96 protein-coding genes, 2 tRNA genes and 3 pseudogenes are annotated in these 107,638 nt (G+C 70.2%); 61 read left to right on the forward strand and 40 right to left on the reverse strand.

The genetic code is table 11. The features are described 5' to 3' along the window. Positions 1 to 84: 84 nt before the first annotated feature. Positions 85 to 483 carry an ATP-binding protein gene (locus tag ACZ7IB_RS04005; RefSeq protein WP_470908972.1) on the reverse strand — a complete coding sequence of 133 codons (399 nt, stop codon included), beginning with the start codon at positions 481 to 483 and terminating at the stop codon, positions 85 to 87. Positions 484 to 770: 287 nt separating this feature from the next. Next, positions 771 to 1,718, reverse strand: a complete 948-nt coding sequence (locus ACZ7IB_RS04010) for a hypothetical protein (RefSeq protein WP_470909506.1) — start codon at positions 1,716 to 1,718, stop codon at positions 771 to 773. 61 nt (positions 1,719 to 1,779) lie between these two features. Here ACZ7IB_RS04010 and dapE point away from each other — a divergent pair, with 61 nt between their 5' ends. Both dapE and ACZ7IB_RS04020 read left to right on the forward strand, forming a co-directional pair. After that, positions 1,780 to 2,859 (forward strand): succinyl-diaminopimelate desuccinylase, encoded by a 1,080-nt coding sequence (gene dapE, locus ACZ7IB_RS04015; protein ID WP_470908974.1) that lies wholly within the window; start codon positions 1,780 to 1,782, stop codon positions 2,857 to 2,859. Between the two features lie 87 nt (positions 2,860 to 2,946). Further along, positions 2,947 to 3,696: an LOG family protein gene (locus ACZ7IB_RS04020; RefSeq protein ID WP_383967892.1), complete on the forward strand. Its 750-nt coding sequence runs from the start codon at positions 2,947 to 2,949 to the stop codon at positions 3,694 to 3,696. A gap of 103 nt (positions 3,697 to 3,799) precedes the next feature. Here the strand turns inward: ACZ7IB_RS04020 and folP are convergent, their stop codons facing one another. Continuing rightward, positions 3,800 to 4,672, reverse strand: coding sequence for a dihydropteroate synthase (folP, locus tag ACZ7IB_RS04025; RefSeq protein ID WP_470908976.1), 873 nt, complete (start codon positions 4,670 to 4,672; stop codon positions 3,800 to 3,802). A 110-nt stretch (positions 4,673 to 4,782) separates the two neighbouring features. Here folP and ACZ7IB_RS04030 point away from each other — a divergent pair, with 110 nt between their 5' ends. Beyond that, positions 4,783 to 5,244 carry a hypothetical protein gene (locus tag ACZ7IB_RS04030; RefSeq protein ID WP_470908978.1) on the forward strand — a complete coding sequence of 154 codons (462 nt, stop codon included), beginning with the start codon at positions 4,783 to 4,785 and terminating at the stop codon, positions 5,242 to 5,244. Further along, positions 5,241 to 5,828, forward strand: coding sequence for a DNA-3-methyladenine glycosylase I (locus tag ACZ7IB_RS04035; protein WP_470908980.1), 588 nt, complete (start codon positions 5,241 to 5,243; stop codon positions 5,826 to 5,828). The genes ACZ7IB_RS04030 and ACZ7IB_RS04035 overlap by 4 nt, the downstream gene beginning before the upstream one ends. Positions 5,829 to 5,842: 14 nt before the next feature. Here the strand turns inward: ACZ7IB_RS04035 and chcB are convergent, their stop codons facing one another. Beyond that, on the reverse strand, positions 5,843 to 6,655 hold the full coding sequence (chcB, locus tag ACZ7IB_RS04040) for a 2-cyclohexenylcarbonyl CoA isomerase (protein ID WP_470908982.1): 813 nt from the start codon (positions 6,653 to 6,655) through the stop codon (positions 5,843 to 5,845). Between the two features lie 313 nt (positions 6,656 to 6,968). On the opposite strand from chcB, the gene ACZ7IB_RS04045 reads away from it, so the two are divergent. Continuing rightward, a complete protein-coding gene (locus tag ACZ7IB_RS04045; RefSeq protein ID WP_003966491.1) occupies positions 6,969 to 7,136 on the forward strand; it encodes a DUF3117 domain-containing protein in 168 nt (55 codons plus the stop codon). Between the two features lie 161 nt (positions 7,137 to 7,297). Here the strand turns inward: ACZ7IB_RS04045 and ACZ7IB_RS04050 are convergent, their stop codons facing one another. Then, the gene (locus tag ACZ7IB_RS04050; RefSeq protein ID WP_266358193.1) at positions 7,298 to 7,963 is read right to left on the reverse strand and encodes an O-methyltransferase; all 666 of its coding nucleotides are present in this window, start codon (positions 7,961 to 7,963) and stop codon (positions 7,298 to 7,300) included. Positions 7,964 to 8,145: 182 nt separating this feature from the next. On the opposite strand from ACZ7IB_RS04050, the gene sigE reads away from it, so the two are divergent. The 5 genes from sigE (at position 8,146) to ACZ7IB_RS04075 (ending at position 13,052) form a co-directional block, all read left to right on the forward strand. Continuing rightward, complete coding sequence (sigE, locus tag ACZ7IB_RS04055) at positions 8,146 to 8,907, forward strand: RNA polymerase sigma factor SigE (RefSeq protein WP_401993462.1); 762 nt, start codon at positions 8,146 to 8,148, stop codon at positions 8,905 to 8,907. Beyond that, positions 8,904 to 9,917: a zf-HC2 domain-containing protein gene (locus ACZ7IB_RS04060; protein WP_470908985.1), complete on the forward strand. Its 1,014-nt coding sequence runs from the start codon at positions 8,904 to 8,906 to the stop codon at positions 9,915 to 9,917. Before sigE ends, ACZ7IB_RS04060 begins: the two co-directional genes overlap by 4 nt. A gap of 122 nt (positions 9,918 to 10,039) precedes the next feature. After that, entirely contained in the window at positions 10,040 to 11,689 is a 1,650-nt protein-coding gene (locus ACZ7IB_RS04065) for a S1C family serine protease (RefSeq protein WP_470908987.1), read from the forward strand. 99 nt (positions 11,690 to 11,788) lie between these two features. Further along, on the forward strand, positions 11,789 to 12,274 hold the full coding sequence (locus tag ACZ7IB_RS04070; RefSeq protein WP_470908989.1) for a sec-independent translocase: 486 nt from the start codon (positions 11,789 to 11,791) through the stop codon (positions 12,272 to 12,274). A 118-nt stretch (positions 12,275 to 12,392) separates the two neighbouring features. Further along, positions 12,393 to 13,052 carry a hypothetical protein gene (locus ACZ7IB_RS04075; RefSeq protein ID WP_470908991.1) on the forward strand — a complete coding sequence of 220 codons (660 nt, stop codon included), beginning with the start codon at positions 12,393 to 12,395 and terminating at the stop codon, positions 13,050 to 13,052. A gap of 116 nt (positions 13,053 to 13,168) precedes the next feature. On the opposite strand, the gene ACZ7IB_RS04080 is transcribed toward ACZ7IB_RS04075, so the two are convergent. From ACZ7IB_RS04080 to ACZ7IB_RS04090, 3 genes are read right to left on the reverse strand one after another with little or no spacing between them, the layout of a single operon-like run. Next, a complete protein-coding gene (locus tag ACZ7IB_RS04080) occupies positions 13,169 to 14,302 on the reverse strand; it encodes an Mrp/NBP35 family ATP-binding protein (RefSeq protein WP_470908993.1) in 1,134 nt (377 codons plus the stop codon). 44 nt (positions 14,303 to 14,346) lie between these two features. Further along, on the reverse strand, positions 14,347 to 14,904 hold the full coding sequence (locus ACZ7IB_RS04085; protein WP_470908995.1) for a DUF1003 domain-containing protein: 558 nt from the start codon (positions 14,902 to 14,904) through the stop codon (positions 14,347 to 14,349). After that, complete coding sequence (locus ACZ7IB_RS04090; protein ID WP_470908997.1) at positions 14,894 to 16,168, reverse strand: magnesium transporter MgtE N-terminal domain-containing protein; 1,275 nt, start codon at positions 16,166 to 16,168, stop codon at positions 14,894 to 14,896. The genes ACZ7IB_RS04085 and ACZ7IB_RS04090 overlap by 11 nt, the downstream gene beginning before the upstream one ends. Before the next feature lie 203 nt (positions 16,169 to 16,371). Here ACZ7IB_RS04090 and ACZ7IB_RS04095 point away from each other — a divergent pair, with 203 nt between their 5' ends. Beyond that, positions 16,372 to 17,139 (forward strand): hypothetical protein, encoded by a 768-nt coding sequence (locus tag ACZ7IB_RS04095; protein WP_470908999.1) that lies wholly within the window; start codon positions 16,372 to 16,374, stop codon positions 17,137 to 17,139. A gap of 96 nt (positions 17,140 to 17,235) precedes the next feature. On the opposite strand, the gene ACZ7IB_RS04100 is transcribed toward ACZ7IB_RS04095, so the two are convergent. Both ACZ7IB_RS04100 and ACZ7IB_RS04105 read right to left on the reverse strand, forming a co-directional pair. Beyond that, entirely contained in the window at positions 17,236 to 17,757 is a 522-nt protein-coding gene (locus ACZ7IB_RS04100) for a hypothetical protein (RefSeq protein WP_470909001.1), read from the reverse strand. A gap of 12 nt (positions 17,758 to 17,769) precedes the next feature. Continuing rightward, the gene (locus tag ACZ7IB_RS04105) at positions 17,770 to 18,885 is read right to left on the reverse strand and encodes a magnesium and cobalt transport protein CorA (RefSeq protein ID WP_470909003.1); all 1,116 of its coding nucleotides are present in this window, start codon (positions 18,883 to 18,885) and stop codon (positions 17,770 to 17,772) included. Between the two features lie 409 nt (positions 18,886 to 19,294). Here ACZ7IB_RS04105 and ACZ7IB_RS04110 point away from each other — a divergent pair, with 409 nt between their 5' ends. Then, entirely contained in the window at positions 19,295 to 19,930 is a 636-nt protein-coding gene (locus tag ACZ7IB_RS04110; protein WP_470909005.1) for a suppressor of fused domain protein, read from the forward strand. Positions 19,931 to 20,232: 302 nt separating this feature from the next. Here ACZ7IB_RS04110 and ACZ7IB_RS04115 read toward each other — a convergent pair whose 3' ends face one another. Beyond that, on the reverse strand, positions 20,233 to 21,465 hold the full coding sequence (locus tag ACZ7IB_RS04115) for an MFS transporter (protein ID WP_470909007.1): 1,233 nt from the start codon (positions 21,463 to 21,465) through the stop codon (positions 20,233 to 20,235). 158 nt (positions 21,466 to 21,623) lie between these two features. On the opposite strand from ACZ7IB_RS04115, the gene ACZ7IB_RS04120 reads away from it, so the two are divergent. The 3 genes from ACZ7IB_RS04120 (at position 21,624) to ACZ7IB_RS04130 (ending at position 24,048) form a co-directional block, all read left to right on the forward strand. Then, a complete protein-coding gene (locus ACZ7IB_RS04120) occupies positions 21,624 to 22,262 on the forward strand; it encodes a DUF6758 family protein (protein ID WP_470909009.1) in 639 nt (212 codons plus the stop codon). 132 nt (positions 22,263 to 22,394) lie between these two features. After that, positions 22,395 to 23,261, forward strand: a complete 867-nt coding sequence (locus ACZ7IB_RS04125; protein WP_470909011.1) for a PHP domain-containing protein — start codon at positions 22,395 to 22,397, stop codon at positions 23,259 to 23,261. A gap of 181 nt (positions 23,262 to 23,442) precedes the next feature. Then, positions 23,443 to 24,048 (forward strand): MarC family protein, encoded by a 606-nt coding sequence (locus tag ACZ7IB_RS04130; protein ID WP_093897497.1) that lies wholly within the window; start codon positions 23,443 to 23,445, stop codon positions 24,046 to 24,048. Positions 24,049 to 24,125: 77 nt separating this feature from the next. Here the strand turns inward: ACZ7IB_RS04130 and ACZ7IB_RS04135 are convergent, their stop codons facing one another. Then, a complete protein-coding gene (locus tag ACZ7IB_RS04135; protein WP_198676864.1) occupies positions 24,126 to 24,278 on the reverse strand; it encodes a hypothetical protein in 153 nt (50 codons plus the stop codon). Positions 24,279 to 24,499: 221 nt separating this feature from the next. Here ACZ7IB_RS04135 and ACZ7IB_RS04140 point away from each other — a divergent pair, with 221 nt between their 5' ends. Continuing rightward, positions 24,500 to 25,387 carry an NYN domain-containing protein gene (locus tag ACZ7IB_RS04140; RefSeq protein WP_093897496.1) on the forward strand — a complete coding sequence of 296 codons (888 nt, stop codon included), beginning with the start codon at positions 24,500 to 24,502 and terminating at the stop codon, positions 25,385 to 25,387. Positions 25,388 to 25,404: 17 nt separating this feature from the next. Here the strand turns inward: ACZ7IB_RS04140 and ACZ7IB_RS04145 are convergent, their stop codons facing one another. Both ACZ7IB_RS04145 and ACZ7IB_RS04150 read right to left on the reverse strand, forming a co-directional pair. Next, on the reverse strand, positions 25,405 to 26,253 hold the full coding sequence (locus ACZ7IB_RS04145; RefSeq protein ID WP_470909014.1) for an alpha/beta fold hydrolase: 849 nt from the start codon (positions 26,251 to 26,253) through the stop codon (positions 25,405 to 25,407). Between the two features lie 132 nt (positions 26,254 to 26,385). Beyond that, positions 26,386 to 28,245, reverse strand: a complete 1,860-nt coding sequence (locus tag ACZ7IB_RS04150; protein ID WP_470909016.1) for a DEAD/DEAH box helicase — start codon at positions 28,243 to 28,245, stop codon at positions 26,386 to 26,388. Positions 28,246 to 28,856: 611 nt separating this feature from the next. On the opposite strand from ACZ7IB_RS04150, the gene ACZ7IB_RS04155 reads away from it, so the two are divergent. Beyond that, the gene (locus ACZ7IB_RS04155) at positions 28,857 to 29,570 is read left to right on the forward strand and encodes a ferritin-like fold-containing protein (RefSeq protein WP_398632341.1); all 714 of its coding nucleotides are present in this window, start codon (positions 28,857 to 28,859) and stop codon (positions 29,568 to 29,570) included. Between the two features lie 52 nt (positions 29,571 to 29,622). On the opposite strand, the gene ACZ7IB_RS04160 is transcribed toward ACZ7IB_RS04155, so the two are convergent. The 4 genes from ACZ7IB_RS04160 to ACZ7IB_RS04175 all read right to left on the reverse strand — a co-directional run bounded on the left by ACZ7IB_RS04160 (position 29,623) and on the right by ACZ7IB_RS04175 (position 31,510). Continuing rightward, entirely contained in the window at positions 29,623 to 29,892 is a 270-nt protein-coding gene (locus ACZ7IB_RS04160; RefSeq protein WP_470909019.1) for a hypothetical protein, read from the reverse strand. A 222-nt stretch (positions 29,893 to 30,114) separates the two neighbouring features. Further along, positions 30,115 to 30,342: a DUF3107 domain-containing protein gene (locus ACZ7IB_RS04165; RefSeq protein ID WP_218105578.1), complete on the reverse strand. Its 228-nt coding sequence runs from the start codon at positions 30,340 to 30,342 to the stop codon at positions 30,115 to 30,117. Between the two features lie 142 nt (positions 30,343 to 30,484). Continuing rightward, entirely contained in the window at positions 30,485 to 31,126 is a 642-nt protein-coding gene (locus ACZ7IB_RS04170; protein WP_030915445.1) for a TetR/AcrR family transcriptional regulator, read from the reverse strand. Between the two features lie 168 nt (positions 31,127 to 31,294). After that, entirely contained in the window at positions 31,295 to 31,510 is a 216-nt protein-coding gene (locus ACZ7IB_RS04175) for a hypothetical protein (protein ID WP_470909022.1), read from the reverse strand. A 109-nt stretch (positions 31,511 to 31,619) separates the two neighbouring features. Here ACZ7IB_RS04175 and ACZ7IB_RS04180 point away from each other — a divergent pair, with 109 nt between their 5' ends. The 12 genes from ACZ7IB_RS04180 (at position 31,620) to moeZ (ending at position 46,519) form a co-directional block, all read left to right on the forward strand. After that, positions 31,620 to 32,582: an alpha/beta fold hydrolase gene (locus ACZ7IB_RS04180; RefSeq protein ID WP_470909024.1), complete on the forward strand. Its 963-nt coding sequence runs from the start codon at positions 31,620 to 31,622 to the stop codon at positions 32,580 to 32,582. Positions 32,583 to 32,590: 8 nt separating this feature from the next. After that, the gene (locus ACZ7IB_RS04185; RefSeq protein WP_470909026.1) at positions 32,591 to 33,859 is read left to right on the forward strand and encodes a DUF3152 domain-containing protein; all 1,269 of its coding nucleotides are present in this window, start codon (positions 32,591 to 32,593) and stop codon (positions 33,857 to 33,859) included. A gap of 166 nt (positions 33,860 to 34,025) precedes the next feature. Next, positions 34,026 to 34,121 (forward strand): Ms4533A family Cys-rich leader peptide, encoded by a 96-nt coding sequence (locus ACZ7IB_RS04190; RefSeq protein ID WP_470909028.1) that lies wholly within the window; start codon positions 34,026 to 34,028, stop codon positions 34,119 to 34,121. A gap of 226 nt (positions 34,122 to 34,347) precedes the next feature. Continuing rightward, positions 34,348 to 36,072 (forward strand): ABC transporter substrate-binding protein, encoded by a 1,725-nt coding sequence (locus ACZ7IB_RS04195; RefSeq protein WP_470909030.1) that lies wholly within the window; start codon positions 34,348 to 34,350, stop codon positions 36,070 to 36,072. Between the two features lie 2 nt (positions 36,073 to 36,074). Beyond that, positions 36,075 to 37,058, forward strand: a complete 984-nt coding sequence (locus ACZ7IB_RS04200) for an ABC transporter permease (protein WP_470909032.1) — start codon at positions 36,075 to 36,077, stop codon at positions 37,056 to 37,058. Next, positions 37,055 to 38,044, forward strand: a complete 990-nt coding sequence (locus ACZ7IB_RS04205) for an ABC transporter permease (RefSeq protein ID WP_470909034.1) — start codon at positions 37,055 to 37,057, stop codon at positions 38,042 to 38,044. Before ACZ7IB_RS04200 ends, ACZ7IB_RS04205 begins: the two co-directional genes overlap by 4 nt. Continuing rightward, positions 38,041 to 39,654: a dipeptide ABC transporter ATP-binding protein gene (locus tag ACZ7IB_RS04210; RefSeq protein WP_470909036.1), complete on the forward strand. Its 1,614-nt coding sequence runs from the start codon at positions 38,041 to 38,043 to the stop codon at positions 39,652 to 39,654. Before ACZ7IB_RS04205 ends, ACZ7IB_RS04210 begins: the two co-directional genes overlap by 4 nt. Before the next feature lie 190 nt (positions 39,655 to 39,844). Continuing rightward, entirely contained in the window at positions 39,845 to 41,686 is a 1,842-nt protein-coding gene (locus tag ACZ7IB_RS04215; protein WP_470909508.1) for a DUF3492 domain-containing protein, read from the forward strand. A gap of 85 nt (positions 41,687 to 41,771) precedes the next feature. Further along, positions 41,772 to 43,295: a hypothetical protein gene (locus ACZ7IB_RS04220; RefSeq protein ID WP_470909037.1), complete on the forward strand. Its 1,524-nt coding sequence runs from the start codon at positions 41,772 to 41,774 to the stop codon at positions 43,293 to 43,295. Between the two features lie 182 nt (positions 43,296 to 43,477). Continuing rightward, positions 43,478 to 44,443, forward strand: coding sequence for an NAD-dependent epimerase/dehydratase family protein (locus ACZ7IB_RS04225; protein WP_470909039.1), 966 nt, complete (start codon positions 43,478 to 43,480; stop codon positions 44,441 to 44,443). Then, positions 44,431 to 45,255 carry a spherulation-specific family 4 protein gene (locus ACZ7IB_RS04230; protein WP_470909041.1) on the forward strand — a complete coding sequence of 275 codons (825 nt, stop codon included), beginning with the start codon at positions 44,431 to 44,433 and terminating at the stop codon, positions 45,253 to 45,255. Before ACZ7IB_RS04225 ends, ACZ7IB_RS04230 begins: the two co-directional genes overlap by 13 nt. Before the next feature lie 85 nt (positions 45,256 to 45,340). Then, a complete protein-coding gene (gene moeZ, locus ACZ7IB_RS04235) occupies positions 45,341 to 46,519 on the forward strand; it encodes an adenylyltransferase/sulfurtransferase MoeZ (protein WP_114246509.1) in 1,179 nt (392 codons plus the stop codon). 70 nt (positions 46,520 to 46,589) lie between these two features. Here moeZ and ACZ7IB_RS04240 read toward each other — a convergent pair whose 3' ends face one another. The 3 genes from ACZ7IB_RS04240 to ACZ7IB_RS04250 all read right to left on the reverse strand — a co-directional run bounded on the left by ACZ7IB_RS04240 (position 46,590) and on the right by ACZ7IB_RS04250 (position 52,772). Beyond that, a complete protein-coding gene (locus ACZ7IB_RS04240; protein WP_470909043.1) occupies positions 46,590 to 48,170 on the reverse strand; it encodes an alpha/beta hydrolase in 1,581 nt (526 codons plus the stop codon). A 78-nt stretch (positions 48,171 to 48,248) separates the two neighbouring features. Beyond that, positions 48,249 to 49,850: an alpha/beta hydrolase gene (locus ACZ7IB_RS04245; protein WP_470909044.1), complete on the reverse strand. Its 1,602-nt coding sequence runs from the start codon at positions 49,848 to 49,850 to the stop codon at positions 48,249 to 48,251. Positions 49,851 to 49,991: 141 nt separating this feature from the next. After that, positions 49,992 to 52,772 (reverse strand): lysylphosphatidylglycerol synthase transmembrane domain-containing protein, encoded by a 2,781-nt coding sequence (locus ACZ7IB_RS04250; RefSeq protein WP_470909046.1) that lies wholly within the window; start codon positions 52,770 to 52,772, stop codon positions 49,992 to 49,994. Between the two features lie 221 nt (positions 52,773 to 52,993). Between ACZ7IB_RS04250 and ACZ7IB_RS04255 the strand changes: the two genes are divergently transcribed. Together ACZ7IB_RS04255 and ACZ7IB_RS04260 are read left to right on the forward strand one after the other, a co-directional pair. Then, positions 52,994 to 53,413: an MGMT family protein gene (locus tag ACZ7IB_RS04255; RefSeq protein ID WP_470909048.1), complete on the forward strand. Its 420-nt coding sequence runs from the start codon at positions 52,994 to 52,996 to the stop codon at positions 53,411 to 53,413. 212 nt (positions 53,414 to 53,625) lie between these two features. After that, positions 53,626 to 57,156 (forward strand): ATP-dependent helicase, encoded by a 3,531-nt coding sequence (locus tag ACZ7IB_RS04260; protein ID WP_470909050.1) that lies wholly within the window; start codon positions 53,626 to 53,628, stop codon positions 57,154 to 57,156. A gap of 32 nt (positions 57,157 to 57,188) precedes the next feature. Here the strand turns inward: ACZ7IB_RS04260 and ACZ7IB_RS04265 are convergent. After that, positions 57,189 to 57,310 (reverse strand): annotated as a pseudogene (locus tag ACZ7IB_RS04265) (SAM-dependent methyltransferase); the annotation flags it as partial. Between the two features lie 215 nt (positions 57,311 to 57,525). Here ACZ7IB_RS04265 and ACZ7IB_RS04270 point away from each other — a divergent pair. Genes ACZ7IB_RS04270 through nudC form a run of 3 tightly spaced genes read left to right on the forward strand, consistent with a single transcriptional unit; the run spans position 57,526 to position 63,408 of the window. Beyond that, positions 57,526 to 61,011 carry a UvrD-helicase domain-containing protein gene (locus tag ACZ7IB_RS04270; RefSeq protein ID WP_470909052.1) on the forward strand — a complete coding sequence of 1,162 codons (3,486 nt, stop codon included), beginning with the start codon at positions 57,526 to 57,528 and terminating at the stop codon, positions 61,009 to 61,011. A 10-nt stretch (positions 61,012 to 61,021) separates the two neighbouring features. Then, positions 61,022 to 62,416 carry a dipeptidase gene (locus tag ACZ7IB_RS04275; protein WP_470909053.1) on the forward strand — a complete coding sequence of 465 codons (1,395 nt, stop codon included), beginning with the start codon at positions 61,022 to 61,024 and terminating at the stop codon, positions 62,414 to 62,416. Positions 62,417 to 62,460: 44 nt separating this feature from the next. Further along, the gene (gene nudC / locus ACZ7IB_RS04280) at positions 62,461 to 63,408 is read left to right on the forward strand and encodes an NAD(+) diphosphatase (RefSeq protein ID WP_093897476.1); all 948 of its coding nucleotides are present in this window, start codon (positions 62,461 to 62,463) and stop codon (positions 63,406 to 63,408) included. Between the two features lie 109 nt (positions 63,409 to 63,517). Here nudC and ACZ7IB_RS04285 read toward each other — a convergent pair whose 3' ends face one another. Then, complete coding sequence (locus ACZ7IB_RS04285; protein WP_093897475.1) at positions 63,518 to 63,772, reverse strand: mycoredoxin; 255 nt, start codon at positions 63,770 to 63,772, stop codon at positions 63,518 to 63,520. Positions 63,773 to 63,989: 217 nt separating this feature from the next. Between ACZ7IB_RS04285 and ACZ7IB_RS04290 the strand changes: the two genes are divergently transcribed. The 5 genes from ACZ7IB_RS04290 (at position 63,990) to ACZ7IB_RS04310 (ending at position 67,973) form a co-directional block, all read left to right on the forward strand. Continuing rightward, positions 63,990 to 66,182, forward strand: coding sequence for an ATP-dependent DNA helicase UvrD2 (locus tag ACZ7IB_RS04290; protein ID WP_470909055.1), 2,193 nt, complete (start codon positions 63,990 to 63,992; stop codon positions 66,180 to 66,182). Between the two features lie 165 nt (positions 66,183 to 66,347). Then, complete coding sequence (locus ACZ7IB_RS04295; protein WP_093897473.1) at positions 66,348 to 66,680, forward strand: hypothetical protein; 333 nt, start codon at positions 66,348 to 66,350, stop codon at positions 66,678 to 66,680. A gap of 173 nt (positions 66,681 to 66,853) precedes the next feature. Next, the gene (locus ACZ7IB_RS04300) at positions 66,854 to 67,222 is read left to right on the forward strand and encodes a WhiB family transcriptional regulator (RefSeq protein WP_030915514.1); all 369 of its coding nucleotides are present in this window, start codon (positions 66,854 to 66,856) and stop codon (positions 67,220 to 67,222) included. Positions 67,223 to 67,254: 32 nt separating this feature from the next. Continuing rightward, entirely contained in the window at positions 67,255 to 67,578 is a 324-nt protein-coding gene (locus ACZ7IB_RS04305) for a hypothetical protein (protein ID WP_470909510.1), read from the forward strand. A gap of 179 nt (positions 67,579 to 67,757) precedes the next feature. Then, positions 67,758 to 67,973 carry a hypothetical protein gene (locus ACZ7IB_RS04310; RefSeq protein WP_470909058.1) on the forward strand — a complete coding sequence of 72 codons (216 nt, stop codon included), beginning with the start codon at positions 67,758 to 67,760 and terminating at the stop codon, positions 67,971 to 67,973. Between the two features lie 97 nt (positions 67,974 to 68,070). Here the strand turns inward: ACZ7IB_RS04310 and ACZ7IB_RS04315 are convergent, their stop codons facing one another. Both ACZ7IB_RS04315 and ACZ7IB_RS04320 read right to left on the reverse strand, forming a co-directional pair. Continuing rightward, positions 68,071 to 69,465 (reverse strand): ABC1 kinase family protein, encoded by a 1,395-nt coding sequence (locus ACZ7IB_RS04315; protein ID WP_470909060.1) that lies wholly within the window; start codon positions 69,463 to 69,465, stop codon positions 68,071 to 68,073. A 41-nt stretch (positions 69,466 to 69,506) separates the two neighbouring features. Continuing rightward, positions 69,507 to 70,652: a ThiF family adenylyltransferase gene (locus ACZ7IB_RS04320; protein ID WP_470909062.1), complete on the reverse strand. Its 1,146-nt coding sequence runs from the start codon at positions 70,650 to 70,652 to the stop codon at positions 69,507 to 69,509. A 220-nt stretch (positions 70,653 to 70,872) separates the two neighbouring features. Here ACZ7IB_RS04320 and ACZ7IB_RS04325 point away from each other — a divergent pair, with 220 nt between their 5' ends. The 4 genes from ACZ7IB_RS04325 (at position 70,873) to ACZ7IB_RS04340 (ending at position 74,642) form a co-directional block, all read left to right on the forward strand. Continuing rightward, positions 70,873 to 71,496 (forward strand): M48 metallopeptidase family protein, encoded by a 624-nt coding sequence (locus ACZ7IB_RS04325; protein WP_470909064.1) that lies wholly within the window; start codon positions 70,873 to 70,875, stop codon positions 71,494 to 71,496. A 107-nt stretch (positions 71,497 to 71,603) separates the two neighbouring features. Next, entirely contained in the window at positions 71,604 to 73,178 is a 1,575-nt protein-coding gene (locus ACZ7IB_RS04330) for a TerD family protein (protein ID WP_470909066.1), read from the forward strand. A gap of 11 nt (positions 73,179 to 73,189) precedes the next feature. Then, positions 73,190 to 73,870 carry an AIM24 family protein gene (locus tag ACZ7IB_RS04335; protein ID WP_470909067.1) on the forward strand — a complete coding sequence of 227 codons (681 nt, stop codon included), beginning with the start codon at positions 73,190 to 73,192 and terminating at the stop codon, positions 73,868 to 73,870. Positions 73,871 to 73,886: 16 nt separating this feature from the next. Further along, the gene (locus ACZ7IB_RS04340; RefSeq protein WP_470909068.1) at positions 73,887 to 74,642 is read left to right on the forward strand and encodes an AIM24 family protein; all 756 of its coding nucleotides are present in this window, start codon (positions 73,887 to 73,889) and stop codon (positions 74,640 to 74,642) included. Positions 74,643 to 74,724: 82 nt separating this feature from the next. Here the strand turns inward: ACZ7IB_RS04340 and ACZ7IB_RS04345 are convergent, their stop codons facing one another. Together ACZ7IB_RS04345 and ACZ7IB_RS04350 are read right to left on the reverse strand one after the other, a co-directional pair. Further along, entirely contained in the window at positions 74,725 to 75,273 is a 549-nt protein-coding gene (locus tag ACZ7IB_RS04345; RefSeq protein ID WP_470909070.1) for an NUDIX hydrolase, read from the reverse strand. Further along, the gene (locus ACZ7IB_RS04350; RefSeq protein WP_470909072.1) at positions 75,270 to 76,733 is read right to left on the reverse strand and encodes a zinc-dependent metalloprotease; all 1,464 of its coding nucleotides are present in this window, start codon (positions 76,731 to 76,733) and stop codon (positions 75,270 to 75,272) included. The genes ACZ7IB_RS04345 and ACZ7IB_RS04350 overlap by 4 nt, the downstream gene beginning before the upstream one ends. Positions 76,734 to 76,925: 192 nt before the next feature. Between ACZ7IB_RS04350 and ACZ7IB_RS04355 the strand changes: the two genes are divergently transcribed. The 3 genes from ACZ7IB_RS04355 (at position 76,926) to ACZ7IB_RS04365 (ending at position 80,217) form a co-directional block, all read left to right on the forward strand. Continuing rightward, positions 76,926 to 78,068 carry an SDR family oxidoreductase gene (locus ACZ7IB_RS04355; protein ID WP_470909074.1) on the forward strand — a complete coding sequence of 381 codons (1,143 nt, stop codon included), beginning with the start codon at positions 76,926 to 76,928 and terminating at the stop codon, positions 78,066 to 78,068. Between the two features lie 138 nt (positions 78,069 to 78,206). After that, entirely contained in the window at positions 78,207 to 78,668 is a 462-nt protein-coding gene (locus ACZ7IB_RS04360) for a molybdenum cofactor biosynthesis protein MoaE (RefSeq protein WP_470909076.1), read from the forward strand. 451 nt (positions 78,669 to 79,119) lie between these two features. Continuing rightward, on the forward strand, positions 79,120 to 80,217 hold the full coding sequence (locus ACZ7IB_RS04365) for a YlbL family protein (protein WP_470909078.1): 1,098 nt from the start codon (positions 79,120 to 79,122) through the stop codon (positions 80,215 to 80,217). A 30-nt stretch (positions 80,218 to 80,247) separates the two neighbouring features. Here the strand turns inward: ACZ7IB_RS04365 and ACZ7IB_RS04370 are convergent, their stop codons facing one another. Continuing rightward, complete coding sequence (locus tag ACZ7IB_RS04370; RefSeq protein ID WP_470909080.1) at positions 80,248 to 80,817, reverse strand: PPA1309 family protein; 570 nt, start codon at positions 80,815 to 80,817, stop codon at positions 80,248 to 80,250. Between the two features lie 128 nt (positions 80,818 to 80,945). Here ACZ7IB_RS04370 and ACZ7IB_RS04375 point away from each other — a divergent pair, with 128 nt between their 5' ends. From ACZ7IB_RS04375 to ACZ7IB_RS04390, 4 genes are all read left to right on the forward strand, one after another. Beyond that, positions 80,946 to 83,876: a UPF0182 family membrane protein gene (locus tag ACZ7IB_RS04375; RefSeq protein ID WP_470909511.1), complete on the forward strand. Its 2,931-nt coding sequence runs from the start codon at positions 80,946 to 80,948 to the stop codon at positions 83,874 to 83,876. 52 nt (positions 83,877 to 83,928) lie between these two features. After that, positions 83,929 to 84,002: transfer RNA gene (locus ACZ7IB_RS04380), tRNA-Met, on the forward strand. Between the two features lie 213 nt (positions 84,003 to 84,215). Then, positions 84,216 to 86,348, forward strand: coding sequence for a tetratricopeptide repeat protein (locus ACZ7IB_RS04385; protein WP_470909082.1), 2,133 nt, complete (start codon positions 84,216 to 84,218; stop codon positions 86,346 to 86,348). An 80-nt stretch (positions 86,349 to 86,428) separates the two neighbouring features. Then, positions 86,429 to 86,502 (forward strand) — tRNA-Met (locus ACZ7IB_RS04390). Between the two features lie 63 nt (positions 86,503 to 86,565). Here the strand turns inward: ACZ7IB_RS04390 and ACZ7IB_RS04395 are convergent. From ACZ7IB_RS04395 to ACZ7IB_RS04410, 4 genes are all read right to left on the reverse strand, one after another. Further along, positions 86,566 to 87,705: an ABC transporter substrate-binding protein gene (locus tag ACZ7IB_RS04395; RefSeq protein WP_470909083.1), complete on the reverse strand. Its 1,140-nt coding sequence runs from the start codon at positions 87,703 to 87,705 to the stop codon at positions 86,566 to 86,568. A gap of 32 nt (positions 87,706 to 87,737) precedes the next feature. Then, positions 87,738 to 88,607 (reverse strand): ABC transporter permease, encoded by an 870-nt coding sequence (locus ACZ7IB_RS04400; protein WP_114246536.1) that lies wholly within the window; start codon positions 88,605 to 88,607, stop codon positions 87,738 to 87,740. Next, a complete protein-coding gene (locus ACZ7IB_RS04405) occupies positions 88,604 to 89,413 on the reverse strand; it encodes an ABC transporter ATP-binding protein (protein ID WP_413752784.1) in 810 nt (269 codons plus the stop codon). The genes ACZ7IB_RS04400 and ACZ7IB_RS04405 overlap by 4 nt, the downstream gene beginning before the upstream one ends. A 197-nt stretch (positions 89,414 to 89,610) precedes the next feature. Then, positions 89,611 to 90,030, reverse strand: coding sequence for a Fur family transcriptional regulator (locus ACZ7IB_RS04410; RefSeq protein ID WP_470909086.1), 420 nt, complete (start codon positions 90,028 to 90,030; stop codon positions 89,611 to 89,613). 161 nt (positions 90,031 to 90,191) lie between these two features. Here ACZ7IB_RS04410 and ACZ7IB_RS04415 point away from each other — a divergent pair, with 161 nt between their 5' ends. Further along, positions 90,192 to 91,643, forward strand: coding sequence for a catalase (locus ACZ7IB_RS04415; RefSeq protein ID WP_470909088.1), 1,452 nt, complete (start codon positions 90,192 to 90,194; stop codon positions 91,641 to 91,643). Positions 91,644 to 91,717: 74 nt separating this feature from the next. Here ACZ7IB_RS04415 and ACZ7IB_RS04420 read toward each other — a convergent pair whose 3' ends face one another. Both ACZ7IB_RS04420 and hisN read right to left on the reverse strand, forming a co-directional pair. Then, positions 91,718 to 92,122 carry a CBS domain-containing protein gene (locus ACZ7IB_RS04420; protein WP_470909089.1) on the reverse strand — a complete coding sequence of 135 codons (405 nt, stop codon included), beginning with the start codon at positions 92,120 to 92,122 and terminating at the stop codon, positions 91,718 to 91,720. 164 nt (positions 92,123 to 92,286) lie between these two features. Beyond that, positions 92,287 to 93,087, reverse strand: a complete 801-nt coding sequence (gene hisN, locus ACZ7IB_RS04425) for a histidinol-phosphatase (protein ID WP_470909091.1) — start codon at positions 93,085 to 93,087, stop codon at positions 92,287 to 92,289. Between the two features lie 118 nt (positions 93,088 to 93,205). On the opposite strand from hisN, the gene ACZ7IB_RS04430 reads away from it, so the two are divergent. Beyond that, on the forward strand, positions 93,206 to 93,823 hold the full coding sequence (locus ACZ7IB_RS04430) for a TetR/AcrR family transcriptional regulator (protein ID WP_470909092.1): 618 nt from the start codon (positions 93,206 to 93,208) through the stop codon (positions 93,821 to 93,823). A gap of 114 nt (positions 93,824 to 93,937) precedes the next feature. Here the strand turns inward: ACZ7IB_RS04430 and ACZ7IB_RS04435 are convergent, their stop codons facing one another. From ACZ7IB_RS04435 to ACZ7IB_RS04450, 4 genes are all read right to left on the reverse strand, one after another. Then, positions 93,938 to 94,261: a DMT family transporter gene (locus ACZ7IB_RS04435; RefSeq protein WP_114246542.1), complete on the reverse strand. Its 324-nt coding sequence runs from the start codon at positions 94,259 to 94,261 to the stop codon at positions 93,938 to 93,940. Positions 94,262 to 94,351: 90 nt separating this feature from the next. After that, positions 94,352 to 95,368, reverse strand: coding sequence for a ribosome small subunit-dependent GTPase A (gene rsgA, locus ACZ7IB_RS04440; RefSeq protein WP_470909093.1), 1,017 nt, complete (start codon positions 95,366 to 95,368; stop codon positions 94,352 to 94,354). Positions 95,369 to 95,371: 3 nt separating this feature from the next. Beyond that, positions 95,372 to 96,688, reverse strand: coding sequence for a 3-phosphoshikimate 1-carboxyvinyltransferase (gene aroA / locus ACZ7IB_RS04445; RefSeq protein WP_470909095.1), 1,317 nt, complete (start codon positions 96,686 to 96,688; stop codon positions 95,372 to 95,374). Between the two features lie 103 nt (positions 96,689 to 96,791). Continuing rightward, entirely contained in the window at positions 96,792 to 97,505 is a 714-nt protein-coding gene (locus ACZ7IB_RS04450) for a M50 family metallopeptidase (protein ID WP_470909097.1), read from the reverse strand. A gap of 64 nt (positions 97,506 to 97,569) precedes the next feature. On the opposite strand from ACZ7IB_RS04450, the gene ACZ7IB_RS04455 reads away from it, so the two are divergent. The 8 genes from ACZ7IB_RS04455 (at position 97,570) to def (ending at position 105,123) form a co-directional block, all read left to right on the forward strand. Beyond that, positions 97,570 to 98,385, forward strand: a complete 816-nt coding sequence (locus tag ACZ7IB_RS04455) for an SOS response-associated peptidase (protein ID WP_470909099.1) — start codon at positions 97,570 to 97,572, stop codon at positions 98,383 to 98,385. A 20-nt stretch (positions 98,386 to 98,405) separates the two neighbouring features. Next, on the forward strand, positions 98,406 to 99,113 hold the full coding sequence (locus tag ACZ7IB_RS04460; protein ID WP_470909101.1) for an alpha/beta hydrolase family protein: 708 nt from the start codon (positions 98,406 to 98,408) through the stop codon (positions 99,111 to 99,113). A 321-nt stretch (positions 99,114 to 99,434) separates the two neighbouring features. Next, on the forward strand, positions 99,435 to 100,091 hold the full coding sequence (locus ACZ7IB_RS04465) for a sigma-70 family RNA polymerase sigma factor (protein ID WP_189273941.1): 657 nt from the start codon (positions 99,435 to 99,437) through the stop codon (positions 100,089 to 100,091). Continuing rightward, entirely contained in the window at positions 100,088 to 100,408 is a 321-nt protein-coding gene (rsrA, locus tag ACZ7IB_RS04470) for a mycothiol system anti-sigma-R factor (RefSeq protein ID WP_114246548.1), read from the forward strand. The genes ACZ7IB_RS04465 and rsrA overlap by 4 nt, the downstream gene beginning before the upstream one ends. A 155-nt stretch (positions 100,409 to 100,563) precedes the next feature. Next, a complete protein-coding gene (locus ACZ7IB_RS04475; RefSeq protein ID WP_470909103.1) occupies positions 100,564 to 102,006 on the forward strand; it encodes an HD-GYP domain-containing protein in 1,443 nt (480 codons plus the stop codon). A 56-nt stretch (positions 102,007 to 102,062) separates the two neighbouring features. Beyond that, the gene (locus ACZ7IB_RS04480; RefSeq protein WP_470909514.1) at positions 102,063 to 103,295 is read left to right on the forward strand and encodes an HD-GYP domain-containing protein; all 1,233 of its coding nucleotides are present in this window, start codon (positions 102,063 to 102,065) and stop codon (positions 103,293 to 103,295) included. Positions 103,296 to 103,386: 91 nt separating this feature from the next. Beyond that, the gene (locus ACZ7IB_RS04485; protein ID WP_470909105.1) at positions 103,387 to 104,379 is read left to right on the forward strand and encodes a tetratricopeptide repeat protein; all 993 of its coding nucleotides are present in this window, start codon (positions 103,387 to 103,389) and stop codon (positions 104,377 to 104,379) included. Positions 104,380 to 104,484: 105 nt separating this feature from the next. Continuing rightward, on the forward strand, positions 104,485 to 105,123 hold the full coding sequence (gene def / locus ACZ7IB_RS04490; RefSeq protein ID WP_470909107.1) for a peptide deformylase: 639 nt from the start codon (positions 104,485 to 104,487) through the stop codon (positions 105,121 to 105,123). Positions 105,124 to 105,462: 339 nt separating this feature from the next. Here def and tnpA read toward each other — a convergent pair. Further along, positions 105,463 to 105,693, reverse strand: a pseudogene (tnpA, locus tag ACZ7IB_RS04495) (IS200/IS605 family transposase); the annotation flags it as partial. Positions 105,694 to 105,698: 5 nt separating this feature from the next. Between tnpA and ACZ7IB_RS04500 the strand changes: the two are divergent. Then, positions 105,699 to 106,259 (forward strand): annotated as a pseudogene (locus tag ACZ7IB_RS04500) (D-Ala-D-Ala carboxypeptidase family metallohydrolase); the annotation flags it as partial. A 61-nt stretch (positions 106,260 to 106,320) separates the two neighbouring features. Here the strand turns inward: ACZ7IB_RS04500 and ACZ7IB_RS04505 are convergent. Further along, positions 106,321 to 107,295 carry a GlxA family transcriptional regulator gene (locus tag ACZ7IB_RS04505; RefSeq protein ID WP_470909109.1) on the reverse strand — a complete coding sequence of 325 codons (975 nt, stop codon included), beginning with the start codon at positions 107,293 to 107,295 and terminating at the stop codon, positions 106,321 to 106,323. Positions 107,296 to 107,638: the final 343 nt, after the last annotated feature.

Here is a 107,638-nt window from a genome sequence, read left to right on the forward strand (position 1 = left end):
TGGAGACAAAACACATCACCCTCGGTGCCCCTCGGCCGCCCCCCCCCCCGAGGCCCCTCGCGTGTGATGTGCCGACGGATCGGGTCAGCCGATCGGCAGGCCCTGCATGGGCAAGCCGGCCTGGGGCGCGGCACCGGCGGCGCCGCCCAGGACCTTGCCCGCGCTGCCTGCGGCATCGCCGGCGGCGTTCTGCACGGTGGGGGCGGCCTGGGCGCCGGCCTTGCCGACGGTCGTGCCCGCGACCGGGAGGGTCGTCCCGACGATCTTGCCGCCGGTTTCGCCCGCCGCCTCGGTGCCCTGCTGGGACGCGCCGTCGACCGTCTTGCCGAGGCCGTCGCCGTCGACGGTGGTCAGACCGCCGAGCTCCGGGGCCTGCGGGAGCTCCGCGGCACCTGCGGCACCGGCCGCACCGACCACAGGGGCTGCGCCCGCGGCGATCAGCAGCGCGGCACGGGCGATCCGGCGGGTCAGGGGGAGGGACATGATGCTCCTTCGACGGGATGAGGAATCTGTCTGTCCGTTGACCGGACGCAATGACAACCGTCGTAAGGGCGGGGGAGGTTGCGGTGGGCCGAGGCAAAGAGTCGGTAATGCGTCACATAATCCACAACGGAGGAACCCGGGCAGACGCCGCATTCCCGGATGGCCCGATGAACCGTCACTTCCCTTTGCCCGCAAGGGAAGTGAGGAATCGCGGAGGGGCGGCGGGGGGTGTCGCGCCAGGGGGCGTTTCGTGCCGGCCGGATAACGCCTTCGGGTGACCGCCCGTACTAGTGCGCGAGTCCCATACGGACTTCGGTGGTGCCCGATTCCGTACGCTCCGTCCGCCAGCCCGACCCGGCCTTCCAGACCCGGCCCGCGTACGCGACCTCGTCCAGGCGGAGGGCCTCGGACTGCGCGACCGCCCAGTGCGCGAGCTCCCAGCCGCGCCGCGCCGAGTCGTCGCCCCCGGAGGCGCGGGCCGCCCGCACCGGCACCGAGACCGTGCTCGTCGCAGGCGCACCGGCCGCGGCCTTCCCGTCCTCCGGTGACGGCTTCTTCGCGGGCAGTACATCCTTGCCGAAGGCGCGGACCAGCTCCGCCCGCACCTTCGCCGCATCGGCCGTCGCAGCCGTCGTCCGCGGCGGCGTGCAGTTCAGCGAGGCAGGCGTACGGCCGGTCAGCGCTGCCGCCAGCAATGCCGCATCCGGCTCGTGTTTCGCGTACGCCTGCGGGAAACCGCTGCGCTGGACCCGCTGCGCGGCGACCGTCAGCGGCAGCCGTGAATAGCCGGGGACCTCGGCCAGATGCCGGTAGAACTCCCCCGCGGAGTAGACCGGGTCCAGGATCTGCTTCTCGGTGCCCCAGCCCTGCGAAGGACGCTGCTGGAACAGCCCCAGCGAGTCCCGGTCCCCGTGCTCGATGTTGCGCAGCCCGGACTCCTGCAACGCGGTCGCCAGCGCGATCGTCACCGCCCGCTCCGGCATCCCGCGCGAGGTGCCGACCGCGGAGATCGTCGCGGCGTTCGAAGCCTGCTCCGGGCTCATCCGATACGTACGGCCCTGGCCGGCCGAACCGTCGGCGGACTCCACGGTGCACCCTTCGGTGACCTTGCTGGCGGTTATGTACTGCACGGTCAGATAGCCGCCCAGTGCGGCGAGCACGACAAAAGCAGCCGCGATGCGGAAGAGGCGGCTGCGGCCGGTGTGTCGGCGGGCGGGGGAGACGGTCCGGGGCACGGAGCCACCGTACTGGAGTGCCCGGCCGGGGCCGAGGGCCCAGTCCTTTAGGGTCGGTTCCATGCCCGAAAGCACCCTTGACCTCACCCTGGACGGCCCGGCGCTCACCGCCCGGCTCGTCGACTTCCCGTCGGTCAGCGGTCAGGAGGAGGAGCTCGCCGACGCGATCGAGTCGGCGCTGCGCACCCTCCCGCATCTGACCGTCGACCGGCACGGCAACAACGTCGTGGCCCGGACGAACCTGGGCCGTGCCGAGCGGGTCGTGCTCGCCGGACACATCGACACCGTGCCGATCGCCGACAATGTGCCGTCCCGGCTCGACGACGACGGTGTGCTGTGGGGCTGCGGCACCTCCGACATGAAGTCGGGCGTCGCCGTTCAGCTGAGGATCGCCGCGACCTTGCCCGAGCCCAACCGCGACCTCACCTTCGTGTTCTACGACAACGAAGAGGTCGCCGCGCACCTCAACGGTCTCGGCCACGTGGCCGACGCCCACCCCGAGTGGCTCGCCGGAGACTTCGCGGTCCTCCTGGAGGGCACCGACGGCCAGGTCGAGGGCGGCTGCCAGGGCACCCTGCGGGTCTTCCTCCGCACCGAGGGGGAGCGGGCCCACTCCGCCCGCAGCTGGATGGGGTCCAACGCCATCCACGCCGCCGCCCCGGTCCTCGCCCGCCTCGCCGCATACGAACCGCGCCGCCCGGTCATCGACGGTCTCGAATTCCGCGAGGGTCTCAACGCCGTACGGATCGAGGGGGGCGTCGCCAACAACGTCATCCCGGACGCGTGCACCGTCGTCGTCAACTACCGGTACGCCCCCGACCGCACCGCCGAGGAGGCGCTGGCCCACGTCCACGAGGTCTTCGCGGACTGCGGCGTCGTCGAATTCATCGTCGACGACCACTCGGGCGCGGCCATGCCCGGTCTCTCCCACCCGGCTGCCAAGGCGTTCATGGCGGCGGTCGGCGGCACCGCCCACCCCAAGTTCGGCTGGACCGACGTCTCCCGCTTCAGCTCCCTCGGCGTCCCCGCGGTGAACTACGGACCCGGTGACCCGCTCCTCGCGCACAAGCGCAACGAGCATGTGGCGGTCGCCCGGATCACCCACTGCGAGGAGCGGCTCCGCTCCTGGCTCACCAGCTGACCCGCGGTATTCCCCTGTCCGTAACCTCCGCCGATCTACCCTGACCTGACACAGATGGTCATCGATCGTCGTCGGAGGGAGCAGGTCATGGGCAACCCCGAGGGAGCGCACGTCCCCGAGGAGCAGCGGCAGGGCCCGGTACTGCGCCGCAGGGACCAGGTACAGCCCGGCACCACCGATCAGCGGCTGCTGGACACCGAGGGCGACTCCGAGTGGGTGCACACCGACCCATGGCGGGTGATGCGCATCCAGTCGGAGTTCGTCGAGGGATTCGGAGCCCTCGCCGAGCTGCCGAGCGCCATCAGCGTCTTCGGCTCGGCCCGCACCCCGGCCGGCGGGCCGGACTACGAGGCGGGCGTAAGGATCGGCAAGGCCCTGGTCGAGGCCGGCTTCGCGGTGATCACCGGAGGCGGCCCCGGAGCCATGGAGGCGGCGAACAAGGGGGCGCGGGAGGCGAAGGGCGTCTCGGTCGGCCTCGGTATCGAGCTGCCCTTCGAGTCCGGCCTCAACCCGCACGTCGATATCGGCGTGAACTTCCGCTACTTCTTTGTCCGAAAAACGATGTTCGTGAAGTATGCTCAGGGATTTGTCGTTCTGCCCGGCGGCCTCGGCACCCTGGACGAACTCTTCGAGGCCCTCACCCTCGTCCAGACGGGCAAGGTCACCCGCTTCCCGATCGTGCTGTTCGGCACCGCGTACTGGAGCGGGCTCGTGGACTGGCTGCGGGACACGGTGGTGGCGCAGGGCAAGGCGTCCGAGCACGACCTGCTGCTGTTCCACGTCACGGACGACGTGGACGAGGCGGTCAACCTCGTGACCAAGGAGGTCGGCCGGTAGTTCAAGCCCCTCCGGCGATTGAGGAGCGGGGGCCGGGGCGGAGCCCCGGTTTCGGCAAGGCCCGCCGCAGGCGACCTGCCCGCCCCGCCACCTCACGCCCCGGCTACGCCAGCCCCCTCCGTGCCACCGCCGGCTCCCGGTGCCCCGCGATGGACGCCACCATGTCCAGCACCTGCCGCGTCTCCGCCACCTCGTGCACCCGGTACACCTGCGCCCCCAGCCACGCGGACACGGCCGTCGTCGCCAGCGTCCCGATCACCCGTTCCTTCACCGGCCGGTCGAGCGTCTCACCGACGAAGTCCTTGTTGGACAGCGATACGAGGACCGGCCAGCCGGTCTCCGCCATCTCGCCGAGCCGACGCGTCGCCTCCAGCGAATGCCGGGTGTTCTTCCCGAAGTCATGACCGGGGTCGATCACGATCCCGTCCGGCCGCACCCCGAGTCCGACCGCCCGCTCGGCCAGCCCCAGTGTCACCCGCAGGATGTCCGCCATCACGTCGTCGTACGCGATCCGGTGCGGCCGGGTCCGCGGCTCGGCGCCGCCCGCGTGCGTACACACCAGACCGGCGCCGTACCGCGCGGCGACCTCTGCGAGCTTCGGGTCGACGCCGCCCCACGCGTCGTTCAGCACATCTGCACCGGCCTCGCAGACCGCCTCGCCGACATCGTGGCGCCAGGTGTCGACGCTGATCACCACATCCGGGTGGCGGCGCCGCACCTCCGCGACGAACCCCACCGTGCGACGGGCCTCTTCCTCGGCGGTCACCTCTTCACCGGGGCCCGCCTTCACACCCCCGATGTCGACGATCGCCGCGCCGTCCGCGATCGCCTGCTCGACCCGGGCCAGCGCCGGCTCGTCCCGGAACGTCGCGCCCTGGTCGTAGAAGGAGTCCGGGGTGCGGTTCACGATCGCCATGATCACCGGCTCGTGCGCACCGAATTCACGCCGCCCCAGCCTGAGCGCACCGCTTCGCATCCCGTGTTTCTCCTCTGGTAGATCGCCCGGTGGGTCGCCTGCGACCCTAACTGTCGGTACCGCATGGCACGATCGGACCCGGACAGGTTTCCGCTCCCGGGGAGATGCACGTGTTCTGGTTCTTGCTGCTGGCGATGGTGGTGGTCGTGGCCGCGGTCACCCTCGCGGTGGTCGGCGGGGGGAAGAGCGCCGTCCTGCAGGACGTGGCGCCCGAGCAGCTGACCGACCCGCTGCCCGCGACGCGCCCGGTCGGCCGCGCGGATGTCGAGGCACTGCGGCTGCCGGTGGCCGTACGCGGCTACCGCATGACGGATGTCGACGAGGCGCTCGGCCGGCTCGGCGCCGAGCTCGCCGAGCGGGACGCGCGGATCGCGGAACTGCAGTCGGCGCTGGCCGGAGCGCAGGCGACCGCAGTCGGCGGCCCTGACCTCCTCAAGCGGCCGCAGGACCGGCCGCAGCTGACGCGGGAGCGGCCGGGGGACCGTCCGAGAGCGCCGTGGGAGGCGCCCCGACAGGAACACCAGCAGGACCCGCAGCGGACAGAGCACCCCGGAGAGGAGCCCCAGCGATGAGCGGCGGCGCGGAAGCGGCCACGGACGGCGGTCTGCGCTGCCCGTGGGGGCTCTCCACCGAGGACTACCTCACGTACCACGACACCGAATGGGGCCGCCCCGTCCACGGCGACGACGCTCTCTTCGAACGGCTCTGCCTGGAGGCCTTCCAGTCGGGCCTTTCCTGGCTGACGATCCTGCGCCGCCGGGAGGGCTTCCGCTCCGCCTTCGCCGGGTTCAAGATCCCCGCGGTTGCGGAGTTCACCGACGCCGACAAGGAGCGCCTCCTCGCCGACGCCGGCATCATCCGCAACCGGGCGAAGATCGACGCGACCCTCGCCAACGCCAAGGTGCTGGCCGGCTGGCGCGCCGGCGAGCTGGACGAGCTGATCTGGTCCTACGCCCCCGACCCGGCCGGCCGCCCCGCCCCGCGCACCGTCGGCGACGTTCCCGCGGTCACCGCGGAGTCCACGGCACTGGCCAAGGACCTCAAGAAGCGCGGTCTGCGCTTCGTCGGACCCACGACGGCCTACGCCCTGATGCAGGCCTGCGGCCTGGTCGACGACCACCTGGCCGACTGCGTGGCGCGCGGCACCGGGGCGTAGACCTGCGCCGGCGGCTACCGGCCGAGGTACTTCGGCTTCTCCTTGTTCAGGAACGCCTGCACCGCGATCGTGTGGTCCTCGGACGCGCCCGCCTTCGTCTGGAGCTCGTTCTCCTTCTCCAGCGCCTCGCTCAGCGTGTGACCGGCACCGTAGGCCAGGGACTCCTTCAGCGCCGCGTACGCCACCGTGGGACCGGACGCCAGGGCGCGGGCCACGGCGGCGGCCTCCGCGGCCAGGTCGGCGGCGGGCACCAGCCTGTTCACGATGCCCAGCTCATGGGCGTCCTGCGCGGAGATCGAGCGCGGGAAGAGCAGCAGGTCGGCGGCGCGGCTCTGCCCGATCAGGCGGGGCAGTGTCCAGGAGACGCCCGAGTCGGCGGTGAGGGCGACCCCGGCGAACGAGGTGCTGAACGAGGCGGTGTCGGCGACCACCCGGTAGTCGCAGGCGAGCGCGAACCCGAAACCGGCACCGGCTGCGACACCGTTGACCCCGGCGACGACCGGCTTGGGCATCTCGGTGATGGCCCGCACGATCGGGTTGTAGTGCTCCTGCACGGTGCTCAGCGCGTTGCCGCCGCCGGACCCACGGGCCTCGTCGAGCTTGCCGACGTGCTCCTTCAGATCCTGGCCGACGCAGAAGGCGCGCCCGGTCGCGGTGAGCAGAACGGCCCGTACGGCGGTGTCGGCCGCCGCGGACTTCAGCGCGTCACGGAGCGCCACCTTGGCCGGGGTGTTCATGGCGTTCATCGCGTCGGGACGGTTGATCGTGATGGTCGCGAGTCCGTCGCTCACTTCGTAGAGCACGCTGTCCGCCATCTGGTCGGCCATTTCGCTGTCCCCTCTGCACCTTGGGCAATGCCTGTCCAGGCAAGCATGGCCGACTCGGGCGGGAGCGAACATGTGACGTGCGTCTAACAATTGCGCCCCGATGGAGGGGTGAAGGGGACGGAGTATCGCAGCTGGATCGCCGAATTGGGTGGTTTTGAGAGAGCGCGTTGCGCAAGCGATGCAGACCGATGTTGGTCATTGGGGTCTGTGATGCGGGATAATGGCCTGGAAGCAATGTGTTCGATGCCGGTGACACAGCGCCTGTCATGGGGCCGCCGGTTGTGATGAGCTGGTTTCAGGAAGGGGAACGAGCATGGCGGCCATGAAGCCGCGGACGGGCGACGGCCCGCTCGAGGTGACAAAGGAGGGGCGGGGCATCGTCATGCGCGTTCCGCTCGAAGGCGGCGGTCGGCTTGTTGTGGAGCTGACTCCGGACGAGGCCGATGCACTCGGCGATGCCCTCAAGAAGGTCGTCGGCTGAGCAGAGGCGCCCACACTTCATCACTGCCCCGGCACGGTGTCCGTGCCGGGGCAGTGATGCGTTCACACTCAACAGAATCAAGCCCGTCCGGCGATTGAGGACACCCGGCTGCCCCAGGCGCGGGGGGACACGGGGCAAGAACCCTGCACCCCGCCGGCCCCTCAGCCCCGCCGAACCGCGCACAGCAACCCGTCGCCCACCGGCAGCAACGTCGCCATCAGCTCCTGGCTCTCCCGCACCGCACGCAGCAGCTCCCGCAGTCGCAGCACCTCCGCGGGCTGCGCCGCCGAGTCGACCGTACGGCCGTCCGCGAAGACACCCTCGAAGCAGACCAGGCCACCAGGTCGCAGCAGGCGCAACGATTCAGCGAGGCAGTCCAGGCTCTCCAGCCGGTCGCCGTCGCAGAAGACCAGGTCGTATCCGCCGTCCGCGAGCCGCGGCAGTACGTCCAGGGCACGGCCGGGAATGAAGCGGGCCCGATTGGCGGCGAACCCCGCGGCCCGGAACGCCTCACGGGCGAACTGCTGGCGCTCGGGCTCCGGATCGACCGTGGTCAGCACTCCGTCGGGCCGCATGCCGTGCAGTAGATAGAGTCCGGACACGCCGGTCCCGGTGCCGATCTCGGCCACCGCTTTGGCGTCCGTCGTGGCAGCGAGCAAGCGCAGCGCGGCGCCGGTACCTGGCGACACCGAGCGGAGCCCTGCCTCCCGAGCCCGGTCCCGGGCCCAGCGCAATGCTTCGTCCTCGGCGACAAAGGCGTCGGCGAACGCCCAGCTCGTCTGCCGGTTGGCGGTAATGACCCTCTCCTGTCCCCGTAGTTGGCGCAACGGTGACTGTATCCGCTGCACCCGGGAACCCGCAGATGGGACCGGGCGTTATCCAGGGGCAGGGGAAAGCCCGTGGAACCGGCCCGCAGATCGGGTCCGGGAGACACGGGCCGGCGGTTCCCGGGGTGACCCCCGGCCCCAGCAGGAAAAAGGCTTATCCGGAGCTAACGGGCGAGGTGGCTATGGTAGGGGCTCCACTGGACACCACCAGAGCCGATAGGGGAGGTGCGGCTGCGCCTGTGGATCGGGGAGGAGTGCTGCGGCGCTTTCTCAGGTCGGCGGGTGAGCCGAAATCCGTGACCAACATCGCTGACCGTTCTTCCAACGAATCCGCACCGACCGCGACCTTCGCCTCAGATGCGAACTCCCAGGCGTGGACGCCGCCCTCATGGGAAGAGATCGTCAGCACGCACAGTGGTCGTGTCTATCGCCTTGCCTACCGGCTGACGGGCAACCAGCACGATGCGGAGGACCTCACACAGGAGGTCTTCGTACGCGTGTTCCGGTCGCTGTCGACCTATACGCCGGGCACCTTCGAGGGCTGGCTGCACCGCATCACGACCAACCTGTTCCTGGACATGGTCCGTCGTAAGCAGCGGATCCGCTTCGACTCCCTCGGCGACGATGCCGCCGAGCGGCTGCCGAGCCGTGAACCGTCCCCGCAGCAGGTCTTCAACGACACCCACTTCGACGCGGATGTGCAGCAGGCGCTGGACACCCTTGCGCCCGAATTCCGTGCCGCTGTCGTGCTCTGTGACATCGAGGGCCTCTCGTACGAGGAGATCGCCGCGACGCTGGGCGTGAAGCTCGGTACCGTGCGTAGCCGTATCCACCGCGGTCGCTCGCATCTGCGCAAGGCGCTGCAGCACCGTTCGCCCGAGGCCCGTGCCGAGCAGCGCTCGCTGGCGGGCGCGATCCTGGCAGGGGAGGGCGGAACGGCGTGAGTGGCACAGTTCCGACCCCCGCGGAACAACACCTGGGGGACCGGCTCGCCGCGCTTGTCGACGGTGAGCTGAAACACGACGCCCGAGAGCGGGTGCTCGCCCACCTCGCGACCTGCGCCAAGTGCAAGGCCGAGGCTGCCGCCCAGCGGCGCCTGAAGAGTGTCTTCGCGCAGTCGGCCCCGCCTTCGCCGTCCGAGGGATTCCTCGCCCGGCTGCAGGGCCTTCCCGGGGGACCGGGGGGTGACGACGACAACCGGGGGAAACCATTCGGCGGCTCCGGGCGCTTCGCCGACGGACTCCTCCCCATGATCCAGCCGCCCGGGAGCCGCACGGATTCGCGGGGGAATTCGCCACTGGGGAGTTTTGGCTTCCTCCCGGCCCCGCACGGCTCGACCGCCGTACTGCCGGGTGGCCCCTCCCGTTCGGGCTTCCGGATCCATGAGGTCGGCCGTGAGGGAGACCGGTCGCCGTGGCGCGGCCGGAGGTTCGCCTTCGCAGCGGCCAGCGCCGTATCGCTGGCGGCCATCGCCCTGGGCGGTGCCCTGCCGACGGGGGCGGGTCCCAGCTCCCCGGCCCGGGCCGCGGGCGCCGGAAACACCGTGAACCCGCTCGACACCGCATCCCGCAGCGAGAGCGGCAGCTCGGTGAGCCGCCGCGGCGGTGGCAGCCAGGGCACCCTTTCCGCTACGGAGGCGGGCGACCGCTCGACCGCTGCCGCTGCCCCACCACCCCCCGTGCCGGAGGCCACACCGGCGGTGCCTTCCACCGCTCCCGCGTTGCTCTCCACGGGAAGTCTCGCGGGGAACACCTTCGCCGTTCAGGTTCTGACCAATGTGTCCGCTCCACCGCTGATACGCCCGACCGGCACCACCCCGCTCTTCGCCAAGGTGCTCGGACAAATGTCCTCACAGCCCCCGGAGCCCTCCGCGCCACCGTCCTGGACACCGCCGTCGGCCTCGGCCCTCCCCACCCCCGCCGATCGCAGTCTTCCGCTTTCCTCCCGGCGCTGACCGGGGTCTGCGCCGGGGTCTGCGCAGACATTCGCAAACCTGGTTGAATTCCGGGAGGAATTCCGGGACGGACGCCCCTGCCGGGGCGTGCAGAGGCCAGACGCGGCAGTTGCGGGGAGAGCATGGAAGACGGGAAGTCCACCGGGCCGAAGGCGAAGTGGTGGAGCCGGCCCACGGCGGGAGGCACCATCCGCACTGCTCCGGACGAGCCGATCCCCGTCGAGGACGCGGCGCCCACGGTCGATGTGACTGGCGCGACGGGTGTGACGGAAGCACACACAGCCGACGCGCCCCCTCGGCCGTCGGCACCCGAGTCGGTGTCATCCCCGCCCGCACCCGAGCCCGTAGCGGCCACGCAGCCCGTGGTGCCACTGCACGAGCCCGATCAGTACAGCACCCCGCCGTACGGTGGACCCGGCCCCTGGGCGCCCGCACCACCCGTACAGCGACCGGTCCCGACCCCGGCACACGGCACCCCCGTACCCCCGCAGTACGCGGGTACGAACGGCGCCGGCATCCCCACCTCACCCGCCCCCGGCTTCACGCCCCCGCCTCAGCAGCAGCCGCAGTCGACGCAGTGGCTCCAGTACGACCCTTGGGGGGCGCCCCGGCAGCCGCTGACCAATCCGGGTCCGCCGCTCGGGGCCGACGGCGGCCGCAAGAAGAATCGCCGCGGCTCCCTCCTCGTCGGTGCGGTGCTGCTCGCACTGGTGGCGGGCGGCATCGGCGGCGGCATCGGCGCCTACATCGAGCGCAACGGCGGCCTGACCCAGGTCGAGCTTCCGCAGACCGGCCACAACAGCGGCGGTCGGGCCCCCGACAGCGTCGCGGGCATCGCCGCCAGCGCCCTGCCCAGCGTGGTCACTCTCCACGTCAGCGGCACCACCGAATCCGGCACCGGCACCGGCTTCGTTCTCGACAACTCCGGCCACATCCTCACCAACAACCATGTCGTCGCCCCGGCCGGGTCCTCCGGCGAGATCACTGTGACGTTCAGCGGCGGCGAGACCGCGCGCGCCGAAGTCGTCGGCAAGGACAGCGGCTACGACCTGGCCGTGGTCAAGGTCACCGGCGTCTCCGGCCTCAAGCCGCTGCCGCTGGGCAACTCCGACAATGTGCAGGTCGGCGACCCCGTGGTGGCCATCGGCGCACCCTTCGACCTGTCCAACACCGTGACCTCCGGCATCATCAGCGCCAAGGACCGGCCGATCACCGCGGGCGGCGAGAAGGGCGACGGCAGCGACATCAGTTACGTCGACGCGCTGCAGACCGATGCCCCGATCAACCCGGGCAACTCCGGCGGTCCGCTCGTCGACACCGACGCCCATGTCATAGGCATCAACAGCGCCATCCGTGCCGCCGACAGCGGTTCGAGCACCGAGGGCGGACAGGCAGGCTCCATCGGTCTCGGCTTCGCCATTCCGATCAACCAGGGCAAGCGGGTCGCCGAGGAACTGATCAACACGGGGAAGGCCACCCACCCGGTGATCGGCGTCACGTTGGACATGAAGTACACGGGGGACGGCGCCAAGGTCGGTACGAAGGGTGCGGCCGGCAAGCCCGCGGTGACGCCCGACGGGCCCGGTGCCAAGGCCGGGATCAAGCCGGGGGACGTCATCACCGAGGTCGACGGCAGGCGGGTGCACAGCGGTGAGGAGCTGATCGTGAAGATCCGCGCCCACCGGCCCGGCGACCGTCTGGACCTCGGCCTGACCCGTGGTGGTAAAGACCTGTCCATCTCTTTGACTCTTGGTTCGGCAACCGGCACGTGACAGCCGCGGGACGCTACCGCGCGGGCAGTATGGACCGGTACCGTGGGCCGGGTCCGGACCACAACCGACCTGGTCGCGGAGAACACGAGGAGCAGCAGGGTGTTCAATGACATAGGCCCACTGGAGCTGGTGACGCTCGCGGTCCTGGGCGTGCTGATCTTCGGCCCGGACAAGCTGCCCAAGGTCATCCAGGACGCCTCGCGCTTCATCCGTAAGATCCGTGAGTTCTCGGAGAGTGCCAAGGAGGACATCCGTACGGAGCTCGGCCCGGAGTTCAAGGACTTCGAGTTCGAGGACCTCAACCCCAAGACATTCGTCCGCAAGCAGCTCATGGACGGCAATGACGATCTGGGGCTGAAGGAGATCCGCGAGAGCTTCGACCTGCGCAAGGATCTGGCCGAGGTCACCGACGCGGTGAACGGCCGGGAGAACGCGGCCGTGGAGTCCGCGGACTCCCGGAGCGGCGTGTCGAGCGGCTCGGCGATCACCGCGGCCAACGGCTCCGCCGGTACTCCGGACCTGCTCAAGAAGCGTGAACAGCCCGCGAAGGACGACCGGCCGCCGTTCGACGCAGACGCCACCTGACAGCAGTCAATCCCGGCTCGTCCGGACGGTATGGCTATTCTCCATCTGTCCGGTTGTGAGGACGCCCGTGGGGGGCGGGCCGCTCCGGACGCAAGGGATCGAGGAGGCGGCCGGGCAGATGGAGACGACCAGTCGGGTGGGCGCGGAAGGTGCGCCGAGCACAGTCACCGCAGAGGGGGTATCGGCGGCCCGGCGTACTGTCGACGGTTTTCTGGCAGCTCCGTTTCCCTGGTACGGACTGGACGAGGCCTTCACCGGGCCGCGTTGGCGGATGCAGGTGGGCACCGCGGCGGACGGCACTGTGCAGCACGGTTCCATCGGGCACGGTGACGAGCCGTCGGTACGGGCCGACTCGGGTGTCGAGAAGCAGCGATTCGCTGTCGTCGTGACGGTGGCCAGCAGCCCGGTGCGGGGCAGCGGTGACGGTACGGGGGTTCTGGACGCGACCACGGTCTCCTCCGCGGCCTGGCTGGCCGGGTCCGGCCTGCTCGCCTGTACATGGCCCCCGCAGATGGATCACACACTGCGTGATGACTGGCTGGACCAGCAGACGGAGACTGCGTTCGAACTCGCCGACGATCTGGACGGTCCCGCATGGTCGGCGCTGTCGCTGCCGGTGGACGGTGTCCCGGTGCGGTTCCACTACCGCGAGTCCGAGTTCGGCTGGGTGCTGGCGGGGTCGGCGCACGGCGGGGTGCACATCGGGGCGTACGGGCGGGGGATGAGCGCGTACGGGCTGGGGTTCTCGGTGGTCGGCGACATCGCGACGTACGCGTAGGGCGGAGCGGTGACCGGTCATGGCCGGTTGCCGCTTTGCCCTCAATCGCCGACCGGGCTCGGTCTCGCCGGACGGGCCTGGAAATCAGGCCCGTCCGGCGATGCCTTCGTCCCCGCTCAGAACTTGTTGCGCGGGGTGATTCCCAGCGACATGCCCGACAGGCCGCGCTGACGGCCTCCCAGCTTGTCCGCGATGGTGCGGAGTGCCTTGCCGGCCGGGGAGTCGGGGTCGGACAGGACGACCGGCTTGCCCTCGTCGCCACCCTCGCGCAGCCGTACGTCGATCGGGATGGAGCCGAGCACCGGCACCTCCGCGCCGACCGTCTTCGTCAGGCCCTCGGCGACCCTCCGGCCACCGCCGGTACCGAACACATCGACCATCTCGTCGCAGTGCGGGCACGGAAGCCCCGACATGTTCTCGACGACACCGACGATCTTCTGGTGGGTCTGCACGGCGATCGAGCCGGCCCGCTCGGCCACCTCGGCCGCCGCCTGCTGCGGGGTCGTGACGACCAGGATCTCGGCGTTCGGCACGAGCTGTGCCACCGAGATCGCGATGTCACCGGTGCCCGGCGGCAGGTCGAGCAGCAGGACGTCCAGGTCGCCCCAGTAGACATCGGCGAGGAACTGCTGGAGTGCTCGGTGCAGCATCGGTCCGCGCCACACCACCGGGGTGTTGCCCGGGGTGAACATACCGATGGAGATGACCTTCACGCCGTGCGCCGACGGCGGCATGATCATGTTCTCGACCTGGGTCGGCTTGCCGTCCGCGCCGAGCATCCGCGGCACGCTGTGCCCGTAGATGTCCGCGTCCACGACACCGACCTTGAGGCCGTCGGCCGCCATCGCGGCCGCCAGGTTCACCGTGACCGACGACTTGCCGACGCCGCCCTTGCCGGATGCCACCGCGTAGACCCGGGTCAGCGAGCCGGGCTTGGCGAACGGCACCTCGCGCTCCGCCGTACCGCCGCGCAGCGAGGACGCGAGTTCCTTGCGCTGTTCGTCGCTCATCACGTCGAGCGTGACGTCGACGCGCGTGACGCCTTCGACCTGCGCCACCGCGTCGGTCACGTTCTTGGTGATGGTCTCGCGCATCGGGCAGCCGGACACCGTGAGATACACCGTGACAGCGACCGCACCGTCAGCATCGATCTCGACCGACTTCACCATGCCGAGTTCGGTGATCGGGCGGTGGATCTCCGGGTCGTTCACTGTCGCCAGTGCCTCAAGCACCGCGTCTTCCGTAGCCATATGGACGATGTTACGGCGCCTGCTGCTACGCGCGAGTAGCCCCGTCAGCGGTCTTCGTCACTCTCGGCCGGGAATAGGGCACGCCGGTCGTCCAGGTCCCTCATGAGGTCTTCCAGTTCGGAGCGGATCCAGTCGCGGGTGGCGACCTCGCCGAGCCCCATCCGCAGTGCCGCGATCTCCCGGGTGAGGTACTCGGTGTCCGCGATGGAGCGCTCGTTCTGCTTGCGGTCCTGCTCGTAGGTGACCCGGTCGCGGTCGGCCTGCCGGTTCTGCGCGAGCAGGATCAGCGGGGCCGCGTACGAGGCCTGGAGCGAGAGCATCAGCGTCAGGAAGATGAACGGGTACTGGTCGTACCGCCATGCCGTCGGCGCGAAGACGTTCCACAGCACCCAGACGATGATGACCAGCGTCATCCAGGAGATGAAGCGCCAGGTGCCCAGGAAGCGGGCGATCCGCTCGGAGAACCGGCCGAACGTCTCGGGGTCGTACGCGGGCAGCAGCCGCCGCCGCGGGGCCTTCGGCTGGTCCAGCCGGTAACGGGGCGGGCGCGCGATGCCCGAGGCCCCCGTCGGCGTCCCCTTCGTGCGGTCCTCACCGGCCACGTGCGACCTCCTCCTCACCGTGGAGGTCGGTCTCCCGCCAGTCCTCAGGCAGCAGGTGGTCGAGTACGTCGTCGACGGTCACGGCGCCGAGCAGGGATCCGCTCTCGTCCACGACCGGCACCGAGACCAGGTTGTACGCGGCCAGATAGCTCGTCACGGCCGACAAAGGGGTATCCGGGGTGAGGGGGACCAGATCGCTGTCGACGATCGAGCTGACCAGGGCGTACGGCGGATCCCGCAGCAGCCGCTGGAAGTGCACGGTGCCCAGGTACTTGCCGGTCGGTGTCTCGTCCGGCGAGCGGCACACGTACACCTGGGCGGCGAGTGCGGGGGACAGATCCGCCTGCCGGACCCGTGCGAGCGCGTCGGCGACCGTCGCGTCCGGCCGCAGAATGATCGGCTCGGTGGTCATCAGACCGCCGGCGGTCCGTTCCGCGTACGACATGAGGCGCCGCACATCCGCCGCGTCGTCCGGACGCATCAGGGTCAGCAGCCGCTCCTTGTCCTCCTCCGGGAGTTCGGACAGCAGGTCGGCCGCGTCGTCCGGGTCCATGGCCTCCAGGACATCGGCGGCGCGCTCCTCCTGGAGCTTGCCGATGATCTCCACCTGGTCGTCCTCGGGCAGCTCCTCCAGCACGTCGGCGAGCCGGTCGTCGTCGAGCGCGGCCGCTACCTCGGCCCGTCGCTTCGGCGACAGATGGTGCAGCGCGTTGGCCACGTCGGTCGGGCGCAGCTGCTCGAAAGTGGCGACCAGGGACTCGGCGCCCTGCCCGTCCTCCTCCAGCGAGAAACCACTGACCGCCGACCATTCGACCGTCAGGGTCTCGCCCTTGCGCCGCAGCGCCCCGCCCTTGCCCTTGCGTACGAAGTACTTGTCGATCTCCCAGTCGCGGCGGGCCGGGAGCTGCGACACGGAGACATCGAGGATGGTGACCTCCTCGCCGGTCTCCACGAGGCGGACCCGCCGGTCGAGGAACTCGCCGAGCACCAGGCGTTCGGTGGGCCGCTGTTCGAAGCGCCGCATGTTGACGACACCGGTGGTGATGACCTGACCGGACTCGATCCCCGTCACCCGGGTCATCGGGAGGAAGATCCGGCGGCGGCTGAGCACCTCGACGACCAGGCCGAGCAACCTGGGCGGCCGGCCACCGACCCGCAGCATCGCGACCAGGTCGCGGAGGCGGCCCACCTGATCGCCGTTGGGATCGAAGACCGGGACGCCGGCGAGGTGCGAGACGAAGATCCGGGGGGCGCCTGCCGCCATGGTGCGCCTCCTTCTTCCGTGTACGACTTCTCTGCCCGGTCCGTTTGACAGCTAATTAACCGTTATGACGGGATCAGGCTAGCCCGTACCGCTCCGGGCTGCCCCGGTGGATCCGTCCGTACGGCTCTGTGCCGGAAGGTGTGAACGGCACAGGTACGCTGCCGTCTGCCACCCCCGCCATGCAGATGAGAGGCAGTGCGCCCGTGACCTCTTCCGTTCCGCCCGTCCGGGCCCGACGCCGCCGGACCGCCCTCGCTGTTGTGCTCTGCGCGGGGCTGACCGCCGCTGTCACGGCGTGCGGGGGCGAGGATCCGGACAAGGGGACCAACGGCGTCGGCAAGCTCGCCGCCACGGAGGTCGAGAAGAAGGCGCAGACTGCAGCGGAGTCCGCCGATGCGGTGCGCCTCGCCGGGACCCTGGTCAGCAAGGGCGGCACGTACAAGCTCAATATGCAGCTCAAGGAGAAGGGCGGCATCGGCTCCGTCGTCTCGAAGAACAGCACCTTCGAGCTGCTGCGGATCGGTGACGAGCTCTATCTGAAGGCGGACTCGGGGTTCTGGAGCCACGACGAGAAGTCCGGCGCCGACAGCGACGCGGGCGGGGCGGCCGCGGACAAGCTCCAGGACAAGTATGTGAAGGTGCCCGAGGACGACCCCACGTACAAGCAGCTGCGCGGTTTCACGGACAAGGAGACCCTGCTCGACGGGTTGCTCACGCTGCACGGCACCCTCAACAAGGGCGACCGGGAGAAGGTCGGACCGACCCGGACCGTTCAGATCATGGGCGGCAAGGGCGAGGGCGGAACGCTCGACGTCTCGCTGGAGGGCACGCCGTATCCGCTGCGTTTCGCGCGCGGCGGTGGTGGGGGGATCGTGACGCTGTCGGACTGGGGCAAGGACTTCACGCTGGAGGCCCCGGCGAAGGGCGACACGGTCGACTACGGGCGGCAGCTGCCCAAGACGTCCTCCTGAGAGCGGGCCGCGCGGCCCGCGGTCCAGGAGGTGGCCCTGTCCGGCGGATCAGGGGGTCTGTCCGGCGGATCAGCGGCGGGACAGGCCCTGCCCCGGTCAGCCCTTGCGTGCCCGCTTCAGCAGCCGCGGCAGTCCGGCCGGCACCGGCCGGCGCGTGGTCGCGGACGTCGGCAGAGGCGCGGCGGCCAGCGAGCCGTCCGGCAGTTCCGTACGGTATTCGCCGGGTGTCAGCCGCAGCACCCGGCATTCGCGCGCCCACCGCTCCGTCATCTGTTCGGCGTCCGGTGCGTTCAGCCGCTTGCCCTTGAGCTCGGCGACGGCGGCCTCCCACTCCTCGGAGTGCGGTGCGAGCTCCGCCACGGCGGCCGTCCAGGCGACCAGCCGGCCGCCCTTGTCCTTGCTGCGCACGGTCACCTCGGCGGCGGAACCGTCGCCGAGACCGGCCGGGAGCGGCTGCTCGCCGGGGCCGTCGCCGACCAGATACACCGCGCCCTCGTGCCACACGTGCCACAGCGCCCGCGCGGGACCGGTGCCCCGCACCCAGATGAGGCCCGACTTCTTGGTGGCCTCCTCGACGAGAGCCCGGCCCAGCGGCACGTCAGCGGCAGCAGCAGTCATACCCGAACTCTATTAGAGCCAGCCGTTGCGCTTGAGTGTGCGGTGGATGGAGAAGCAGACCACTCCGATGACGCCCAGCACCATCGGGTAGCCGTACCTCCAGCCCAGCTCGGGCATGTGCTTGAAGTTCATGCCGTAGACGCCGCAGATCATCGTCGGTACGGCGACGATGGCCGCCCAGGACGTGATCTTGCGCATGTCCTCGTTCTGCGCGACGGTCGCCTGCGCCAGGTTGGCCTGGAGGATCGAGTTCAGCAGTTCGTCGAAGCCGATGACCTCTTCGTGCACCCGCGCCAGGTGGTCGGCGACGTCGCGGAAGTACTTCTGGATGTCGGGGTCGATCAGCCGCATCGGCCGCTCGCTCAGCAGCTGCATCGGCCGCAGCAGCGGTGACACTGCCCGCTTGAACTCCAGGACCTCGCGCTTGAGCTGATAGATCCGGCCCGCGTCCGAGCCCCGCGGGCTGCCCTTGGCGGGGGTGGAGAAGACCTCGATCTCCACCTCGTCGATGTCGTCCTGGACGGCGCCCGCCACCGCGATGTAGCCATCGACGACATGGTCGGCGATGGAGTGCAGGACCGCGGAGGGCCCCTTGGCGAGCAGTTCGGGGTCGTCCTGCAACCGGTGCCGCAGCGCGCGCAGCGAGCCGTGGCCGCCGTGCCGGACGGTGATGACGAAGTCCCGGCCGGTGAAGCACATCACCTCGCCGGTCTCGACGACCTCGCTGGTCGCGGTGAGCTCGGTGTGCTCGACGTAGTGGATGGTCTTGAAGACGGTGAAGAGAGTGTCGTCGTACCGCTCCAGCTTCGGCCGCTGGTGGGCGTGGACGGCGTCCTCGACGGCGAGCGGGTGGAGGCCGAACTCGCGGGCGATACCGGCGAATTCCTCCTCGGTCGGCTCGTGCAGGCCGATCCAGGCGAAGCCGCCCTCCTCGCGCACCTGGAGCATCGCCTCGTGCGGCGTGCGGCAGGTGCCGGTCTCCACGCGCCGTCCGTCGCGATAGACCGCGCAGTCGACGACCGCGCTGGAGGCGGACGGGTCACGGGTGGCGTCGTAACTGTTGTGCAGGGCGTTGCTCTTGCGCAGGGATGGGCGCACGGCGGCGCGCAGGTCGCGGATCATCGACATGGCTGGCTCCTTCACGGAGGGCCGTCGTCGGGCACGTGGAACAGCCCGGAATGGGGACGTGTGCTCACGTCCGCAAAGCGGGCGGCACCGCAGCGGCGCGATGACGGCGTTCGCTACAGACAGGCAAAAAAGGGGTGCTCTTCCGTCGTGCGCAATGCCATGGGCCTTGACCGAGAAGGCTTCAGATCACCGAAGAGAGGTGAGGAGCGGAAGAGCGGTTGGTACTGCACGGTCGACTTCGATCCATTGCAGCCCCACCTCCTCCAGCCGGTCCCCCGTGGGGGATGACGTGTCGTCGGGGCTGAGAGCGACGCTTCTGCGTGCTGCCCCGACCAGCGGCCAAGACTATCAGCCGACTGAGGGCCAATCTTTTACTTTGCCCGTTCCATACGCGTCCTATGCTCGCAGGATGGGAGAAATTCTTGCTCTGGTCGAGGCCCGGCTACTGACGGCCCTCGGTGAGCCGGACGCGCGCGCCGCAGTGACGTTTCTCGGGACGGACCGCATCGAGGTGCTCCGCTTCGCCGACCGCGACGTGGTGCGCTACGCCACGCTCGGCATGTCCGCACAGCCGATGGCCGACCCGGCCGCGGCCCTCGCGGACCCGGTGAAGGGCCCACGCGCCGAGCTGGTCCTCTCCGTGCGCGCCGGACTCGCCGACACCGACAAGGTGCTGCGTCCGCTGGCCGTGCTGGCCGCCACCCCGCAGGTCGAGGGGTTGATCGTGGCACCCGGCGCCTCGCTGGACCTCGGCGAACCGCTGTGGCCCGGGGCGCCGTTCAGCTCCGTGCTGGTCGCCGAGCCGGGCGGTCTGGTGGAGGACCTGGAACTGAATGAGCCTGCGCCACGCAGCGGCTCCGTGAGGGGCGGTGGCCGGGAGACGGGTGGGCCTATGGAGCCGGTGCGGTTCCTGCCCCTGCTGCCGATGACGCACAACGAGGCAGCGTGGAAGCGGGTCCACGGTGCGCAGGAGCTCCAGGAGCGCTGGCTCTCGCACGGTACGGATCTGCGTGATCCGCTGCGTGGCTCCGTGGCGCTGGACTGAGACGCAGGACCGACTGGCTGAGACCGACCGGCAAATGGGGGGTGGGAGAAGGAGCGGGGCTGGGTGCGTGCAGCTGCAAGGCGGAGGATTGAGACAGATGGGGTCTCCCCTGCTCGAGCGCAGCCGAGAGCTTGGGGAAGGAGCCATGGTGATTGACGACAACGCGGCAGATGTGCGTGCCCAGCCCCGCGACGCCGCCCCCCATTTGCAGGTCGGTCTGAGCCGTGCCGGGCATACGGGAAGCCCCGCCGCGCAGCCAGGAGGGGGAGCCGCGGGCGGGGCGGAACCGGGTTTCGTCGTGGTCAGCCGGCGAAGACCGTGACGCCGTCCTCGGTGGCGTGCTTGGGCTCCAGCTCCTCTGCCTCGTGGGTCAGCGCCGTACGCCGGATCCAGACGACGACCGCACCGACGACGGCCGCGATCGCGGCGACCACGAACGGGATGTGGATGTTGCTCCACTCCTCGATCTTCGGTGCGAGGTACGGGGCGGCGGCCGCGGCGAACCAGCGGACGAAGTTGTAACCCGCGCTCGCCACCGGGCGCGGTGCGTCCGACACACCGAGCGCCAGCTCCGTGTAGACGGTGTTGTTCATGCCGATGAAGGCGCCGGAGGCGATCGTGCAGACGATGGCGGCGGTGTGGTTGCCGTATCCCAGGATCACGAGGTCGACGGCGAGCAGCACCAGCGAGGCGCCGAGCACCTTCAGCGACCCGAAGCGCTTCTGCAGCCGCGGGGCGACGAGCACCGAGAAGACCGCGAGCAGCAGACCCCAGGCGAAGAAGACCGCGCCCGACTTGTACGGCGTCATGTTCAGCACGAACGGTGTGAACGCCAGGATCGTGAAGAACGCGTAGTTGTAGAAGAACGCCGAGGTCGCGACGGAGGCCAGGCCGCCGTGGCCGAGCGCCTTGATCGGGTCGAGCAGCGAGGTCTTCCTGGCGGGCTTGGGCTGCTCCTTCAGGAACGCCGTGATGCAGATGAAGCCGATCGCCATCAGCGCGGCCGTGCCGAAGAACGGGTAGCGCCAGCTGGCGTCACCGAGCAGGGCGCCGAGCAGCGGTCCGCAGGCCATGCCGAGACCGAGCGCCGACTCGTAGAGCAGGATCGCCGCCGAGCTGCCGCCGGCCGCCGCACCGACGATCACGGCGAGCGCGGTCGATACGAAGAGCGCGTTGCCCAGCCCCCAGCCGGCCCGGAAGCCGACGAGTTCGGCGACGGACGACGAGGTGCCGGAGAGCGCGGCGAAGACGACGACGAGCGCGAGGCCGGTCAGCAGCGTCTTGCGGCCGCCGATCCGGCTGGACACGAAGCCGGTGACGAGCATGGCCACGGCGGTGATCAGGAAGTACGAGGTGAAGAGCAGCGACACCTGGCTCGGCGTCGCCTCCAGGCCCTTGGCGATGGACGGGAGAATCGGGTCCACCAGGCCGATTCCCATGAATGCGACAACAGAGGCGCCCGCCGTGGCCCAGACGGCCCTCGGCTGGCGCAGGATGCTGCCCGCTCCCTGATCGAACGGATCCTCTCCCTGCATGGGTCTTCTCGCTCTCCACTAGATCGTTGCGGTATGCGCAGAATAAGTTAGAGGAACTAATGAATGCAAGTTACATCTAATTCTTGCTGGTGGGAGCCATGCTGCGGACGGGTGATCATCCTTGACGCGGCGACGGTCCTGGAGGACCGTTGGTCGCTATGAGGGGCGAACCCAGTTGCCCGAAGTGTGGAGGCCGGGTCAGGGCGCCCGGTCTCTTCGCCGACACCTGGCAGTGCGCGCTGCACGGCAGTGTGCAGCCGCTGCAGCCGGTCGTCCCGCCCAGCGTCGAGGCGCTGAGCGTGGTGGTGCAGCGCGCTCAGGTCCCGGTGTGGATGCCCTGGCCGCTGCCGGTGGGCTGGCTGTTCACCGGTGTGGCGAGCGCGGGTGACGACCGCAGTGGCGGTCGCGCCACCGTCGTCGCCTGTTCCGGCCCCGGTCCCGTCGGCGGTATCGGCGAGCTGCTGCTCGTCACCGAAGAACTCGGTGTCGGACTCGGGGCGCGCTACGCGGGGATCGACAGCCTCGACCCCGGCCCCTATCTGCACGTCGACGGTCCGCCGGACGTGAAGATGCTCGCCGCCGGCCGCCCCACCCCGCTCTGGAACGTCAAGGGAGCGCCCGAGGACCGCGCGGTCTTCGCGGGCGAGGCGCGCGGGCTCTGGCTCTGGGCGATCGTCTGGCCCGAGCAGTCGGGGCTTCTGATGTACGACGAGCTGGTGCTCGCCGATCTGCGCGAGGCCGGGGGTGAGATGGACCTCGTACCGTGCGGGGCGCTCACACCGCGCCTGCTCAACTAGCCAGGGCCTGCCCGGCGGACCGGCTCTGGCACCCCGGGTGCCCACAGGGTCTCCGGGCCCGGCCGGGCACCGCTCGAATGCCGGTTATCCTTGTATGTCCCCTTGTCCGGCCCGAGCACTGGAGTACGCGTCGTGCGCATCGACCTGCATACCCACTCCAGCGCGTCGGACGGTACGGACACCCCCGCCGAGCTGGTGCAGGGTGCAGCCGCCGCAGGCCTCGACGTCGTCGCCCTCACCGACCACGACACCGTGCGCGGCCACGCCGAGGCGATCGCCGCCCTGCCGGAGGGGCTCACCCTCGTCACCGGCGCCGAGCTCTCCTGCCGGATCGACGGCGTGGGCCTGCATATGCTGGCGTATCTCTTCGACCCCGATGAGCCCGAGCTGGCACGCGAACGCGAGCTGGTACGGGACGACCGGGTGCCGCGCGCCCGGACCATGGTGGGCAAGCTCCAGGCGCTCGGCGTTCCGATCGAGTGGGAGCAGGTCGCGAGGATTGCCGGGGACGGATCGGTCGGCAGGCCGCACATCGCCACCGCGCTCGTCGAGCTGGGCGTCGTCGAGACGGTCTCCGACGCCTTCACGCCCGAATGGCTCGCGAACGGCGGACGCGCGTACGCGGAGAAGCACGAACTCGACCCCTTCGATGCGATCCGGCTGGTCAAGGCCGCCGGTGGCGTCACCGTCTTCGCCCACCCGCTCGCCGTCAAGCGCGGCGAGGTGGTGCCCGAGTCGTCGATTGCGCGGCTCGCCGCCGCAGGCCTCGACGGCATCGAGGTCGACCATATGGACCACGACGAGCCGACCAGGGCCAGGCTGCGCGGGCTCGCCCGGGAGCTGGGGCTGCTGGCGACCGGGTCCAGCGACTACCACGGCAGCCGCAAGACCGTCGGACTCGGCGAGTACACCACCGACCCCGAGATCTACGGCGAGATCACCCGGCGCGCCACGGGAGCCTTCCCGGTGCCGGGCGCAGGCGGAACCCGCCCCGCGTAACGACGCACGCGTCGCCGCCGGGGCGTGAAGCCCCTCGCCGCCCTGCCGGGCGGCCGGACGCGTGCCGCCACTCGACCCACTACTGCGTTCCACTTCTGCGCACCCGGCCGTCAGGCCGCCGTCATGGCTTCGCGGTGCGCTCATTCAGGCCGTTTCTCGCTCTCTTCTCGCAAGGCTCACTGTGTTCGACGTCGCTGTCTTCGGATCTCTTTTTCTCACGCTTTTTGTGATTATGGATCCCCCCGGGATCACCCCGATCTTTCTTGCCCTCACCGCCGGCCGCCCCGCAAAGATGCAGCGCAGGATGGCGCTGCAGGCGGTGGCCGTCGCCTTCGGTGTGATTGCCGTCTTCGGTGTGCTCGGCCAGCAGATCCTCGACTATCTGCATGTCTCCGTGCCCGCCCTGATGATCGCGGGCGGACTGCTTCTGCTGCTGATCGCGCTCGATCTGCTGACCGGCAAGACCGACGAGCCGACGCAGACCAAGGACGTCAACGTGGCGCTCGTACCGCTGGGCATGCCGCTGCTCGCCGGGCCCGGTGCGATCGTGTCGGTGATCCTCGCGGTGCAGCACGCCGACAGCGTGGGAAGCCAGATCTCGGTCTGGTCGGCGATCATCGCCATGCACATCGTGCTCTGGCTGACCATGCGCTACTCGCTGCTCATCATCCGGGTCATCAAGGACGGCGGTGTCGTGCTGGTGACCAGGCTCGCCGGAATGATGCTCTCCGCCATCGCCGTACAGCAGATCATCAACGGGGTCACCCAGGTCATCCAGAACTCCTGACGGTGCTCGCGGACACCACAGCGCCCCCGTACGGACCTTCCGTACGGGGGCGCTTCGTCTTTGAGCGTCGTAATGCGTTACGAAGCCGAGCTTTCGGCCGGGCGGATATAGATGCGCTGGCCTATGGCTGCGGCCTGCTGCACGATCCGGTTGACGGAGGCGGCGTCCACGACGGTGCTGTCCACGGCGGTACCGTCGACATCGTCGAGTCGCATGATCTCGAAGCGCATAAGGCTTCCCTTCGTCTGATCCTCCTGCTGGAGAACTACTGGGAGGACGGGTGACCCGTCCGCAAGGATGAGAGCGCCCGACACCTATGTCTTGCGCTCCACGAGGTGTACAACGGCTTGCCTCCTGCAAACATTCCCTACGCTAAGGAAATTTTTTGGATGTCTAAGTACCAGCAGGTCACCGAGCGTGATCCGGCGACGAGGCCCACGACGAGGCCCGAATGAACGAGGCAGAGATCCGCGAGCGCCTGGACCGCACCAACGAGCTGCTCCAGCGCGTGCTCGCCGAGGTGTCGAAGACCCCCTCGACCCACGCGATCTTCGTGGACGCGGGCTATGTGTACGCTGCGGCCGGACTGCTCGTCACCGGCACCGAGGACCGCCGCTCCTTCGACCTCGACGCGGAAGGGCTGATCGAGGCCTTCATCGACAAGGCCCGCACGATCTTCGCGGACAGCAGGCTGCTGCGCGTGTACTGGTACGACGGAGCCAGGCGACGCATCCACACCGTCGAGCAGCAGTCCATCGCCGAACTCCCCGACGTCAAGGTCAGACTCGGCAACCTCAACGCCAACAACCAGCAGAAGGGTGTCGACTCACTCATCCGCACCGACCTCGAATCGCTCGCCCGGCACCGCGCCATCAGCGATGCGGCACTGGTCGGTGGTGACGAGGACCTGGTGTCGGCGGTCGAGGCGGCGCAGGGGTACGGGGCCCGGGTGCACCTGTGGGGCATCGAGGCGGGGGAGGGGCGCAACCAGGCCGAACCGCTGCTCTGGGAGGTCGACAGCCAGCGCACCTTCGACTTGGACTTCTGCCGCCCCTACGTCACCAGACGCCCCGTCACCACCTACGAGGACGACACCCCCGCGCCCTCGCGCGAAGACGTCCGCTTCGTCGGTGCGCAGATCGCCGCTGCCTGGCTGGCCGCCCGGGGCCGCGAGTCCCTCGCGGATCTGCTGCCCGGGCATCCGTACCTGCCGGGCTCCGTCGACCAGGACCTGCTGGTCGAGGCCGAACGGCTGCTGCAGCACTCGCTGCGCGGCCACGCACATCTGCGGCGGGCGCTGCGTGACGGTTTCTGGCAGCACCTGCAGGCGCAGTACTGAGTTCTGACGGCCGTCGCCTACAGGCTGTCCCAGAAGGAGACGAGCGCGGCCGCCGTCTGCTCCGGACGGTCCGTATTGGGGGAGTGCTCGGCGCCCGCGATCCGGGCGCGGCGCGCGCCCAGCCGCTGGGCCATCTCGTCGAGCAGTGGCACCGGCCAGGTGTCGTCGCGCTCGCCGGAGAGCACAAGGAGGGGCAGAGGTACGGCGGCGAGTTCGGCCACCCGGTCCGGCTCGGTCGCCAGCTGGCGGCCGGTGGCGATCAGCTGGGCGGGCTGGTGGCGCAGCCAGCGCCGGCGCAGAGCCTCGCCGTCCGTCGCCGCGTCCTCGGGCGGGTCGAGGGCGCGCATCGCCTCCCACACCTCGGCCATGCTCAGCGTCGCGAGCGCGTCGCCGAGCATCTTCACCTTGAGCTGCTGGGCTTCGGTGACCTGTGCCGGTCCGGACGACATGAGGGTCAGCGAACGGAACGGCGAGGCGTCCAGCAGCACGGCGGCGCGGGCGATCTGCCCGCCCAGCGAGTGCCCGACCAGATGCACGGGGCCCTCGCCGCCGACGCCGGGAGCGGTGGCCTGCGCGAGCGCATCACGGGCCAACTCGCCCTGTGCGTAGTCCCCTTGACGGTTCGTCCCCTCGGTCTCGTACTGCCCGCGACCGTCCACGGCGACGGTCCGGTATCCGGCGGCACAGAGCGGTTCGAGGAGTGCGATGAAGTCCTCCTTGCTGCCCGTGTAGCCGGGCAGCAGGAGGGCGGTACCGCGCGGCGCGGTGCGCGGCGAGGCGTCCAGCACGGCGAAGTCCCCGCGCGCGGTGCGGAGCTGGGCCACGTGGGCGCAGGGGGGCGGGGCGAAGGTGGGCGGCCGACTCATGGGACGAGGTTATGTCCTCGAACGCCGGACGGGCTTGAGGATGCCCTCAAGCCCGTCCGGCGAAATCAAGCCCCTCAGGCGTTCGAGGAGCGGGGTCCAAGGCGGAGCCCCGGATCAATCAGTGCTCCGTGCTCAGCCCTCGGTCTTGGCGGCAGCCGCACGCGGCGCCCGCCGCCTCCGCGGCTTCGCCTCGCCCTCGGCGGCCGGGGCCTGGGCCACAGCCTCCGTCTTCGGCTTGGCCGCCGCACGGGTGCGGCGACGCGGCTTGGTCTCCGGGTTGGGCTCGGAGATCGGCGCGATCTGGAAGTCGACCTCGTCCTCGGCCGGCTTGATGACGCGGGCGCGGCGACGCGGCTTGGTCACCGTCCTCGCCTCGGGCACCGGCTCCGCGATGGGCGCGATCTGGAAGTCGACCTCGTCCGCGACCGGCTTCACGACGGCGGCCCGGGTGCGGCGGCGGCGCGGCTTGGTCTCGGTCGTGGGCTCGGCCTCGACCTCGGTCTTCGTGGCGACGGCGGCGGCGACGGCGACGGCCGGAGCCTCCACCGCGGTCGCAGCGGCCTCGGCTGCGACGTCCGGGGCACCGACGCGGGTACGGCGGCGGCGGCGCGGCGTACGCGGCTCCGACGGGGCGTCGTCCACCTCGGTGGACGGGGCCGGCACCGTGGCGGTGGTGGCGGCGGCCTCCTCGACCGCGGAGCCGCCCCGCGTACGACGACGCTGACGCGGCGTACGCGGCGCACGCTCCTCACGGACGGCGGGCGCCGAGGACGCGGCGGAGGACTTGCGACCGCGGCCGCCCGTCTCGCCCAGGTCCTCGATCTCCTCGGCCCGCAGACCCGCACGGGTCCGCTCGGTGCGCGGCAGGACACCCTTGGTGCCGGCCGGGATGTCGAGCTCCTCGAAGAGGTGCGGAGAGGTGGAGTACGTCTCGACCGGGTCGGGGAACTTCAGGTCGAGCGCCTTGTTGATCAGCTGCCAGCGCGGAATGTCGTCCCAGTCGACCAGCGTGATCGCGATGCCCTTGGCGCCCGCACGGCCGGTCCGGCCGATGCGGTGGAGGTACGTCTTCTCGTCCTCCGGCGACTGATAGTTGATGACGTGGGTCACACCCTCGACATCGATACCGCGGGCCGCCACGTCGGTGCAGACGAGCACGTCCACCTTGCCGTTGCGGAACGCGCGCAGCGCCTGCTCGCGCGCACCCTGGCCGAGGTCGCCGTGGACCGCGCCGGACGCGAAACCGCGCTTCTCCAGCTGCTCGGCGATGTCGGCGGCCGTGCGCTTCGTACGGCAGAAGATCATCGCGAGTCCGCGGCCGTTGGCCTGCAGGATGCGGGAGACCATCTCCGGCTTGTCCATCGAGTGGGCCCGGAAGACATGCTGCGAGATGTTCGCGACGGTCGCGCCCTCATCGTCGGGCGAGGTGGCGCGGATGTGCGTCGGCTGCGACATGTAGCGCCGCGCGAGGCCGATGACGGCGCCCGGCATGGTCGCCGAGAACAGCATCGTCTGCCGCTTCGGCGGAAGCATGGTGATGATCTTCTCGACGTCGGGCAGGAAGCCCAGGTCGAGCATCTCGTCGGCCTCGTCGAGCACGAGTGCGCGGACGTGCGAGAGGTCGAGCTTGCGCTGCCCGGCGAGGTCGAGCAGTCGGCCAGGGGTGCCGACGATCACATCGACGCCCTTCTTCAGGGCCTCGACCTGCGGCTCGTACGCGCGGCCGCCGTAGATCGCGAGAACGCGGACGTTACGCACCTTGCCGGCGGTCAGCAGGTCGTTGGTGACCTGCTGACAGAGCTCACGGGTGGGGACGACGACCAGCGCCTGCGGCGCCTCGGTCAGCTGCTCGGGCTGGGCCCGGCCCGCCTCGACATCCGCGGGGACGGTGACGCGCTCCAGCAGCGGAAGACCGAAACCGAGCGTCTTGCCGGTACCGGTCTTGGCCTGTCCGATCACGTCGGAGCCGGAGAGTGCGACGGGGAGCGTCATCTCCTGGATGGGGAACGGGGACACAATGCCGACGGCCTCAAGGGCCTCGGCCGTCTCGGGAAGGATCCCGAGTTCTCGGAACGTAGTCAGGGTGCTGCCTCTTCTGTGAGACGCGGTCCGAGGCGAACGCTGGGGGTCGTACCGTGCCGGGGTTGGTCATCCGGCCGTGGATGGGCCGGGTGGCGCGGGACCACTGCCGTCGCTCGAGCGCTCGTGCCGCTGAGGGGGCCCCTCATCTGCGGTCGTACGTGGCGTACGCCCCGCGTGGAGGGCTGTCGGGTCGGAGCCGATCGGGCCACCGACCGGGCATCCTCATTCAATTTCGCGCCACCACTCCAAAATACTGAGTAGACGCAATACCACTGTACCCCGGATTCGCGCACATGTGTTGGGTGGTACGTCGCGAGAGGGCCTGTCCGACAATGCCGGACAGGGTCTGCCCTCAAGCTGAGCGCGGACTATTCTGCGCTTCGTGACTCCTCCCCGGAGGGGCTTCTCACTTGGCTGCCAGACAGCTTCATGACGGACAAGCCCTGCCCGGCGCGGCGAAGCGCAGTAGGGAAGCTATCGGCTGTATGCGATGCATCACAGCCGATTCAGAAAGGATTGCCGTGGCCGAAAGCGAGCACACGCAGGTCGCTGCCCAGGGCTGGGAGCAGGCCTCTGCCGACCCGCAATACAGGGCGGCGGTTGTCGACCTGCTCGGAGCACTCGCGTACGGGGAGCTGGCGGCCTTCGAGCGGCTCGCCGAGGACGCCAAACTCGCGCCGACGCTGGCCGACAAGGCGGAGCTGGCAAAGATGGCCTCCGCAGAATTCCATCACTTCGAGCGGCTGACGGACCGGCTGACCGCGATCGAGGTGGAGCCGACGGGCGCGATGGAGCCGTTCGCCAAGGCGCTCGACGACTTCCACCGCCAGACCGCGCCGTCGGACTGGCTGGAGGGCCTGGTCAAGGCCTACGTCGGCGATTCGATCGCCAGCGACTTCTACCGCGAGGTCGCCGCACGGCTCGACTCGGACACCCGCTCCCTCGTCCTGGCCGTGCTCGACGACACGGGGCACGGCAACTTCGCCGTCGAGAAGGTGCGCGCCGCGATCGAGGCCGACCCGCGTGTCGGCGGGCGGCTCGCGCTGTGGGCGCGCCGGCTGATGGGCGAGGCGCTCTCGCAGGCACAGCGGGTGGTGGCCGACCGCGACGCACTGTCGACGATGCTCGTCGGGGGAGTGGCCGACGGGTTCGACCTGGCGGAGGTCGGGCGGATGTTCTCGCGGATCACCGAGGCGCACACCAAGCGGATGGCCGCGCTCGGGCTCGCCGCGTAGTCGCGGTTCACCGGGGCCGTCCGGCGCCCGTTCCCGCGGGTGCCGGACGGCTTCAGGCCGCCGCTGATCGGCTCAGGCGGTGGCTACCGGGGCGGACCAGCAGCGAGAGCGTCACGGCCCCGATCAGTACCGCGCCGACCAGCGTGGCCACGACGTGGTCCGGGCCCAGTACCGAGTGCATGAGAAACGCTCCGAACGCCGCTCCGAGAGCGCCGGTGGCGAAGACGGCACGGCGGGACGGGAGCCGGTGCGGCAGCGCGCGGAGCGCCACCCAGGCGAGGGCGAGTCCGAGCACGACGGAGCCGAGGAATTCCAAGATCACAGATGATCACCTCGCGAGTTGCGGGGCGGGTAAATCGGTCGTTAGCGGTACTACCCGAGGGTTGCGGAACGCAACCCTCCTTGAACAGGGTTCGCACAGGAATCGCCCGGCTGACGGAAACGCGGACGCGGACGCGGAGCGAAAAGCGGGCCTGAACGGAAAGCGGCCCGGTGGGGAATTCCCACCGGGCCGCTGCCACGGTCACCGCTTTGAGCGTGCTGTCTACAGCGCGCCGAACCCCACGCGGCGCGTGCTCGGCTCGCCGATCTCCACGTATGCGATCCGGTCGGCCGGCACCAGGACCTTGCGGCCCTTCTCGTCCGTGAGGCTGAGCAGCTGCGCCTTACCGGTGAGCGCCTCGGCGACCGTGCTCTCGACCTCTTCGGCGGAAAGCCCGCTCTCCAGAACGATCTCCCGGGGCGTGTGCTGCACCCCGATCTTGACCTCCACGGCTATGTCCCTCCGACGGTCAGTCCCTGCGCGGTGAACCGCGCCGTACGCAGCACACATTAGCCCGCTGAGGGGATCCGCCAGCGGTCGGCGGGCAACGCCCGCAGCGAACACGGGCGCCGGCCGCACCCGGCGGCTTCCGTCAGTGCTGATCGATGCCGTGCAGCGGGAAGCCCGCGATGCCCCGCCAGGCCAGCGAAGTGAGCAGCTGCACCGCCGTGTCCCGCGGAATGGCGGACTGGCTGGAGAGCCAGTAACGGGCGACCACCTGGGAGACACCGCCCAGACCCACCGCGAGCAGCATGGACTCGTCCTTGGACAGTCCCGTGTCACCGGCGATGACGTCGGAGATGGCCTCCGCGCACTGCAGCGAGACCCGGTCGACGCGCTCGCGCACCGCGGGCTCATTGGTCAGGTCCGACTCGAAGACCAGCCGGAAGGCGCCGCCCTCGTCCTCGACGTATGCGAAGTACGCGTCCATCGTCGCGGCGACGCGCAGCTTGTTGTCGGTCGTCGACGCCAGCGCCGTACGGACCGCCTGGAGCAGCGACTCGCAGTGCTGGTCGAGCAGGGCCAGATAGAGCTCCAGCTTGCCCGGGAAGTGCTGATAGAGCACCGGCTTGCTGACCCCCGCCCGCTCGGCGATGTCGTCCATCGCGGCGGAGTGGTAACCCTGCGCCACAAATACTTCCTGCGCGGCGCCCAGCAGCTGGTTGCGTCGGGCGCGGCGGGGCAGTCGAGTGCCCCGCGGGCGCGCCGCCTCGGTCTGCTCGATGGCTGTCACGCCGCCTCCCAAATTTGTGATCGGACACAGCCTTTCCATGCACGCTGCGCCGTACAGCCATCGTACTTTTGGGTAACCCGGGTGTGCGCGGCGCGGACGCAGAATTTCACGGACCGGACGGCTGCGGTAGCCACAGATTCGTCGACCGATGGGGCAAAGCGGGGCGTATCAGCGGTAATCATCTTCATCCTGTGTGACAACACGAGCCTGCTCCGCCGCATCGGCCTCATTGGCGCTGTCCCGGTCGATGTCCGTGAGCGGTTCGTCCTGCCGCTGCTGGAGATCGGTCTGCTGCTCGGCGGCGTCCGCCCGGGGTGTCTCCTGGTCCGGTTCGTCCGGCTGGATGTCCTCGAAGGTCTCCGGGTCGCTGGGGTCGACCGTCATGGTGACTCCCTTCCTTGCTTCGAGCCTAGGAGCTACCCCTGCAAGCCGCTATGCGGTGTGTGACCGCGAACACATGAACCGCGGTGTGATCGTCTCGTAACATTGCCGCATGTCTTCGACCGAGCTGCCGGGAGTCCGCGCCGCCACCGCGGTGGCCCCCGCGGCGAGCACCGTCAGGGTCGCGGAGGGGGAGGAGTTGCGCTCCGTCGCGCTGCCCGCACTGACGCTGACCGTCCGATCCCGGCCGCCGGAGCGGACCGGGCTGCCGCCCGCGCTCTATGTGCACGGGCTCGGCGGCTCCTCGCAGAACTGGTCGGCGCTGATGCCGCTGCTCCAGGACCTGGTCGACGGAGAGGCGGTCGACCTGCCCGGTTTCGGCGACTCGCCGCCGCCGGACGACGGCAACTACTCGGTCGCCGGGCATGCCCGTGCCGTGATCCGGTTCCTCGACGCGGGAGAGCGCGGGCCCGTCCATCTGTTCGGCAATTCACTCGGCGGCGCCGTGGCCACCCGGGTCGCCGCGGTCCGCCCCGACCTGGTGCGCACCCTCACCCTCATCTCGCCCGCGCTCCCCGAGATTCGGGTGCAGTGGCCCGCCGTACCGACCGGACTGCTCGCCGTTCCGGGCGTCGCAACCCTGTTCGCCAGGATGACCAGGGACTGGACCGCGGAAGAGCGTACGCGCGGTGTCATGGCACTCTGTTACGGCGATCCGGCGCGCGTCTCCGAATCGGGCTTCCGTGCAGCGGTGGCCGAAATGGAGCGCCGGCTGGAGCTGCCGTACTTCTGGGACGCGATGGCGCGCTCGGCACGTGGCATCGTCGATGCGTACACGCTGGGCGGGCAGCACGGACTGTGGCGCCAGGCCGAGCGGGTGCTCGCACCGACCCAGCTCGTGTACGGCGGACGGGACCAGCTGGTCTCGTACCGGATGGCACGCAGGGCGTCCGCGGCCTTCCGCGATTCGCGGCTGCTGACACTGCCCGACGCGGGGCACGTGGCGATGATGGAGTACCCGGAGGCGGTCGCCCAGGCCTTCCGGGAACTGCTCGACGAACGCGGCGGGAGCTGATCCGGGGCGTGGGACGACATAGTCGAAAGGGCCCCAAACCCGCGGGGTCCGATAACGAGGCCGCCGTCGCGAATACAGGCGGTGATCGCGAGGCCATGCGTCCGGGGCCCGGCAGTGGGCGGCGCCGGAGGCAGGAGGCCGACACACCGGCCGGTGCGGATGGACACGCCCCGTTCCGGCAGACCGGCCACGTCCGAGGCGGCCACCCCGAACAGCGAGAACCCGGCGGCGGCTGGGGGACCGGGCCGCAGCAGACGGTGCCCCGGCGCCAGCAGCAGGCCGGTGCCCGGCCACTGGTACCGGGACCGCGGCGCGAGTTCGTCGAGGCGTTCGACACGCCGCCCGCACCCCCCGCGCCCCGTGGGCCTTCCGCCCCGCAGGCCCCGCCGGCCGATCCGTACAGCTCGGTCGGCGAGTGGGACGAGCAGCCGCCGCACGGCGACGCCGACGCGCCGACGCCCGCCAAGGACGGCAAGGGCGCCAGGGGCCGTACCCTCACCGGTATCGCGGCCGCCGCGGTGACCACCGTGCTCGCGGTGGTCGTGGCCGGGCAGGTCGCCCACGAGAGCGGCGGGACGAGTGCCGCGCAGCCCGCGGGTGTCGACCGGGACGGCACCGACGGCGCCTCCCGCTCGGACGGCCGGCCGACCCCGGAGGTGGCGCAGGTCAAGGCTCTTTCGTACGCGGAGAAGATGGCCAAGGCATATCCGCTCTCCCCGAAACTCCGCGGGCCCGGGAAGTTCGAGGCGGTTCCGGGGACGGCGAAGGCCCCGGGCAGGGGCCACAAGTACCGCTACCGGATCGATGTCGAGAAGGGCCTCGGGCTCGACGCCTCGCTCTTTGCCCGGGCCGTCCAGGAGACGCTCAACGACGACCGCAGCTGGGCGCACGACGGCGCCATGACGTTCGAGCGGATCTCCTCCGGCGACCCCGATTTCGTGATCACCCTGGCCAGTCCCGGGACCACCGGGGACTGGTGCCGGAAGTCGGGTCTGGACACGACCGAGGACAACGTCTCGTGCGACTCCGCGGCGACCGAACGCGTGATGATCAACGCCTACCGCTGGGCGCAGGGGTCGTCGACGTTCGGCCCGGACAAGCTCTTCGCCTATCGCCAGATGCTGATCAACCATGAGGTCGGTCACCGGCTGGGGCACGACCATGTGAGTTGTGGCACGCCGGGAGCCCTCGCTCCGGTGATGCAGCAACAGACCAAGTCCCTGGACATCGACGGGATCAAGTGCCGGCCCAACGCCTGGGTGTATCCAGGCAGTTGAATCGAAGAGGGCCGGGCCGGGGGGTGTGCCGGGCCGTCTCGTCGATCGGGCCGGGCTCCGCCGTCATCTGCCGGTCGGCGCGTCCGCACCCCATGCTGTCCGCATATTGAGATGGTCGTCTCATTCTGCGTTGACATCTCCTGGGCGGTGATCCATATTTCTCGGCATGTCACGCAGCCCCGTCACCCCCGAACGCGCCGCCATAGAGCTGGCGCTCATCGACGTGACCGGGCACTGCGTCGCCGACATCCACTGTTGCTGACGCCTGCCCGAGCGCGCGTCGGCCCTCTGCCCGAGCCCTGAACCGGCCCGGACGACCATGCACGACTGCCGCGCCTGGGCGCTCTCCGTCCGCAGGCGCGACAGTTTCAGTGTTCCGGTCATCTTTTTCCATGTGCCCCGGTTGTGTGCACTCGCTCTCGTTGCTGCCTGCACGGAAATTCCCTCCGTTCTTTTCTTCAGGCAGTACTCCGAGAGGTCACCTTCCGATGCGTCAACCGTCCGTCATATCGCGCCGCGTGGCAGCGGCCGCCGCAGTACTCGTCGTGGCTGCGGGTGCCGCGGCCTGCGGGCCCCAGGGCAGCAAGGACAGCAGCGGCAATTCCGGCGCAGCGGGCACACCCGAGAAGGGCGGCACGCTCACCGTCCTCAACAGCAAGCCGCAGGAGGACTTCGACCCCGCCCGGCTCTACACCTCCGGCGGCGGCAACGTCCCGTCCCTCGTCTTCCGTACGCTCACCACCCGCAACCGGGAGGACGGCGCGGCCGGCGCGAAGGTCGTCCCCGACCTGGCAACCGACCTGGGCACGCCCAGCAAGAACGCCACCGTGTGGACGTACACCCTCAAGGACGGCCTGAAGTACGAGGACGGCACCGCGATCACGAGTGCCGACATCAAGTACGGCATCGAGCGCTCCTTCGCCGCCGAGCTCTCCGGCGGTGCGCCCTACCTGCGCGACTGGCTGATCGGCGGGGCCGACTACCAGGGCCCGTACAAGGACAAGAAGGGTCTCGACTCGATCGAGACGCCCGACGCGAAGACGATCGTCTTCCACCTCAACAAGCCGGAGGGTGAATTCCCCTTCCTGGCCACGCAGACCCAGACGACCCCGGTGCCGAAGGCCAAGGACAAGGGCACCAAGTACGAGGAGCACCCGATCTCCTCGGGGCCGTACAAGGTCGTCAAGAACGAGGGTGACGGCGAGCGCCTCGTCCTGGAGCGCAACCCGCACTGGTCGGCCGCGACCGACGAGGAGCGCAAGGCCTACCCCGACCGGATCGACGTGCGCTCCGGTCTCGACTCCGCCGTAATCAACCAGCGCCTCTCCGCATCGCAGGGCGCCGACGCGGCCGCTGTCACCACCGACACCAACCTGGGCCCGGCCGAGCTCGCCAAGGTCACCGGTGACAAGAAGCTCGCCGCCCGCGTCGGCACCGGCCACTTCGGGTACAGCAACTACATCGCCTTCAACCCGAAGGTGAAGCCGTTCGACAACCCGAAGGTGCGCCAGGCGATCTCGTACGCCGTCGACCGCTCCTCCGTGGTCAACGCGGCCGGCGGCTCCTCGCTCGCCGAGCCCGCCACCACCTTCCTCCCCGACCAGAAGGCCTTCGGGTACACCCCGTACGACCATTTCCCGGCCGGGAAGTCCGGCGACGCCGCCAAGGCCGAGGAACTGCTGAAGGAGGCCGGCTACCCCAAGGGGCTGACCGTCACCCTCACGCACTCCAACGACAAGGACTTCGCCACCAGCCCGGAGATCGCCACCGCGCTCCAGGAGGCGCTGAAGAAGGCCGGCATCACCGTCAAGCTCCAGGGCCTGGAGAGCAACGACTACTCCGACACGGTCTACAACGTGAAGAGCGAGCCCGGCTTCTTCCTCGGCGGCTGGGGCGCCGACTGGCCGTCCGGCGGTCCGTTCTTCGCACCGATCTTCGACGGACGCCAGATCGTCAAGGCCGGGTACAACTTCAACTCCGCCCAGCTGAACGACCCCGCGGTCAACAAGGAGATCGACGAGATCAACAAGCTGACCGACCTGAGCGCAGCCGCGAAGCGCTGGGGCGCGCTCGACGAGAAGGTCGGTGAGCAGGCACTGACCGTGCCGCTGTTCCACCCGGTCTACAAGCGCCTGTACGGCGAGTCCATCAAGAACGTCGTGATCAGCGACTGGACCGGTGTGCTCGACATCTCGCAGGTCGCGGTCAAGTAACCATGGCCGAAGCTCTACTGGCCGAGGAGGCGGGAGCCGTCAAGGCCCCCGCCTCCGGGGCCCATCCGTTCTGGCGGCGGCTGCGCGCCCGGCGCGCGGCCCTCGTGGCGGCCGTCGTCGTCGCCCTGCTGGTCCTGATCGCGCTCGCCGCACCGCTGCTCGCGGGCATCGAGGGCCAGGACCCCACCACGTACCACCCGGATCTCGTCGACTCCGCCACCGGCGGGGTGCCGCTCGGCTCCTTCGGCGGGATCAGCGCCGAGCACTGGCTCGGCGTCGAACCGCTCACCGGACGCGATCTGTTCGCACGCGTCGTCCACGGGGCGCGGATCTCCCTCGGCGTCGCGCTCGCCGCCACCCTGCTCCAGGTGATCACCGGGGTCGGCGTCGGCCTCGCGGCCGGGCTCGGCAACCGCTTCGTCGACCAGGCACTCAGCCGGGTCACCGACGTCGTGGTCGCGCTGCCCGTCATGGTGATCGCGCTCGGCGCGCTCGCAGTCGTCCCCACGAGCTTCCCGCGCCCGGTGCTGATCGCTATGATCATCGGCCTGGTCGGCTGGTCCGGCATCTCGAAGATCGTGCGCGCCCAGACGCTCGCGCTGAAATCGCTCGACCATGTCTCCGCCGCCCGGCTCAGCGGCTGGGGCTCCTGGCAGATCGCCAAGCGCGAACTGCTGCCCGCACTGGCCGCGCCCGTCATCACGTACGCCGTGCTGCTCTTCCCGGCCGACATCGTCGTCGAAGCGGCTCTGTCCTTCCTCGGCGTCGGCATCAAGCCGCCCACACCCTCCTGGGGACAGATGCTCAGCGACGCCGACACCTGGTACCAGGCGGCGCCCACCTATCTGCTGATCCCCGCCCTGCTGCTCTTTGCCACCGTGCTGGCGCTGACCGTCCTCGGCGAGGGCGTACGCACCGCACTCGACCCGCGCGCCGAATCCCGGCTGCGGATCGGCACCGGCCGGAAGAAGGAGGCCGACGCATGAGGTGGTTCCTGCTCAGGCGCCTCGGCGGGGCGCTCTTCGTGCTGCTCGCGCTCAGCATCGTCGTCTATGCGGCCTTCTACGTCGCCCCCGGCAACGTCGCACAGATCGCCTGCGGTCCGCGCTGCTCGCCCGCGCAGGTGGCACAGGTCAGCGAACAGCTGCACCTGGGCGACCCGTTGTACATGCAGTACGCGCACTTCCTCCAGGGCCTCTTCGTCGGCCGCGACTACTCGACCGGAACCGGGGTGCTGCACTGCCAGGCGCCCTGCCTGGGGCTCTCGTACCAGAGCGACCAGCAGGTCACCGAGCTGATCCTGGCCAAGCTCCCGGCGACCGCCTCGCTCGCCGTCGGCGCCTTCGTGCTGTGGATGCTGCTCGGTGTCGGCACCGGGCTGCTCTCGGTGTGGCGGCGCGGGCGGCTGACCGAGCGCATCCTCACCGGGATCACTCTGGCCGGCATGGCCACACCGGTCTTCGTCATCGGCCTGCTGCTGATCATCATCCTGGTCACGGCGCTCCAGATCCTGCCGTTCCCGGACTATGTGCCCCTCACCGAGAACCCCGAGCAGTGGGCCTGGAACCTGCTGCTGCCCTGGATCTCGCTGGCGCTGGTGTCCGCGGCCCCGTACGCCCGGATGACCCGGGCCTCGATGCTGGAGACCCTGGCCGAGGACCATGTGCGCACCTTCAGGGCGTACGGGGTCAGCGAGCGGGCGCTCGTCGGGCGGCACGCGCTGCGCGGTGCGCTGGCGCCGGTGATCGCGCTCGGCGCACTGGACATCGGATCGATGTTCGGCGGTGCCGTACTCACCGAATCCCTCTTCGGGATCCCGGGGGTCGGCCGTGAACTCGTCGACGCCGTGAAGCACGTGGACCTTCCGGTGGTCGTCGGTCTGGTGCTCGTCACCGGATTCTTCGTCGTCCTTGCCAATGCCGTCGCGGACATTCTGCAGGCGATGGCCGACCGACGGGTGGTGCTGGCGTGAGCCTGGTCGAAGTCTCCGATCTCTCGATCTCGTTCGGTGACGTACGAGCGGTGGAGAAGCTGTCGTTCTCGCTGGAGGCCGGCGGCGCACTCGGCGTCGTCGGTGAGTCCGGCTCCGGCAAGAGCGCGTCGGCGTACGCCCTGCTCGGACTGCACCGGGGGACCGGGGCCAGGGTCGGCGGCTCGATCCGGGTCGCCGGGGTGGACGTGACCGCGGCGGACGACGCGGAACTGCGTGCTCTGCGGGGCGCGAAGGCGGCGATGGTCTTCCAGGACCCGTTGTCCTCGCTGGACCCGTACTACGCGGTGGGCGACCAGATCGCCCAGGTGTACCGGGTCCACAACCGCGCCTCCCGGCGGGTGGCGCGGGCCCGGGCCGTCGAGGTGCTGGACCGGGTCGGGATTCCCGACGCGGTACGGCGCTCCCGGTCCCGGCCGCACGAGTTCTCCGGCGGGATGCGGCAGCGGGCGCTGATCGCGATGGCCCTGGCCTGCGAACCCCAGTTGCTGATCGCCGACGAGCCGACGACCGCCCTGGATGTCACCGTCCAGGCCCAGATCCTGGATCTGCTGCACAATCTGCGGCGGGAGACGGGCATGGGGTTGCTGCTGGTCACGCATGACGTGGGCGTGGCGGCCGAATCGGTCGACGAGGTACTGGTCATGCAGTCGGGGCGGGCGGTGGAACGGGGACCGGTGGGCGAGGTGCTCGTGGCGCCGCGCGAGCCGTATACGCAGGCGCTGCTGGCGGCGGTGCCACGCATTCCGGCCTGCCCGGCGGCCTCGGACGACAAGGCGGCCGTGGGCGGGGCATTCGTCGATGGTGAGGAACTCGTCGGGAGTGAGCCGCTCGTCGAAGCCGTCGACGTCCGGCAGGTGTTCGGCAGGGGCAAGTCCGTCCTCGCCGCTGTCGACGGTGTCTCCCTCACAGTCCGGCGCGGTGAAACCCTCGGCATCGTCGGCGAGAGCGGCAGCGGAAAGACCACCCTCGGGCGGATGCTCGTAGGACTGCTGGAGCCCACCTCCGGGCGGCTCACCCGCCGGGCCCGGGTGCAGATGGTCTTCCAGGACCCCGTCTCCTCCCTCAACCCGCGACGCTCGATCGGCGAATCGGTCGCCGACCCGCTGCGGGCTTCCGGGGAGCGCGACGAGGCCGCAATCCGGGCCCGGGTACGGGATCTGCTGAAGCGGGTCGGGCTCGACCCCGAGCAGTACGACCGCTACCCGCACGAGTTCAGTGGCGGACAGCGCCAGCGCGTCGGGATCGCACGGGCGCTGGCCGCCGAGCCGGAACTGATCGTCTGCGACGAGGCCGTCTCCGCACTCGATGTGACGACTCAGGCCCAGGTGACCGCTCTGCTGGCGCAGTTGCAGCGGGAGTTGGGGCTCGCCCTGGTCTTCATCGCGCACGACCTCGCCGTCGTACGCCAGGTCAGCGACCGGGTCGCCGTCATGCGACGGGGCCGGATCGTCGAGGAGGGTGAGGTGGACCAGGTGTACGGAGCCCCCCGGGACCCGTACACCAAGCAGCTCCTGGCGGCAGTTCCCGCGCTCGATCCGGCGCTCGCGGCGGTGCGCCGCGCAGCCCGAAAGGAGTTGGCCGCGGCTTGACCCTGCGTGACCGACCACTCCCATAGCGCGACAGAACGCTACCGGGGCGGGAAAGTTACGACGGTTCACCCCTTTCGGTGGCGCGGCGGACAACCGTCCGTCGCGCCACCGGCGTATCCGCTTACGGTCGTCCCGCTGTGAGTCGCCGTTCCAGCGGCGGCCGACCACAAGGGAGATCGGGGGTGTGCTTGTGCGGATCGGACTCCTCACCGACGGTGGTTATCCGTATGCGACCGGTGAGTCCAGACTCTGGTGCGACCGTCTGGTGCGCGGACTCTCGCAGCACGAGTTCGATCTCTTCGCGCTCAGCCGCTCCGCCGAACAGGAAGCGCAGGGCTGGGTCCAGCTTCCACTACAGGTCAGCCGGGTGCGGACGGCGCCGCTGTGGACGACCGACGAGGACATCCTGGGCACCCACGCCTCCAAGGGGCTGCTCGCCCGGATGGTCACGGGCGGGGGCGGACGCTCGTACGGGCGGCGCGAACGACAGCGCTTCACGGCGTACTTCACGGCTCTGGCGACCTCCGTCTGCACGGCGGGTGCGACGAGCGGCGAGGACGATGCCGCAGGCGGGGGCGCGGGTTTCGGCGGACGGAGCGAAGACGGGCGTACAGGGCGTACGGCCGCCGGCGTCGCGGACGCGCAGTTCACGGACGGCCTGTACGGACTGGCCGAACTGGCCCGCGAACACGGGGGGATCCCAGCGGCGCTCCGCTCCGAAACCGCCGTACGCGTGCTCGAAGCCGCCTGCCGTGCCCCGGGCACCGGGCGCACCGTCCAGACCGCCACCGTCCCCGACTTCCTCGCCTTCGCCCGGGAGCTCGACCGGGTACTGCGCCCGCTCTCCCTCGACTGGTACGACGAGGAGAGCCTCGGCGCGGTGGACCTCTGCCACGCCACATCCGGTGGTGCCGCGGCGCTGCCGGGGCTGCTGGCCAAACGCTTCTTCGGGGTACCGCTGCTGGTCACCGAGCACGGCGTGCAACTGCGGGCGCACTACCTCGCAGCGGCTGACACCCCCCTGACTACGCCGGTACGCGCCCTGCTCTCCAACTTCCACGGACGGCTCGCCACCGAGGTGTACCGGCAGGCCGCGATCGTCACCCCCGGCAACACCCATGCCCGCCGCTGGCAGGAACGGTGCGGTGCCGAGCGCGAGAAGCTGCGCACAGTCCACCCCGGCATGGAGTCCGGCAGGTTCACGGCCCTGGGGGAGAGCGGCGACAGCGGTCCCGACGACACGCTGGTCTGGGTCGGCCGGATCGAGCCCGCCAAGGACCTGATCGCGCTGCTGCACGCCTTCGCGGAGGTGCGGAAGGCCGAACCGGACGCCCGGCTCCGGATCATCGGCGCTCCGGCGCAGGGCCCGGAAGGCGCCACCTATCTCGCGCACTGCCGGGCGCTCACCGCCCAGCTGTTCCCCGACGAGGCCACGGACGCACACGCCGTCGGCGACAACCCGGTCTCCTTCGAGGACATCGGCGGAGCCGAGGTGCCGGATCTGTCGGAGGCCTATGCGGCGGGCGGGGTCGTCGTCCTCTCCAGCGTTGTCGAAGGCTTCCCCATCAGCCTCGTCGAGGCGATGTTCTGCGGACGGGCCACGGTGTCGACGGACGTCGGCGCGGTGGTCGAAGTCATCGGCGGTACCGGGCTCGTGGTGCCCCCGCGCAATCCCAGGGCGCTCGCCGACGCCTGCCTCGCACTGCTGCGCGACCCCGAGCGCCGCGCGCGGCTCGGAGCGGCGGCGCGCGCCCGCGCGCTCGAACTCTTCACCGTCGAACAGAACCTCGCGGCATTTCGCGGCATTTACCTGGAGCTGATCTCGCACGCCCCGGTGTGCAGGGAGGCCGACACGGTGAACGCCGACGGCGAACCGCGCCCGTTCGCCACTCCGCCCGAGGCGCACGTCCAGGGCCCGTGGACGGCCTCGGGCCCCGCCCAGGCAGGCGCGGTCTACCGCACACCCAGCTGGGCCGGCGAGCCCAGGACCGTCTGCGCGGGAGCTCGGGGAGCGGGTGGCGGCGATGTGTGAACAGCAACAGGGGACGGCCGGGCCGGGCCGCAGCGGCGGGCCGGGACGGCCCGACGCAGTCGGCGACGATCACGGAGGAATCACCATGGGCGGCCCGGCCGAGGTGTCCGACGCACCCGCCACACCGACCACCGGCGGAAGTTGGGACCTCCGCTCGCGGGCGCTCGTCTCCGAGACCCGCGCCGCCGAGATCTCGGAGCCGGTGTGGGGCCCGCCGAACCCGGACCCGGCAGCTGCGGGCGAGCCCGTGGCCGTGCCGGACGATGCTGCTCGGAGCGAGGCTTCTCGGATCGTCGAGGCCGGTGACGTATCGGCCGACGCTGGTCCCCTTACGGCACCGGACGCCGAGCCCGCCTCCGCACCGAAAGCCACAGAGAAAGCTGCCACGGAGAAAGCCCCCGCAAAGGACACCGCCACAGAGCAGGTCCCCGCAGAGCAGACCTCCGCAGAGGGGGCCGCGACTCCCCGCGCCCCCGAGATCGCGCGCGCCGCTCCGGTGCGCAAGCTCAACGCCTCGCGCCGCGGTCCCGCCGACCCCGTGAAATCGCTGATGCACCGCCATCGCGAGCTGTGTGAGCGGGCCGTCCATCCGCTGGAGATCGCCGCCGGGCTCGAAGCCCATGGCGTCACCGACCGCGCCGCCGCCCGCTACCGGCACCGCGATGTCTTCTCGCTCGCCGAGGAGCTCTTCGCCCGGGTACCAGCCGTGGCGGGGGAGCCCGCAACAGCGCTCCGCGCGGCGGAGCGCGACACCGAGACGCGCGCCGCCTGGTCGCTCCGCGCACTGGTGCCGGGCGCGGCCTGCATCGCGACCGCCGGCGCACTGAGGCTTACCGAGGGGGCGCTCGGAGGCCAGGGACGGCTTGCGATCGCCCTCACCGGAGCGCTCGTCGGCATTGTCGGACTCGCCCTCAGCCTGCGCAGCGGCCCCCTGCACGCCGAAGGCCGGTCCTCGGGCACCGCCCATGTGTACGGCTGCTGGCTCCTCGGCTATGTCCTGTACGGCGAAGCGCTGCTCGACCAGGTACTCAGCGGCGGCCCCGAAGGCCCCTGGACGCTCACCCCCGCACCGCTGCTGGGGCTGGCCCTCTCCGTCGCCCCGGCCGCTTGGTGCGCGCACCTCTTCTCCGTACACGCACACCGCAAACTCATCGTCAGTCGCGCACTGGAGGAGTTCGCCGCAGGTGTGCGCCCCCTGCTGTTCGGAGCCGTCGCACTCCACCTGTGCGTCCTCGCCGGGCTGCTCTACGTCGCGCGTCTGGGGTACGGGGGCGGCGGCGCCTTCGTCGGGGCGGCCGCGCTCGGTGTGCTGCTCCTGCTGGCCCGGCTGCTGACCGTGCACGGCTTCCCGGAACCCGCCGCCGTCGGACTCGCCGTCGCCTGCGCCCTCGAAGCGCTGGCACCCGCACTGGTCCTGGCCGGGCGGCTGCCCGGTCTGCACTTCCTCGCCCGTCCCGTCGACGCACTTGTCATGGCGGCCGGCACCGGAGCCGTACCCGCCGTCGCCTGTGGCGCAGCAGCGCTCGGGCTGCTGATCAGCGCCACTGTCGCCCTCTCCCGGGCATCCGCCCACACCACACCCGGCGACAAAACCCGCACCACCGCGTAACCCGCGCGACCGAAGCCGCACCACCGCTCCACCCCCACATACGAACCACCCGCACGCCCCCCGCGGAGCCGACGCTGCGGGTCCTTCCCCCGTACCGCACCACACTTCCTGAAGGAGACACCGGACATGACCCCCCAATCCCCCGTACCGGCAGCCCGCCGTCGGCACCGAGGGGGCGCGCGATGAGGGTGCTGCTGCTCGGAGCCAACGGATTCCTCGGCCGGTTCGTGGCCGACCGCCTCCTCGCCGACCCCGCCGTGCACCTCACGGCGCTCGGCCGCGGCGACGACGCCGACGTACGGTTCGACCTCGCCGGCGGCAGCCCCGGCGCGCTGACCCGCTTCCTGGACGCCGTCCACCCCGGAGTCGTCGTCAACTGCGCGGGCGCCACCCGCGGCGGGGCCCGCGATCTGACCCGCCACAACACCGTCGCCGTCGCCACCGTCTGCGAGGCAATGCGGCGCAGCGGCTGTACGGCCCGTCTCGTCCAGGTCGGCTGTTCGTCGGAGTACGGGCCCTCGCAGCCCGGCTCATCGACCGCGGAGGACGCAATTCCGCGCCCCGGCGGCCCGTACGGCGTCAGCAAGCTCGCAGCCACCGAACTCGTCCTCGGCTCCGGCCTCGACGCGGTCGTGCTGCGGGTCTTCTCCCCGGTCGGCCCCGGCACCCCGGCCGGTTCCCCGCTCGGCAGGCTCGCCGAGGCGATGCGCCGGGCCATGCAGTCCGGCGACGGCGAGCTGAAGCTCAGCGGCCTCGGCGTGCAGCGCGACTTCGTCGACGTACGCGATGTCGCGCGCGCCGTGCACGCCGCCTCGCTCTCCGCCGCGCAGGGCGTCGTCAACATCGGCACCGGCCGCGCCGTGCGGCTCCGGGACGCGGCCGCCGTTCTCGCCAGGGTCGCCGGATACGCGGGCGCACTCCACGAACTCGACGCGCCCCCGCCCCGGCTGCCGATCGGCGCCCCGCGCACCTCCACCGAGTCGGTCATCGAGCACCTCTCGGCGACCCCCTCCCCCTACCCGGACGGCTGCGGGACCTGGCAGCAGGCCGACGTCCGCACCGCCAGGGACCGGCTCGGCTGGCGCCCCCGGATCAATCTGGAGGAGTCCCTCGCCGACATCTGGATGGAGGCGGCGTGCCGTATCTGACCCCCACCGAGACCGCCCGCCGGACCAGCGGCGCCGAACAGCTCGGCTTCGGCGTCCCCGGTTACGCGCATCCGCTGCTCGCCCCCACCGAATGGGCCGAGCTCACCCGCCCCGGCACCCCGCTGCACTGGGCGGTCCTCAACATCGACAACGGCCCCGGCGCCCGCCCCGACCCGCACTGTCTGGAGGCTGCGGGCCGGCTCCGCAACGCGCGGGAGCGGGCCGTGCACGGCGAAGCCCCGCAGGACTCCATCCGGGCCGCGGGCGGCCGGCTGCTCGGCCACCTCGATCTGGCCTTCGGCAGCCGCTCCTTCGGCGAGCTGATCGCCGACGCGCAGTCCTTTCTCGACTGGTACCGCGTCGACGGCTTCTATCTCGGCCGGTGCCCGGCCGGGCGTGCCGGCCTCCCGGCGGTCCGCCGTCTCACCAGCACACTCGCCACGCTTCTCGAACACGGCGACCACGGGGAGGAGCGCGGGCTGCTGGTGCTGGGGCTGGGCACCCATCCGCATCCGGGCTACGCCGAGGCCGCCGACCAGCTGGTCACCTTCTCCGGACCGTGGACCGACTACCGCTGGTCGCAGGTGGCGGAGTGGACCGCCGCCTATCCGCCGGAGCGGTTCGCGCACTTCGTCCACGGCGTTCCGCGCGCCCACCTCGAAGAGGCCATGCGCATCGCCCGCTGGCAGGGCGCGGGCACGATCTTCTTCACGGACCGGGACAGCCAACACGGACAAACAGACCCATTCGCGGCGCTGCCCAGGTACTGGGACGAAATCGTCTCGCGGATCGGACCTGGTATCTCGGAATGAGAAGGGGCGTGGCAGTGTTACGGCAAGAACAACCGTACGTAGATGAAGTACGTAGAAACCGACCACCTGCATTGTTGAGGTCCCTGTGTCGCTGCCACCCCTGGTCGAGCCAGCTGCTGAGCTCACCGTCGACGAGGTCCGCAGGTACTCCCGCCACCTGATCATCCCGGATGTCGGGATGGACGGACAGAAGCGGCTGAAGAACGCAAAGGTGCTCTGTGTCGGCGCCGGCGGTCTCGGTTCGCCGGCCCTGATGTACCTGGCCGCCGCCGGTGTCGGCACACTCGGCATCGTGGAGTTCGACGAGGTCGACGAGTCGAACCTGCAGCGCCAGATCATCCACAGCCAGGCCGACATCGGCCGCTCCAAGGCCGAGTCCGCCAAGGACTCGGTGCTGGGCATCAACCCGTACGTGAATGTGGTCCTTCACGAGGAGCGGCTCGAAGCCGACAACGTGATGGACATCTTCGCCCAGTACGACCTGATCGTGGACGGCACGGACAACTTCGCCACCCGCTATCTGGTCAACGACGCAGCCGTACTGCTGAACAAGCCGTACATCTGGGGCTCGATCTACCGGTTCGACGGCCAGGCGTCCGTCTTCTGGTCCGAGCACGGCCCCTGCTACCGCTGCCTCTACCCGGAGCCGCCCCCGCCGGGCATGGTCCCCTCCTGCGCCGAGGGCGGCGTGCTCGGGGTGCTCTGCGCCTCGGTCGGTTCCATCCAGGTCACGGAGGCCATCAAGCTGCTCGCCGGTATCGGCGACCCGCTGGTCGGCCGGCTGATGATCTACGACGCCCTGGAGATGCAGTACCGCCAGGTCAAGGTCCGCAAGGACCCCGACTGCGCGGTCTGCGGCGAGAACCCGACCGTCACCGAGCTCATCGACTACGAGGCCTTCTGCGGCGTCGTGTCCGAGGAGGCCCAGGAGGCGGCGCTCGGCTCCACGATCACTCCCAAGCAGCTCAAGGAGTGGATCGACGCGGACGAGAAGATCGAGATCATCGACGTCCGTGAGCCGAACGAGTTCGAGATCGTCTCGATCCCCGGCGCCCGGCTGATCCCGAAGAACGAGTTCCTGATGGGCAACGCCCTCCAGGACCTCCCGCAGGACAAGCGCATCGTCCTGCACTGCAAGACCGGTGTCCGCAGCGCCGAGGTCCTCGCGGTCCTCAAGTCGGCGGGCTTCGCCGACGCGGTGCACGTGGGCGGCGGCGTGATCGGCTGGGTCAACCAGATCGAGCCCGAGAAGCCGGTGTACTAAACGCTCAGCATGCCGAAGGGGGCGGTCCGCGCACTGCGGACCGGCCCCTTCGGCATGCACACGTCCCGCGTCACGAGCAGGTCTTGCCGTCCGCCGGGACCTTCCCCTCGAGGAAGTACGCGTTCACAGTCGACGTCACACACGTGCTCTCGCCGTACGCGCCGTGCCCCTCACCCTTGTTGGTGAGCATGATGCCGACGCCCTTGCCCAGCTCGTCCGCCATCTTCCGCGCACCCTCGTAGGGCGTCGCCGGGTCACCGGTCGTACCGACCACCAGGATCGGACCGGCGCCCGGAGCGCTTGCCTCCGGGTTCTCGTGCTCACCCTTCACCGGCCACTCGGAACACCAGCCGGCCGTGTCCCACGCCAGGAACGGGCCGAACACCGGGGACAGCTTCCGGAACTCGGGCAGCATGGCCCTGGCCTCGGCCGCCGTCGGCCGGAGCTTGCTGTCCGCGCAGGAGATGGCACGCTGCGAGTGGTTCTGGGTGTCGTAGTGCCCCTTCTCGTCACGGCCGTTGTACGCGTCGGCCAGCTGGAGCAGCATGTTGCCGGTGCCGCTCTTCTCGGCCTCGTCCAGCGCCTGGGTCAGATACGGCCAGTTGCTCTTGGAGTAGAGCGGCATGACGATGCCGGTGATGGCCAGCGACTCGTTGAGCTCGCGGCCCGAGGCGGTCGGCAGCGGCTTCTTGTCGATCCGTTCCAGCAGCCGGGCGATGCGCTGCGTCCCGGCCTTCGGGTCCTGGCCGCGGTCCTTGAGGTAGTTCTCCAGCGCCCGCTGGAAGCCGGTCGCCTGGTTGCGGGCGTGCCCGATCGTGTCCGCGGTCGGGTCGACGACGGCGTCCAGGACGGTCCGGCCGACGTTCTTGGGGAAGAGGTGTGCGTAGGTGCCGCCGAGTTCCGTGCCGTACGACACGCCGAAGTAGGTGAGCTTCTTGTCGCCGAGCACCTCACGGATCAGATCCATGTCCCGGGCGGCGTTCGTCGTGCCGACGTACGGCAGGACCTTGCCGGAGCGGTGCTCGCAGCCGGCGCCGAAGTCCGCGCCGTCCTTCATGAACGCCGCCTCCTCCGCCGCCGTGTCCGGAGTCATGTCGACCTTCCGGCTGGCGTCCTCCGTCTCCTTGTCGGTACGGCAGTTCACCCCTGCGCTGCCCGCGACCCCACGTGGGTCGAAGCTCACCAGGTCGTAGCGGGCGTTGAGCTTCTTGTACGAGCCGGCGGCGCGCGGCAGTATCGAGACGCCCGAACCGCCCGGGCCGCCGAAGTTGAACAGCATCGCGCCGAGGCGCCGGCCTTCGTCCCGGGCCTTCTTGCGGATCAACGCGATCCCGATGGTGTCGCCGTCCGGCTTCGCGTAGTCCAGCGGCACCTTGACCGTCGCGCACCGCCAGTCGCCACCGGGTGCGCTGCCGCCCGCGGGGGCTTTGCAGCTGTTCCAGTCCGGCCGCTGGGAGGTGAGAGCGGTGGACAGTTCGGGCATGCCGGGCCGCCCGCCCGGCGTGGCGGACGACCGGCCGGGCGAGGACGCCGCACTGTGGTCCGTCCTGTCGGCCGGCTTGTCGTCCGTACCCCCGTCACAGCCCGCGAGCAGCCCCGTCAGCAGAAGGGCGGCGCCTGCCAGAGCCCCGGCGCGTGCGTGTCCGACCACGTGTACGTCCCTCCCCGATGTGCCTGTACATACGACGTACAGAAAGTGCGCCCATGCTAGGCGGTCCGAGACGGTGAATTACTTGCAGACCGTCCCGGCCGCCGGAACCTTGCCCTCCAGCAGATAGTCGCCCACGACCTTCTGCACACAGGCATTGCCGCTGTTGTACGCGCCGTGCCCCTGACCCTCGTACGTCATCTGCACACCGACGCCCTTGCCCAGCGCGTCGGCCATCGCCTTCGCTCCCTCGTACGGGGTCGCCGGGTCGCCGGTGTTGCCGATGACGAGGATGGGGGCCGCGCCCGGGGCGCTGACGTCCGGGGTCTCCCAGACGCCCGCCACCGGCCAGCCGGTGCAGGCCAACAGGCCCCAGCCCAGATAGTCACCGAAGACCGGCGAGGCGGACTGGAACTCCGGGAGCTTCGCGATGGTCTGGTCCGCGGTGAACCGCTGCTTGGAGTCGGCGCAGTTGATGGCGGTGTTGGCGGCCATCGAATTGTCGTAGCGACCGTCGGCCTCACGGCCGTTCAGCGAGTCCGCGAGAGCGAGGAGCAGCGCGCCGTTCCCGCCGTCGGCCTCGTCCACTCCCTGCTCCAGCAACGGCCAGGTCTCCTTGGAGTAGAGGGAGGCCGCGATGCCGGTGATGGCCAGGGACTCCGTCAGCTGCCGGGACCCGATCCCCGGGAGCGGCTTCTTCTCCAGCCGGGTGAGAAGGCCGGAGATCCCCTGCTCGACCTCCTTCCCGGTGGAACCGGGGAGCTTGCAGGCACCGCCGCGGTTCACGCAGTCCTTGGCGAAGTTGTCCAGCGCGAGCTGGAACCCCTTGGCCTGGCCGAGCGAGGACTGCTCGGAGTCCAGGGTCGGGTCGACCACCCCGTCCAGCACCGACCTGCCGACGTTCTTCGGGAACAAGTTGGCGTAGACGCCGCCCAGTTCGGTGCCGTACGAGATGCCGAAGTAGTACAGCTTCTTGTCTCCGAGCACCTGACGCATCAGATCCATGTCGCGGGCGGCGTTGGTGGTGCCGACGTAGGGGAGCTCCTTGCCGGAGTTCTTCTTGCAGGCCGATGCGAACGTCTTGATGTCCTTGACGAAGGCATTCACCTCGGCGCTGCCGTCCGGAGTGACGTCGGTCTCGTAGCGGGCGTCGAGCTGCTGGTCGGTCTCGCACTCCACGCCCGCACTGCGGCCGACCCCGCGCGGGTCGAAGCTGACCAGGTCGTAGCCGGCGCGGAGCTTGTCGTAGTCGTTGCCGAAGGCGGGCAGGGTGGCGACGCCGGAAGCGCCGGGGCCGCCGAAGTTGAAGATGAGGGAGCCGATCCGCTTGTCCGGATTCTTGGCCCTGGCCCGGATGAGTGCCAGCTCGATCGTCTCGCCGCCCGGATTCGCGTAGTCGAGCGGGACCTTCATGAAGGAACACTCCCAGGAGATGCCGCCGGGCAGGGGCGACGGGGCGTTTCCGCCGCCCTGTGCCGGCGACGGGGCCGGGCAGGGCTTCCACGTCAGCTTCTGGGAGGCGAGCTGGCCGGAGCTGCTCGCCTCGGCGGCATTCGCCGCAACCGGAGAGCGCGGCGGCCCGTCCGGGTCGTCCTTGGTGCCGCTCTCCGAGCAGGCGGTGATGGGAAGGAGCACGGTGACGGCGGCGGCGAGAGCGGCGGCACGCAGGGCGGAGGTCCTCATGGCCCCATCGTGCGGCGGGAACCGGACCCGTGCACGAGGCACCGGTCCAAGCGGGTGGCCGGGGGCTCTCACCGGTCGCCCGACCGGCCCTACGGACAGGCGCGTGCTACGGCTGAGAAACCGTCAGCTCGCCCTTGCGGGTCAGAGCTCGCCCTTGCGGGTCAGATGGTTGAAGCAGAGCCAGCCGGGAAGCACCGGCAGCCACAGCGTCAGCAGTCGGTACAGCAGAACGGCCGGTGCCGCGACCTCCTTCGGCAGGCCGACCGCGATCAGCCCCAGCGTCAGCGCGCCCTCGACCGCGCCCATTCCGCCCGGTGTGGGCGCCGCCGACCCCAGCGCGTTACCGGCCAGGAAGACCACCGCGATGCTCGCGTAACTGAGATGCGGCACATCCGGGCCGCTGAACGCCCGGACCGACGCGTCCAGACACATCACGAACAGGCCGGTCAGCAGCAGCATTCCGCCGATGCCCGTCAGCAGCTTCTGCGGCCGCTGCACCACGTCGAGCATGCGCGGCACGACTCCGGCGAACAGCGACCGCACCCGCGTCACCACGAACTTCCGCAGGAACGGAACCGCCGTCACCACCAGCACCAGCACCGCGACCGTCAGCAGCCCGGCGATCACGGTCCTGGAAGGAGTGAGCGAAGACGGGGTCTTCTCGGTACCGGTCAGATAGCCGAACGCCGCCAGCAGCAGAATGTGGCAGCCGAGACCGAACAACTGCGAGGCGCCGACACTCGCCACGGCGAGGCCCGGACGCACCCCGGCGCGCTGCAGGAAGCGGGTGTTCAGCGCCACACCGCCGACCGCGGCCGGGGCGACGATCTTCACGAAGGACCCGGCGACCTGTGCCAGTACGGTCTTGCCGAACGGCACCCGCTCCGGCACGAAGCCCAGCAGGCTCATCGCCGCCGCGACATAGCTGAGGGCCGAGAAGCCGACCGCGGCCGCCACCCAGCCCCACTCCGCCTGCTCGACGACCGCACCGAAGTCGGCCTGGGTGACCTGCGAGATGAGGAAGTACGCGGCGATGGCGCCGGCGATGCAGCTGACCAGGGTGCGTGCCTTGATGCGCTCCAGCCGTACCGGTTCGACCGGTGCCTGCGGCCGGATCAGCAGCACCTGCTGCCGCATCTGGGAGAGCAGATCCTCCTCGCGCGCCTCTTCCAGCGCGTCGTCCATGGCCCGCTTCTCGGCCTGCTTCTGGTTGCGCAGCGACTTGCGGGCGGCCTTGTGGTCCGGCACCGGACCGGCGGTGGAGGTCTCCTGAGCCGCCCCGTGTTCGAGCACCCTGGCACGCTTGGCCGCGTCCGACGCATCGAGCACCGCCTCGCGCTCGCGCTGCGAGCGCTCCCGGGCGAGCCGGCGCAGGGTCGCCCGGGTGGAGCGGCTCAGCGCGATCGGCTGGAGCAGCGGCAGACAGTCCGCGACGGCATCGGGGCCGAGCACCTCCAGAGCACCGGCGACGGCCCGCTCGGCGCCCACCCGCAGACCCGTGGTGGTCAGCAGCTGAGCGACATCCATCCGCAGGACCAGATCACCGGCCGCGATCTCGCCGCCGCGCAGATCGGTGACGAACACCTTGCGGGAACGATCGACCAGGATGGCGTCGCCGGTGAGCCTGCGGTGCGCGATCCGCCGCGACTGGAGCGCCTTCACCTGGCGCCAGGCGCCGCGCACCAGCTCGTCGGTGATCTCCGAGTCCTCCAGCGCGTCCAGGGAACGGCCGCCGATGTGCTCGTACACCAGCATCACGGCGTCGGGTCCGAGCTCGGAGGTGGCGATCAGCTTGGGTGCGTTGGCCCCGGCGGCGATCGCCGCGTACGCGAGCAGCGCCTCCTGCTCCAGAGCCTGACGCAGCGACTGGATGGAGCGGCGCTGGGTGATGCCGCGCAGAGTGAGCCTGCGCCACACCCGGTAGAAGAAGCCCTGGGCCTGTTGCTCGCGGTCGACAACCGTCACATCGAGTGGTGGCCCGTCCTCCAGGGTGACCAGATAGCGGCGCCCGCGGTCGCTCTGATCGCCGGAGTCGGGTGCGTCCTCGGCGCGCATCGCGGTGACCGGGCGGAAGCCGACACGGCGCAGACCGGCCATCAGATGCTGACCGGTAGGCCGTACGTTCGGCGAGCCGACCGCGTACAGCGTGCCGTACGCCACGGTCCAGCCGATCAGCACGGTGAGGATGATCGAGAACGGGGTCGTGTATCCGCCGACCAGCATGGCGAACGCGTCGAGCAGCAACACCACCCACAGCACGACCCGCCAGCGCGGCCGTCTCGCCATCCCGACCGCCGTCATATAGGCGATCACGGGGGCGAGATAGCCGTGTACGGGATCGGTGAGCCCGTCACCGGGCTGCGGCTGGGTCAGGGCGTCCTGAATGGTGCCGGGGGCGGACTTGGCCACCCAGAGGTCGGTGGCGAGCGTGACGCCGTGCGCCAGTACGGCGGCGAGCACGCCGTCCGCGATCCGTAGTCCGTCGCGTTTGATCAGCCGCTCGATGGCGAACGCGACCGGAACGAGCAGCACGGCGATGCTGGAGACCAGACCGCCGGTCTTGATCAGGATGTCGGGCGCCTGGCCGGTTCCCTTGCTGATGTCCTGTTCGAGACCGGTGGTCGTGCCGTGGGCGAACGCGATGACCGAGAGCAGGACGATGATCGCCAGGACCCCGATGAGGAGCCGCATGAGATCGGAGGGTCGGTGCACCCGGGCGGCGAGCAGCGGCTCGTCTCCCGAGACACGTTCGGCCTGTTCGGCCGCGGCGGACGAGAGCGTCGAGCCGACCAGGTGCTCGGGGACCTCCCCCTGCTCCGCACCGGACTTTTCCTGCTCCGCAGCGGGCTTCTCGGCGGGTCCGTCCGAAGCGTCCGGATACGGCTCGGTGTCAGGGGCGTCCGCCGCCTTCGGTGGCTGCACGCCCTGCTCCTTCGTCGCCTCTGATTGGTCTTCGTGTTCTCGTATCACCGGTCACCGCCCGCACGATGGTGGCACGGCCCGGCGACAGAGGAGGGCATCAGGGTGCACTGCGCGGACACGCGAAGCGCAACATACGCTCCTTTGCTCCCGCACGCACGCCCCGTGAAGGGGCGCACACGGACCGGGCCGGGCTGTCGGTGGCGTACGGCAGGATGGGCCGGATGAGCCAATACCGGACGAGCGGCGACGGGACGAGCGGCGACCGGACGATCGACGAGTTGCCGGAGTACGCGGAGCGAGTGCTCGATGTCGCCGAGCTGATTCCGCCCGGCCGTGTCATGACGTACGGAGATGTCGCCGAGTGGCTGGGCGACGGCGGCCCGCGCCAGGTCGGCCGGGTCATGGCGCTGTACGGGGCCGCGGTGCCGTGGTGGCGCGTGGTACGCGCAGACGGGGCGCTGCTGCCCGGTCACGAACTGAGGGCGCTGGACCACTACCGCGAGGAGAGCACCCCGCTGCGCGAGGCGTCGCGCAGCGCGGAGGGCCATCTGCCACGACTCGACATGAAGCGGGCGCGGTGGGACGGCGTCACCGGCGGTGCGGGCGCGGACAGGGACAAGGGCGGAGGTGCTCACATCTGACAGCTTCGGCCATTCGGGGGCGCAACGGGCGGCGCCGGGCCCTGCGCGTGATGCGGAACACGAAGCGATGCGCGACGGCCCCCGTGACGCGGAACGTGACGAGGCACGCAGCGGACTCGCCCCGGACCGCGCCCACGCTGGCGTAGCGTCGACAGTTCGCGGCACGCACCGCACCCTCAGCACCAGCACACCCACCAGGACCGGCGATCCACGTGAGCTCCTCCTCCTTCACCCGGCACAGTCCGCACCGGCAGGCACGGCAGGGGGTACCCCCACGCCCGCAGGGGCGTGGGGGGAGGACCGCGGGTGCGTACCGACTGGTGCGCACCCCGCCGGGCTCCGTGGATCCCCCCCTCCTGGACACGGCGCAACGTGCGGTGGTTGATCACCCCGGAGGCCCGCTCCTGGTGCTCGCCGGACCGGGCACCGGCAAGACGACCACGCTCGTCGAGGCGGTCGCCGCACGTGTCGCACGGGGCGGCGACCCGGCCCGCATCCTGGTCCTCACCTTCAGCCGCAAGGCCGCCGTGGAGCTGCGCGACCGGATGGCCGCCCGGCTCGGTGCCGCCCGCGGTCCGCAGGCCACCACATTCCACTCCTTCTGTTACGCACTGGTCCGCGCCCATCAGGACGCCGGCCTCTTCGCCGAACCGATGCGGCTGCTCTCCGGACCGGAGCAGGACGTCACCGTCCGCGAGCTGCTCGCCGGCCAGCTCGAACTGGAACAGGACGGCTTCGCGCACATCCGCTGGCCGGACGAGCTGCGGGCCTGTCTGACCACGCGCGGTTTCGCCGACGAGGTACGGGCGGTGCTCGCCCGCAGCCGTGAGCTGGGCCTGGGCCCGGACGCGCTGACCGACTTCGCCCGCCGCACCGGCCGCCCGGACTGGGGCGCCGCCGCCGAGTTCCTCGCCGAGTACCTGGATGTGCTGGACGCACAGGGGGTGCTGGACTACGCGGAGCTGGTGCACCGGGCCGTGCTGCTCGCGGAGCGCCCCGAGGTGTCGGCGCTGCTGGCCGGGCAGTACGACGCGGTATTCGTGGACGAGTACCAGGACACGGACCCGGCGCAGGTGCGGCTGCTGCACGCACTGGCCGGCAACCGGGGGAGCGCCCCGGGGGCCGGGGGCGGCCGGGACCTGATCGCCTTCGGTGACCCGGACCAGTCGATCTATGCGTTCCGGGGTGCCGATGTGAACGGCATCCTCGACTTCCCGGAGATGTTCCGGCGGGCGGACGGCGCCCCGGCACCGGTCGGCGTCCTCATGACCTCGCGCCGCTCCGGCGGACAGCTGCTGGCCGCCACCCGGCTGCTCACCCGGCGGATGCCGCTGACCCGGCTGCCCTCGGCGAAGGTCCGCGCCCACCGGGAGCTCGCCGCCGTCCGCGAGGGCGGCAGCGTGGAGACGTACACCTACCCGACCGCCTCCGCCGAACTCGACAACATCGCCGATCTGCTGCGCCGGGCGCATCTGGAGGACGGCGTCCCATGGAACGAGATGGCGGTGCTCGTACGGGCCGGAGGCCGCACGATCCCCTCGGTGCGCCGGGCCCTGACCTCGGCGGGCGTCCCCGTGGAGGTCGACGGCGACGACCTCCCCCTGCGCCATGAACCGGCGGTGGCCCCGCTCCTGACGGCCCTCCGCGCGGTTGCCGCGGCGGCGCTGCGCCGGGGCGCGCCGGGTGCGGAGGCAAAGGCCCCGGCCTCGGAGGGCGCGGAGCCCCCCGACTCGGAGGCCCGAGACGGTGCGGAGGCCCCGGCTCCTCCTGGCCGGGAGCCCGATCAGACTCCAGGCCAGGACGCCGAAGTGGTTTCCGGCCAGGACCGCGAAAAGGCTCCCGGCCGGGAATCCGCCCCCGAAGCGCCCTCCTGGCTGGACACCGAGACGGCCCTGACCCTCCTCACCTCCCCCCTCGGCTCCATGGACGCGGCCGACCTGCGCCGGCTCGGCCGGGCCCTGCGCGACGAGGAGCGGGCCGCCGGGAATCGCGTACCGGCGCCCTCCGGCGATCTGCTGGCCCGCGCGCTCGCCGAGCCCGAACGGCTCGTCGCGCACGATCCGGCGTACGCCCGTGGTGCCCAGCGGCTCGGCGCGCTCCTGCGTAAGGCGCGCGAGCTTCTCGAAGGCGGCGGTACCGCGGAAGAAGCCCTGTGGGAGCTGTGGGCCGGCACCCCGTGGCCGGGGCGGCTGGAGCGTGCCGCGCTGCGCGGCGGTGCGGGCGGCCGCAACGCCGACCGCGACCTCGACGCCGTCTGCGCGCTCTTCGACACCGCGGCCCGCGCCGAGGACCGCACCGGCGGGCGCGGCGCGCTCAACTTCCTGGAGGAGGTCGACGCCCAGGACATCGCCGCCGACACCCTCTCCAGGCGCGCGGTGCGACCCGACGCCGTACGGCTGATGACCGCGCACAGGTCCAAGGGCCTGGAGTGGCGCCTCGTCGTCGTCGCAGGGGTGCAGGAGGGGCTCTGGCCGGACCTGCGCCGCCGCGGTTCGCTCCTCGAAGCGGACCGGATCGGCCGCGACGGCCTGGCCGAACCGCTCACCCCCGGCGCCCTCCTCGCCGAGGAACGCCGCCTCTTCTACGTCGCTGCGACCCGCGCCCGCGAACGTCTCGTCGTCACCGCGGTCAAGGCACCCGCCGACGACGGCGACCAGCCGTCCCGCTTCCTCACCGAGCTCGGCGTCGAACCACGCGACGTCACAGGCCGGCCGCGCCGACCGCTCGCCGTCGCCGCGCTCGTCGCCGAACTCCGCGCCACCACCGTCGACCCCGACGCCTCGGGCGCCCTGCGCGAGGAGGCCGCCCACCGCCTCGCCCGCCTCGCCGCGCTCACCGACGACGAGGGTCAGCCGCTCGTACCCGCGGCCCATCCCTACCGCTGGTGGGGCATGTACGAGCCGACCCGCTCCGCCGTCCCGCTCCGCGACCGGGACCAGCCCGTGTCCCTCTCCGGCAGCGCGCTCGACCAGCTCGCCAACACCTGCGCGCTCCAGTGGTTCCTCGGCCGCGAGGTGAAGGCGGACGCCCCGGCGACGGCCGCACAGGGCTTCGGCAACGTCGTCCACGTACTCGCCGACGAGGTGGCCTCCGGGCGTACCCCCGCCGATCTGGCCGTCCTGATGGAGCGGCTGGACTCGGTCTGGGACGGCCTCGTCTTCGACGCCCCCTGGAAGTCCCAGCAGGAGAAGGAACAGGCCAGGGCCGCCCTCGAACGCTTCCTGCGCTGGCACGTCATGGACCGCACCGGCCGCACCCCCGCCGCGAGTGAGCACGACTTCGACGTGACGCTGGAGGCGGGGGAGTACGAGGTACGCATCCGGGGCTCCATGGACCGCGTCGAACAGGACGCCGAGGGCCGGGCGTACGTCGTCGACTTCAAGACCGGCAAGCAGTCCCCGACCAAGGACGAGGTCGCCCGCCACCCCCAGCTCGCCGTGTACCAGCTGGCCGTCCGGGAAGGGGCGGTCGACGAGATCTTCGACGGCAATCGCCCCGTCCCCGGCGGCGCCGAACTCGTACAGCTGCGGCAGCCCGCCCCGAAGAAGGAGGGCGGCGACACCCTTCCCAAGGTGCAGGCCCAGGAACCGCTCTCCGGCGAGTGGGTCCCCGACCTGCTGGCCACGGCCGCCGGCCGGGTCCTGGACGAACGGTTCACCCCCACGACCGGCCAGCACTGCACGCACTGCACCTTCCGTGCCTCGTGCAGCGCACAGCCGGAGGGCCGTCACATCCTGGACTGAGAGCCTTCCCGTTCGGTCAGGGCCCGAGGGCCACCACGACGGAGGACGGCATTCGCGGCGGCCGCCGCCTCACGGTCGGCGGGGCAGTCGTCCTTGACACCGAGAAATACGTCATACACCCGGGCCGATGCGCCTTGGCCGTATCGGTGCGCCGGTGCGGGCCGGAGACGTCGGGACCGGATGCGGCGGTTGCTCATGAGGCCGCCCCCGCAAAGGAGTTGAGGTGATCAGCGCTCAAGGTGGTCCGGACCCGGACCGCCGGGCGGCCCTGTTGCGGCCCTCCGGTCGGACCTGCTGCGGGCCACCGGCCCGCCCGGACCGTCCGGCGGCCCCGGCACGTTGTCAGTGCGCGCGGTTAGCCTCTGTCGAGTGTCCTCACGCATCACCGATCCCGAGCAGCTGAAGGAGCTACTCGGGATCCCGTTCACCCCGGAGCAGACGGCCTGCATCACAGCGCCGCCCGCCCCGCAGGTGATCGTGGCCGGAGCCGGGTCGGGGAAGACCACGGTGATGGCGGCGCGCGTGGTGTGGCTGGTGGGGACCGGCCAGGTCGCCCCGGAGCAGGTCCTCGGACTCACCTTCACCAACAAGGCGGCGGGCGAGCTCGCCGAGCGCGTCCGCAAGGCCCTGATCGCGGCCGGGGTCACCGATCCGGACGCCATCGATCCGGACAACCCTCCGGGCGAGCCCAGCATCTCCACGTACCACGCGTTCGCCGGCCGGCTCCTCACCGAGCACGGGCTGCGCATCGGCCTCGAACCCACCACCCGCCTTCTCGCCGACGCCACCCGCTACCAGCTGGCCGCCCGCGTACTGCGCGAGGCGCCCGGCCCCTATCCGGCCCTGACGAGGTCGTTCCCCACGCTGGTCAGCGATCTGCTGGCCCTCGACGCCGAACTGGCCGAGCACCTCGTACGCCCCGAACAGCTCGCGGAGCACGACACCGACCTGCTCCGCACGCTGGAAACGGCCCGGCTGACCAATGCCGAGCTGCGCAAGATTCCCGAGGCCGCCCAGGCCCGTCGTGAGCTGCTGCAGCTGACCCGCCGCTACCGCGAGGCCAAGAAGAGCCGCGACGTCCTCGACTTCGGCGACCAGATCGCCCTCTCCGCCGAGCTGGCCCTCACCCGCCCCGAGGTCGGCGCGATCCTGCGCGACGAATTCCGCGTCGTACTGCTCGACGAGTACCAGGACACCTCCGTCGCCCAGCGCCTGCTGCTCTCCGCCCTCTTCGGCAGGGGCCCCGAGGCCAGGGTTACGGAGGCGGGGACCGGGGCAAAGTCCGGCGCGACCACCAGGGCGGTGGCCACCGGTCATGCCGTCACCGCCGTCGGCGACCCCTGCCAGGCGATCTACGGCTGGCGCGGTGCCTCCGTGGCCAACCTCGACGACTTCCCGCTCCACTTCCCGCACGCCGACGGCACCCCCGCCACCCGCTACTCCCTCAGCGAGAACCGCCGCAGCGGTGGCCGCCTCCTCCACCTCGCCAACGGCCTCGCCGCGCCCCTGCGCGCCATGCACGAAGGCGTCGAGGCACTGAGCCCCGCCCCGGGCGCCGAGCGCGACGGCATCGTGCGCTGCGCCCTGCTCCGTACCCACACCGAAGAGATCGGCTGGCTCGCCGACTCGATCGCCCACCTCGTGAGGACCGGGAAGGCGCCCGGCGAGATCGCCGTCCTGTGCCGCACCGCGGGCGACTTCCCGGAGATCCAGGCCGCGCTGGTGGCCCGCGACATCCCGGTCGAGGTCGTCGGCCTGTCCGGGCTGCTGCACCTGCCCGAGGTCGCCGACCTCGTCGCGGTCTGCGAGGTCCTCCAGGACCCCGGCGCCAATGCCTCCCTGGTCCGGCTGCTCACCGGCCCCCGCTGGCGGATCGGCCCCCGCGACCTGGCACTGCTCGGCCGCCGCGCCCGACTCCTCGTCCACCGCGCCGCCCACGGCGACGAGGACGACCTCGACCCCGACCGCCGCCTCGCCGAGGCCGTCGAAGGCATCGACCCGTCCGAAGTGATCTCGCTCGCCGACGCCCTGGACACCTTCCTCGAAGCGGGCGGAGGAGAGGACGACGGACTCCCGTTCTCCACCGAGGCCCGCATCCGCTTCGCCCGCCTGGCCGCCGAACTGCGCGACCTGCGCCGCTCGCTGGCCGACCCCCTGATGGACGTGCTGCACCGCGTCCTCGCCACCACCGGCCTGGAGGTCGAGCTCTCCGCATCGCCGCACGCCCTGGCAGCCCGCCGCCGCGAGACCCTCGCCAATTTCCTCGACGTCGCGGCCCGCTTCGCCGCCGTCGACGGCGAGGCCACCCTCCTCGCCTTCCTGGGCTTCCTGCGCACGGCAGTCCAGTACGAGAAGGGCCTGGACAACGCCCTGCCCGGCGGCGAGAACACCGTCAAGGTGCTCACCGCCCACAAGTCCAAGGGCCTGGAGTGGGACGTCGTCGCGGTGCCCGGCCTGGTCACCGGGCAGTTCCCCAGCAGCCAGTCCCGCGACGCCTGGATCTCCCAGCCCAAGGTCCTCCCGCACGCCCTGCGCGGGGACACGGCCACCCTCCCCGTCATCCACTCCTGGGACGCCAAGGGGCTCAAGGGCTTCAAGGAGGAGATGAAGGAGCACCAGCACACCGAGGAGCTCCGCCTGGGATACGTCACCTTCACCAGGCCCCGCACCCTGCTGCTCGGCTCCGGCCACTGGTGGGGTCCGACCCAGAAGAAGCCGCGCGGCCCGTCCGACTTCCTGCATGCGCTGTACGAGCACTGCGTGGCCGGACACGGCGAGATCGAGGCCTGGGCGGACGAACCGGCCGAGGACGAGGAGAACCCGGCCCTCGCCGAGAAGGAGGCCGACCGGGCGTGGCCGCTCCCCCTGGACGACACCGCCCTGACCCGCCGCCGGGCCGCCGCGGACACGGTGATGGCACATCTGGAGGCCCTGGCCGCGGCGGGGAGTGTTCCGGATGTGTACGAGGTGCCGTCCGACGCCCCGGATCCGTCCGACGCCCCTTACGACGACGACCCGTTCCCCGACGAGGCCGACGACTGGGACGCCCTGTCGACGGAGCCCCCGGCGGCCCCGGCTCCCACGCCACACGCCCCGGTTCCCACACCACACGTCCCGGCGGCCCGCACGCCTCAGACCGCCGGGGAACAGCGCCTCACCTCCGAGGAATCCCGCACACTCGCCTCCTGGGACCGCGACCTCGACGCCCTCACCGGCGAACTGCGCCGCGCCCGCGCCACCGTGCGCGACGTCCTCGTACCCGCCTCGCTCTCCGCCACCCAGCTGCTGCGTCTCGCCGACGACCCCGACGGCTTCGCCCAGGAGCTGGCCCGCCCCATGCCGCGGCCCCCGCAGCCCGCGGCCCGCCGGGGTATCCGTTTCCACGCCTGGGTGGAGTCCCGCTTCGAGGAGCTGCCGCTGCCCATGCTCGGGCCGGACGAGCTGCCCGGCGGCGACGAGAGCGACGCCGAGATCGCCGACGAGCGCGACCTCGCCGCACTCAAGGAGGCCTTCGAGCGCACCCCGTACGCCCGCCGCACTCCATACCGCGTGGAGACGCCGTTCCAGATCACTCTGGCCGGCCGGGTGATCCGGGGCCGTATCGACGCGGTGTACCGCACCGGGGACACGTACGAGATCGTCGACTGGAAGACCACCCGCACCAACACCGCCGACCCCCTCCAGCTCGCGGTCTACCGTCTGGCCTGGGCCGAGCTGCACGATCTGCCGCTCACCGACGTCACCGCCACGTTCCTGTACGTACGCAGCGGAGAGACCGTCCGCCCCACCCGCCTCCCGGGCCGGGCGGAGCTGGAGCGGCTCCTGCTGGACGAGCCACCTCCCACGGGCCGATAGGCTCAAGGCCATGAGCGACACCCCGGACAGCGCCGTCCGTACGTACACCGAACAGCACCGCACAGCCTTCCTCGACGACCTCGCCGACTGGCTGCGCATCCCGTCCGTGTCCGCCCAGCCGGTCCACGACGGGGACGTACGACGCAGCGCCGAGTGGCTGTCCGCCAAGCTCAAGGAGACCGGCTTCCCGGTCACCGAGATCTGGGAGACGCCCGGCGCTCCCGCGGTCTTCGCCGAGTGGCCGTCCGACGACCCGGACGCCCCGACGGTCCTCGTCTACGGGCACCACGACGTGCAGCCCGCCGCCCGCGAGGACGGCTGGGACACCGACCCGTTCGAGCCGGTGATCCGCGACGGCCGCATGTACGGGCGGGGCGCCGCCGACGACAAGGGGCAGGTGTTCTTCCACACCCTCGGCGTCCGGGCCCACCTCGCCACCACCGGCCGCACCACCCCGGCCGTCAACCTCAAGCTGCTGATCGAGGGCGAGGAGGAGTCCGGTTCACCGAACTTCCGCGCCCTGGTCGAGGAGCAGGCCGCCCGGCTCACCGCAGACGCCGTGATCGTTTCCGACACCGGCATGTGGGACGAGAGGACCCCCACGGTCTGCACCGGTATGCGAGGCCTCGCCGAGTGCGAGATCGAGCTGTACGGCCCCGAGCAGGACATCCACTCCGGCTCGTTCGGCGGCGCGGTCCCCAACCCGGCGACCGCCGTGGCCCGGCTCGTCGCCGCACTGCACGACGCGGACGGACGGGTCGCGATCCCCGGTTTCTACGAGGGGGTGACGGAACTCACCGACACCGAGCGCGCGCTCTTCGCCGAGCTGCCCTTCGACGAGGCCACCTGGCTGCGTACCGCCAAGTCACGAGCAGCGTCGGGCGAGGCCGGCCACTCCACGCTGGAACGCATCTGGGCCCGCCCCACCGCCGAGGTCAACGGCATCGGCGGCGGCTACCAGGGTGCCGGAAGCAAGACGATCATTCCGTCCTCCGCTCTGGTGAAGATCAGCTTCCGGCTGGTCGCGGGCCAGGACCCCGACCACATCCAGCAGGTGGTCAGGGCCTGGGCCGAGGCACAGGTCCCGGCCGGTGTCCGTCACCGGATCGCCTTCACTCCCGCCACCCGCCCCTGTCTGACCCCGCTGGACCACCCCGCTCTGCAGGCCGTGGCCCGCGCCATGGGACGGGCCTTCGGCCAGAAGATCCTCTTCACCCGCGAAGGAGGCTCGGGACCCGCCGCCGACCTGCAGGACGTGCTCGGCGCGCCCGTCCTCTTCCTGGGCATCTCCGTACCGTCCGACGGCTGGCACGCCCCCAACGAGAAGGTCGAACTCGACCTCCTGCTCAAGGGCGTGGAGACAGCCGCCCACCTCTGGGGCGAGCTGGCCGCCGCACTCCGCTGAATCCTCTGAACACCCGATCCATACCGGGGGAGTAGGAAGCACCTGTGAGCACCTTCGACAACGCCACCGCAGACCGGCCCATCGGCCTCACGGCGCCCAGCGGCATCGACCGCGCGGCGCACCACCGCCTCGACGAGGCCTGGCTGTCCGCCGCGTGGAGCCACCCGACCACCCGCGTGTTCGTCGTCTCCGGCGGGCAGGTGCTGATCGACGACACCGCCGACGGCGGTACGGAGATCGTCATGACCCCGGCCTTCGAGGCCCCGGTCACCGAGACCCACCGGTACTTCCTCGGCACCGACGAGGACGGCGTCAGCTACTTCGCGCTCCAGAAGGACTCCCTGCCCGGCCGCATGGACCAGCCGGCCCGCCCGGCCGGCCTGCGCGAGGCCGGACTGCTGCTCGGCCCCCGCGACGCGGGCCTGATGGTGCACGCGGTGGCCCTGGAGAACTGGCAGCGCCTGCACCGCTTCTGCTCGCGTTGCGGCGAGCGCACGGTCATCGCGGCAGCCGGCCACATCCGCCGCTGCCCGGCCTGCGGCGCCGAGCACTACCCGCGCACCGACCCCGCGGTCATCATGCTGGTGACGGACGACCAGGACCGCGCCCTGCTGGGCCGCCAGGTGCACTGGCCCGAGGGCCGCTTCTCGACGCTCGCGGGCTTCGTCGAGCCGGGGGAGTCGATCGAGCAGTCCGTGGCCCGCGAGGTGTTCGAGGAGGTGGGCGTCACGGTCGGCGAGGTCGAGTACATCGCCAGCCAGCCCTGGCCGTTCCCGTCCAGCCTGATGCTGGGCTTCATGGCACGGGCGACCTCGTCGGAGATCGACGTGGACGGTGAGGAGATCGAGGAGGCCCGCTGGTTCTCCCGCGAGGACCTGACGGCGGCCTTCGAGTCGGGCGAGATCATGCCCCCGTTCGGCATCTCGATCGCGGCCCGCCTGATCGAACTCTGGTACGGCAAGCCGCTCCCGAGGCCGGGAACCGTCGGCTGACGCACGGCGTACGGGCTGCGGCGCCCCCCGGACGCGTACAGGAACGCCCCCTCCACTAGAACTCAAGCTCGACCGGAGGGGGCGCGACTGTGCTGCGGGAGCGGCGTGATCAGGCGGCGAGCGCCTGCTTCACCTGGGCCAGGGACGGGTTCGTCATGACGGCCTCGACACCCGTGGAGCCGACCACCAGGACGGTGGGAACGGTCTGATTGCCCCCGTTGGCCTTCTCGACGAAGGCCGCGGAGTCCGGGTCCTGCTCGATGTTGATCTCGTTGTACGCGATGCCTTCGCGGTCCATCTGGCTCTTGAGCCGACGGCAGTAGCCGCACCACGTGGTGCTGTACATCGTCACAGTGCCCGACATGTCTTCGCGCTCCTCTGTCTCGTCAGTCTTGTCAGACTCGTCTGTCTCATCCGTCTCATCCGGCACGCGGAGAAGCTGGAAAGTGCGTCGCCGCACGGAAAGGGAACGTACGTGGGCCGACCACCATTCCCGCCACCGCCCCCGCATTAGTACGACAGATGCGGCCCCCTGTGGACAACCTCCGCGCCCGCCTCTTCCGACCTGGCAGCATGGCGGGGTGACAGCAGCAACGCATTCCTCCCTTTTCCCACAGGTTCCCGAGTCGGCCGACGCCGTGCTCGACGGCCTGGACCCCGAGCAGCGCGAGGTCGCCATGGCCCTGCACGGCCCGGTGTGTGTGCTGGCCGGAGCCGGTACGGGCAAGACGCGTGCGATCACGCATCGCATCGCCTACGGGGTGCGCGCGGGGATACTCCAGCCGGCAAGTGTGCTTGCCGTCACGTTCACCAACCGGGCCGCGGGCGAGATGCGGGGACGGCTGCGCCAGCTCGGCGCGGGCGGGGTGCAGGCGCGGACGTTCCACTCCGCCGCCCTGCGCCAGCTCCAGTACTTCTGGCCGAAAGCGGTCGGCGGTGACCTGCCCCGGCTGCTGGAGCGCAAGATCCAGCTGGTCGCCGAGGCCGCGGCCCGCTGCCGCATCCGGCTCGACCGTAACGAGCTGCGCGACGTCACCAGCGAGATCGAGTGGTCCAAGGTCACCCAGACCGTGCCCGCCGACTATCCGGCCGTGGTCGCCAAGACCCAGCGGGACGCCCCGCGCGATCCGGCCGAGATCTCCCAGATCTATGCGATGTACGAGCAGTTGAAGCGCGACCGCTCGTTGATCGACTTCGAGGATGTGCTGCTTCTCACCGTCGCCATCCTTCAGGACCGCCACGACATCGCCGACCACGTCCGCCGCCAGTACCAGCACTTCGTCGTCGACGAGTACCAGGACGTCAGCCCGCTCCAGCAGCGGCTGCTCGACCTCTGGCTCGGCGACAGGGACACTCTGTGCGTCGTCGGTGACGCCAGCCAGACGATCTACTCCTTCACCGGAGCCACCCCCGACCACCTGCTGAATTTCCGCACCCGCCACCCCAACGCGACGGTGGTCAAGCTGGTCAGGGACTACCGCTCCACCCCCCAGGTCGTCCATCTGGCCAACGGGCTGCTCGGCCAGGCCCGCGGCCGCGCCGCCGAGCAGCGGCTCGAACTGGTCTCACAGCGCGAGCCCGGCCCCGAGCCCGTCTATACGGAGTACGCGGACGAGCCCGCGGAGGCCGAAGGCACCGCTCGCCGCATCCGCGATCTGATCGCCGCGGGCGTCCCGGCCGGCGAGATCGCCGTGCTCTACCGGGTCAACTCCCAGTCCGAGGTCTACGAGCAGGCCCTGGCCGACGCGGGCGTGCCGTACCAGCTGCGGGGCGCGGAGCGCTTCTTCGAGCGCGCGGAGGTACGGGAGGCGGGCATCGCCCTGCGCGGCGCGGCCCGCGCGGGGGGCAACGACTCCCTGTTGGACGACGCGGAGGGGCTGCCGGCGGAGGTGCGCGCGGTGCTCTCCACCAAGGGATGGACCACGGAACCGCCCGCAGGCTCAGGCGCGGTGCGCGACCGCTGGGAGTCCCTGGCCGCACTGGTCCGGCTCGCCGAGGATTTCGAACAGGCCAAGCCGGGGGCGACGCTCTCCGATCTGGTGGCGGAGCTCGACGAGCGCGCAGCCGCCCAGCACGCCCCCACGGTCCAGGGAGTCACACTCGCCTCGCTGCACTCGGCGAAGGGCCTGGAGTGGGACGCCGTGTTCCTGGTCGGGCTGAACGAGGGCATGATGCCGATCACCTACGCCAAGACCGACGAGCAGATCGAGGAGGAGCGTCGGCTGTTGTACGTCGGCGTCACCCGGGCGCGCTTCCATCTCTCGTTGTCATGGTCGCTGTCCCGCTCGCCCGGTGGCCGCGCCGGACGGCGCCCGAGCCGGTTCCTGAACGGACTGCGCCCCGGCTCGGTGGCCCTCGGTACGCGCGGCGCGGCCGGAGGCGGCGGGATCGAACGGGGCCCCGGACCGGTCGCCAAACGCGGCCGTCGCGGCCCTGCCCGGTGCCGGGTCTGCGGCAAGACCCTCACCGATGCGGGCGAGATGAAGCTGATGCGCTGCGACAACTGCCCCTCCGACATGGACGAGGCGCTGTACGAGCGGCTGCGCGACTGGCGGGCGGTCCGGGCGAAGGAGATCGGCCAGCCCGCGTACTGCGTATTCACGGACAAGACGCTGATGGCGATCGCCGAGGCGGTGCCGGGCAGCGCGGGCGAACTGGCCGGGATCGCCGGGGTCGGCGCGCGGAAGCTGGACCGGTTCGGGACCGCGGTCCTTGCCATTTGCGCAGGTGAGACGGTGGAAGAAGGGCTCGGGAACGCCGTTGACGAGGTGTGAGAAAAACTCGTCGAAAAAATAGTTTGCGCCCGCCCCAGTCATCACCATAGGTTCTTAACCACGGGAACAGCGACTTCTCTGAAGCCCTGGTCCTGTGCTGTACTTATCCGAATACGCAGGACCGGCCCGCCGGTCCCCCCGAGACGCCGAGAGGAGGCGATTGAAGTGATCAGCATCATCGAGACCAACAAAATGACCGATCTCTCGGTCGTCTCCGCCTGCTCGCTCGGCCTCGCCTGCTCTTCGGAGTTCTCGCTGCGTGGCACCGGTCTGTCCGGCATTTCCGCCGTCAGCCCGCTGTCCCTGTCGAACCTCCCCGTGCGGGAGCGCAATGAGCGACCGACCCAGGCACCGGCAGCAGCAGTAGCGAAGGGACAGGCCCAGGCCTATGCCTTTGCGGCCGTCGGTGCAGGAGCGGAATCCGGCGCCAAGAAGCAGACGATGCACCACACGATGTGGGCCTTCCGTGGGCCTGAACCCTGGAGTGATCCAGCCTGATTCAGAATCAGGCCGGCGCCTTCAGGGCCGCGGAACCCCACTCGGGATCCGCGGCCCTTTTGTTTTGTCCAAACGGACGAGACAGCGCGAAGGAGCCTCGGGACAAGCAACACCCGGTACCAGCCGCCCCCCGGCCAACAGGCCGGAACGACCAGACGAGGACACCACCCACCGTGCAACTCGAAGCGCACGCCCCGTCCGTACCGCCTTCCGAAACGATCCCGCCGCCCGGCCTCACGGAGGACTCCACCTTGATCCCCCTCACCGCGCTCACCGCGCTCGACGACGCCATCGAGAACCTCGGCGTGCCCGTCCCCTGCCGCTCCTACGACCCGGAGGTCTTCTTCGCCGAGTCGCCGGCCGACGTCGAGTACGCCAAGTCCCTCTGCCGCACCTGCCCGCTCGTCGAGGCCTGCCTCGCCGGCGCCAAGGAGCGCCGCGAGCCGTGGGGCGTCTGGGGTGGTGAGCTCTTCATCCAGGGCGTTGTCGTTGCTCGCAAGCGGCCGCGTGGCCGTCCGCGCAAGAACCCGGTCGCGGCGTGACCGCCGGACTGGGGGTCACGGCCCCCAAACCCATGAAGCGCATCGGAACCATCGACCGCCCCCACACCCACGATCCCCGAAATCAGGCACCAATGTCCGTCCCCACGAATGAGCCCGTCGGCTCCGCAACACCGAACGTCACGATCATCGGCGCGAACGACTCGCGTCAGAACAGGACCCGCGAGATGCAACTCATCCCAGAAGCCCTGGCTCGTGCTCATATGCACGACCGCCTGAGGGAAGCCGACTCGCAACGCCAGGCCGTGCGCCTGGTCGCCGCGCGCCGGATGCAGCGCCGGGCCGAGCGCGCCTCGATGCGTGCCCGCCGGGCGCTGGCCATGGCAGTCATGCACTAGTCAGGCCGAACACCAGCAGCACCCGCTGCCGGGCAGCCGCTCTGCCCAGCAGCAATCAGTACCCATAGTCAGTACCCCTTCCGCGGGGCCGGTCCGAACGGGCCGGCCCCGCGGTCGTGCTGTGCGGTCGTGCTGTGTGGTGCCGCGCGGCACAGCAGAGACGGAGTTATCGTCACGAGGTGGACGAGGAGACTCATCACCGGATTCAGCAACCCGCGCAGAGGGACACCGCCGTGGTCGTCTGTGCCCTGTGCGGTACCTCCGCCGACAGCGGGAGCGCACCGCCGACCTGGATCTGCTCCGTGGAGAACGGCAGACACCAGTACTTCTGTGAAGAGTGCGCCCGCACTCATATCAGGGCGATCGAGAGCCGTCTCGACTCTGCCTGGTGGTGACGCCCCTGGTGGCGCCGCCCAGGCATGATGGTCCGGGGCGCGACGCTCCGGGTCGTGAGTACAACCCGGGCCCGGTCCTGGGGGCTCGAAGGCTGCCCTACGTGCCGGCGGCCACGTCGCCCGCCAACTCCTGTACCACGGACTCCTGCTGATCCTCCACCAGGAACCCCGGCACCCAGGACTCCAGTTCGTCACGCAGCCGTACCGTCGCACCCAGCTGGCACAGCACCCCGATCGTGCTCAGCGTCACCCGGTGTATCAGCAGATAGGCGGGCGGCAGATTCAGCTGCTTGCCGAGCTGATGAGCGGGGGAGCGGGGATCCGCAATCCGGGCCGCCTGATTGCGCATCCAGCTCCGGGTGAAGGTGAACTCCTCCACCTGTGCCGGTTCGATGATCGGGAGGAGATATTCGAGCACCTCATCCGGGTCGAGGTCGATCGAGTCCTTGACGAACCCCTCCTCGCGCAACAGTTCGTACACCGCATCCGCATCACCCGACAGGGTCAGCCGCAGGGAGTCCCCGATCGGCCGCGGCAGACCACCCGGCAGCCGGTCAACCGTGCCGAAGTCCAGCACTCCGAGCCGCCATTGCCCGGCCTCGCCGGCATCGTCCTTCGGGGGCAGCAGCCGGAAGTTGCCCGGATGGGGGTCCGCGTGCAGCAGCCCGGTGCGCGCTGGGCCCGAGAAGAGAAAGCGCGCCAGCAACTGGCCGGCCCGGTCCCGCTGCTCCGGCGTGCCCTCCGCGATCACGTCGGCCAGCGGAACACCGTCCATCCACTCAGTCACCAGAACCTGGTCGGACTGGTGCACCACACCGGGAATCGCCACATCCGGGTCGGCCGCGAACTCCTGGGCGTGGTCCCGCTGCGACCGTGCCTCCTGCTCGTAGTCCAGCTCCTCCGAGACCCGGTCGCGCAGCTCCGCGATAAGCGGCTTGATGTCCATTCCGGGGATCAACGGACCGAGCAACCGGGCGAACCTGCTGAGTTGGGTCAGATCCGAGAGCAGCGCCTCTCCGGCGCCCGGATACTGCACCTTCACCGCGACTTCCCGCCCGTCGTGCCACACCGCCCGGTGCACCTGACCGATCGATGCGGCGGCCGACGGCTTGTCCTCGAATTCGAGGAACAGCTCCCGCCAGTCCTCGCCGAGCCGCTCCTCCAGCACCGCGTGCACGGTGCCGCTGGGCATGGGAGGTGCCGCTTCCTGCAGTTTGGTGAGCGCCGCCCTATACGGTCCGGCGACCTCCTCGGGCAGCGCCGACTCGAAGACGGACAGGGCCTGCCCCAGTTTCATCGCCCCGCCCTTCAACTCGCCCAGGACCTTGAAGAGCTGATCCGCAGTGCGCTGCTGCACCTCCCGGGCGACCAACTCCGCCGACTTCCCGCCGATCCGCTTGCCCAGACCCCACGTGGCGCGGCCGGCGAGGCCCAGTGGCAGGGCGGCCAACTTGGCGGTACGGGTGACCGCTTTCCGGGGTAGATCAGACATGAGCCCCTCCAAATCCCAGACTGCCGTACCGCGTGCGGCGGTTACCCGGCCATTGTGTCGTGCGCCGCTTCGACCCCGGAGACGCGCTCCCCCTCAGTGTGCCCAGCCGCTCCGCAGGAACAGCCGAGGTGCGCCAGGATCTGCTCGGACCGCCAGTCCAACAGCGGCAGCGCGGCCTCCCAGCGGGTCCCCGTACTGGCGGGCAGCTCCCCGTCCAGGAAGGACAGTGCGTGGGCGGCCGCCAGACCGGCCACCGCAGTCGCCAGCCCCAGGTCACAGGCCTGCACCGCGGTGCGCCGCCCGGACTGCCACTGAGACAGCATCCTTGGCCACTGCTCATCCCGGTCCGCACGCTCCAGCGCCAGACACCCCGCGCACGCCGTACCCCCGGGCAGGACCAGGGGGCCGACCACTCCCGTCGCCTCCATCACTCCGGCATAGAGATGGGGAGTCCCCGAAGCGATCCACGGTTCGGCCGGACGCGGGTCGGGGGCGTACACCCCTAGGCCGTCGCGAGGGGCGACCACGATCAGTGACAGCCCCGGCTCACCACCCGCCGAGGAACCCGCCGTCTCCGATGCCCGGGGAGCCGAACCCGCGGCGGACCTGCGCACCAACTGCCGGGCGGCGGTGTCCCTGCGCTCCCCGACGGCTGCCGGTGGTAGCCCGCCGGGTGAGACGTCCCACGGCTCGGTGCACCCGCCGTCCAGAACCTCCACCTGGCCCACCCCGGATCCGGACAGCACCGCCGCGATCGCGGCACCGACCCGGCCGGCACCCCGCACCTGGACCCGCATCGCCCGGCGGGCCGCCAGCCGCCGCATCCCGCCGCCCGGCTCGGGATGGACGACGGAGAGCGACGCCAGATCGGGGCGGTGCCGCTCCAGGGCGCCGGGCCGGTTCCGTAGCGCATCGGTCTCCGGGCCGACAGCCCGCACATCGTCGATCAGGCCCGCATCCGTCAATCGGCCCACCAAGGTGTCCACTTGAAGGTCCGACAGATCCAACGCACGGGCTTCCTCGCGCAGCAGCGGCAGGCCGCGCGTACCGTCGAGCAGTTCCAGAAAACAGCCCGTCGCGATATCCATCGGACCGAGCTTCACCGCATGAGCGGGGGTCACCCCGAATTGCACGGTGCCCCGGCCGCGCCATGCACGGCGCAGTGCGGGCTTCAACATCGGATACACGGCGTTCCCCCGGTCTGTGTTCCATGATCTCTGTGCGTGGGCTGTGGCCCGGATCTCCGCGAGATCCGTTGTCAGAATGCAGGCCGGCGTCGAAGTTTGCAGAAAGTTATCCACAGGCATGGGGTATTAGTCGTTCAAATGGTGCATGCCGTGGAGCGGATCAAGCGCGAACCGTCCCGGAGGCGGGACTTCCCCCACTGGCACCGGGTAACGTCATGGCGTGCCCGCCGACCCGTCACCCGGATTCGCCGGGGAGACCCCCGCGCGCAGCGCCGGAACCCATCAGCGCAGCGCGGCGGACCCTCCGCCCCGCGCCTCGGCAACGAGCGCGGTCGAGGTCCGCAGGAGCAATCGCCGCAGCAGAACGGTCTCCGCGTACCGGGAGGGAGACCGCACCATCGTGCTCATCCCTGCCCGGATGTCGGACGCCGAGGAGCAGCGCTGGGTGAACGTGATGCTCGACAAACTCGCGGCCCAGGAGAGCAAACGCATCCTCGGTGACAGCGAACTCGCCGAGCGGGCCGAACGGTTGTCCGCCCAGTATTTTCAGGGCCGGGCAAGACCCGCGTCGGTCCGGTGGGTGACCAATCAGAACACCCGATGGGGGTCCTGCACCCCGGCGGAGGGCAGCATCCGACTGTCGCACCGGCTGCAGGGCATGCCCGAGTACGTTGTCGACTACGTGCTCGTCCATGAGCTCGCGCATCTGCTGGTCCCCGGTCATGGGCCGCGATTCTGGCGGCTGCTGGAGGCGTACCCGCGGACCGAGCGGGCTCGCGGCTACCTCGAAGGGGTGGTGGCGGCCGACCGGCTGCCGCATCTGCCTGCTGCGCGCGGTGAGTGACGTTCGGCGATTCTGTACCGGGTGTGTACCGACTTAGCTCAATGTCGGAGTTTGCGGTTAGCCTGGCGCGACGCATTCACATTCGGGATGGGGGACGGTCGTTACGCATGGCCAGGGAATTCCAACGCGGCCACAAGGCCAAGATCAGCGATCTCACGCCGGGGACGGACCTGTACGTAGGTGTGCAGATCGCCGGCCCGGGACTGACCTTTGACATCAGCTGCTTCGGCCTCGATGCCAATGAGCAGCTCTCCGACGACCGGTATTTCATCTTCTTCAATCAGCCTAAATCGCCCGAGGAGTCCATTCAGCTCCTCGGCGCCCAGGCCGGTGACACCGAGTCGTTCCGCGTCACTCTGGACCGCATTCCGGCGAACATCCACAAGCTGTCGTTCACGGCGACGGTCGACGGCGCCGGGCAGATGTCCCAGGTCGGCCCCGGATACATCCGGATCGTCGCGGGTGGCGAGGAAGTCGTCAGGTACGCCTTCAACGGCTCGGAGTTCACCACCGAGCGTGCGGTGATGCTGGGCGACTTCTACCTGAAGGACGTGTGGCGGTTCGCCGCCGTCGGCCAGGGCTTCGACGGTGGCCTCGACGCGCTGCTGAAGAACTTCGGCGGCGAGGTCGCCGAGGAAGAGCCCGCCGTACCTCAGCCGCAGGCAGCCGCCCCGTCGTTCGCCCCGCCCGCCCAGGCGGCCGCACCGGCTCCCGCCCCGTCCTTCGGCGCCCCGGCCGCACCGCAGGCACCCCAAGCCCCGCAGCCGGCCCCGTCCTTCGGCGCCCCGACCCCCACGCCGCAACAGCAGATGCATTCCGCGCCGACGATGGCAGCCCCGATGGCGCCGTACGGTGGCACGGTGCCGCCGCCCGTCCCCGCCCCGGCTCCGTACGGGCAGCCGGGCCAGCCGTCCCAGCAGCCGCAGTTCGGGCAGATCCCCGGCCAGCAGCCCGCCGCCCCGTACGGGCAGCAGCCGCCCGGTATGCCCCAGGGAGTACCGCAAGGCGTGCCGCAGGCCGGGGCCGGTCTTCAGGCCGCGCTCCAGCCGTACAAGGAGACGGCCACCGGGCAACGTTGGACCCCGCAGAACCAGCAGCTCATGCGGATCGACCTCACCATGGGTGGCACGCCCGTGCTCGCCCGCCAGGGCAGCATGGTGATGTACCAGGGCAAGGTCGACTTCAGCTACAAGGGTGCCGGTTTCGCGGGCCGCATCGTCGGCAATTCCACCGGCCAGGAAATGCAGCTGATGCGCTGCACCGGCCGCGGACAAATCTTCCTGGCCGAGGACGGCTCCCATCTGCACGCCATCGAGCTGCAGGGCGACGGCATCTGCGTCTCGGCGGAGAACGTCCTCGCCTTCGACGAGTCGCTGCAGCACGAGGTCCGCAGGATCGAGGGTCACGGCATCCCCGGCGGCGCCCTGTTCACCATGCAGTTCCAGGGCACCGGCACGGTCGTCGTCAAGACTCACGGCGTCCCTGTCGTCCTGCCCGTCACCCCGACCACCTTCGCCGACTGCAATGCCGTCGTGGCCTGGTCATCCGCGTCCCAGGTGATCATCTCCAGCCAGGTCCGGCTGCGCCGCAACGCGTACCCGGGACACAGCGGAGAGACCGTGAACCTTCAGTTCCGGGGCGCCCCCGGCAACTTCATCGTCGTCCAGCCCTACGAGGTCTGAGGGAGCCCGTCATGAACCAGCAACTCGCGGGCTACGCCCCGACCCCCGTCACGGCCCGTATGGAGAACCACGGCCGTACGATGCTCAAGGTCGCCATGGCCACCGGCCAGGACCTCTACGCACGTACCGGCTCGATGGTCGCGTACGAGGGCTTCATCCAGTACGAACCCAACCCGCCCGCCGTCCGCCAGATCGCCTCCCAGTGGATCACCGGCGAGGGCACACCGATCATGAAGTGCTCCGGCGACGGACTGCTCTACCTCGCCGACTACGGCGCTGATGTGGTCGTCATCAACCTCAACAACGACTCCCTCTCGGTCAACGGCACCAACGTCCTCGCCTTCGACGGCCATCTCACCTGGGGCGTGGAGCGGGTCAAGGGCCTCGCCAAGTTCGCCGGCCAGGGCCTGTGGAACGTCTGCATCTCGGGCACCGGCTGGGTCGCCATCACCTCGCGCGGCACACCGATCGTCGTCGACTGCGGACGCGGCGAGGACGAGACCTACGTCGACCCGGACGCCCTCGTGGCGTGGTCCCCGAACCTCAAAGTGAAGGGCAAGCGCAGCTTCAAGGCATCCTCGCTCATCGGGCGCGGCAGCGGCGAGGCGTACCAGATGGCTTTCTCCGGCCAGGGCATCGTCGTCGTACAGCCGAGCGAGGACAGTACCGACCGCCTGCGGATCCGGAACTGAGGGGGGAGAACACACCGTGCAGAGTCCGCTTTTCAGCTACACGGAACAGCAGTCCCAGGACAGGTACACCGTCCAGAACCCGCAGCTCCTGCGGGTCTCGCTGACCGGCCAGGACGACGTCCTCGCCCGCAAGGGTGCCATGGTCGCCTATCAGGGACTGATGGAGTTCGACGGCGAGTACCAGTCGCACGGGCAGCGCCGCGCCCGCGCGAGCACCGGTGAGGGCCTGGACCTGATGCGCTGTTCCGGGCAGGGCACCGTCTACCTCGCCAACCTCGCGCAGTACATCCATGTCGTGGACGTCGACCATGACGGCATGACGGTGGACAGCGCCTACGTCCTGGCGCTCGACTCCTCGCTGCACACCGAGGTCATCGCGGTGGACAGCCAGTACGGCATTTCGGGCACCGGCAAGTACCAGCTCAACATCTCCGGCACCGGCAAGGTCGCTCTGATGACCTCGGGCCAGCCGCTGATGATGCAGGTCACGCCGGACAAGTACGTCAACGCCGATGCCGACGCGATCGTCGCCTGGTCCAGCTCGCTGCGCGTGCAGATGCAGGCCCAGACGCACTCCTCGGGCGTCTGGCGGCGGAGTGGCAACACCGGCGAGGGCTGGGAGCTCAGTTTCCTGGGCCAGGGCTTCGCCCTGGTCCAGCCGAGCGAGGTGCTGCCCCCGCAGAACCACGAGATCGGCCAGGGCGCCCGGGCCCAGTACGGAATGGGCCAGCACGGCGCCCACGGCCAGAACCAGAACAACTCCTGGAACTGAGCCGCAGCGCACCGGCACGGACGACACGGCTGAGGGGCGGTCTTCCCGGAGACCGCCCCTCAGCCGTGCCGCATGTTGCTCCCTACCCGCGCTGCTCCAGGGCTGCGCGGACGCGCGTCATCAGCCGCACGACCGATGTATCGGCCACCGACGCGACCTCGTCGTACGCGAACCAGCGCAGGTCCAGCGACTCGTCGCTGATCTGCTCCGTCGCGCCCGACGGCGCCAGCGCCGCGTACTGCACATCCAGATGCCAGTGACAGGGCGCGGGGATCGGGTGGCGGTCCAGCGTCACCGGCCCGCCCGCGAGCAGGGTCAGGCCGCTGATGCCGGACTCCTCGGTGGCCTCACGCAGCGCCGCGGCGGCCAGCGTGCTGTCCTGCGGCTCGCAGTGGCCGCCCATCTGCAGCCACATCTGCAGCTTGCGGTGCAGGGTGAGCAGGACCCGGCCGCGCTCCGGATCGATCACCAGTGCGCTGGCCGTCAGATGTCCGGCTTCGCAGGCCTTCCACATGCCGTCGGCATGCCGGACCAGGTGGTCCAGATAGACCTGGCGCAGTTCCTCCTGGGCCGGGTCCACCCGGTTCTCATACCCCTTCAGCACGAGAACGGCGTCGTCGTACAGGCTCACTGGTCGGTTTCGCCCTTGCCGTCGCCCTTGCCGTCGCTCTTCCGGTCGCCGGCTTCCTCGGAGCCCGCGTCGCCCGTTGCGGCCCCGGGCCTCTGCGGACCCTTCGCGGCCTCTCCGAGCATCTTGTCCAGCTCGGAGAAGTCCAGCTGCTCGTGATGCACAAAGCCGTCCGGATCGTCCAGGTCCTGGGCGGTCGGCAGCATGTCGGGGTGCTCCCACAGGGCGTCGCGCCCGTCGAGACCGCGGGCGTCCGTGAGCGACGCCCACAGGCGCGAGGCGTCACGAAGCCGCCGCGGACGCAGCTGAAGGCCGATGAGCGTGGCGAACGTCTGCTCGGCCGGCCCGCCGGAGGCGCGGCGCCTGCGCATGGTCTCGCGCAGTGCGTCCGCCGAGGTCAGACGGGACTTCGCCGCCTCGTGCACCACCGCGTCCACCCAGCCCTCGACCAGTGCGAGCGCCGTCTCCAGCCTGGCCAGAGCGGCCTTCTGCTCCGGCGTGTCCTCAGGCTGGAACATGCCCTGCTGAAGGGCGTCCTGCAGCTGCTCCGGCTGCGACGGGTCGAACTGGCCGACCACATCCTCAAGCTTGCTGGTGTCGACCTTGATGCCGCGCGCATACCCCTCGACGGCGCCGAACAGATGCGAGCGCAGCCACGGAACATGGGCGAAAAGCCGCTGGTGGGCGGCCTCGCGCAGGGCCAGATACAGACGCACCTCGTCCTGCGGCACGCTGAGGTCCTTGCCGAACCTCTCCACATTCAGCGGAAGGAGCGCGGCCTTGCCCGCCGGACCCAGCGGCAGCCCGATGTCGGTCGAACCGACCACCTCGCCCGCCAGCACACCGACGGCCTGCCCGATCTGCTGGCCGAACATCGCGCCGCCCATGGACCGCATCATGCCGATCAGCGGGCCCGCCATCGCCTGCATCTCCTCGGGCAGCACATCGCCCATGGCCAGACCGACGCGCTCGGCCACCGGGTCCACCAGCTTCTGCCAGGCGGGGAGGGACGCCTCGACCCACTCCGCACGGCTCCACGCCACGGTGGAGACCGAACCGGAGGGCAGCGACGTCACGCCGTCCAGCCAGAGGTCGGCAAGCCGCAGCGCCTCGTCCACCGCGGACCGCTCGGACTGGCCGACGCTCGCGTCCTTGGTGCCGTCCGGCGTGCCCTGCGAGACCGTCTGGCGGGCGATCTGCTTGGCCATGTCCCAGTTCACGGGGCCGCCCTCGTAGCTCAGCATCTGGCCGAGCTGCTGGAAGGCCGCACCCAGGTCGTTGGGGTTCATCGTGCCGAACATCGCCGCGAACGGGTTGTCCCCGCCCGCGCCGGGCCCGAAGCCGAACGGGTTCGCCGGCCCGCCGGAACCCTGCCCACCTCCGGTGGGGTCCTTCTTCTTGCCCTCGTCGCCGTTCTCCGGCTCCTCCGGCGGAAGGCCGAATCCGAATGGGGTGTCACTCACGGGTTTCCTCGGCTCGTAGGGCCGCCGGCTCGAACCGACGGCGACTGCCCGACATCACCATCCAGCGTAGACACCAAAAGTCCGCTTGGGGCCTCAGTGCTCCGCCGGCTCCCGGCCTGCGGCAGGATGGACGCCACCTGGTACGTACGCGTCATTCGGGTACGTACTGAAGACAACCGCTGGAGACGCCCGGTGAGTTCCCCAGATCCTCAGGTTCGCGCAGCGCGAAACCTGTCCGACCCCTCGACCGAGAACAAGCCCGTAAAGAGCCGCTCCAGGAACCGTGGCCCCGTCGTCGCGGTCACCGGAGCCGCGGGGGGCGTCGGTGAGCTGCTCACCGCACGCCTCGCGGCGTCCGAGGAGATCAAGCAGGTCATCGCCATCGACGAACGCCGAGGAGAAGCCTCCGAGGCGACCTGGCACATCCTCGACGTACGGGATCCCGCCATCGCGGAGAAACTGCGTGGCGCAGATGTCGTCGTGCATCTGGCACTCGATCTCGACCTGGAGACCGACCCCGCCGCCCGCACCGCCTACAACGTGCGCGGCACCCAGACCGTGCTGACGGCCGCCGCGGCCGTCGGGGTCCACCGGGTCGTCCTGTGCACCTCGGCGATGGTCTACGGGGCGCTGCCCGACAACGACATCCCGCTCGCCGAGGACGCCGAACTGCGTGCCACGGCGGAGGCCACCGGCGTCGGCGACCTCCTGGAGATCGAACGGCTCGGGCGTCGCGCACCCCGCGCCCACCCCGGCCTCAATGTCACCGTGGTCCGCCCCGCCGTCCTGGTCGGCGGTACGGACACCGCGCTGACCCGCTACTTCGAGTCGCCGCGCCTCCTGGTCGTCGCCGGATCACGCCCCACCTGGCAGTTCTGCCACGTCGACGACCTGGTCACGGCCCTGGAGTACGCCGCGCTGGAGAAGATCGACGGCGAGTTCGCGGTCGGCTGCGACGGCTGGCTCGAACAGGAGGAGGTCGAGGAGCTCAGTGGCGTCCGCCGGATGGAACTGCCCTCCGCAGTGGCACTCGGAGCCGCCGCCCGGCTGCACCGGATCGGCCTCACCCCGTCCCCGGCGGGCGATCTGGCGTACACGATGCACCCCTGGGTGGTCAGCGTGAGCCGACTGCACGACGCGGGCTGGCGCCCGAGCTGGACCAACGAGGAGGTGCTCGCCGCGCTCCTCGAAGAGGTCGAGGGCCGGCACACCGTCGCCGGACGCCGACTCGGCCGCAAGGACGCCACCGCGGCAGGTGCCGCCGGTGCGACCGTGGCGCTGCTCGGCACCGCCGCCCTGGTCCGCCGCGCCCGCAAGGCCCGCCGCCGGATCTAAGGCCCGCCGCCGGATCTAAGGCCCGCCGCCGGATCTAGGGGGCTGCGGTCCGTCTGTAGAAGGCTCCAAGGTCAGAGGCGGTCCGCCGGTGGAAAACGCTATTCCACGATGTCGGTGCGGTACGGCACCATGGGCCCCATGGCTTCCACCCACGACCACCCCGGCGAGCAGGCGGCAAGCGACCCCATCCGGCTGCTGGCGATTCGCGACACGCCGTTGTCGGTCGACGAGATCTTCCGGGCGGTCGGGGACGACGCCGCGGGCGGCACGGCGTTCTTCGTCGGTACGGTGCGCAACCACGACGGCGGTCAGGACGTCGGTGCGCTCGGGTACTCCTGCCACCCCTCGGCTCAGGACGAATTGCGCCGGGTGGCCGAGAAGGTCGTCGCGGAATTCCCGGTCCGGGCGCTGGCCGCCGTCCACCGGGTGGGCGACCTCCGAGTGGGCGACCTCGCTGTGGTCGTCGCCGTCTCCTGCCCCCACCGCGCCGAGGCGTTCGAGGCGTGCCGCAAGTTGATCGACGACCTCAAGCACGAGGTTCCGATCTGGAAGCACCAGCGCTTTTCGGACGGCACCGAGGAGTGGGTGGGCGCCTGCTGAGCGCAAGCCGATCGGGTGGTCGGCCGCCCCGATTTGCGTAACCGCACCCCTGCCGTGAGCGTTGGTCCTGCAGATGGTTAATCTGCTGATCGGTCAGTTGCGGTCGCTCATGGGGTAGGGAGGTCGTAATGGCAGCACTCGCTTGGTTGCTGATTCCGCTTTTCGCTGCACTCGGCGCTGCGATATGGGGAAGCTGGGTCGCCCGTAATCGCACGGCCGGTGATGTCTCAGAACTCGCCGGGTACGCCCGGTTCCGTGAGGCGATGGAGAAATCGCACTCCGGTTCCGATGTTGTCTGATCCTCCGTTGCTCCGTCGAATGTCCGCAGTCGCCAATCCGCACAGCGGTGCAGGCTGCCGACGCCCTCCGGCACAGCGCCACGCCGGGCTCCACGCCCCGTCCGGACCGGCCCCGACGGTGCACTGACAGACCCTTCCCGTACTGTCGTTCCATGCCACGCCGCACCGCGACGATGCTCGCCTCCATGCTGATCCTCATCGCGCTGCTCTGCGCAGGCGTGCTGATTCCCGTGCCGTATTCGGAGATGTCTCCGGGCCCGACCGTGAACACCCTCGGCAAGGTCGAAGGGGAACCGGTCCTGCAGATTTCCGGACACAAGACGTACCCGACGTCCGGCAACCTCAATATGACGACGGTCAGGGTCACCGGCGCCGACTACAACATGAACCTCGTCGAGGCCGTCTATGGCTGGCTGGCCCACGACAGTGTGGTCGTACCGCACGACACGCTCTACCCCGACGGCAAGACCGAGCAGCAGTCGACGCAGGAGAACGCCGAGGAGTTCAGCCAGTCGCAGGAGAGCGCCAAGGTTGCCGCCCTGACCGAGCTGGGCATCCCGGTGTCGTCGCGCGTCGTGGTCTCCACGGTCATCAAGGGCAGTCCCGCCCAGGGCAAGCTGCACGCCGGCGATGTGATCAAGCAGGTCGACGGCAACGCGGTGAAGCAGCCCGAGGACGTCGCGAAGCTCGTCACCCGTCACAAGCCCGGCGAGGACGTCACGTTCACGATCATCCCGGCGAAGACGGCGCAGGCGGCCGAGAAGGCAGACAAGGCAGACAAGGAGCCCGAGGGCAGCCGGAAGATCGTCATCACCACCGCGAAGGCTCCCAAGGAGAACCGCGCGATCGTCGGCATCCAGGCCGGGACGGACCATACGTTCCCGTTCCGGATCGATATCAAGCTCGCCGATGTCGGCGGCCCGAGCGCCGGTCTGATGTTCTCCTTGGGCATCGTCGACAAGCTCACGCCCGGGCAGCTGACCGGCGGCAAGTTCATCGCGGGCACCGGCACGATCGACGACAAGGGCAAGGTCGGCCCGATCGGCGGCATCAACATGAAGCTGGTCGGCGCGCGTGACGCGGGCGCCCGGTACTTCCTGACGCCGAACGACAACTGCAAGGCCGCAGCCTCAGACACCCCGAGCGGACTCACGCTGGTGAAGGTGAAGACGATCGACGACGCGAAGAAGTCGCTGGAGAAGATCCAGGCGGGGGACACGGCCGGCCTGCCGAGCTGCTCGGCAGGCTGACCGCGCCCCCTCGGCGGGGACGCGGCGGGGTCAGGCCTCGAAGGTCGCGGCCAGGGCGTCGGCCAGCCCGGGCACCAGGCCGGCGCCGGTCCGCACCTCGCTCGGGGAGTCCTTCTCGCGGAGCCGTACAGCCGACTCGCGCGTACCGTCCCGAAGGACGGCCACGGTCATCCGCACCTCCTGGCGCTCCGGGTGTTTGGCGACCCACTTGGTCAGCCGGGCATCGCTGAGCCCCTCCGGCACGGAGGCCTCGGCGGACGGCGGCAGCATCAGCCGCTCCACCGTCATCGCGCATCCGATCACCGCGTCGGGCCAGGCGATTGTGGCGAGGAACTCGTCCAGGGCGGTGCCCGGCGGAAGCTCCTCCTGCTCGATGGGGGTGAGTGAGGCGGTCGGGGAGTCGGAGCTGTCGAGACCGAGCTGGGCGGCGAGACCCGGCTCCTGGGTCCGCAGCCGGGCGGTGTCGACGAGAGCGAACAGCCGGGCCGGCTGGTCCCAGCCGAGGCCGGAGATGTACTCGTCGATTTCGAGCACGGCGACGGTGAGGGGGCTAGCGGCCATCGGGGGGCCTGAGGGGGAAACGTTGGGCATGGCCAACATCCTGCCTCCTTCCGCCCCGGGAACGGGAACTAGGTAAAGCCTCAGTAAGTTGCATAGGTGGGCTCTACGATCGCTGGGCCCGCTTCACACGACCCGCGAACTTCGAGGTGCGCACGTTGGCTTTCCAGATGCCGGACCGCGGCGGAGGCCCGACCGGGCCACGGATCAGAGTCGGCCGCCCGTCCCGGCGCGCCCGTACCCTGCTCATGACACTGGGCGTCCTGGCGGTTCTCGCCATGGCGTTCGTCATGTTCGCCGGGTTCTGGACGGACTGGCTCTGGTACCGGTCGGTCGACTATTCGTCCGTCTTCACCACCACCCTGTGGACCAAGATCGGGCTGTTCCTCGTCTTCGGACTGCTGATGGCGATCGCCGTCGGCCTGAACATCTGGCTCGCGCACCGGCTCCGGCCGCCGCTGAGCGCGATGTCGCTGGAGCAGCAGAGCCTGGACCGCTACCGGATGAGCCTCGCCCCGTACAAGAAGTGGGTGCTGCTCGCGATCACCGCGCTCGTCGGACTGATCGCCGGAGCATCAGCCTCCGGTCAGTGGCGCACCTGGCTGATGTATGTGAACGGCGTGGCGTTCAACCAGAAGGACCCCCAGTTCCATCTGGATGTGTCCTTCTACGCCTTCGACCTGCCCTGGTACCGCTTCCTGCTGGGCTTCGGCTTCGCGGCCACGGTGCTCTCGCTGATCGCCGCCGCGCTGACCCACTATCTGTACGGCGGCCTCCGCATCACCAGCCCCGGCGCGCGGGCGACCGGCGCGGCCACCGGCCATCTGTCGGTGCTGCTCGGTGTCTTCGTCTCGCTGAAGGCCGTGGCGTACTGGCTCGACCGGTACGGCCTGGCCGTGAAGTCCAGCGACTTCAAGGCCACGGACAACTGGACGGGCCTGCGGTACGTGGACGCCAACGCCTACCTTCCGGCGAAGACCATCCTGTTCTGCATCGCCGCGATCTGCGCCGTGCTCTTCTTCGCCACGCTCTGGCGCCGTACCTGGCAGCTCCCGATGATCGGCTTGGGTCTGATGGTGCTCTCGGCGATCCTGATCGGCGGGCTGTACCCGGCGATCGTGCAGAAGTTCCAGGTCCAGCCGAACGAGCAGGCCAAGGAAGCGCCGTTCATCCGGAAGAACATCGAAGCGACGCGTGACGCGTACGACATCGACAACGCGCAGGTCGACGACTACTCGGGCAAGAGCACGACGAACGACGACGCCAAGCTGCGTGCCAGTGCGGACGATGCGGCCAGTTACCGGGTGATGGACCCCAACGTCGTCTCCCCGGCCTTCCAGCAGCTCCAGCAGAAGAGGAACTACTACCAGTTCCCCAAGACGCTGGACGTGGACCGCTACAAGGACGCCGCCGGCAAGGACCAGGACACGGTCATCGGTCTGCGTGAGCTCAACCTCGACGGCATCCCCAAGCGCAACTGGATCAACGACCACTTCACCTACACCCACGGCTACGGCGCCATCGCGGCCCGGGGCACGACGACCGGCAAGAACCCGAAGGGCTCCCCGGACTTCACCGAGTCAGGTCTGCCGACCACGGGTGAGCTCGGCAAGTACGAGCAGCAGATCTACTACGGCGAGAAGACCGAGCAGTACTCCATCGTCGGCGGGCCCCAGAAGGAGCTCGACTACGAGGAGGACGGCGAGAAGACCACCAGCTACCAGGGCAACAGCGGGGTCAGTCTCTCCAACGCCTTCAACCGTGCCGCGTACGCGGTGTCGTTCAGTGAGCCGCAGATCCTCTACTCGGGGGCCATCGGCGAGGGCTCGCGGATTCTCTACAACCGCACGCCCAAGGAGCGCGTCGAGGCGGTCGCCCCGTGGCTGACCATCGACGGCGACGCCTACCCGGCCGTGGTGAACGGCCGCATCCAGTGGGTCGTCGACGCGTACACCACCACCAATGGCTACCCGTACGCCTCCCGTACGACGCTCGGTGACACCACGGCCGACTCGCTGACCACCAACCAGCGCGCGGTCGTCGCCCAGCAGAACCAGGTCAACTACATCCGAAACTCGGTGAAGGCCACCGTCGACGCGTACGACGGCAAGGTCAAGCTCTACGAGTGGGACACCGAGGACCCGGTCCTCAAGACCTGGCGCAAGGCGTTCCCGGGGACGGTGGAGCCGCGGGCCGATATCCCCAAGGACCTGATGGACCACCTGCGGTACCCGCAGGACCTGTTCAAGGTGCAGCGCGAGCTGCTCACCCGCTACCACGTCACCAACCCCGCACAGTTCTACAGCGGCAGTGACGCCTGGCAGGTCCCGGACGACCCGACCAACAAGGAGTCCGGCGCCGTCCCGCCGTACTACCTGAGCATAAAGATGCCGGACCAGACGGCCCAGAAGTTCTCGCTGACCACCACCTTCACTCCGAAGGGGCGGCCCGACCTCGGGGCGTTCATGGCGGTGGACGCGGATGCGGCCAGCAAGGACTACGGCACGATAAGGCTGTTGAGAGTCACCACCACGGTGAAGGGCCCCGGTCAGGTACAGAGTGAGCTCAACGGCAACGACGATGTCGCCGAGTTCGTGAGAAACCTCAAGGGAACCGACTCCGACATCGAGTACGGCAACCTGCTGACCGTGCCGCTCGAAGGAGGCTTCCTCTACATCGAGCCGGTGTATACGCGCGGCGGCACGCAGAACTATCCGCTGCTGCGCAAGGTCGCCGCCTCCTACGGGTCGAAGACCGTATTCGAGAACAGCCTCGGGGAGGCGCTCAACGCGGTCTTCGGGGTGACGGGCTCCGGCACCACCGAGCCGCCTGCGGAGACCACCCGGCCACCAGGCACCACGCAGCCACCGGCCACCGGTGACGCGGCGCTGAAGAAGGCGATCGCGGATGCGCAGAAGGCCTACGCGGAAGGCGAGGCAGCCCTGAAGAAGCAGGACTGGAGCGCCTACGGCAAGGCCCAGGCGGATCTGCAGGACGCGTTGCAGCGTGCGGCGGCCGCCCAGCCCAAGTCGGGTAGTGCGAATAATGCGGGCAATTCGGATAGTGCGGATAAAGCGTCCGATGCCGGCAGTGGTGGCTGAGTAACTCGGTAAAGACTCACCCCCGCGTCGTGGTACGGTTTGAACACAACGACGCGGGGTGGAGCAGCTCGGTAGCTCGCTGGGCTCATAACCCAGAGGTCGCAGGTTCAAATCCTGTCCCCGCTACTGAAAGACGAAGGCCCGGATCCTTTCGAGGATCCGGGCCTTCGTCGTGCCGCGACGACTTTCTTGTGCGGTGGGTGTGAAGTGCGGTTCGCGGGGCACGAGTTGAGCTCGGACGTGTTTGACTTATCTCTCTGTGGGCATGTCGACAAAACGCTGAAGTGACCTCACTGGCCGCGATATACCAGGTGTACGCGGGTTGTAGGTGGTGCGACGATGGTATTTATGGGGGACAGGGCAACTCTGTTGGAGACAGGGCGGTTTGTGCAGCGTCACGTTCATCGGCCGGATAGCGTGATGAATGCGGCTTTTGGTGTTGCCGCCGCGGAGAGCAGCGAGACCACTGAAACCACTGAGATCATCGGGACGACCGAGACCGCCGAGACTGTGGGGTGTGCCGCGACCGTCGAGAGCACAGAGGGTGCAGAGAGCACGGGGAGCACTGGGGTCGCCGGGAGCGCCGGGGCCATTGAGGCCGCAGAGAATTCCGAGCCCCCGGAGAGCCTCGAGACCCGGGAGAGCCCGGAGAGCGCCGAGAGCGAGGCGCGCCACCGTCGCGCCGCCGACGCCGGGGACACCACGTCGATGAGCGTCCTCGGTGCCCTGCTGCTGCGCCGCGGCGATCTGGACGGTGCCGAGCCCTACCTGCGTGCGGCCACCGCCGACGGCGACCGGGCCGCGGCCAACAACCTGGGCGTCCTCCTCCATCAGCGCGGATACACCGACGACGCGGCCGGCTGGTGGCGTATCGCAGCCGTTGCGGGTTCCGCCGCCGCCGCGCACGCCCTCGGTCGCCACTACCGCGAGCGGGGCGACGAGCCCGGCGCCGAGTACTGGCTGCGGCAGTCCGCCGAGCAGGGCCATGCCCTGGGTGCATACGCCCTTGCCGACCTGCTGGAACACCGTAGCGACGTCGGCGCCCAGCGCTGGCTGCGTGCCGCCGCCGAGCAGGGGCACCGGGAGGCCGCGTACCGCCTCGCGCGCATGCTGGACCGCAACACCGCCGACGACCCGCACGACGCCTTCGGCCGCCCGGGCCTGGGTCCCGGACCCGGCGCGGGCGCAGCCGGTCGTCCGGGTGCCACCCCCCGTTCCGCGGTGCGCTCGGACGACGGCCCCGTGGCCGGTCCGGCGACCGGGCGCGTGGGCGAGGCCGAGCAGTGGTACCGGCAGGCCGCCGCGCGCGGCCACCGGCGTGCCGCCCTGCACCTCGGCGCCATCCTCGAACAGCGCGGCGAGCCCAAGGAGGCCGGCCGCTGGTACCTCATCTCCGCGAAGGCCGGCGAGGCGCGGGCCGCCTGCGCGCTCGGATTCCTGCTGCGTGACGCGGGCGACGAGGAGAGCGCCGCCGTGTGGTGGCTGCGCGCCGCCCAGGACGGCGACGGGAACGCCGCCAACGCCCTGGGCGCCCTGCACGCCGCCCGTGGCGAGCAGCAGACCGCCGAGCGCTGGTACCGCGCCGCCATGGACGCGGGCGATGTCAACGGTGCCTACAACCTGGGGCTGCTCTGCGCGGCCCAGGACCGTACGGCGCAGGCCGAGCAGTGGTACCGCCGCGCCGCGTACGCGGGCCACCGCGAGGCCGCCAACGCACTGGCCGTACTCCTGCTCCAGGCGGGCGACGCGACCGGCGCCGAGCCCTGGTTCTCCAAGGCGGCCGAGGCGGGCAGCGTCGACGCGGCCTTCAACCTCGGCATCCTGTACGCCGGACGCGACGAGGACCGTACGGCACTGGTCTGGTACGAGCGGGCCGCCGCGGCAGGTCACACCGAGGCCGCGCTCCAGGTCGGCATGGCCCTGCTGCACCACGGGGAGGAGCAGGCGGCCGAGCGCCATCTGCGCTGCGCGGCGGGCGGCGGCAGCGCCGAGGCCGCCTTCCGGCTGGCCGGCGTGCTGGACTCGCGGCAGCCGCCGCCCGGACCTCCCGCGCTCGGCGAGCCGATGCCGGAGAAGACCGAGTGCGAGGAGTGGTACGAGCGGGCCGCCGAGCAGGGGCACCGCCGCGCCCAGGTGCGGGTCGGGATGCTCGCGGCGGCCCGTGGTGACGTGGACAGCGCCGCCCGCTGGTACGGCGAGGCCGCCGAGTCGGGCAGCCGCAACGGCGCCTTCAACCTCGGGCTGCTGCTGGCCCGCGAGGGCAGCGAGCGCGAGGCCGCGCTGTGGTGGAGCCGTGCCGCGAACGACGGGCACGGTCGGGCCGCCCTGCGCCTCGCCTTGCTGGCCGCCCGCCGCGGGGAGCTCGCCGAGGGGCAGCGCTGGTGCGCACGGGCGGTCGAACTGGGCCCGGCGGAGGTCGCCGAGCGGGCTGCCCGGCTGCGCGAGGCGCTGCATCAGGAGCTGACCGCGTAGCGGTGCGCGGCGGCCGGCGCACGGCCCGCAGAAACGGATTTGCGCTGGTCCAGGGCGTCACGTACTGTTGGGTTCAACGACGCGGGGTGGAGCAGCTCGGTAGCTCGCTGGGCTCATAACCCAGAGGTCGCAGGTTCAAATCCTGTCCCCGCTACTGAACGCAGAAGGCCGGATCCTTTAGAGGGTCCGGCCTTCTGCGTATAACCCTGCGCGCGAGTCAGAGCTTGTGGCCCACCGCCTCCGAGTACATCGCCCGGTCGACGGCCTTCGTCTCCGGCACCGGGGTGCCCTTCGAGACGCCCGAATCGGCGTATGCCTTCTGCAGCCGGTCCGTCGTGCCCTTCCGTATCTCCCAGTCCATGCGCATCGACGGGGTCGACCGCAGCGTGGCCTCATCGGTCTTCATCAGTTTCGCCAGCTCGGCGACGAAGGCGGGATCGGACTTGTAGTCGCCGGCGAAATAGGTGTTCACCGTCCGGATGTAGGCGCGGAGAAAGGCGACGCCCGCGTCCGGGTCCTTGTCCAGCAGCGTCGGGCCGAAGAGCAGGCCGCCGAGCGGTTCACCGACGGGCTGGCCGCCCAGGAACGCGTACTTCTTGTCGCCGTCCACCTTGCGCCAGATCGGGTCGAGCAGCCAGGCCGAGTCCACGCCGCCGTTCTGCAGCGCGGTCAGCACATCCGCGGAACCGAGCTGCTGGAAGCTGATCTTGTCGAGGCCGCCGCCGTGCTTCTTCAGGGAGGTGTCCATCGGGTACGCGATGACCGAGCCCTTGCCGATCATCGTGCCCATCTTCCGGCCCGCCATCTCGACGTGATCGGTGCTCTCGCCGTCCTTGAGACGCACCCACAGGCCGCTCTTGGAGGTGGGATCGGGGGAGAAGTTCCCTGCCACCCACTTGATGTCGAAGCCGCCGTTGATGCCGTTCATCACGGCTGCCTCGGGAGCCGCCCACTGGGCGTCCACATCGCCCTTGGCGAGCAGCGGAAGGGCGTCCGGGGTGGGCAGCACCTTCAGTTCGACGTCCAGCCCCTCTTTCGCGAACTCGCCCTTCGCCACCGCGACCTGGAGCGGAGCGACGTACTCCGCGCTCAGGGTGCCGGTGGCGACGGTGATCTTCCGCTTCTTCGCCAGGGGCTGGGCCGCCGGGGCCCCCTTGACGCAGCGGGCCGGTTTCCGGTCGGGGGCGAGGCCGGCCGGGTCGGTCCAGCTGCCGGCGCCACAGCCCGCGACGGGCTTGACGGTACGCGGTGCGGCGGCGCTGTTGTCGGCGGAGTCCTTGCCGGCGCAGCCTGCCGCGCCGAGCAGGGATGCCGTGACGAGCACGACGGTGCGGGTGAAGGGGGTATGTGTACGCACAGTGCCTCCGTACGAAGAACATGGGGAGCCGTTCAGGACTGGCTGCGGCCGCGGTCGCGCGGGGCCCACGGTGTGAGCAGCCGCCCGGCGATCCGCACCACTTCGGAGAAGACGACACCGAGGACCGCCACACACACGATGCCGACGAACATCACGTCGTTCTGGAACAGCGCCCGGGAGTCGAAGATCAGATGGCCGAGACCGTCGGCCGCGGCGATCTGTTCGGAGGCGACGATGACGAGCACGGCCACCCCTGCCGCGATCCGTGCCCCGACCAGGACCGCGGGCAGCGACGCGGGCAGCAGCACATGGCGGAACATCTGCCAGGGCGAGGCGCCGAAGACCTGACCGGCATCACGGTGGCCGACCGGGACGGCGAGCACGGCCGCCATGGTGGAGATCCAGACGAAGAAGAAGACGGTCGCGGCGACCAGGGCGATCTGCGGTCCTTCACCGAGGCCGAACATATTGAGGAAGACCGGCAGCAGGGCCAGCTTCGGCACGACGTACAGGGCATCGAGCAACGGCTCCAGCGCTGCCCGTACGAGTGAGAGCGAGCCCATCAGCAGGCCGAGCGCGTATCCCGCGACGGTGCCGATCGCATAGCCGCCGAGGACCCGCTTGAGCGTGGCCCACACATCCGGCCACAGTTCACCGGCGCCCGCCCGGTCCCAGCCGTCCGCCAGGATGGTGGAGGGGGCGGGGTAGACCCGGTCGTCGATCCAGGACTGTGCCGCCGCCAGTTGCCAGAGCAGTACGAGGAGCAGCGGTACGGCGACGGCGAGCGTGAGCTCCAGGGCGCGGCGCCTGCGGTGGGTGCGTACCGGATGCAACTCCTGCGGGCCCGGTCTGCGGATCAGGACGCCGTCGTCGGGCTTCGTGGCGTTCACGGTGATGGTCATGCCGGGACCGCCTCCCTGCGCACCTCGCCGCGCAGAAGTTCCCACAACTCGCTCTTCAGCGCGGTGAATTCGGGTGCCGACCGGACCCCGCCGGTGCGCGGCCGGCCGAACGGCGGGCGGCGCTCGGCGATGATCCGCCCCGGTCTGGCGGACATCACCAGCACCCTGTCCCCGAGCACGATCGCCTCTTCGAGGCTGTGGGTGATGAAGAGGGTGGTGGTACGGGTGGTCTGGGTGAGGTCGAGCAGCTCGTCCTGGAGGATCGTGCGCAGCTGGGCGTCGAGCGCCGCGAACGGCTCGTCCATCAGCAGCATCTCGGGTTCGACGGCGAGGGCGCGGGCGATCGCGACCCGTTGCCGCATCCCGCCGGAGAGGGCGGCCGGATACGCCCCCGCGAAGTCGGAGAGCCCCATCCGGGCCAGCCAGTCGCGCGCCCTGGCGTCGGCCTCCTTGCGCGGTATGCGCTGGATGTCGAGACCGAACCGGACATTGGCGAGCACGGTCTTCCAGTCGTAGATTCCGTAGTCCTGGAAGATCATCGCCGCCGGACGGGGTGAGGTCGTGCGGATGGACAGCTCGCCGGAGCTGGGGCGGAGCAGTCCGGCGGCAATCCTGAGCAGCGTGGACTTGCCGCAGCCGGACGGGCCGACGATGCAGGTGAACTCGCCCGGCGCGATGGAGAGATCGAGCGGGCCGAGGGCGGACAGGGCCTTGGCGCCGCGCCCGAACGAGCGGGTGAGCGCGTCGGCGCGGAGTTTGGGACTGGTGGCTGCGGTGGTGGGTGGGGTCGGGTGCGGATCTCCCACGGGTCTCTCCTCGCGCGTATCGAGGTGCGGATCCGCCGCGGGGCGGACGTGATCGCCGCAGACGATATGACTACCCGTCAGATTCGGGAAGGGGGTGCGCGCGTGCTGGGGCGGGGATGTGCGTCGTCCCCTGTGGGTGTTCATGCGGAAGGCCCCGGTGCGCGTGACGCTCGCACCGGGGCCTTCCGCGGCAGGATTCAGGTCGTCGCGGCGCAGTGCGGGCAGATGCCGCGGTAGGTCACCTCGACATTGGAGACCGTGAAACCGAACCGCTCGTCGCTCGGCAGATCCGCCAGCGGGTCGCCCGCCGGGTGTACGTCGCGGATGGTGCCGCAGCTCGCGCAGACGAGGTGGTGGTGGGGGCGGTGTGCGTTCGGGTCGTACCGCTTGGCCCGGCGATCCGTGGAGACCTCGATGACCTCGCCGAGCGTCACCATCTCGCCCAGGGTGTTGTAGACGGTGGCGCGGGAGATCTCGGGCAGCTTGGCGACGGCCCGGGCGTGGACCTCGTCAGCCGTCAGGTGTACATGGTCCCCGTCGAGGACCTCGGCCACGACGCGCCGTTGCGCAGTCATGCGCCAGCCGCGTCCGCGAAGTCGTTCCAACAGGTCACTCATGGGAACAAGCCTAACAGTGGGGGGACCGGATCCCGAACGGGTGTGACTTTGGATGTTCACTTGACTTGGACTATGTCCATTGTAGGATCGGGACCGGCATACGCCAAGGGACAGGCTGTGCAGGACATGACGAATGTGCAGGAACGACGCAGGAGGCGCACGTGACGCAGGGACCGCTCACCACGGAGGCCGGCGCGCCGGTCGCCGACAACCAGAACAGCCAGACCGCGGGCGTCGGCGGTCCGGTCCTGGTGCAGGACCAGTCGCTGCTGGAGAAGCTCGCGCACTTCAACCGCGAGCGCATTCCGGAGCGCATCGTGCACGCCCGCGGCGCCGGTGCATACGGCACGTTCACGCTGACCCGCGACGTCTCGCAGTGGACGCGGGCGAAGTTCCTCTCCGAGGTCGGCAAGCAGACCGAGACGTTCCTTCGCTTCTCGACCGTCGCGGGCAACCTCGGCTCCGCCGACGCGGTACGCGACCCCCGCGGCTTCGCGCTGAAGTTCTACACCGAAGAGGGCAACTACGACCTCGTAGGCAACAACACCCCGGTGTTCTTCATCAAGGACGCCATCAAGTTCCCGGACTTCATCCACACCCAGAAGCGCGACCCGTACACCGGCTCGCAGGAGGCCGACAACGTCTGGGACTTCTGGGGTCTGTCGCCCGAGTCCACCCACCAGGTGACCTGGCTCTTCGGTGACCGCGGCATCCCGGCAACGCTGCGCCACATGAACGGGTACGGCTCGCACACGTACCAGTGGAACAACGAGGCCGGCGAGGTCTTCTGGGTCAAGTACCACTTCAAGACCGACCAGGGCATCAAGAACCTCACCCAGGCCGAGGCCAACAAGCTGGCCGGTGAGGACCCGGACAGCCACCAGCGCGATCTGCGCGAGGCGATCGAGCGCGGCGACTTCCCGTCCTGGACGGTGCAGGTCCAGATCATGCCGGCGGCCGAGGCGGCCACGTACCGCTTCAACCCGTTCGACCTCACCAAGGTGTGGCCGCACGCGGACTACCCGCCGATCGAGATCGGGAAGCTGGAGCTCAACCGCAACCCGGAGAACATCTTCGCGGAGACCGAGCAGTCGATCTTCAGCCCCGCGCACTTCGTGCCGGGCATCGGTCCGTCCCCCGACAAGATGCTCCAGGGCCGGCTCTTCGCCTATGGCGACGCCCACCGCTACCGCGTCGGCATCAACGCCGACCACCTGCCGGTGAACCGCCCGCACGCCACCGAGGCGCGCACCAACAGCCGTGACGGCTACCTGTACGACGGCCGCCACAAGGGCGCGAAGAACTACGAGCCGAACAGCTTCGGTGGCCCGGTGCAGACGGACCGGCCCCTGTGGGAGCCCACCTCGGTCACGGGTGAGATCGGCACGCACGAGGCCCCGAGCCACGCCGAGGACAACGACTTCGTGCAGGCCGGAAACCTCTACCGGCTCTTCTCCGAGGACGAGAAGGCCCGGCTGATCGACAACCTCGCCGGGTTCATCGCCAAGGTGTCGCGCGATGACATCGCCGAGCGTGCGATCAACAACTTCCGCCAGGCGGACGGCGACTTCGGCAAGCGTCTGGAGGCCGCGGTCCAGGCCCTGCGCGGCTGATAAGGACGCCTGTCGTCGACGGTGGGCCGGTTCCCTCTTCGGAGGGGGCCGGCCCACCGGTCGTTCATGGCGGCTCAGCCGACGAGTTCCGCGTGGTGGCGGCGCCTGGTGGGCGCCCAGCAACGCAGGATGTCGCGGACCGAGACGATGCCGACGGGTCCGTGGCCGTCCAGCACGATCAGATGGCGGAAACCGCCGTGCGTCATGGCCTCCGCGGCCTCTTCCAGGGTCCAGGTGGGCGCGGCGAAGACCACATCGGTGGTGGTGTGGGTGGCGGCGGTCTCGACGTCCGGGTTCTGGCCGGAGCCGACCGCGTTGAGGATGTCGCGCTCGGTGAGAATGCCGAGCCCGCTGGTGTCCCGGTCGAGGACGACTGCGGCTCCGATGCGGCGGACCGACATCAGCCGGGCGGCCTGGCGGAGCGTATGAGTGGGTCCGATGGTGAGGACCAGCGTGCTCATGGCGTCACGGACGAGCATGAAGAGAGCCACCTCCTTCGTGAAGCGACTGCGTGAGTCGGTTCACAAGTTCACAAGCGGGGGGACTCTCAGAGTTGCACCGATGCGAGACCGGAACAAGGGGGGACGAGATCATCCGAGGGGCGTGCGGTGGTGCGCGACGCCCCTCGGGGGCGCGATCCGGATCAGTAGCGCTGGTTCAGATAGCCCAGGAGTTCGTGGTGGAGCAGTCCGTTCGAGGCCGCCGCGTTGCCGCCGCCGGGGCCGGACACTCCGTCCAGGCTGGTGAACTTCCCGCCCGCCTCCTGGACGATGATCGCGTTGGCGGCCATGTCCCAGAGCGAGAGCTCCGGCTCCGCGCAGATGTCGACCGATCCCTCGGCGACCATCATGTACGGCCAGAAATCCCCGTACCCGCGAGTGCGCCAGCAGGCCCTGGTCAGATCCATGAACCCGTCGAGCCGGCCCTGCTCCTCCCAGCCGCTCAGCGACGCGTACGCGAACGAGGCGTCCGCGATCCGCTCCACCTTCGACACATGCAGCCGGGTCGCGGACGTCAGACTGCGGCCGGAGAACGCCCCCGCACCCTTCGCCGCCCACCAGCGCCGGTTCAGCGCGGGGGCCGATACCACGCCGACCACCGGCTGGAACCCTTCCTCACCGGCCTCCATCAGGGAGATCAGCGTCGCCCAGACCGGCACGCCGCGTACATAGTTCTTGGTGCCGTCGATCGGGTCGACGACCCAGCGCCGCGAGCCGGTGCCCTCGATTCCGTACTCCTCGCCCAGAATCGCATCGCGTGGGCGCGCCCGATGGAGGTGGCCGCGGATCAGTTCCTCGGCGGCCTTGTCGGCCTCGCTCACCGGCGTCATGTCCGGCTTGGTCTCGACCTTGAGATCCAGAGCCTTGAACCGGTCCATCGTCGCCGCGTCGGCGGCGTCCGCCAGCACATGGGCGAGGCGCAGATCATCGTGGTAATCGGGCATGTCGTCACAGTATCGACCGCAGGTGAACAGAGCTACAGGACCCCGCTGCCGCTCGGACCATTGACAGTCCCCGCAAGCGCGTCAACTCTGGGACGCAGAGCCCTTGGTGTGGGAGGCGATGATGCCCACAGCGCGAGACGCATTGCTGGACGCCGCCCTCTCGGCGCTGGCCGGCCTGCCCTGGTCGGCGGTGCGCATGGTCGATGTCGCGTCCGCCGCCGGAGTCTCCCGGCAGACCCTCTACAACGAGTTCGGCAGCAAGGACGGCATGGCCCGCGCCCTGGTCCGGAGCGCCGCCGACGGCTATCTGGCCGGAGTCGACCGGGCACTGGGATCAGCAGGCGGTACGGGGGACAGGCTGGCGGTCACCGCTGCCTGGACCGTCCGCGCCGTTCGAGCGAATGCCCTGGTCAGAGGGTTGCTCACGGGCTGCTGGGATGAGCGATTACCCCGTCCCGTACACCCCGTGGCGCCGACCGCATCGCTCGCGCCCGCCCAGCGGCGCGCCGATGCCGGGACGCCGACGCCCGCCGAGCTGCTCGGCCAGGTCGGAGCGCGAGCGGTGGCCGCCCTCGACGAGGGACGGCCACCGCACGACCCGGAGCTACTGGCCGCTACCTGCGAGATCGCGCTGAGGCTCGCACTGAGTTACGCGCTGGTGCCGGCTCCCCCGGGGACGGAGGGGGAGGCGGCACCGCTGGTGCGCGAGGTGGCGGAGTGGCGGCCGACCGGGTGAGCGCTCGGTGCGCGAGGCGGAGCAGCGGTGGCGGGCCGGGAGCCGCCGGCGCCGCTCACACGGCCGCGTGCCGCTTCCCGCGAACGGTTGCCGAGGTGTGAGCGCGACGCGCGGTCAGTGGGACGAGCCCGACAGCTGCAGTCCGATCACTCCGACGATCACCAGCGAGATCGAGACCAGCTTGAGGGTGGAGACCACGTCGTCGAGAAAGACCATGCCGTAGATCGCCGTGCCCGCCGCGCCGATGCCCGTCCATACGGCGTAGGCGGGCCCCACGTCGAGTTTCTTCAGCGACAGCGTCAGCAGACCGAAGCTGCCGAGGGCGAAGACGCAGAACGCGACCGTCGGCCAGAGCCGGGTGAAACCGTGCGAGAGCTTCAGACAGACGGCGAAGCCGGTCTCCAGAAGTCCTGCGACCACGACCAGCAGCCACGCCATCGTCAGTGCCCTCCCACATCGGTGACCGCCATGCCTCGCTGGGCGTGATTATGCACTTACCTGCGGCAGCAGATCGCAAACGTGCCGGGGTCAGTCGCCTTCGCGTCGCTCCCGGGTGGACATCAGCCGCCGCAGCGATTCCAGCCGCGCCGGATCTGCGTGGCCGTCCGCCACCCAGGCATCCAGGGCGCATTCCGGCTGTTCGCTGTCGTGGGTGCAGCCGCGCGGGCAGTCCTCGGTGCCCGGCTCCAGGTCCGAGAACGCGTGGATCACCCGGGAGGGGTCGATGTGGTTGAGCCCGAAGGAGCGCACACCGGGGGTGTCGATCACCCAGCCGCGATAGTCGGGCAGGGGGAGCGCCAGTGCCGATGTGGTGGTGTGCCGGCCACGGCCGGTGACCGCGTTGACGACCCCGGTGGTACGCCGCCGGTCCTTCGGCACGAGTGCGTTGACCAGCGTCGTCTTCCCGACACCGGAGTGGCCGACGAACGCGGTCACCCGGTCGTGCAGCTGCTCGCGGACCCGCTCCGCCGCGTCGCCGTTCTCCAGCTCCTCGCGGCTGGTGACGATGAACGGGACGCCCAGCGGGGTGTATGCCTCCAGCAGCTTGTCCGGGGAGGCCAGATCGGACTTGGTCAGCACCAGGAGCGGGGAGAGCCCGCCGTCGTACGCGGCGACCAGACAGCGGTCGATCATCCGCGGGCGGGGTTCGGGATCGGCCAGGGCGGTGACGATCGCCAGCTGGTCGGCGTTGGCGACGACCACCCGCTCGTACGGATCGTCGTCGTCCGCGGTCCGGCGCAGCACCGAGCGGCGCTCACCGATGCGGACGATGCGGGCGAGGGTGTCCTTGTCGCCGGACAGATCGCCGACGATGGAGACGGTGTCACCCACCACGGCGGCCTTCCGTCCCAGCTCACGGGCCTTCATCGCCATGACCGTACGGCCGTCGACGAGACAGGTGAGGCGGCCGCGGTCGACGGTGAGGACCATGCCCTCCTCGGCGTCCTCGTGCTTCGGGCGGGTATGAGTGCGAGGCCGGTTGCCCTTCGGGTTGGGGCGGAACCGGATGTCGTCCTCGTCGGGGTTCTTGCCGTAGCGGCGCATGTCTCAGGCCCCGAGCATTCCGGTCCACATCTGCGGGAAGTCCGGCAGGGTCTTGGCGGTTGTCGCCACGTTCTCGATCTCCACTCCGGGGACGGCAAGGCCGATGATCGACCCCGCGGTTGCCATCCGGTGGTCGTCGTACGTATGGAAGGTACCGCCGTGCAGCGGCCGGGGCCGGATGTGGAGCCCGTCGGCGGTCTCGGTGACGTCGCCGCCGAGCTCGTTGATCTCCTTGGTGAGCGCGGCCAGCCGGTCCGTCTCGTGCAGCCGCAGATGAGCGACACCGCTCAGGGTGGACGGGCCGTCGGCGAGGGCCGCGACCGCCGCGATGCCCGGGGTCAGCTCGCCGACCTCGCCGAGGTCGACGTCGATGCCGTGGATACGGCCCGAACCGGTGAACGTGAGGCCGCGCTCGGTCAGCTCGCAGCTGCCGCCCATCGCGGTGAAGATCTCCCGCAGGGCGTCACCGGGCTGGGTGGTGCGCTCGGGCCAGTCCGGGATGCTGACCCGGCCGCCGGTGACCAGTGCGGCGGCGAGGAACGGCTGGGCGTTGGAGAGGTCGGGCTCGACGGTCAGATCGCGGCCGAGCAGGGCGGAGGGGGAGACCCGCCAGACGTTCGGCTCGCCGCCCGTCTCCGGCTCGTCGACCTGGGCGCCGACGGCCCGCAGCATGTCGACGGTCATCCGGATGTGCGGCATGGAGGGGAGCCTCGCGCCGGTGTGGCGCACCTCCACCCCCTGGTTGCAGCGAGGCGCCGACAGCAGCAGCGCCGAGACGAACTGGGAGGACGAGGAGGCGTCGATCGACACCGGTCCGCCGTCCAGCGCACCGCCGCCGTGCACGGTCAACGGCAGCGAGCCGCGCCCGTCGTCGTCGATCCGGGCACCCAGTACCCGCAGCGCGTCGATCACGCCGTTGAGCGGGCGTTCGTACGAACGGGGGTCGCCGTCGAAGCGGATCGGGCCGTCGGCGAGGGCCGCGACCGGCGGCAGGAAGCGCATGACCGTCCCGGCATTGCCGACATCGATCGTGGCGGGGCCGTGCAGCCCGGCGGGGATGACCCGCCAGGCCTCGCCGGAGCCGTCCGGCCCGACGCCTTCCTCGATGCCGACGCCCATCGCGCGCAGCGCCTCGGCCATCAGCAGGGTGTCGCGGGAGCGCAACGGGCGGCGCAGCCAGCCGGGCTCGGCGGCGAGAGAGGCGAGGACGAGGGCGCGATTGGTGACCGATTTCGATCCGGGCACGGTGACGGTCGCGTCGACGGCACCGCTCGCTCGGGGGGCGGGCCAGAGGGCGGGGTGCACGGCACTTTCGGTCATGGACCTCACTTTAGTGGCTCACCGCAAACCCGAATCTCGATCAAATAAGACGAAACCGGTACGTAACGTGAGCGTGGTAGGCGTCGCTGCGCGGCAGTGGCCCTCACAGGCCGAGCAGCCAGCGCCCGCCGCCGATCAGTGAGCAGAGCGACACCGCGTGGAAGAGGAACAGCCAGAGCGCGGCCGGCACATCCGTCAGCCGCGACAACTGGTCCGCGTCCGAGTCCGGTGCACCGCCGTGCCGGCGCTTCGACTGGAGCTCGAAGGCCGGGCGTACGCCGCCGAGCAGCAGGAACCAGACCACGGTGTATGCGAACAGCGACTGCACGGCGGGCGAGGCGAGCCAGGACACCAGCAGGAAGGCCGATCCGGTGAAGATCACCGTCAGTGCCCCGTACACATTGCGGATCATCACCAGCATCACGGCGAGCAGTGCGGTGGCCACCCACAGCAACAGCGTGATCCTGCCGTCGACCAGCAGCCACGCCCCGCCCAGCCCCAGCAGCGGCGGGGCGGTGTAGCCCGCAGCCGCGGTCAGGATCATCCCGATGCCGGTCGGCTTGCCGCGGCTGACTGTCAGCCCGCTGGTGTCCGAGTGCAGCCGGATGCCGGACAGCTGCCGTCCGGTGAGCAGCGCGATCAGCCCGTGCCCGCCCTCGTGCGCGATGGTGATCGCGTTGCGGCTCAGCCGCCATATCGGGTTCGGTACGACGGCGATCAGTGCGAGCGTTCCGGTCACCACCACCAGCCACTGCTCGGGCGCGGGCTGGGTGCCGAAGACGCGGTCCCACAGATTGCCCAGATCGGTGCTGTCCATGGCGTGGGCGGCTCCTTGCGGTATCGGCGTCTGTCGTCGTGACGGTCGTGGCAGTCTGGCACTTATGTGCGGACGGTATGCAGCGAGTCGGCGGCCCGAGGATCTGACCGGACTCTTCCAGGTCGAGAAGTGGGAACCGGCGGAGACCTTGGCGCCCGATTGGAACGTGGCGCCGACCAAGGAGGTCTACGCCGTACTGGAACGTCCTGTGAAAGACGCAGATGATCAGCGTCCGGTTCGCCAGCTGCGCGCCCTGAAATGGGGGCTCGTGCCGTCCTGGGCGAAGTCCCCCGAGGGTGCCGCACGCATGATCAACGCCCGTGCGGAGACCGTCCACGAGAAGCCGTCCTTCCGCCGCCCCTTCGTCTCCCGGCGCTGCATCCTGCCCGCCGACGGCTACTACGAGTGGGTCACCGGTGCGGATGAGCGGCAGCTGGAGGAGAAGGGGAAGAAGAAGCGGCCGCGCAAGCAGCCCTACTTCGTGACACCCGCCGACGGATCGGTCTTCGCGATGGCCGGACTGTACGAGTTCTGGCGCGACCGGACGCTGCCGGACGATCATCCGATGGCCTGGTGGGTGACGTGCTCGGTGATCACGACCGAGGCGGAGACCACCCCGCTCGCCGTCGCCCCCGCCGAGGGCCCGGCCACGCTCGCCGACATCCACCCCCGGATGCCGCTGATGCTGACCCCGGACCGGTGGGACGCCTGGCTCGACCCGTCGCGCACCGGCATCGAGGAGCTGAAGGGGCTGCTCACACCGCCGCCGGGCGGGCTGATGCGGGCCTATCCGGTGGCCACGGCCGTCAGCAACGTCCGCAACAACGGTCCCGAGCTGCTGGAGGAACTGGCCGCTCCGGAAGCGAGCACGCTCTTCTGAGCCTCTTGTGACCGGGCAGGATGGGGTGTGTGAGTACTGCAGAGACAGGCCGCAGGGCCGAGACGGTCGACACGGAAGCCGGGCCGGCCAGGATCACCTGGCTGCCCGCGGAGAACGCGAAGAACGCCCGCCTGGTGCTCGCGCTCAGCCATGGCGCTGGTGGCGGCATCGAGACCCGCGACCTGCGCGCCCTGGCCGCCGCGCTGCCCGCCCACGGGGTGACCGTAGCCCTGGTGGAGCAGCCGTGGCGGGTCGCCGGTAGGAAACTCGCGCCCGCCCCGAAGACCCTGGACACCGGATGGCGAGGCCTGTGGCCCGCGCTCACCGCCGCGGGGCTGCCCGTCGTCGCGGGAGGGCGCAGCGCCGGGGCACGGGTGGCCTGCCGTACGGCGGCGGAGCTCGGTGCCCACGCCGTCCTCGCGCTCAGCTTTCCGCTGCATCCTTCCCCAAGCTCTCAGCTCCGTTCGAGCAGGGGAGACCCCATCGGGAAGCCGGAGAAGTCCCGCAAGGACGAACTCCTCGGATCCGGAGTACCCACGCTCGTCGTGCAGGGCGGCAACGACCCGTTCGGGCGGCCCGCCGAATTCCCTCCGGGGGAGTACGAGATCACCGAGGTGCCGTACGGCGACCACGGGTTCGCCGTACCGAAGAAGTCCGGCCTGACCGAGGATCAGGCGATGGAGATCCTCACCACCGCCGTGACCGTGTGGCTGTCCACCCTCCTCTGACGTACGCCCCTGCGGGTGGAGCCGGTCACAGCCACCGCGGAAGCCCGGGCACACCCACGGGAATGTTGGGCGAGGGGCCACTGTTGTGGGTGACATCGGTACATCAACGTCGTATGTGGAGAGGGAGTCCGTCGCATGGGTTCGACCATCTGCCCGCGCCGCTCGAACGCCGCTGACCTGGAGTGGACGGTCCTGCATGCGGCCAAGACCACTCCCGAGCGGGCACTGAGCGGATCGGATCGACAGCCCGTCTCGAAGCAAGGTCGACTATTCTCCGATTCGAGCGGGTCCGGTTTCGGCTCCGCCACAGCGTTGGAGGAGGTGGGTCCGGTCACTGGGACCGACACAGGGACCGACGACGGCCGCGCACAGGAGACGACTGCCGAGCGCAACGCGCGCTTCGAGCGGGACGCTCTCGGTTTCCTCGACCAGATGTACTCGGCTGCGCTGCGCATGACGCGCAACCCCGCAGACGCCGAGGACCTGGTCCAGGAGACGTATGCCAAGGCGTACGGATCCTTCCACCAGTTCCGTGAGGGCACCAACCTCAAGGCGTGGATGTACCGCATCCTCACCAATACGTTCATCAACTCGTACCGCAAGAAGCAGCGCGAACCTCAGCGCAGCGCCGCCGAGGAGATCGAGGACTGGCAGCTGGCGCGCGCCGAGTCGCACATGTCGACCGGTCTGCGCTCCGCGGAGTCGCAGGCTCTCGACCACCTGCCCGACTCGGATGTGAAGTCCGCTCTGCAGGCGATCCCCGAAGAGTTCCGCATCGCCGTGTATCTCGCCGATGTAGAGGGCTTTGCCTACAAGGAGATCGCGGACATCATGGGGACTCCCATCGGTACGGTGATGTCCCGACTGCACCGGGGCCGCCGCCAACTGCGCGGCATGCTGGAGGACTACGCCCGTGAGCGCGGGCTCGTCCCGGCCGGTGCCGGAGAGTCGGACGATCGGAAAGGCTCGGGCTCATGAGCTGCGGAGAGCCGCACGAGACGGACTGCTCAGAGGTCCTCGATCATCTCTACGAGTTTCTCGACCACGAGATGCCCGACAGCGACTGCTCCAAGTTCGAGGTGCACTTTGAGGAGTGCTCCCCGTGCCTGGAGAAGTACGGCCTGGAACAGGCCGTGAAGAAGCTGGTGAAGCGCTGCTGCGGCCAGGACGACGTGCCGACCGATCTGCGCTCCAAGGTGATGGGCCGGATCGACCTGATCCGCTCGGGGCAGGCGGTGCCCGAGCAGGACGTGACGGCGTCGGAGACCGGTCAGCCGACCGTCGCCAAGGAGTGACGCCCGGCGGCCGTCACTCGTAGCCGCGCCCCCGTATCGCCCGCGTCCCGCGCACATCACCCGAATGTGCTAATCGGGCTCATCGACGCTCGACGGGACACACAACTCGCTAGCCTGGCGCCTTCATTGACCATGTTGGGGGGCGGGCGGGGCGGGTGGGAGCCACACGCGGGGCGGCGCGCGCGTACATTCTGACGGCCGCGGTCGGCGCCCTGTTATGTGTGCTCCCCGCGCTGGGAACGGGCGCCGGGACCCCGTGGGCCACTGTCGGACTGCTCGCCGGGCTCTATCTGGTCTGTGAACTCCCCGGGCGCTGCCCCTTCTTCAGCAGCTCCGTGCCGATCGGCACCGGATCGTTCTTTCCGCTGCTGCTTGCCACCGCCTTTCTGCTGCCGCCCGCCGCGGCCGCCCTGGTCGCGATCCCCGGATCACTCGTCGGCCCGGTGGAGGCCCCGCCCGCCACTGCACGGCGTGCCTGGCGGACCGCGCAGCTCGCCGTCACAGTCTGGGCGGCCTCGTCCGTACACGGCCTGCTCGGCGGCACCGCCACGCTCGGCGGCACCGGTACCGGCCCCGACCGGCTCCCCGACCTCCCGTACGCCCTGCTGCCCGCCTGTGCCGCCGCTCTGGCCTTCAGTCTCGTCCTGACCGCTCTGGACGGTTCCATCCTGGTCGCGGCCGAACGGCTGCCCGTCCGGCGTGCCTGGAGCGGACTGCTGTCCCGCTCGCTGGGACCGCATCTGGTGCACGGCCTCGCCGGGCTGATGATGGCCGTCCTGTGGCGCGGGCCGTACGGGCCGTTGTCCGCGCTCATCGTCCTGCTGCCGATGTACATCTCCTGCTGGGTCTTCGCCCAGTACCACCGCGAGCACGCCGCCCACCGCGCCACTATCAGGGCACTGGTACAGGCAGTCGACATCAAGGACACGTACACCCGCGGCCACAGCGAACGGGTCGGGCAGGCCTCCGTCCTCATCGCCCGCGAACTGGGCATGGACCAGGGCCGGCTGGAGGTCCTCCGGTTCGCCGGCATCCTGCACGACGTGGGCAAGCTCGGCGTCCCCACCCGGGTGCTCCGCAAGGACGGACCGCTCACCCCTCAGGAGCGGCGGGTGATCGAACTGCATCCGGAGTACGGGCACGAGATCGTCCGCGGCATCGGCTTCCTCGGCGAGGCACGGGCCGCGATCCTGCACCACCACGAACGACTCGACGGCAGCGGCTACCCGTACGGGCTCAGCGGGCGGGAGATCCCCGAGTTCGCACGGGTCGTCGCGGTGGCGGACGCCTTCGACGCGATGACGTCGACCCGGTCGTACCGGCGGGGGAGGCCGGTGCCCGCGGCGCTGGAAGAGCTGAAGCGGTGTGCGGGTACGCAGTTCGATCCGCAGATGGTGCGGGCGTTGGTGCGGGCGGTGGACCGGCACGGGTGGTCGGCGGCGACAGTGGTGGTGACGGCGGACGAGGCGATTTGGCGGCCGCGGAGGGACGGGGCGGCGGGCGGGGGTGCCGGGGCCGTCCGGGGGCTGGTTCGTCCTCAACCGCCGGACGGCCCCGACACCCCCGGTCTGCAGCCGTCCGCGGACCGTCGCCGGTGACCCGGGTCGGGTCGCGGTTGCCCCCCGTCGTCCTCGCCGTCCGCGGCGCAGCTGCGATGCTCGCCGTCGCCGGGCTGGGCCACACCCTCTGGGACGGTGTCCACGAACCCGGACACGCCCTCGCCTTCGGGGTGCTCATCACCGTCGGTGAACTGGCCCGCTGGGGCGCGCTGCCCGGCGAGCGCGAGCCCGCGCCGCTCGGAGCCGCCGGAGCGCTCGCGTACGCACTCCTCGGTCGCAGCGGCGGCATACCCACCACCCACGGCGTCCTCCAGGTGGTAGCCGTACTCATTGCGGCACAGCTCGTCGCCTGTGTGCCCCATGTGGCACGCGGCAGCGGACCCGCGCCCGACCGGGTGGCCCGCCGCATCCTGACCGTCACCTTCGCCGCCGTGTGCTTCCAGCCGCTGTACAACTCCGGCCGCACCGCGGACTGGTTCGGCGAAGGCCCGTACTACGTGCTCTTCATGCTCCTGTTCCTCGTCCTGACCGCCCTGTGCGACGCCGTGCTCGCCGCCCTGCTGCTGCGCTCGCGCACCGTCCCCCATGGCTTCAAGAGCATGGGAGGTACCCCCCTCCCGTACGGACCGCTGCTCCGCGACGAGCTGCGCGCCCTGATCGGCATCGGGTCGGCGGTCTGCGCGACCGGGGTCGTGATGGCCCTCGGGGTCGCCGTCGCCGGGCTGTGGGCGCTGCCCGTCCTGTGCGTACCGCTTCTGCTGACCCAGGTCTCCTTCCGCCGGTTCGTCGCCGTGCGCACCACCTACCGGCAGACGATCACCTCGCTCGCCCGGTCCACCGAGATCGCCGGATACACCCCGCACGGGCATGCCCGCAGGGTCGCGGAGCTCTGCACGGCCGTCGGACGTGAACTGAGGCTCTCCGGGAACGAGCTGACCGTGCTGGAGTATGCGGCCCTGATGCACGACATCGGCCAGCTCTCCCTCGTCGACCCGGTCCCGGACGGGGCGACGGCCACCCTGCCCGCCGCCGAGCAGCGACGCATCGCACTGCTCGGAGGGGCCGTCGTCCGGCAGACCGGGGTGGACACCGAGGTTGCCGTCGTGGTGGAACGGCAGGCCGACCCCTACCGCGAGCAGCCGTTGTCCGCCAGGATCGTCAGGGCCGTCAACGCATACGACGACCTCTGCGGGGAAAGTCTCATCGGGCCGCTGGGTGCGCTGGAACAACTCAGGCTCGGTACCGGTCACGACTATCATCCCGAGGTCGTGGAATCCCTGGCCAGGGTCCTGGCCAGGGGCGGTCCGACCCCCGTCCTGCCCGGGTAACCCATGGGTAATGAGCGGGTGTCCGGCCCGGCATGGTTGGATGCGAAGAAGAGCGGAAAACGAGGGTGTCCAGTCGGGACAGGCGGGAATCGTGAGGATCTTCGGGAAGGTACGGCATCGGCCCTCCGCCTCTTGGCGGCAGGCCACGGACCGCGCGTTCACGCTGATCGGCGACGGCCGGTACGAGGACGCGGGCGCGCTGCTGACACGTGCGGCGGACCTGGAACCCTGGCTCTCCGAGTCGTGGTTCAACCTGGCGCTGCTGCACAAATTCCGGCATGACTGGGAACAGGCGAGAGCCGCCGGCCTGAGAGCCGTCGCGCTGCTCGACAAGGAATCCGGTGCTCCCGACTGGTGGAACGTCGGGATCGCCGCCACCGCATTGCAGGACTGGCCGCTGGCGCGCCGGGCCTGGCAGGCGTACGGCCTCAAGGTGCCGGGCGCGGGCCAGTACACCTCGGCGGCCAACAGCGAGCCGGTCGGCATGGAGCTGGGCAGCGCCGCGGTACGGCTGTCGCCGGAGGGCGAGGCAGAGGTCGTCTGGGGCCGCAGGCTCGATCCGGCCCGGATGGAAGTGCTCTCCATCCCGCTGCCGTCGTCCGGCCGACGCTGGGGCGAGGTCGTCCTGCACGACGGCGTGCCGCACGGAGAGCGGGTCACCGCGGCCGGCCCCTCGTACCCGGTCTTCGACGAGATCGAGCTGTGGGCGCCGTCCCCCGTACCCACCTGGGTCGTGCTGCTCGAAGCGGCCACCGAGGCGGACCGGGACGCCCTGGAGCAGCTGGCGTCCGACGCCGGGTTCGCCGCCGAGGACTGGTCGTCCTCCGTGCGGCTGCTCTGCCGGGCCTGCTCGGAGAGCCGGATGGAGAGCGACGAGGGCGACGGCGAGCACCTGGATCCGCACGACCACAGTGAGCCGGGGCATCCGGGCCCGCTGGGGCACCGCACCGCCGGTGCGCTGTGGGTGCCCGAGCGCGAGTGCGGGATAGCGGCACCGGCCGGGCTGGTGCGCGGACTGCTGGACGGCTGGGTGGCGGACAGCCCGGACAGCCGTGAGTGGCGGGATCTCGAAGAAGTCTGCTGATCGGTGCCCGTAGGCTGTACGGGCACCGATCGCGGTGCTCGGGTGCCCGGGACCCGGTCGATCGGACGTCCGGGTTTCAGGTTTTGAGGAAGGCGTACGGCGGAGATGGCGCAGCAGGAGACGGACGAGCAGATCAGCGTCGACGACGAAGGTTTCGTCGTGGATACCGAGGACTGTGAGGCGCGCGAGGCGGCACACCGTGAGCGCGGCACCTCCCGTCCGATCACGGTCGTGGGCAACCCGGTGCTGCACAAGGAGTGCAAGGACGTCACCGAGTTCGACGACGAGCTGGGCCGGCTGATCGACGACATGTTCGCGAGCCAGCGGACGGCGGAGGGTGTGGGCCTTGCCGCCAACCAGATCGGCGTCGACCTGAAGGTCTTCGTCTACGACTGCCCGGACGACGACGGTGTGCGGCACGTGGGCGCCGTCTGCAACCCGGTGCTGGAGGAGCTGGCGCCCGAGGACCGGATCCTGGACGACTCCAACGAGGGCTGCCTCTCCGTCCCGACGGCGTACGCCTCGCTGGCCCGTCCGGACTACGCGGTGGTCCGGGGGCAGGACGCCAAGGGCAACCCGGTCAAGATCCGCGGCAACGGCTACTTCGCCCGCTGCCTCCAGCACGAGACGGACCACCTGTACGGATACCTGTACATCGACCGGCTCTCGAAGCGGGACCGCAAGGACGCGCTGCGGCAGATGGCGGAGAACACGCCGCGCTACGAGACCGTGCCGAACGACTGAGCATCCGGTTGCCGCCGGGCGGGCCCGGTCTCCCTTGCGAGGGCGACCGGGCCCGCCGTTTCCATCCCCGGGCGGATCGTCAACTATCGTTCGTCCATGCGTAGTTGACGCGCGTCGACTCGTCCGACAAGCTCTCTCGCCACATCTACGTCGTGCCTCGTGCTCAGACGAACCGCAAAACTCCTGCTGGCTCTTGTCATGACCATGGCTTTCGCCTTGGGTGGGGCCGTGGTGACCGCCGGCACCGCACAGGCCGACGGCTGCTACCGGGATTATTCGCAGTGCTCCGTCCTTCGGGGCGGAGGTGAAGCGAATCTCAAGGCTGTTCTGATCCGCAGGTCAGAGCGGACGGTTCTGCTGTTCGATGTACTGGCGGACGATCGACAGCAGGGCTCCTCCTGCTGATCCTGCGAAGTACGAGCCGGACCGGAGCCATTTGGAGCGCCAGTAGTGGCGGACCAGCTCGGGGTGCTCCTGCCGCAGGCGGCGGGAGGTTACGCCCTTGAGGGAGTTGACCGGCTTGGAGAGGGGCACCTTGGGCGGGAAGTTCACCAGGAGGTGGACGTGGTTGCCCCGGCTACCCCGGCTACAACTCCGTGCTTGCCGTCGACGGCTCCTACGGGCCGGCCACCACCGCCGCCGTCAAGCGCTTCCAGGCCGCCTACGGCCTCGCCGCCGACGGCATCGCGGGCCCGGCCACCCAGGCCAAGATCTATGAGCTCCAGGACAACGACTGCACCCCGATCCACTTCACGTACGCCTAGCACAACCAGTGCAACACGACCTGGGCGGGTGGTGCCGTCGCGGCGGGCACGGCGAAGGCCAACGCCCTGAGCACCATGTGGAAGCTGGAGGCGCTGCGGCACGCGCTCGGTGACCAGTCGATCCGGATCACCAGCTGCTTCCGCTCCACCTCCTGCAACAGTGCGGTCGGCGGCGCGTCCGACAGTCGTCATCTGTACGGGGGCGCGGCCGACCTCGGCGCCGGACCGCACGCCCTGTGCACCCTCGCCAAGGAGGCCCGCAACCACGGCTTCAACGGGATCCTCGGCCCGGGCTACCCGGACCACGGCGGCCACGTCCACGTCAACCAGGGCCCCAGTCACTTCTGGTCGGCGCCGAACTGCGGCAGCTGACGCACGAGGGCTCCGTACGCCGGTCCGTCCGAACCGGCGTACGGGGCCCTTCCGTGCTCCGTCAGGCTACTTCGGTCATCGCGCTCGGGCCGCGGAAGGTGCGACGGTATGCATTCGGCGTCGTGCTCAACGATCGTACGAACTGATGGCGCAGCGCGGCGGCAGTTCCGAAGCCGGTGCGACCGGCGATCGTGTCCACCGTTTCATCGGATGTCTCCAGCAGATGCTGTGCCAGCAGTACCCGCTGGCGGAGCAGCCAGCGGTACGGAGTGGTACCCGTCTCCTGCTGGAAGCGACGGGCGAAGGTGCGCGGCGACATGTGCGCCTGTACGGCGAGCTGTTCGACGGTCATCTCCTGATCGAGGTGGCGCTCCATCCAGACCAGCGTCTCGCCGACCGTGTCGCACCGGGTGCGGGGCAGCGGACGCTTGATGTACTGCGCCTGCCCGCCGTCCCGGTGCGGCGGCACCACCATGCGGCGGGCGATCGCGTTGGCGGCATCGGGGCCGTACGCCTGCCGGACCAGATGCAGACAGGCGTCGATCCCGGCCGCCGTGCCCGCCGATGTGATGACCGGGCCCTCGTCCACGTACAGCACATCGGGTTCGACGACGGCCCGCGGGAAGCGGCGGGCCAGCTCCGAGGCGTGGCGCCAGTGGGTGGTGCAGCGGCGCCCGTCCAGCAGTCCGGCCGCGCCGAGCACATACGCGCCGGAGCAGACGCTCAGTACGCGTGCGCCCCGGTCCACCGCCCGGCGCAGGGCGTCGAGGACCTCCTCGGGGTAGTCCCGCTCGATGAAGTGGCTGCCGGCCGGCACGGCGATGAGGTCGGCCTCGTCCAGACGGTCGAGTCCGTGCGGCGTACTGATGGTGAACCCGGCATGGGTCCGCAGCACCGGGCCCTCGGCGGAGACCACGGCGAAATCGTGGACCGGCAGGCCCTCGTCGCTGCGGTCGAGGCCGAAGACCTCGCACAGCACACCCAGTTCGAAGGGGTGGACCTCGTCGAGCAGCAGGGCGGCGACATTCTTCAGCATGGAGCAAGTGTGGCAGTAATTCGATGCTCCATGACAGTCCTGCCACTGCCGCAATCCGTCCGTGCGGACGAGAGTAGAGACATGAACGCATTCCTGAACGTCCTGGTCATAGTTGCACTTATCGCCCTCTTTCTGCTGCCCACCCTCGCCGGGCTCGCCCGGGAGCGCCGTATAGACCGCCAGCTGCGGGAAGCGGAACGGGAGCGGAGGGAGGCGCCCCCGGAAACGGCGGACGCGGGGGGGGGGGGGGGGGGGGGGGGGGGGGCCCCCCCCCCAGAATGGGGGAAGGGCTTGAAAGCCGTGTCTACAGAGACCCAAACCCCCCCCCCCCCCCCTCCGATAG

The sequence above is a fragment of the Streptomyces sp. NPDC037301 genome, assembly GCF_055602785.1.

What these genes read in the sequence shown, in the direction of transcription:
- ACZ7IB_RS04255 (WP_470909048.1), top strand. Translation starts at nt 52,994, where the DNA reads ATGAGCCAATACCGGACGAGCGGCGACGGGACGAGCGGCGACCGGACG.
- chcB (WP_470908982.1), bottom strand. Translation starts at nt 6,655, where the DNA reads ATGGCCGACCAGATGGCGGACAGCGTGCTCTACGAAGTGAGCGACGGA.
- ACZ7IB_RS04100 (WP_470909001.1), bottom strand. Translation starts at nt 17,757, where the DNA reads ATGACTGCTGCTGCCGCTGACGTGCCGCTGGGCCGGGCTCTCGTCGAG.
- rsgA (WP_470909093.1), bottom strand. Translation starts at nt 95,368, where the DNA reads ATGCGCCGCTACGGCAAGAACCCCGACGAGGACGACATCCGGTTCCGC.
- folP (WP_470908976.1), bottom strand. Translation starts at nt 4,672, where the DNA reads ATGCGAAGCGGTGCGCTCAGGCTGGGGCGGCGTGAATTCGGTGCGCAC.
- ACZ7IB_RS04200 (WP_470909032.1), top strand. Translation starts at nt 36,075, where the DNA reads ATGGCCGAAGCTCTACTGGCCGAGGAGGCGGGAGCCGTCAAGGCCCCC.
- ACZ7IB_RS04370 (WP_470909080.1), bottom strand. Translation starts at nt 80,817, where the DNA reads ATGTTGGCCATGCCCAACGTTTCCCCCTCAGGCCCCCCGATGGCCGCT.
- ACZ7IB_RS04220 (WP_470909037.1), top strand. Translation starts at nt 41,772, where the DNA reads ATGGGCGGCCCGGCCGAGGTGTCCGACGCACCCGCCACACCGACCACC.
- ACZ7IB_RS04375 (WP_470909511.1), top strand. Translation starts at nt 80,946, where the DNA reads ATGCCGGACCGCGGCGGAGGCCCGACCGGGCCACGGATCAGAGTCGGC.
- ACZ7IB_RS04330 (WP_470909066.1), top strand. Translation starts at nt 71,604, where the DNA reads ATGGCCAGGGAATTCCAACGCGGCCACAAGGCCAAGATCAGCGATCTC.
- ACZ7IB_RS04175 (WP_470909022.1), bottom strand. Translation starts at nt 31,510, where the DNA reads ATGACGGTCGACCCCAGCGACCCGGAGACCTTCGAGGACATCCAGCCG.
- ACZ7IB_RS04110 (WP_470909005.1), top strand. Translation starts at nt 19,295, where the DNA reads ATGGGAGAAATTCTTGCTCTGGTCGAGGCCCGGCTACTGACGGCCCTC.
- ACZ7IB_RS04430 (WP_470909092.1), top strand. Translation starts at nt 93,206, where the DNA reads ATGATGCCCACAGCGCGAGACGCATTGCTGGACGCCGCCCTCTCGGCG.
- ACZ7IB_RS04145 (WP_470909014.1), bottom strand. Translation starts at nt 26,253, where the DNA reads ATGAGTCGGCCGCCCACCTTCGCCCCGCCCCCCTGCGCCCACGTGGCC.
- ACZ7IB_RS04140 (WP_093897496.1), top strand. Translation starts at nt 24,500, where the DNA reads ATGAACGAGGCAGAGATCCGCGAGCGCCTGGACCGCACCAACGAGCTG.
- ACZ7IB_RS04180 (WP_470909024.1), top strand. Translation starts at nt 31,620, where the DNA reads ATGTCTTCGACCGAGCTGCCGGGAGTCCGCGCCGCCACCGCGGTGGCC.
- dapE (WP_470908974.1), top strand. Translation starts at nt 1,780, where the DNA reads ATGCCCGAAAGCACCCTTGACCTCACCCTGGACGGCCCGGCGCTCACC.
- ACZ7IB_RS04120 (WP_470909009.1), top strand. Translation starts at nt 21,624, where the DNA reads ATGAGGGGCGAACCCAGTTGCCCGAAGTGTGGAGGCCGGGTCAGGGCG.
- ACZ7IB_RS04365 (WP_470909078.1), top strand. Translation starts at nt 79,120, where the DNA reads ATGCCACGCCGCACCGCGACGATGCTCGCCTCCATGCTGATCCTCATC.
- ACZ7IB_RS04205 (WP_470909034.1), top strand. Translation starts at nt 37,055, where the DNA reads ATGAGGTGGTTCCTGCTCAGGCGCCTCGGCGGGGCGCTCTTCGTGCTG.
- ACZ7IB_RS04245 (WP_470909044.1), bottom strand. Translation starts at nt 49,850, where the DNA reads ATGAGGACCTCCGCCCTGCGTGCCGCCGCTCTCGCCGCCGCCGTCACC.
- ACZ7IB_RS04335 (WP_470909067.1), top strand. Translation starts at nt 73,190, where the DNA reads ATGAACCAGCAACTCGCGGGCTACGCCCCGACCCCCGTCACGGCCCGT.
- ACZ7IB_RS04190 (WP_470909028.1), top strand. Translation starts at nt 34,026, where the DNA reads ATGTCACGCAGCCCCGTCACCCCCGAACGCGCCGCCATAGAGCTGGCG.
- ACZ7IB_RS04385 (WP_470909082.1), top strand. Translation starts at nt 84,216, where the DNA reads ATGGTATTTATGGGGGACAGGGCAACTCTGTTGGAGACAGGGCGGTTT.
- ACZ7IB_RS04105 (WP_470909003.1), bottom strand. Translation starts at nt 18,885, where the DNA reads ATGTCGATGATCCGCGACCTGCGCGCCGCCGTGCGCCCATCCCTGCGC.
- ACZ7IB_RS04420 (WP_470909089.1), bottom strand. Translation starts at nt 92,122, where the DNA reads ATGCTCGTCCGTGACGCCATGAGCACGCTGGTCCTCACCATCGGACCC.
- ACZ7IB_RS04455 (WP_470909099.1), top strand. Translation starts at nt 97,570, where the DNA reads ATGTGCGGACGGTATGCAGCGAGTCGGCGGCCCGAGGATCTGACCGGA.
- def (WP_470909107.1), top strand. Translation starts at nt 104,485, where the DNA reads ATGGCGCAGCAGGAGACGGACGAGCAGATCAGCGTCGACGACGAAGGT.
- ACZ7IB_RS04460 (WP_470909101.1), top strand. Translation starts at nt 98,406, where the DNA reads ATGGGGTGTGTGAGTACTGCAGAGACAGGCCGCAGGGCCGAGACGGTC.
- ACZ7IB_RS04080 (WP_470908993.1), bottom strand. Translation starts at nt 14,302, where the DNA reads ATGGCTACGGAAGACGCGGTGCTTGAGGCACTGGCGACAGTGAACGAC.
- ACZ7IB_RS04480 (WP_470909514.1), top strand. Translation starts at nt 102,063, where the DNA reads ATGCTCGCCGTCGCCGGGCTGGGCCACACCCTCTGGGACGGTGTCCAC.
- rsrA (WP_114246548.1), top strand. Translation starts at nt 100,088, where the DNA reads ATGAGCTGCGGAGAGCCGCACGAGACGGACTGCTCAGAGGTCCTCGAT.
- ACZ7IB_RS04065 (WP_470908987.1), top strand. Translation starts at nt 10,040, where the DNA reads ATGGAAGACGGGAAGTCCACCGGGCCGAAGGCGAAGTGGTGGAGCCGG.
- ACZ7IB_RS04505 (WP_470909109.1), bottom strand. Translation starts at nt 107,295, where the DNA reads ATGCTGAAGAATGTCGCCGCCCTGCTGCTCGACGAGGTCCACCCCTTC.
- ACZ7IB_RS04360 (WP_470909076.1), top strand. Translation starts at nt 78,207, where the DNA reads ATGGCTTCCACCCACGACCACCCCGGCGAGCAGGCGGCAAGCGACCCC.
- ACZ7IB_RS04115 (WP_470909007.1), bottom strand. Translation starts at nt 21,465, where the DNA reads ATGCAGGGAGAGGATCCGTTCGATCAGGGAGCGGGCAGCATCCTGCGC.
- ACZ7IB_RS04450 (WP_470909097.1), bottom strand. Translation starts at nt 97,505, where the DNA reads ATGGACAGCACCGATCTGGGCAATCTGTGGGACCGCGTCTTCGGCACC.
- hisN (WP_470909091.1), bottom strand. Translation starts at nt 93,087, where the DNA reads ATGCCCGATTACCACGATGATCTGCGCCTCGCCCATGTGCTGGCGGAC.
- ACZ7IB_RS04135 (WP_198676864.1), bottom strand. Translation starts at nt 24,278, where the DNA reads ATGCGCTTCGAGATCATGCGACTCGACGATGTCGACGGTACCGCCGTG.
- ACZ7IB_RS04410 (WP_470909086.1), bottom strand. Translation starts at nt 90,030, where the DNA reads ATGAGTGACCTGTTGGAACGACTTCGCGGACGCGGCTGGCGCATGACT.
- ACZ7IB_RS04305 (WP_470909510.1), top strand. Translation starts at nt 67,255, where the DNA reads ATGAAGCGCATCGGAACCATCGACCGCCCCCACACCCACGATCCCCGA.
- ACZ7IB_RS04020 (WP_383967892.1), top strand. Translation starts at nt 2,947, where the DNA reads ATGGGCAACCCCGAGGGAGCGCACGTCCCCGAGGAGCAGCGGCAGGGC.
- ACZ7IB_RS04195 (WP_470909030.1), top strand. Translation starts at nt 34,348, where the DNA reads ATGCGTCAACCGTCCGTCATATCGCGCCGCGTGGCAGCGGCCGCCGCA.
- ACZ7IB_RS04035 (WP_470908980.1), top strand. Translation starts at nt 5,241, where the DNA reads ATGAGCGGCGGCGCGGAAGCGGCCACGGACGGCGGTCTGCGCTGCCCG.
- ACZ7IB_RS04285 (WP_093897475.1), bottom strand. Translation starts at nt 63,772, where the DNA reads ATGTCGGGCACTGTGACGATGTACAGCACCACGTGGTGCGGCTACTGC.
- ACZ7IB_RS04225 (WP_470909039.1), top strand. Translation starts at nt 43,478, where the DNA reads ATGAGGGTGCTGCTGCTCGGAGCCAACGGATTCCTCGGCCGGTTCGTG.
- ACZ7IB_RS04005 (WP_470908972.1), bottom strand. Translation starts at nt 483, where the DNA reads ATGTCCCTCCCCCTGACCCGCCGGATCGCCCGTGCCGCGCTGCTGATC.
- ACZ7IB_RS04150 (WP_470909016.1), bottom strand. Translation starts at nt 28,245, where the DNA reads ATGACGCTCCCCGTCGCACTCTCCGGCTCCGACGTGATCGGACAGGCC.
- ACZ7IB_RS04075 (WP_470908991.1), top strand. Translation starts at nt 12,393, where the DNA reads ATGGAGACGACCAGTCGGGTGGGCGCGGAAGGTGCGCCGAGCACAGTC.
- ACZ7IB_RS04045 (WP_003966491.1), top strand. Translation starts at nt 6,969, where the DNA reads ATGGCGGCCATGAAGCCGCGGACGGGCGACGGCCCGCTCGAGGTGACA.
- aroA (WP_470909095.1), bottom strand. Translation starts at nt 96,688, where the DNA reads ATGACCGAAAGTGCCGTGCACCCCGCCCTCTGGCCCGCCCCCCGAGCG.
- ACZ7IB_RS04435 (WP_114246542.1), bottom strand. Translation starts at nt 94,261, where the DNA reads ATGGCGTGGCTGCTGGTCGTGGTCGCAGGACTTCTGGAGACCGGCTTC.
- sigE (WP_401993462.1), top strand. Translation starts at nt 8,146, where the DNA reads ATGGTAGGGGCTCCACTGGACACCACCAGAGCCGATAGGGGAGGTGCG.
- ACZ7IB_RS04400 (WP_114246536.1), bottom strand. Translation starts at nt 88,607, where the DNA reads ATGACCATCACCGTGAACGCCACGAAGCCCGACGACGGCGTCCTGATC.
- ACZ7IB_RS04315 (WP_470909060.1), bottom strand. Translation starts at nt 69,465, where the DNA reads ATGTCTGATCTACCCCGGAAAGCGGTCACCCGTACCGCCAAGTTGGCC.
- ACZ7IB_RS04275 (WP_470909053.1), top strand. Translation starts at nt 61,022, where the DNA reads ATGAGCGACACCCCGGACAGCGCCGTCCGTACGTACACCGAACAGCAC.
- ACZ7IB_RS04090 (WP_470908997.1), bottom strand. Translation starts at nt 16,168, where the DNA reads ATGGCGGCAGGCGCCCCCCGGATCTTCGTCTCGCACCTCGCCGGCGTC.